This is a genomic window from Pseudonocardia zijingensis (assembly GCF_042657305.1).
GTDB classification, from domain to species: domain Bacteria; phylum Actinomycetota; class Actinomycetes; order Mycobacteriales; family Pseudonocardiaceae; genus Pseudonocardia; species Pseudonocardia zijingensis.
Window position 1 is genome coordinate 56,650 of the sequence record NZ_JBHSKO010000018.1, and the last position, 112,535, is coordinate 169,184.

General features: G+C 72.5%; 107 protein-coding genes and 1 pseudogene (2 of these 108 only partly in view). 48 read left to right on the top strand and 60 right to left on the bottom strand.

The features are described 5' to 3' along the window. The 8 genes from ACFPL3_RS28455 to ACFPL3_RS28490 form a co-directional block, all read right to left on the bottom strand. Positions 1–1,154: the 5' portion of a hydrogenase large subunit gene (locus ACFPL3_RS28455; RefSeq protein WP_343944595.1), read on the bottom strand. The gene continues 397 nt to the left of window position 1, outside the view; the window shows 1,154 of its 1,551 coding nt (coding positions 1–1,154); the start codon lies at positions 1,152–1,154; its stop codon lies beyond the left edge, outside the window. After that, positions 1,151–2,629, bottom strand: a complete 1,479-nt coding sequence (locus ACFPL3_RS28460) for a proton-conducting transporter transmembrane domain-containing protein (RefSeq protein ID WP_343944594.1) — start codon at positions 2,627–2,629, stop codon at positions 1,151–1,153. The genes ACFPL3_RS28455 and ACFPL3_RS28460 overlap by 4 nt, the downstream gene beginning before the upstream one ends. Next, on the bottom strand, positions 2,629–3,288 hold the full coding sequence (locus tag ACFPL3_RS28465) for a hypothetical protein (RefSeq protein ID WP_343944593.1): 660 nt from the start codon (positions 3,286–3,288) through the stop codon (positions 2,629–2,631). Before ACFPL3_RS28465 ends, ACFPL3_RS28460 begins: the two co-directional genes overlap by 1 nt. Then, a complete protein-coding gene (locus ACFPL3_RS28470; protein WP_343944592.1) occupies positions 3,285–4,232 on the bottom strand; it encodes a respiratory chain complex I subunit 1 family protein in 948 nt (315 codons plus the stop codon). Before ACFPL3_RS28470 ends, ACFPL3_RS28465 begins: the two co-directional genes overlap by 4 nt. Further along, entirely contained in the window at positions 4,229–6,244 is a 2,016-nt protein-coding gene (locus ACFPL3_RS28475; protein WP_379589738.1) for a proton-conducting transporter transmembrane domain-containing protein, read from the bottom strand. The genes ACFPL3_RS28470 and ACFPL3_RS28475 overlap by 4 nt, the downstream gene beginning before the upstream one ends. Further along, a complete protein-coding gene (locus ACFPL3_RS28480; RefSeq protein WP_343944590.1) occupies positions 6,241–6,720 on the bottom strand; it encodes an NADH-quinone oxidoreductase subunit B family protein in 480 nt (159 codons plus the stop codon). The genes ACFPL3_RS28475 and ACFPL3_RS28480 overlap by 4 nt, the downstream gene beginning before the upstream one ends. Before the next feature lie 21 nt (positions 6,721–6,741). Next, positions 6,742–7,068 carry an ArsR/SmtB family transcription factor gene (locus ACFPL3_RS28485; RefSeq protein ID WP_343944589.1) on the bottom strand — a complete coding sequence of 109 codons (327 nt, stop codon included), beginning with the start codon at positions 7,066–7,068 and terminating at the stop codon, positions 6,742–6,744. Between the two features lie 778 nt (positions 7,069–7,846). After that, positions 7,847–8,650 carry an IclR family transcriptional regulator gene (locus ACFPL3_RS28490; protein WP_343944588.1) on the bottom strand — a complete coding sequence of 268 codons (804 nt, stop codon included), beginning with the start codon at positions 8,648–8,650 and terminating at the stop codon, positions 7,847–7,849. A gap of 127 nt (positions 8,651–8,777) precedes the next feature. Between ACFPL3_RS28490 and ACFPL3_RS28495 the strand changes: the two genes are divergently transcribed. Further along, positions 8,778–9,746, top strand: coding sequence for a LysR family transcriptional regulator (locus ACFPL3_RS28495; protein ID WP_343944587.1), 969 nt, complete (start codon positions 8,778–8,780; stop codon positions 9,744–9,746). On the opposite strand, the gene ACFPL3_RS28500 is transcribed toward ACFPL3_RS28495, so the two are convergent. After that, positions 9,707–10,621, bottom strand: a complete 915-nt coding sequence (locus ACFPL3_RS28500; RefSeq protein ID WP_343944586.1) for a sugar phosphate isomerase/epimerase family protein — start codon at positions 10,619–10,621, stop codon at positions 9,707–9,709. The two genes, ACFPL3_RS28495 and ACFPL3_RS28500, sit on opposite strands and share 40 nt — an antisense overlap. After that, positions 10,621–11,457: an alpha/beta fold hydrolase gene (locus ACFPL3_RS28505; RefSeq protein WP_343944585.1), complete on the bottom strand. Its 837-nt coding sequence runs from the start codon at positions 11,455–11,457 to the stop codon at positions 10,621–10,623. Before ACFPL3_RS28505 ends, ACFPL3_RS28500 begins: the two co-directional genes overlap by 1 nt. 135 nt (positions 11,458–11,592) lie before the next feature. Here ACFPL3_RS28505 and ACFPL3_RS28510 point away from each other — a divergent pair, with 135 nt between their 5' ends. The 6 genes from ACFPL3_RS28510 (at position 11,593) to ACFPL3_RS28535 (ending at position 19,132) form a co-directional block, all read left to right on the top strand. After that, on the top strand, positions 11,593–12,366 hold the full coding sequence (locus ACFPL3_RS28510; RefSeq protein ID WP_343944584.1) for an SDR family NAD(P)-dependent oxidoreductase: 774 nt from the start codon (positions 11,593–11,595) through the stop codon (positions 12,364–12,366). Further along, a complete protein-coding gene (locus ACFPL3_RS28515) occupies positions 12,363–13,598 on the top strand; it encodes an FAD-dependent oxidoreductase (protein WP_343944583.1) in 1,236 nt (411 codons plus the stop codon). Before ACFPL3_RS28510 ends, ACFPL3_RS28515 begins: the two co-directional genes overlap by 4 nt. Before the next feature lie 112 nt (positions 13,599–13,710). Next, entirely contained in the window at positions 13,711–15,060 is a 1,350-nt protein-coding gene (locus ACFPL3_RS28520; RefSeq protein WP_343944582.1) for an MFS transporter, read from the top strand. 135 nt (positions 15,061–15,195) lie between these two features. Then, positions 15,196–16,221, top strand: coding sequence for an aldo/keto reductase (locus tag ACFPL3_RS28525; protein ID WP_343944581.1), 1,026 nt, complete (start codon positions 15,196–15,198; stop codon positions 16,219–16,221). A 7-nt stretch (positions 16,222–16,228) separates the two neighbouring features. Further along, on the top strand, positions 16,229–16,387 hold the full coding sequence (locus ACFPL3_RS28530) for a hypothetical protein (protein ID WP_343944580.1): 159 nt from the start codon (positions 16,229–16,231) through the stop codon (positions 16,385–16,387). Positions 16,388–16,411: 24 nt separating this feature from the next. Beyond that, entirely contained in the window at positions 16,412–19,132 is a 2,721-nt protein-coding gene (locus ACFPL3_RS28535; protein ID WP_379589739.1) for an ATP-binding protein, read from the top strand. Positions 19,133–19,159: 27 nt separating this feature from the next. Here the strand turns inward: ACFPL3_RS28535 and ACFPL3_RS28540 are convergent, their stop codons facing one another. Further along, positions 19,160–20,413, bottom strand: a complete 1,254-nt coding sequence (locus ACFPL3_RS28540; RefSeq protein WP_343945489.1) for an MFS transporter — start codon at positions 20,411–20,413, stop codon at positions 19,160–19,162. Next, a complete protein-coding gene (locus ACFPL3_RS28545; RefSeq protein ID WP_343945488.1) occupies positions 20,410–21,789 on the bottom strand; it encodes an alpha/beta fold hydrolase in 1,380 nt (459 codons plus the stop codon). The genes ACFPL3_RS28540 and ACFPL3_RS28545 overlap by 4 nt, the downstream gene beginning before the upstream one ends. 133 nt (positions 21,790–21,922) lie before the next feature. Here ACFPL3_RS28545 and ACFPL3_RS28550 point away from each other — a divergent pair, with 133 nt between their 5' ends. Further along, positions 21,923–23,317, top strand: a complete 1,395-nt coding sequence (locus ACFPL3_RS28550; RefSeq protein WP_343945487.1) for an MFS transporter — start codon at positions 21,923–21,925, stop codon at positions 23,315–23,317. Here ACFPL3_RS28550 and ACFPL3_RS28555 read toward each other — a convergent pair. The 8 genes from ACFPL3_RS28555 to ACFPL3_RS28590 all read right to left on the bottom strand — a co-directional run bounded on the left by ACFPL3_RS28555 (position 23,264) and on the right by ACFPL3_RS28590 (position 35,713). Then, the gene (locus ACFPL3_RS28555; protein ID WP_343945486.1) at positions 23,264–24,121 is read right to left on the bottom strand and encodes a hypothetical protein; all 858 of its coding nucleotides are present in this window, start codon (positions 24,119–24,121) and stop codon (positions 23,264–23,266) included. The two genes, ACFPL3_RS28550 and ACFPL3_RS28555, sit on opposite strands and share 54 nt — an antisense overlap. 127 nt (positions 24,122–24,248) lie before the next feature. Beyond that, positions 24,249–24,836 (bottom strand): DUF6239 family natural product biosynthesis protein, encoded by a 588-nt coding sequence (locus ACFPL3_RS28560; protein WP_343945485.1) that lies wholly within the window; start codon positions 24,834–24,836, stop codon positions 24,249–24,251. Between the two features lie 6 nt (positions 24,837–24,842). Next, positions 24,843–25,385 (bottom strand): hypothetical protein, encoded by a 543-nt coding sequence (locus ACFPL3_RS28565; RefSeq protein ID WP_379589740.1) that lies wholly within the window; start codon positions 25,383–25,385, stop codon positions 24,843–24,845. A 116-nt stretch (positions 25,386–25,501) separates the two neighbouring features. Further along, positions 25,502–25,954: an acyl-CoA thioesterase gene (locus ACFPL3_RS28570; protein ID WP_343945483.1), complete on the bottom strand. Its 453-nt coding sequence runs from the start codon at positions 25,952–25,954 to the stop codon at positions 25,502–25,504. Further along, positions 25,954–31,740 carry a type I polyketide synthase gene (locus ACFPL3_RS28575; protein ID WP_343945482.1) on the bottom strand — a complete coding sequence of 1,929 codons (5,787 nt, stop codon included), beginning with the start codon at positions 31,738–31,740 and terminating at the stop codon, positions 25,954–25,956. The genes ACFPL3_RS28570 and ACFPL3_RS28575 overlap by 1 nt, the downstream gene beginning before the upstream one ends. After that, positions 31,737–32,744: an enediyne biosynthesis protein gene (locus ACFPL3_RS28580; RefSeq protein WP_343945481.1), complete on the bottom strand. Its 1,008-nt coding sequence runs from the start codon at positions 32,742–32,744 to the stop codon at positions 31,737–31,739. The genes ACFPL3_RS28575 and ACFPL3_RS28580 overlap by 4 nt, the downstream gene beginning before the upstream one ends. Positions 32,745–32,765: 21 nt before the next feature. Next, positions 32,766–34,700, bottom strand: a complete 1,935-nt coding sequence (locus tag ACFPL3_RS28585) for a CRTAC1 family protein (protein WP_343945480.1) — start codon at positions 34,698–34,700, stop codon at positions 32,766–32,768. After that, the gene (locus ACFPL3_RS28590; protein WP_379589751.1) at positions 34,697–35,713 is read right to left on the bottom strand and encodes a DUF1702 family protein; all 1,017 of its coding nucleotides are present in this window, start codon (positions 35,711–35,713) and stop codon (positions 34,697–34,699) included. The genes ACFPL3_RS28585 and ACFPL3_RS28590 overlap by 4 nt, the downstream gene beginning before the upstream one ends. Between ACFPL3_RS28590 and ACFPL3_RS28595 the strand changes: the two genes are divergently transcribed. The 6 genes from ACFPL3_RS28595 to ACFPL3_RS28620 are packed head-to-tail and all read left to right on the top strand — an operon-like array spanning position 35,693 to position 41,103. After that, the gene (locus ACFPL3_RS28595) at positions 35,693–36,877 is read left to right on the top strand and encodes an ABC transporter ATP-binding protein (RefSeq protein WP_343945478.1); all 1,185 of its coding nucleotides are present in this window, start codon (positions 35,693–35,695) and stop codon (positions 36,875–36,877) included. The two genes, ACFPL3_RS28590 and ACFPL3_RS28595, sit on opposite strands and share 21 nt — an antisense overlap. Positions 36,878–36,903: 26 nt before the next feature. Then, on the top strand, positions 36,904–37,650 hold the full coding sequence (locus tag ACFPL3_RS28600) for an ABC transporter permease (protein WP_379589741.1): 747 nt from the start codon (positions 36,904–36,906) through the stop codon (positions 37,648–37,650). A 20-nt stretch (positions 37,651–37,670) separates the two neighbouring features. After that, positions 37,671–38,357 carry a VOC family protein gene (locus ACFPL3_RS28605; RefSeq protein ID WP_343945477.1) on the top strand — a complete coding sequence of 229 codons (687 nt, stop codon included), beginning with the start codon at positions 37,671–37,673 and terminating at the stop codon, positions 38,355–38,357. Positions 38,358–38,384: 27 nt separating this feature from the next. Next, entirely contained in the window at positions 38,385–39,515 is a 1,131-nt protein-coding gene (locus ACFPL3_RS28610; protein WP_343945476.1) for an acyl-CoA dehydrogenase family protein, read from the top strand. Positions 39,516–39,544: 29 nt separating this feature from the next. Continuing rightward, complete coding sequence (locus ACFPL3_RS28615; protein WP_343945475.1) at positions 39,545–39,913, top strand: VOC family protein; 369 nt, start codon at positions 39,545–39,547, stop codon at positions 39,911–39,913. A gap of 53 nt (positions 39,914–39,966) precedes the next feature. Then, positions 39,967–41,103 (top strand): NAD(P)/FAD-dependent oxidoreductase, encoded by a 1,137-nt coding sequence (locus ACFPL3_RS28620; RefSeq protein WP_343945474.1) that lies wholly within the window; start codon positions 39,967–39,969, stop codon positions 41,101–41,103. Positions 41,104–41,175: 72 nt separating this feature from the next. On the opposite strand, the gene ACFPL3_RS28625 is transcribed toward ACFPL3_RS28620, so the two are convergent. The 4 genes from ACFPL3_RS28625 to ACFPL3_RS28640 form a co-directional block, all read right to left on the bottom strand. Then, the gene (locus ACFPL3_RS28625) at positions 41,176–41,829 is read right to left on the bottom strand and encodes a hypothetical protein (protein ID WP_343945473.1); all 654 of its coding nucleotides are present in this window, start codon (positions 41,827–41,829) and stop codon (positions 41,176–41,178) included. Positions 41,830–41,870: 41 nt separating this feature from the next. After that, on the bottom strand, positions 41,871–43,382 hold the full coding sequence (locus tag ACFPL3_RS28630; RefSeq protein WP_343945472.1) for a flavin monoamine oxidase family protein: 1,512 nt from the start codon (positions 43,380–43,382) through the stop codon (positions 41,871–41,873). Next, positions 43,379–44,911, bottom strand: a complete 1,533-nt coding sequence (locus ACFPL3_RS28635) for a peptide ABC transporter substrate-binding protein (protein WP_379589742.1) — start codon at positions 44,909–44,911, stop codon at positions 43,379–43,381. The genes ACFPL3_RS28630 and ACFPL3_RS28635 overlap by 4 nt, the downstream gene beginning before the upstream one ends. Positions 44,912–45,198: 287 nt before the next feature. Next, positions 45,199–45,888: a response regulator transcription factor gene (locus tag ACFPL3_RS28640; RefSeq protein WP_343945470.1), complete on the bottom strand. Its 690-nt coding sequence runs from the start codon at positions 45,886–45,888 to the stop codon at positions 45,199–45,201. Positions 45,889–46,277: 389 nt separating this feature from the next. Here ACFPL3_RS28640 and pepN point away from each other — a divergent pair, with 389 nt between their 5' ends. Then, complete coding sequence (gene pepN, locus ACFPL3_RS28645; RefSeq protein ID WP_343945469.1) at positions 46,278–48,812, top strand: aminopeptidase N; 2,535 nt, start codon at positions 46,278–46,280, stop codon at positions 48,810–48,812. 104 nt (positions 48,813–48,916) lie between these two features. Here pepN and ACFPL3_RS28650 read toward each other — a convergent pair whose 3' ends face one another. Further along, positions 48,917–49,360, bottom strand: a complete 444-nt coding sequence (locus tag ACFPL3_RS28650) for a hypothetical protein (protein ID WP_343945468.1) — start codon at positions 49,358–49,360, stop codon at positions 48,917–48,919. A gap of 27 nt (positions 49,361–49,387) precedes the next feature. Between ACFPL3_RS28650 and ACFPL3_RS28655 the strand changes: the two genes are divergently transcribed. Further along, positions 49,388–50,596 carry a DUF480 domain-containing protein gene (locus tag ACFPL3_RS28655; protein ID WP_343945467.1) on the top strand — a complete coding sequence of 403 codons (1,209 nt, stop codon included), beginning with the start codon at positions 49,388–49,390 and terminating at the stop codon, positions 50,594–50,596. A gap of 15 nt (positions 50,597–50,611) precedes the next feature. Here ACFPL3_RS28655 and ACFPL3_RS28660 read toward each other — a convergent pair whose 3' ends face one another. The 3 genes from ACFPL3_RS28660 to ACFPL3_RS28670 form a co-directional block, all read right to left on the bottom strand. Continuing rightward, positions 50,612–51,013 (bottom strand): GlcG/HbpS family heme-binding protein, encoded by a 402-nt coding sequence (locus ACFPL3_RS28660; RefSeq protein WP_343945466.1) that lies wholly within the window; start codon positions 51,011–51,013, stop codon positions 50,612–50,614. Between the two features lie 155 nt (positions 51,014–51,168). Then, positions 51,169–52,605, bottom strand: a complete 1,437-nt coding sequence (locus ACFPL3_RS28665; protein ID WP_343945465.1) for a dihydrolipoyl dehydrogenase family protein — start codon at positions 52,603–52,605, stop codon at positions 51,169–51,171. Between the two features lies 1 nt (position 52,606). After that, the gene (locus ACFPL3_RS28670; RefSeq protein ID WP_343945464.1) at positions 52,607–53,164 is read right to left on the bottom strand and encodes a hypothetical protein; all 558 of its coding nucleotides are present in this window, start codon (positions 53,162–53,164) and stop codon (positions 52,607–52,609) included. 327 nt (positions 53,165–53,491) lie between these two features. Between ACFPL3_RS28670 and ACFPL3_RS28675 the strand changes: the two genes are divergently transcribed. Then, positions 53,492–54,943, top strand: coding sequence for a DHA2 family efflux MFS transporter permease subunit (locus ACFPL3_RS28675; protein ID WP_379589752.1), 1,452 nt, complete (start codon positions 53,492–53,494; stop codon positions 54,941–54,943). Between the two features lie 47 nt (positions 54,944–54,990). Here the strand turns inward: ACFPL3_RS28675 and ACFPL3_RS28680 are convergent, their stop codons facing one another. The 8 genes and pseudogenes from ACFPL3_RS28680 to ACFPL3_RS28715 form a co-directional block, all read right to left on the bottom strand. Further along, entirely contained in the window at positions 54,991–55,419 is a 429-nt protein-coding gene (locus tag ACFPL3_RS28680) for an organic hydroperoxide resistance protein (RefSeq protein ID WP_343945462.1), read from the bottom strand. A 142-nt stretch (positions 55,420–55,561) separates the two neighbouring features. Continuing rightward, positions 55,562–56,149 (bottom strand): TetR/AcrR family transcriptional regulator, encoded by a 588-nt coding sequence (locus tag ACFPL3_RS28685; RefSeq protein ID WP_343945461.1) that lies wholly within the window; start codon positions 56,147–56,149, stop codon positions 55,562–55,564. 71 nt (positions 56,150–56,220) lie between these two features. Next, the gene (locus tag ACFPL3_RS28690) at positions 56,221–56,907 is read right to left on the bottom strand and encodes a hypothetical protein (RefSeq protein WP_465269435.1); all 687 of its coding nucleotides are present in this window, start codon (positions 56,905–56,907) and stop codon (positions 56,221–56,223) included. Between the two features lie 125 nt (positions 56,908–57,032). Then, positions 57,033–57,488 (bottom strand): annotated as a pseudogene (locus ACFPL3_RS42085) (SLC13 family permease); the annotation flags it as partial. A 77-nt stretch (positions 57,489–57,565) separates the two neighbouring features. Next, entirely contained in the window at positions 57,566–58,087 is a 522-nt protein-coding gene (locus ACFPL3_RS28700; protein ID WP_343945458.1) for a LeuD/DmdB family oxidoreductase small subunit, read from the bottom strand. After that, positions 58,084–59,322, bottom strand: a complete 1,239-nt coding sequence (locus ACFPL3_RS28705) for an aconitase/3-isopropylmalate dehydratase large subunit family protein (protein ID WP_343945457.1) — start codon at positions 59,320–59,322, stop codon at positions 58,084–58,086. The genes ACFPL3_RS28700 and ACFPL3_RS28705 overlap by 4 nt, the downstream gene beginning before the upstream one ends. Beyond that, positions 59,319–60,206, bottom strand: coding sequence for an isocitrate lyase/PEP mutase family protein (locus tag ACFPL3_RS28710; protein ID WP_343945456.1), 888 nt, complete (start codon positions 60,204–60,206; stop codon positions 59,319–59,321). Before ACFPL3_RS28710 ends, ACFPL3_RS28705 begins: the two co-directional genes overlap by 4 nt. Further along, positions 60,203–60,922, bottom strand: a complete 720-nt coding sequence (locus tag ACFPL3_RS28715; protein WP_343945455.1) for a Sua5/YciO/YrdC/YwlC family protein — start codon at positions 60,920–60,922, stop codon at positions 60,203–60,205. The genes ACFPL3_RS28710 and ACFPL3_RS28715 overlap by 4 nt, the downstream gene beginning before the upstream one ends. A gap of 79 nt (positions 60,923–61,001) precedes the next feature. Here ACFPL3_RS28715 and ACFPL3_RS28720 point away from each other — a divergent pair, with 79 nt between their 5' ends. After that, positions 61,002–61,805 (top strand): IclR family transcriptional regulator, encoded by an 804-nt coding sequence (locus ACFPL3_RS28720; protein WP_343945454.1) that lies wholly within the window; start codon positions 61,002–61,004, stop codon positions 61,803–61,805. Between the two features lie 21 nt (positions 61,806–61,826). Here the strand turns inward: ACFPL3_RS28720 and ACFPL3_RS28725 are convergent, their stop codons facing one another. Together ACFPL3_RS28725 and ACFPL3_RS28730 are read right to left on the bottom strand one after the other, a co-directional pair. Beyond that, positions 61,827–62,567 (bottom strand): hypothetical protein, encoded by a 741-nt coding sequence (locus ACFPL3_RS28725; protein WP_343945453.1) that lies wholly within the window; start codon positions 62,565–62,567, stop codon positions 61,827–61,829. 63 nt (positions 62,568–62,630) lie between these two features. Next, positions 62,631–62,822: an antitoxin gene (locus tag ACFPL3_RS28730; protein WP_343945452.1), complete on the bottom strand. Its 192-nt coding sequence runs from the start codon at positions 62,820–62,822 to the stop codon at positions 62,631–62,633. Positions 62,823–62,915: 93 nt separating this feature from the next. Here ACFPL3_RS28730 and ACFPL3_RS28735 point away from each other — a divergent pair, with 93 nt between their 5' ends. The 6 genes from ACFPL3_RS28735 (at position 62,916) to ACFPL3_RS28760 (ending at position 67,237) form a co-directional block, all read left to right on the top strand. Further along, entirely contained in the window at positions 62,916–63,635 is a 720-nt protein-coding gene (locus ACFPL3_RS28735) for a TetR/AcrR family transcriptional regulator (protein WP_343945451.1), read from the top strand. Positions 63,636–63,700: 65 nt separating this feature from the next. Beyond that, positions 63,701–63,952 carry a hypothetical protein gene (locus tag ACFPL3_RS28740; protein WP_343945450.1) on the top strand — a complete coding sequence of 84 codons (252 nt, stop codon included), beginning with the start codon at positions 63,701–63,703 and terminating at the stop codon, positions 63,950–63,952. A 761-nt stretch (positions 63,953–64,713) separates the two neighbouring features. After that, a complete protein-coding gene (locus ACFPL3_RS28745) occupies positions 64,714–65,169 on the top strand; it encodes a nitroreductase family deazaflavin-dependent oxidoreductase (protein ID WP_343945449.1) in 456 nt (151 codons plus the stop codon). A 221-nt stretch (positions 65,170–65,390) separates the two neighbouring features. Continuing rightward, positions 65,391–65,762: a nuclear transport factor 2 family protein gene (locus ACFPL3_RS28750; RefSeq protein ID WP_343945448.1), complete on the top strand. Its 372-nt coding sequence runs from the start codon at positions 65,391–65,393 to the stop codon at positions 65,760–65,762. 78 nt (positions 65,763–65,840) lie between these two features. Then, entirely contained in the window at positions 65,841–66,281 is a 441-nt protein-coding gene (locus tag ACFPL3_RS28755; protein WP_343945447.1) for a MarR family winged helix-turn-helix transcriptional regulator, read from the top strand. Between the two features lie 74 nt (positions 66,282–66,355). Further along, positions 66,356–67,237, top strand: a complete 882-nt coding sequence (locus tag ACFPL3_RS28760; protein WP_343945446.1) for an NmrA/HSCARG family protein — start codon at positions 66,356–66,358, stop codon at positions 67,235–67,237. Between the two features lie 30 nt (positions 67,238–67,267). On the opposite strand, the gene ACFPL3_RS28765 is transcribed toward ACFPL3_RS28760, so the two are convergent. Continuing rightward, positions 67,268–68,287, bottom strand: coding sequence for an LLM class flavin-dependent oxidoreductase (locus ACFPL3_RS28765; RefSeq protein WP_343945445.1), 1,020 nt, complete (start codon positions 68,285–68,287; stop codon positions 67,268–67,270). Positions 68,288–68,636: 349 nt separating this feature from the next. Here ACFPL3_RS28765 and ACFPL3_RS28770 point away from each other — a divergent pair, with 349 nt between their 5' ends. The 6 genes from ACFPL3_RS28770 to ACFPL3_RS28795 are packed head-to-tail and all read left to right on the top strand — an operon-like array spanning position 68,637 to position 75,420. Further along, positions 68,637–69,971, top strand: a complete 1,335-nt coding sequence (locus ACFPL3_RS28770; protein ID WP_343945444.1) for an ABC transporter substrate-binding protein — start codon at positions 68,637–68,639, stop codon at positions 69,969–69,971. After that, positions 69,968–70,876 (top strand): carbohydrate ABC transporter permease, encoded by a 909-nt coding sequence (locus tag ACFPL3_RS28775; RefSeq protein ID WP_379589743.1) that lies wholly within the window; start codon positions 69,968–69,970, stop codon positions 70,874–70,876. Before ACFPL3_RS28770 ends, ACFPL3_RS28775 begins: the two co-directional genes overlap by 4 nt. Then, complete coding sequence (locus tag ACFPL3_RS28780) at positions 70,873–71,676, top strand: carbohydrate ABC transporter permease (protein WP_343943455.1); 804 nt, start codon at positions 70,873–70,875, stop codon at positions 71,674–71,676. Before ACFPL3_RS28775 ends, ACFPL3_RS28780 begins: the two co-directional genes overlap by 4 nt. Beyond that, entirely contained in the window at positions 71,673–73,052 is a 1,380-nt protein-coding gene (locus tag ACFPL3_RS28785) for an LLM class flavin-dependent oxidoreductase (protein ID WP_343943456.1), read from the top strand. Before ACFPL3_RS28780 ends, ACFPL3_RS28785 begins: the two co-directional genes overlap by 4 nt. Continuing rightward, positions 73,049–74,242 carry an SfnB family sulfur acquisition oxidoreductase gene (locus tag ACFPL3_RS28790; RefSeq protein WP_379589744.1) on the top strand — a complete coding sequence of 398 codons (1,194 nt, stop codon included), beginning with the start codon at positions 73,049–73,051 and terminating at the stop codon, positions 74,240–74,242. The genes ACFPL3_RS28785 and ACFPL3_RS28790 overlap by 4 nt, the downstream gene beginning before the upstream one ends. Positions 74,243–74,253: 11 nt before the next feature. Further along, complete coding sequence (locus ACFPL3_RS28795; protein ID WP_343943458.1) at positions 74,254–75,420, top strand: acyl-CoA dehydrogenase family protein; 1,167 nt, start codon at positions 74,254–74,256, stop codon at positions 75,418–75,420. A 116-nt stretch (positions 75,421–75,536) separates the two neighbouring features. On the opposite strand, the gene ACFPL3_RS28800 is transcribed toward ACFPL3_RS28795, so the two are convergent. After that, complete coding sequence (locus tag ACFPL3_RS28800; RefSeq protein WP_343943459.1) at positions 75,537–76,136, bottom strand: TetR-type transcription factor C-terminal domain-containing protein; 600 nt, start codon at positions 76,134–76,136, stop codon at positions 75,537–75,539. 147 nt (positions 76,137–76,283) lie between these two features. On the opposite strand from ACFPL3_RS28800, the gene ACFPL3_RS28805 reads away from it, so the two are divergent. The 9 genes from ACFPL3_RS28805 (at position 76,284) to ACFPL3_RS28845 (ending at position 85,953) form a co-directional block, all read left to right on the top strand. Continuing rightward, complete coding sequence (locus ACFPL3_RS28805) at positions 76,284–77,501, top strand: acetyl-CoA C-acetyltransferase (RefSeq protein WP_343943460.1); 1,218 nt, start codon at positions 76,284–76,286, stop codon at positions 77,499–77,501. Next, complete coding sequence (locus ACFPL3_RS28810; protein WP_343943461.1) at positions 77,498–78,253, top strand: SDR family oxidoreductase; 756 nt, start codon at positions 77,498–77,500, stop codon at positions 78,251–78,253. The genes ACFPL3_RS28805 and ACFPL3_RS28810 overlap by 4 nt, the downstream gene beginning before the upstream one ends. Before the next feature lie 34 nt (positions 78,254–78,287). Continuing rightward, positions 78,288–79,049, top strand: coding sequence for a 3-oxoacyl-ACP reductase FabG (gene fabG, locus ACFPL3_RS28815; RefSeq protein ID WP_343943462.1), 762 nt, complete (start codon positions 78,288–78,290; stop codon positions 79,047–79,049). Then, a complete protein-coding gene (locus tag ACFPL3_RS28820; RefSeq protein ID WP_343943463.1) occupies positions 79,046–80,056 on the top strand; it encodes a phosphotransferase family protein in 1,011 nt (336 codons plus the stop codon). Before fabG ends, ACFPL3_RS28820 begins: the two co-directional genes overlap by 4 nt. After that, a complete protein-coding gene (locus ACFPL3_RS28825) occupies positions 80,056–81,291 on the top strand; it encodes an acyl-CoA dehydrogenase family protein (RefSeq protein ID WP_343943464.1) in 1,236 nt (411 codons plus the stop codon). Before ACFPL3_RS28820 ends, ACFPL3_RS28825 begins: the two co-directional genes overlap by 1 nt. Then, entirely contained in the window at positions 81,288–82,478 is a 1,191-nt protein-coding gene (locus ACFPL3_RS28830; protein WP_343943465.1) for an acyl-CoA dehydrogenase family protein, read from the top strand. The genes ACFPL3_RS28825 and ACFPL3_RS28830 overlap by 4 nt, the downstream gene beginning before the upstream one ends. Further along, positions 82,475–83,584, top strand: coding sequence for an acyl-CoA dehydrogenase family protein (locus ACFPL3_RS28835; RefSeq protein ID WP_379589745.1), 1,110 nt, complete (start codon positions 82,475–82,477; stop codon positions 83,582–83,584). The genes ACFPL3_RS28830 and ACFPL3_RS28835 overlap by 4 nt, the downstream gene beginning before the upstream one ends. 61 nt (positions 83,585–83,645) lie before the next feature. Next, positions 83,646–84,437 (top strand): alpha/beta fold hydrolase, encoded by a 792-nt coding sequence (locus ACFPL3_RS28840; protein ID WP_343943467.1) that lies wholly within the window; start codon positions 83,646–83,648, stop codon positions 84,435–84,437. Positions 84,438–84,441: 4 nt separating this feature from the next. Continuing rightward, entirely contained in the window at positions 84,442–85,953 is a 1,512-nt protein-coding gene (locus tag ACFPL3_RS28845; RefSeq protein ID WP_343943468.1) for a long-chain-fatty-acid--CoA ligase, read from the top strand. Between the two features lie 2 nt (positions 85,954–85,955). Here the strand turns inward: ACFPL3_RS28845 and ACFPL3_RS28850 are convergent, their stop codons facing one another. Beyond that, positions 85,956–86,537 (bottom strand): QsdR family transcriptional regulator, encoded by a 582-nt coding sequence (locus tag ACFPL3_RS28850; protein WP_343943469.1) that lies wholly within the window; start codon positions 86,535–86,537, stop codon positions 85,956–85,958. Between the two features lie 93 nt (positions 86,538–86,630). On the opposite strand from ACFPL3_RS28850, the gene ACFPL3_RS28855 reads away from it, so the two are divergent. Next, on the top strand, positions 86,631–87,527 hold the full coding sequence (locus ACFPL3_RS28855; RefSeq protein WP_343943470.1) for an alpha/beta fold hydrolase: 897 nt from the start codon (positions 86,631–86,633) through the stop codon (positions 87,525–87,527). 4 nt (positions 87,528–87,531) lie between these two features. Here the strand turns inward: ACFPL3_RS28855 and ACFPL3_RS28860 are convergent, their stop codons facing one another. Next, positions 87,532–88,005: a MarR family winged helix-turn-helix transcriptional regulator gene (locus ACFPL3_RS28860; RefSeq protein WP_343943471.1), complete on the bottom strand. Its 474-nt coding sequence runs from the start codon at positions 88,003–88,005 to the stop codon at positions 87,532–87,534. 85 nt (positions 88,006–88,090) lie between these two features. Between ACFPL3_RS28860 and ACFPL3_RS28865 the strand changes: the two genes are divergently transcribed. Then, entirely contained in the window at positions 88,091–88,942 is an 852-nt protein-coding gene (locus ACFPL3_RS28865; protein WP_343943472.1) for an alpha/beta fold hydrolase, read from the top strand. Between the two features lie 818 nt (positions 88,943–89,760). Then, on the top strand, positions 89,761–91,170 hold the full coding sequence (locus ACFPL3_RS28870) for a DNA-binding protein (protein WP_343943473.1): 1,410 nt from the start codon (positions 89,761–89,763) through the stop codon (positions 91,168–91,170). A gap of 12 nt (positions 91,171–91,182) precedes the next feature. On the opposite strand, the gene ACFPL3_RS28875 is transcribed toward ACFPL3_RS28870, so the two are convergent. The 9 genes from ACFPL3_RS28875 to ACFPL3_RS28915 all read right to left on the bottom strand — a co-directional run bounded on the left by ACFPL3_RS28875 (position 91,183) and on the right by ACFPL3_RS28915 (position 97,651). Continuing rightward, positions 91,183–91,944 (bottom strand): ribonucleotide-diphosphate reductase subunit beta, encoded by a 762-nt coding sequence (locus tag ACFPL3_RS28875; RefSeq protein WP_343943474.1) that lies wholly within the window; start codon positions 91,942–91,944, stop codon positions 91,183–91,185. Between the two features lie 12 nt (positions 91,945–91,956). Next, a complete protein-coding gene (locus ACFPL3_RS28880; RefSeq protein WP_379589746.1) occupies positions 91,957–92,163 on the bottom strand; it encodes a rubredoxin in 207 nt (68 codons plus the stop codon). Positions 92,164–92,219: 56 nt separating this feature from the next. Then, entirely contained in the window at positions 92,220–93,302 is a 1,083-nt protein-coding gene (pqqE, locus tag ACFPL3_RS28885; protein ID WP_343943475.1) for a pyrroloquinoline quinone biosynthesis protein PqqE, read from the bottom strand. Then, positions 93,302–93,616 (bottom strand): pyrroloquinoline quinone biosynthesis peptide chaperone PqqD, encoded by a 315-nt coding sequence (gene pqqD, locus ACFPL3_RS28890; RefSeq protein ID WP_343943476.1) that lies wholly within the window; start codon positions 93,614–93,616, stop codon positions 93,302–93,304. Before pqqD ends, pqqE begins: the two co-directional genes overlap by 1 nt. After that, on the bottom strand, positions 93,606–94,325 hold the full coding sequence (gene pqqC, locus ACFPL3_RS28895) for a pyrroloquinoline-quinone synthase PqqC (RefSeq protein WP_343943477.1): 720 nt from the start codon (positions 94,323–94,325) through the stop codon (positions 93,606–93,608). The genes pqqD and pqqC overlap by 11 nt, the downstream gene beginning before the upstream one ends. 5 nt (positions 94,326–94,330) lie before the next feature. Next, positions 94,331–95,221: a pyrroloquinoline quinone biosynthesis protein PqqB gene (gene pqqB, locus ACFPL3_RS28900; RefSeq protein ID WP_343943478.1), complete on the bottom strand. Its 891-nt coding sequence runs from the start codon at positions 95,219–95,221 to the stop codon at positions 94,331–94,333. Positions 95,222–95,329: 108 nt separating this feature from the next. Beyond that, positions 95,330–95,422, bottom strand: coding sequence for a pyrroloquinoline quinone precursor peptide PqqA (gene pqqA, locus ACFPL3_RS28905; protein WP_324245655.1), 93 nt, complete (start codon positions 95,420–95,422; stop codon positions 95,330–95,332). A 54-nt stretch (positions 95,423–95,476) separates the two neighbouring features. Then, positions 95,477–97,168, bottom strand: coding sequence for a pyrroloquinoline quinone-dependent dehydrogenase (locus tag ACFPL3_RS28910; RefSeq protein ID WP_343943479.1), 1,692 nt, complete (start codon positions 97,166–97,168; stop codon positions 95,477–95,479). An 18-nt stretch (positions 97,169–97,186) separates the two neighbouring features. Continuing rightward, positions 97,187–97,651 carry an MSMEG_3727 family PQQ-associated protein gene (locus ACFPL3_RS28915; protein ID WP_343943480.1) on the bottom strand — a complete coding sequence of 155 codons (465 nt, stop codon included), beginning with the start codon at positions 97,649–97,651 and terminating at the stop codon, positions 97,187–97,189. Positions 97,652–98,168: 517 nt separating this feature from the next. Between ACFPL3_RS28915 and ACFPL3_RS28920 the strand changes: the two genes are divergently transcribed. Next, entirely contained in the window at positions 98,169–99,359 is a 1,191-nt protein-coding gene (locus tag ACFPL3_RS28920) for a cysteine desulfurase family protein (protein ID WP_379589753.1), read from the top strand. 36 nt (positions 99,360–99,395) lie between these two features. After that, complete coding sequence (locus tag ACFPL3_RS28925) at positions 99,396–100,481, top strand: S-(hydroxymethyl)mycothiol dehydrogenase (RefSeq protein ID WP_343943482.1); 1,086 nt, start codon at positions 99,396–99,398, stop codon at positions 100,479–100,481. A 429-nt stretch (positions 100,482–100,910) separates the two neighbouring features. Here ACFPL3_RS28925 and ACFPL3_RS28930 read toward each other — a convergent pair whose 3' ends face one another. From ACFPL3_RS28930 to ACFPL3_RS28955, 6 genes are all read right to left on the bottom strand, one after another. Then, complete coding sequence (locus tag ACFPL3_RS28930; RefSeq protein WP_343943483.1) at positions 100,911–101,792, bottom strand: phosphoribulokinase; 882 nt, start codon at positions 101,790–101,792, stop codon at positions 100,911–100,913. A 14-nt stretch (positions 101,793–101,806) separates the two neighbouring features. Beyond that, entirely contained in the window at positions 101,807–102,862 is a 1,056-nt protein-coding gene (locus ACFPL3_RS28935) for a class 1 fructose-bisphosphatase (RefSeq protein WP_343943484.1), read from the bottom strand. 85 nt (positions 102,863–102,947) lie between these two features. Further along, entirely contained in the window at positions 102,948–103,826 is an 879-nt protein-coding gene (locus tag ACFPL3_RS28940) for a LysR substrate-binding domain-containing protein (RefSeq protein WP_343943485.1), read from the bottom strand. Positions 103,827–103,839: 13 nt separating this feature from the next. After that, positions 103,840–104,820, bottom strand: a complete 981-nt coding sequence (gene cbbX / locus ACFPL3_RS28945; protein ID WP_343943486.1) for a CbbX protein — start codon at positions 104,818–104,820, stop codon at positions 103,840–103,842. Next, entirely contained in the window at positions 104,817–105,242 is a 426-nt protein-coding gene (locus ACFPL3_RS28950) for a ribulose bisphosphate carboxylase small subunit (protein ID WP_343943487.1), read from the bottom strand. The genes cbbX and ACFPL3_RS28950 overlap by 4 nt, the downstream gene beginning before the upstream one ends. A gap of 11 nt (positions 105,243–105,253) precedes the next feature. Next, positions 105,254–106,684: a form I ribulose bisphosphate carboxylase large subunit gene (locus tag ACFPL3_RS28955; RefSeq protein ID WP_343943488.1), complete on the bottom strand. Its 1,431-nt coding sequence runs from the start codon at positions 106,682–106,684 to the stop codon at positions 105,254–105,256. Positions 106,685–106,860: 176 nt separating this feature from the next. Here ACFPL3_RS28955 and ACFPL3_RS28960 point away from each other — a divergent pair, with 176 nt between their 5' ends. Further along, positions 106,861–107,859, top strand: coding sequence for a class I fructose-bisphosphate aldolase (locus ACFPL3_RS28960; RefSeq protein ID WP_379589747.1), 999 nt, complete (start codon positions 106,861–106,863; stop codon positions 107,857–107,859). Positions 107,860–107,868: 9 nt separating this feature from the next. Here the strand turns inward: ACFPL3_RS28960 and ACFPL3_RS28965 are convergent, their stop codons facing one another. Further along, positions 107,869–108,699 carry an alpha/beta fold hydrolase gene (locus ACFPL3_RS28965; RefSeq protein ID WP_343943490.1) on the bottom strand — a complete coding sequence of 277 codons (831 nt, stop codon included), beginning with the start codon at positions 108,697–108,699 and terminating at the stop codon, positions 107,869–107,871. A gap of 73 nt (positions 108,700–108,772) precedes the next feature. Here ACFPL3_RS28965 and ACFPL3_RS28970 point away from each other — a divergent pair, with 73 nt between their 5' ends. Then, complete coding sequence (locus tag ACFPL3_RS28970) at positions 108,773–109,750, top strand: sigma-70 family RNA polymerase sigma factor (RefSeq protein ID WP_343943491.1); 978 nt, start codon at positions 108,773–108,775, stop codon at positions 109,748–109,750. Positions 109,751–109,765: 15 nt separating this feature from the next. Here ACFPL3_RS28970 and ACFPL3_RS28975 read toward each other — a convergent pair whose 3' ends face one another. After that, positions 109,766–110,998, bottom strand: coding sequence for a GAF domain-containing sensor histidine kinase (locus ACFPL3_RS28975; RefSeq protein ID WP_343943492.1), 1,233 nt, complete (start codon positions 110,996–110,998; stop codon positions 109,766–109,768). Further along, complete coding sequence (locus tag ACFPL3_RS28980; RefSeq protein ID WP_343943493.1) at positions 110,995–111,663, bottom strand: response regulator transcription factor; 669 nt, start codon at positions 111,661–111,663, stop codon at positions 110,995–110,997. Before ACFPL3_RS28980 ends, ACFPL3_RS28975 begins: the two co-directional genes overlap by 4 nt. 113 nt (positions 111,664–111,776) lie before the next feature. Between ACFPL3_RS28980 and rpe the strand changes: the two genes are divergently transcribed. After that, positions 111,777–112,454: a ribulose-phosphate 3-epimerase gene (gene rpe / locus ACFPL3_RS28985; protein ID WP_343943494.1), complete on the top strand. Its 678-nt coding sequence runs from the start codon at positions 111,777–111,779 to the stop codon at positions 112,452–112,454. Continuing rightward, a protein-coding gene (tkt, locus tag ACFPL3_RS28990; protein ID WP_343943495.1) for a transketolase crosses the window boundary here: on the top strand, positions 112,451–112,535 show its 5' portion. Its footprint extends 1,928 nt past the window's final position; 85 of the gene's 2,013 nt are visible here — the first part of the coding sequence; the start codon lies at positions 112,451–112,453; its stop codon lies beyond the right edge, outside the window. Before rpe ends, tkt begins: the two co-directional genes overlap by 4 nt.

Sequence of the window (112,535 nt, forward strand, 5' to 3'; positions counted from 1 at the left end):
TGGTGGGTCGGGCGGGAGAACCCGGTGGTGAGCGTGGGGTGGTCGCGCCGGGCGTCGACGTCGACGCCGCTCGCGCGGGCGACGTAGCCGAGGGTGCCGAGGTCGACGGCCTGCTCCCGGGTGAGCACGGCGGTGCCGGCGAACCGGTCGCGCACGACGCTGTGGCCGAGGGCGAGGTCGACGACGTCCCCGATGTCCGCGACGACGGCGGCCAGCTCGGCCGGGTCGGGCAGCCGGGTGGCGGTGGCGGTTCCGATGCCGATCGCACCGCGGAGCAGCCGGTGGCCGGTGACCTGCTCGTTCAGGCGCAGCAGCCGCTCGCGGATCCGGCTCGCGTGGGTGTTGAGGATGGCGTGGCCGACGTCGTTGCAGAGGGCGCCGATGTCGGCGACGTGGTTGTAGAGCCGTTCGAGCTCGAGCACGATCGCGCGCATCCGGCGGACGTCCTCGCTGACGGTGATCCCGAGCGCGTCCTCGACGGCCTGGCAGAACGCGAGCGTGTGGCCCGCGGTGGTGTCGCCGCTGATCCGTTCCGCCACCGGGAGCGCATCGGCGGGCCTGCGCCCCTGCACGAGCTTCTCGACGCCGCGGTGTACGAACCAGAGGCGGGCCTTGAGCTTGAGGATGGTCTCGCCCACCACGGAGAACCGGAAGTGGCCCGGCCCGATCATGCCGGCGTGCACCGGCCCGACGGGGATCTCGTAGACGCCCGGCCCCTCGACCCGGCGGAACGGGTACGGGCCGTCGACGTCGCCGAACTCCGGGGGCGGGCCGGCGTCGGCGAGCATCGGGTACCAGCCCTGCGGCCAGTGGAAGTGCCGCACGAGCCGGCGGGGGAGCGGGTGCCCGTCGGGCACGATCCCGAACAGGTCGCGCATCTCCCGCTCGAAGCGGCCGGCCGGGAACGACAGCGCGGCCAGGCTGGGCACGTGCGGGTGCGCCGGGTCCAGCGGAACGTGGAGTTCGGTGCGGCCACCGGTGTCGCCACCGGTGAACAGGTACACGGCGCGCAGCCCGGCGCCGGCCGGCCGGTCGTCGTGCCCTGCGACGAGCGCGAGCCGCGCGCCGTGGGCGAACAGCTCCGCCGCCCGGGCGGGCAGGTCGTCCGGGGTGATGGTCACCGGGTCGGCGGGCGCGGTGGTGGAGCCGGTCATCGGATGCCCCCGAGGGTCGCGGCGGCGTGTTCGAGCAGGACGGACAGCGGCCCGGCGGTGATCCCCAGCACCGCGCACCCGGCCAGGCCGACGATCAGCGCGGCGGCCGTGCTGCGCGGGAGCACGAGGGGTGCGGGGGCCGCACCGGGGCCCTCGGGTGCCGCGCCCAGGAGCATCCGGCCGGTGTGGGTGACCAGCGCGGCGCCGATGACGACGACGAGCACCAGGGCGGCCGCCGCGGCCCAGCCGATGCCGGTGCCGAACCCCGCGCTGACGATCCCGAGCTCGCTGGCGAACAGGCTGAACGGCGGGAGCCCGAGCAGCGCGAGCACGCCGGCGCCGACGGCACCGGCGAGGACCGGTTGCCGCGCGGCCAGGCCGCGGACGCCGTCGATGCGGCTGGTGCCGGTGGTCTGCAGGAGCCGGCCGGCGCCGAGGAACAGCACGCACTTGGCGAGGCCGTGGCCGAGCACGTGCAGCAGGACGGCCGCGGTGGCGAGCGGGCCACCCGCCGCCGCGCCGAGCGCGAGCAGCCCCATGTGCTCGATGCTGGAGTAGGCGAGCATGCGCTTGTAGTCACGTTGTGCGATGAGCAGGGAGGCCGCCACCAGCAGCGACGCGATCGCGGCGGCGATCAGCAGCCCGCGGGCGAACCCGGGGCCGAGCGCCCCGTCGGAGATCACCTTCACCCGCAGCACCGCGGAGAACGCCACCGCGAGCAGCACCCCGGACATCAGCGCCGACACCGGGGCGGGGGCCTGGCTGTGCGCGTCGGGCAGCCAGGCGTGCAGGGGCGCGAGGCCGGCCTTCGTGCCGAAGCCGACGATCAGCAGCACGACGGCGATGCGGGTGACCGCGGGATCGAGCTGCGGCGCGGCGAGCGCCAGCGCCGCCCAGTCGAGGCCGGCGCCGGTGCGGGAGTGCGCCGAGGCGTGCCCCAGCACCACGATCCCGAGCAGGGCCAGCGCGATCCCGGCGGAGCAGATCACGACGTACTTCCACGCGGCCTCGACGGCGGCGCGCGTGCGGCGCTGCCCCACCAGGAACGCGGTGATGATCGTGGTGGCCTCCACCGCGACCCACAGCAGACCGAGGTCGGCCGCGGTCACCGCGAGCGCCATCGCGGCGAGGAAGGCCTGCACGAGCACCGCGTGCCACGTGACGGTGCGGGTGCCGATGCGCCCGGCGTCGAGCTCCGCGGCCAGGTGGGCGGGCGTGGCGACGGCGACGAGCACCGCGACCGCGGTGATCACGATCAGCATGAACGCGCCGACCGCGTCGACCCGCAGCAGGGCGGCCACGGCGATCGGGCCGTCCGCGACGACCCGGGCCGCCAGCAGTACGGCCACCAGCAGGGACAGCAGCGCCGATGCCGTGGCCACGTGGGCGGTGGCCGGCCGCCAGCCGGCGATCGCGTACACCGCCGCGCCGAGCGCGGGGATCACGAGCGGGGCGGCCGCGAGCAGGATGTCCATCAGTCGTGCAGCTCCCGCAGCTCGTCGAGGTCGGTGTCGCCGAACGTCTCCCGCATCCGCCCGGTGAGCACCTGCAGCACGAGCACCACGAGGAGCAGGTCGAGCGCCACACCGACCTCGACCAGCAGCCCGATCCCCGCGCTGCTCAGGAAGCCGGCGGCGGTGATGCCGTTGTCCATCAGGAGGAAGCCGACCAGCTGGGACACCGCGTGCCTGCGGGTGACGAGCACGAGGAAGCCGATCAGCACGACCGCGATCGCGATCGGGATCGCCCGCGTGGCCGGTGCGGGGGAGAGCGCCACGAGCGGCGCCGAGACCGCGAGTGCCAGCAGCGTGAGCGCGGCGGCGGCCAGGAGCGAGGCGGCGACGTTCAGCGCGGGGCGGCTCTCCCGCTGGCCGGGCGCCGCCCCCGTCAGCGCCCGGCGCAGCAGCCACGGCAGCACGACGCCCCGCAGGACCAGCAGGCCGGCGGCCACCACGGCCAGCTCGGCGGAGCCCTCGTCCCAGGCGAGCACGGCCACCAGCGCGGCCAGGGCCACGCCCTGCAGGGCGAAGATCCGCACGATCATGGTGATCTCGCGGCGCCACAGCACGAGCACCGCGGTGAGCAGCAGCGCGCCCGCGGCGATGTTGAGCATCTCGATCCCGTGCACGGTCACCCCAGGACGAACGCGGTGGTCACCGCGAGCAGCGCGAGCAGGAACGACCCGGCCAGGAGCTCGGGCACGCGGAAGAGCCGGAGCTTGGCCAGGAACACCTCGGCGGCCGCCAACGCGGCTCCGAGCACGCCGACCTTCACGGCGAAGGCGACGACGCCGAGGGCCAGCGCACCGACGCCCGCGCTCGTGGCGATGGCCCACGGCACGAACAGCGTGGCCACCAACCCCAGGTAGACCGCGAGCCGCAGGGCGGCGCCGAGCTCGATCAGCGCCAGGCGCGGGCCTGCGTACTCCAGCACCATCGCCTCGTGCACCATCGTGAGCTCCAGGTGCGTGGCCGGGTTGTCCACCGGGAGCCGCCCGGTCTCGGCGACGACCACGAGCGTGAGCGCCACCGCGGCGAGCAGGCCGGCGGGGGAGATCATCCGGTCCGGATCGGCCACCCCCGCTCCGACGATCGCGGGCAGTCCCGTGGAGCCCACCGGCACGGACAGCGCGAAGATCGCCACCAGCGCTGTGGGCTCGACCAGCGCGAGGATCGTCACCTCGCGGCTCGCGCCCATCCCGCCGAACGCGGTGCCGGTGTCCAGCCCCGCGAGCGCCGTGATCACGGTGCCGTGCGCCAGCAGCGCGACCACGACGAACAGGTCGGCCACGGCGGGCAGCGGCGAGTCCACCGTGACGAACGGGACGACCACGGCCACCACCACGGTCATCGCCACCATCAGCACCGGGGCGACCCGGAAGATCTCGCTCGTGCCGCGCGGGGTGATCGACTCCTTGCGCAGCTGCTTGCGCAGGTCGCGCCACGGTTGCAGGACACCCGGCCCCACGCGGCCGTCGAGGCGCGCCCTGACCTGCCGCATCAGCCCGAGCAGCAGCGGGGCTCCGCCCACGATCACCACGGCCTGCAGCAGTCCGCCGGCCACACCCAGCGCGGTCACCAGGTCACCGCCAGGAGCACCAGCAGCACGCAGAGCGTGCCGAAGCCGTAGCCGAGGTAGCGGTGCACGCTCCCGGTGGCGAGCCTGCGCCCCGCCCGGCCCCACGCCGCCGTGGCGGCGAGGACCGGTGCGTAGAGGCCGGTCTCGATCCGGTCCGGGACGCTGCGCCGGTAGGCGACGGCGGACACCAGGTAGCGCGACTCCCGGTGATGGGTGACGTCGACGTCCTGCACCGGGTCGAGCACGTCGTCGAACACGCGTTGCAGCGGTTCGGCGAACGAGGTGGCGGTGTACTCCATGCGCGGCGACATCGGCCCGCCGCCGCAGTCCCAGAGCCGGGCCTGCCGGGGCCGCCGGGCGGCCAGCAGCCGCAGCGCCCCGACGACCGCCGCCACCGCGACGGCGAGCGCGGCCACCAGCAGCAGCGGGGACATCGCGCCCTGCACCCCGATCAGCTCCGTCGTCAGGGCTCCCCGTACGGCCGGGCCCGCGCCCAGCACTCCCGCCGCCACGCCCGTGACGGCGGGGAGCACGAGCGTCGGGGCGAGCGCGGGTGCAACGCACGCCGCCGCGGCGACGCCCATGCCGGCCAGCATCGTCGGCGGGCACTCCCGGGCCGCGGCCGCCTCGGCGGTGCGTGGGCGGGCGAGGAACCCCACGCCGAACGCCTTGACGAACGTGGCCACCGCGAGCCCGGCCGTGAGCGCGACGGCGGCCACCGCGAGCGGCAGCACGATCGAGGCCAGCACGTCGAGACCCGGTGCCGTGCCCGGGCCGTGGACCAGCGACTGCAGGAGCAGCCACTCGCTCACGAATGCCGGTCCCGGTGGCAGCGCGGACGCCGCGAGCGCGCCGAGGCCGAACGCCACCGTGGTGGCCGGCATCGCGGTACGCAGCCCGCCGAGGGCGTCGAGGTCGCGGGTGCCGGTGGCCTGCACCACCGAGCCGGCGGCCAGGAACAGCAGCGTCTTGAACGCGGCGTGCGTGAACACGTGCAGCAGCGCCGCGGTGAGCGCCAGCGCGGCGAGCACCCGGTCGCCGCCTGCGGCGTAGAGCCCGCTCGCGCCCACTCCGACCAGGACCAGCCCCATGTTCTCGGTCGTCGAGTAGCCCAGCAGCCGCTTGAGGTCGGTGCGGACGGCGGCCTGCAGGATCCCGTACACCGCGGACCCGGCTCCGAGCACCAGCACCGCGAGCCACCACCACCGCGGCCCGCCTGCGAGCAGGTCCAGCCCGACCCGGACGATCCCGTACACGCCGAGGTTGACCATCGCCGCGGACATCAACGCCGACACGTGGCTCGGCGCCTCCGGGTGGGCCCGGGGGAGCCAGGCGTGCAGCGGCAGGACCCCGGCCTTCGACCCGAACCCGACCAGGCACAGCACGAATCCGAGACCGGCCACGCCAGGCGGAAGCTCTTCGGCACGCAGCGCGGCGAACGAGCCGTCGCCCGCCGACGACGCCAGGACCAGCAGGCCGGTCAGGATCGCGGCGAACCCGAGGTGGGTCATCACCGCGTACCAGCGGCCCGCTGTGGCCACCTCGGCGCGCCTGCCGTGCTCCGCGAGCACCAGCAGCAGCGAGGTCAGCGCCATCAGCTCCCAGAGGAGCAGCAGCGTGCCGACGTCCCCGGCGGCCGGCACCAGCAGGACGGCCAGCACGAAGAGCGGGGCGACGGCCTGCACGAGCCGGCCGTCGAGCCCGTGGCGGGCGTACCCGATCCCGTAGACCCCCGCGGCCACGGCGACGGCACCCCCGACGGCCATGAACAGCCCACCGAGGCCGTCGACCGCGAACTCGACGCCCGACAGCGGCAGCAGCCACGGAACGGACGCCGACCACGAGCCGCCGCCCATCGCCGCCACCCCGGCGGCGGCGCCGAGCGCGCCGGTGCCTGCCACTCCCGCGCCCGCGACCAGGGGCCGGATCCCACGCTGCACGACGGCGGCCGCCAGCGCGGTGCCGAGCCCGGCGACGACCGCCGCGCCGAGCAGGAGCTGGACGAGGTTCATCGACCGGTCACGGACCGCACCGCGTCGACGATCGCCTCCGGCCGCGGCGGGCACCCGGCGACCTCGACGTCGACCGGGACGATCTCCCGCACCGGCCCGGCAACGCCGTACGCCTCGGCGAACACCCCGCAGTTGCGGGCGCAGTCGCCCACCGCGACCACGACGCGCGGCTCCGGCACCGCCTCGTACGTGCGGCGCAGCGGCTCGGCCATGTTGCGCGTGACCGGCCCGGTGACGAGCAGCGCGTCGGCGTGCCGGGGCGAGGCCACCAGCCGCGCCCCGTACCGCTCCAGGTCGTACACCGGGCCGAACGCCGCCCCGATCTCGATCTCACAGCCGTTGCACGAGCCCGCGTCCACGTGCCGGATCTGCACCGAGCCCGAGAATTCCGCCGCAGCCGGGACCGCCGCCGGCGCGTCCGGAGCGGGTTCGGCGACCCGTCCGATCGCGCGGATCTTCCGCCACAACCTCAACACGTGAAACTCCAGTCCGCTCGATCAGGACGAGCGCAGATCCTCGAGCAGCTCCGCCTGACCGGACAGGACCCCGGTGAGGATCGAGCGGGCCACCGCGAGCAGCTCGGACACCCGTGGGCCGGTGAGGGAGTAGTACACGGCCGATCCCTCACGCCGCGTCGTCACCAGCCCGGCCCGGCGCAGCACCGCGAGCTGCTGGGACAGGTTCGCCGGCTCGATCTCGATCTCGCCGAGCAGCTCGGAGACGGCGTGCTCGCGCTCGCTCAGCAGCTCGAGCACCCGGATCCGCACCGGGTGGCCCAGCGTCTTGAAGAACTCGGCCTTGAGCTGGTACAGCGGCGTGCTCACCGGCGCCACCGCGCAGCGGACGCAGCCATTCCCACGAGCCCTCCGATGTCCTGCCGCCTTCAGCAGTTGCAAAGGTTAGCAAGTAGGAAATCGGCAAACTCGTGCGGGTGGGTCACGGGTGCAGGACGATCTTGCCGACGTGGCGCCTCGCGGGGTCGACGAGCACGCGACGGCACTACGCGCACCAGGACCTCACCGTCCCGCGGGACGCGCACGGGCACCCGAGAAGCACACCAGCGCGGTCGGCACGACTGCCCGGTGCTTCTGACCTCCGGGTCGTCGACTTGAGCAGCACGCCACGGCCCTCACCACGACAGCAGAGTGCGACTCGGGCGGAACATGAGCTCCGGTCGGGCCGGGTTCCGCGGAACCCGGCCGGGGCGCAGACAACCGATCTTCGTGGATGTCGATCGGTGTGCTTCGGGACCACAGGACGGTCGCGTAGGCACCCGGCAGTGACGGGCTCGTCGAGAACGGGCGTGCCCTCCAGTCGGGGACGGCCGTCCACGCCACCACGGGGTTCGGTGGTGGACCCAACCGGACCACCGCGCCGCCGGCAGCTGATCTCGCGACCGCGATGACTGCACGGCAGGCCAGGACGAGGCCCGAGAGGGCCTCGGGTGGGAGATCAACCGATCTGGTGGGCGCGCTGCGAGATGCTCGTCGTGGCCTTCCGGGCTCGTGGACGAGCACGTCTCGTCGGTGTGTGGTGCCCCTTGGTCGCGCCGAGCAGTACGCCGGCGCGGTCGCGGCGGCTCTGGAGTGCGGCTGGCGCGGATCACGCGCCGGCCGCGAAGCCGCCGTCCCGCAGGCGGCGCGACACCTGCTCCGCGGCCGCGGTGACGGCGCGCACGAGTGGCAGGAGCGGGCGGTGCGCGTGGACGACCAGGCCGATCGCCGCGGCCGTCGATCCGTCCCGGGCCGGGATCGCGGCGGCGACGGACGCGGCGCCGATCGTCATCTCCTCCTGCGAGGTGCCGACGCCGCTGATGCGGGCGCGGCGGACGGATGCGGCCAGCCTGCCGGGTTCGACGAGGGTGCGGGGCGTCCTGCGCTCGAGCCCGCGTCGCGCGAGGTCGGCGAGCAGCGTGGGCGGGGAGCCGGCGAGCAGGACCTTGCCGACGGCGGTCGCGTGCAGCGGGAGCCGCCCGCCGACATGGGTCTCGGTCGGGACGGCGCCGGGCCCGCAGACCTTGTCGATGCAGAGCGCGTCCAGGCCGTCGAGCACGGCGAGCTGGGCGGTTCCCGCGCTCACGGTGCTGAGCTCCTGGAGGGAGGGGGCGGCGGCCTCGCGGAGCTCGCGCTGCACGGCGGCGAGGTTGCCCACCCGCCACAGGCGGGTGCCGACCCGGTAGCGCCCGTCCGCGAGCCGTTCGAGGGCGCCCCACTTGACGAGCTCGACGATCAGCCTGCGCGCCGTCGACAGCGGGAGCCCGGTCGAGTCGGCGATCTCGGTGAGGGTGAGCAGCTGCCGCGTGAGGTCGAAGCACCCGAGGACGGCCAGCAGCCGGCTCGACACGGTCGGTCCCGGCTCGGCCTCGCCGGCGGGCGTGGCCCGCGTCTCGGGGAACGTCAGCGTCACCGTTGGACCTCCTCGTGCTGTGGTGCGGGCTGCAGCATCGGTCGCGCGGGCGGCACAGGGGAGTTCGATTCGTCAGGCTCCACTCCTCGATATGTTGTGCATATCGCGACTGTTCGGAGGAGATCAGTTGGAGCTGCGCCACCTGCGATACCTGGTCGAGGTGGTCCGCCACGAGCACTTCGGGCGCGCCGCCCGGGCGCTCGGGATCACCCAGCCGCCGCTCAGCCAGCAGATCCAGGCGCTGGAGGCCGAGGTCGGCGCCCCGCTGCTGGAGCGCACGCGCCACGGCGTCGAGCCGACCGCGGCGGGCGAGGCGTTCCTGGAGCACGCGCGGGCGGCGCTCGCGGAGGCTGACGCGGCGCTCGCCGCGGCCCGGCGCGTCGCCCGCGGTGAGGCCGGGACGGTGAGCGTGGCCTTCACGCCGTCGGCCGTGGACCACGTCCTGCCGCAGTTCCTCACGCCGTTGCGGCGGCGCTGGCCGGACATCGTGGTGCGGCCCGCGGAGTACACCCTGACCCTCGATGCCGTGGCAGCGCTGGTCCGCGGCGACGCGGACGCCGTGATCGGACGCCTGCCGGTCGCGTCCGCCGCGGGGCAGGCGTCGTTGCTCGCGTTGCCGCTGCAGGAGGACCGCGTCGACGTCGTGTTGCCGCGCAACCACCCGCTCGCCGGCCGGGACCGCGTGCCCGTCGCGCGCCTGCGCGACGAGTCGTTCGTGCTCACCCCGCTCGAGGAGCGCCACCCCCGGTACTGGCACGTCGCGTGCCGGGCCGCGGGCTTCGAGCCGCGGATCGCCGGGCTGGTGCACGGCGTGCACACCCTGGCGGGGGTGGTCGCCGCCGGGCTGGGGGTCGGCCTGGCGCCGCAGTCCACCCAGCGGCGGGGCACCCCGGGGGCGGTGTTCGTCCCCGTGTCCCCGGCCGTGCTCGCGCCGCCGCTCACGCTGGTGTGGCGGGCCGACGACCGCAGCGAGTCGCTCGCCCGGGTCGTCGGCACGATCCGCACCGTCCTCGGGGTCGAGGCGGAGCCGCAGGACGCCGTCGCGGTCGACCGCGCCTACGTCGCCGCCGTGCACGGCCGGGGCGGCGCGCCCTGAGGGCCCGGGGCCCAGCCCGGCGCGTCGATCGCGGTGAGGACGCGGGCGTTGTGCCGCAGCGTCTGCAGCGGGTCGCGCTCGGTGCTCAGGTCCTCGAGCGAGACCCAGCCGGTGTACCCGATCCCGTCCAGGTGCGCGAGCACGGCCGGCACGTCGACGACGCCGTCGTCCAGCGGGCTCCAGCGGGGGAGGTGGCGCCGCACGGCCCCGCGGTCGTCGGAGTCCGGCACGTACGTCGCGTTCTTGAGGTGCACGTGGTGCAGGTGGGGTCCGAGCAGCTCGGTCGCGATCCGGTGGTCCTCGAATCCCTCGAGCACCATGTTGCCGACGTCGTAGATCACGCCGACCAGGGCGGGGTCGAAGCGCGACACCAGCAGGTGGGCCAGCGACGCGCTCGGGAAGATCGTGTGCTGGTGGATCTCGAGGGCGAGCCGGACCCCGTGCTCGGCCGCGTGCGCGGCGGCGTGCTCGACGAAGCCGAGCGCCGCCTCGAACAGCTCGTGGAAGCCGGGGCCGCCGGGGGAGGGGCGGGGCCCCTGCAGCCGCACCTGCGGGGCCCCCGCGGCCGCGGCCACCTCGAACGCGCGCCGCAGGTGTGCGACGTCACCGGTGCGGACGTACGGGCTCACCCCGATGAGCTCCAGCCCGGCGTCGGCGCAGACGCGTGCGGCGCGGCGGCCCTCGGCCGGGTCGAGATCGAGCGTGGTGCGGTTGCCGACGAGGAAGGTCGAGGCCGAGCTGCCCGCCGCGTGCGGGGCGTCGCCGAGCTTGCACTCGAGGCCGCGGAAGCCGGCGTCCGCGGCCGCGCGGGCGGCCTCCTCCAGCGAGAGCGTCGGCAGCGAGATCGTGGCGTAGCCGTAGCGGATCGCTGCCATCAGCGCGCCCCTGTCCGCGGCGTGAGCGCGTCCACCCAGGCTTCCATCCGCTCGACGAGGAGGTCGGGCCGTTCCTCGTGGATCCAGTGCCCCGCCGACGGCACGGCGACCGCGGCCGAGGACGGGTGCGTGGCCTGCCCGGACTCCCACGCCGCGCGCGCCGCGAGCCGGTGCAACGACAGCACGGGTTGGGTCCGCCGGGGCAGCACCGCCTCGGCCTCGGGGCGGAACCGGATGGACGTGGCCGGGTCGAGGTTGGCCCGCAGCGTCTGCGCCACCACCCGGGCCCGGGTGGCCAGCACCCCGGCGAGGTGGAGTTCCCGCAGCGCCGCGGAGCGGGTGGCGGCGTCGATGCGGGTGCGGAACAGGTGCACGACCCGCGCCTTGACCGTCTCGTCGTCGGCGTCGCGGATGAGCGCGGCCAGGTCGGCGCGGTGCGCGGGATCGCCGCCGTAGTCGGGATCGACCAGCACGAGCGCGGACACGAGGCCGGGTTCGGCGATCGCCAGCCGGGTGGCCACGGAGGCACCCATGGAGTGGGCAAGGACCACCGACGGCCCGAGCGCGAGCTCCCTGATCAGCCCGGCGACGTCGCCCGCCATGTCGAGTGCCGTGTACCCCGCGTCGGGCGCCGAGCTCGCGCCGTGACCGCGCAGGTCCAGCGAGACGACGCGGTGCCGCCGCTCCAGCGCGGGCCGCACCCCCGACCAGGTCTGCCGGGAGCCGAGCCAGCCGTGCACCAGCACGACCGGGATCCCGCCCCGCCCGGAGTCGTCGATCTCGAGCTCCGCGGGACCGATCCCGATCCTCCTGGTCGTCGCCGTTCCGATCGTCACCGGCGCGACGCTAGGAACGCCGCACCTGCGCCACAACGCCGCGCTGCCGGTGAACGGCAGCCGGCCGTGCGGGCGGTGCCCGGGGTGTGGTCGGCTGGTCGCCCACCACCGCCGCCGCCCCGGGAGGAACTGGAGATGAAGGGCCTCGACCCGCAGGCCAGGGTTGCGATCGTGACCGGGGGCGCGGGCGCCCTCGGCGCGGCCATCGGGCAGAAGCTGCACCTCGACGGCTGCCACGTGGTGCTCGCCGACGTCGACGACGGGGCGGCGGCCGCACGCGCCGCGGAGCTCACCGCCGGGTCCGACGGGCCTGCCGTGGTGGCCGAGCACGTCGACGTCGGGGAACCGGAGTCGGTCGACGCGCTCGTCTCCCGCGTCGGCGCGGCGTTCGGCCGGATCGACGTCGTCGTGAACAACGCGGCGATCCAGCGCCGGGGCGGCATCGGCGATCTCGACGTCGAGGACTGGGACGTCGCGCACCGGGTGAACCTGCGCGGCCCGATGCTGCTGTGCCGGGCGGCCGTGGCGTACTGGGAGCGGCAGCGCTCGGGGAGCGTCGTCAACATCGCCTCGCGGGTCTGGCTGAGCGGCGGGCAACCGATCTACGTCGCGGCGAAGGCGGGGGTCGTGGGGCTCACGCGCTCGCTCGCCACGGAGCTGGGCCCGCTCGGGGTCACGGCCAACGCCGTGGCGCCGAGCTTCGTGCCCACCGACTTCACCCGGGCCGGCCGCGACGACGCCGCGTGGGAGGAGATCCTCGAGCACCACCGCGGCCTGTCGCCGCTCGGACGGATCACCGAACCCGAGGACATCGGCGACGCCGTGGCCTTCCTGGCCTCGCCGCGGGCCCGCGCGATCACCGGCGAGGTGCTGCACGTGTGCGCGGGCACGCAGCTGGCGCCCCGGTGACCGTCGACGTCGTCGTCGCCGGGGGTGGGGCCGCGGGGGTGGCGGCAGCGGTGGGCGCGGCGCGCACGGGCGCGCGGGTCCGCCTCCTGGAGCGGCACGGGTTCCTGGGCGGCACGGCGATCGCCGCGTCGGTGCTGACCTACTGCGGCTTCTTCGACGAGCGCCACCGGCCGGTCGTGGCGGGGGTCGGCCGGCAGTTCCTGGAGTACCTGGAGCGCACCGGCTCGTACCGGACGCGGATCACCCAGGAGTCCGGCAACAAGGTCGTGCTGCTCGATCCGGAGACCACCAAGGCCGCCCTCGACGACCTGCTGCTGGATCACGGCGTCGAGCTCGCGCTGCACACCACGGTGGTGGGCGTCCACGGACCGGACGAGCGTCCCGCCGCGGTCACGACCTTCCACGCCGGCACCCACGAGACGGTCGGGGCCCGCGCCTTCGTCGACTGCACCGGCGACGGGGCGCTGCTGGTGGCCGCCGGTGCCCCGGTGCGGGTGGAACCGCCGGAGCGGCGGCAGGCGAGCACGCTCGTGCTGCGGTTCGGCGGTGTGGCGCCCGACGCGGACCTCAGCACGGCCGCGCTGCGGCAGGCGGTCACGGACTACCGCGGGTGCCACGACGTCGAGCTCCCCCGGGACCACGGTTCGGTCGTGCGCCTGCCGGTGTCCGGCGAGGTGATGGTGCTGACCGTCGACCAGCACGAGGACGTGCTCACCGTCGAGGGCCGGACGCGTGCGGAGATCGCGGGCCGCAGGCTCGCCGCGCACTACCTGCGGGCCGTGCGGGCGATCCCCGGGTGGCGGGACTGCTTCCTCGCGGCCACCGGGCCGGAGATCGGGGTGCGCGAGACCCGCCACCTCGTCGGGCGCGAGCAGCTCACCGGTGCCGACGCCGCCGCGGGCAGGCGACGCCCGGACGAGGTCGTCGCGCGCGGCGGGTGGCCGATGGAGGACCACGCCGTGCCCGGGGCCACGTCGTACGGCCGGATCCGCGACGGCGGCTGGTACGACATCCCGCTCGGCAGCCTCCGGTCGCGGGACCGCGCCAACGTGTGGGCGGCGGGCCGCCTCGTCGACGCCGATCCGGCCGCCTTCAGCTCGGTGCGGGTGATGGGCACCGCGTTCGCCACCGGGCACGCCGCAGGCGTCGCAGCCGCGTTGCAGGCGGCGGGGGAGCCGGACGACCGCCGCGTCGTGCAGGAGGTGCTGCGCGCGCAGGGGGCCCTCCTGTGAGCAGCCGGCTGCCGCTGAGCGGCACCCGCGCGTGGCCTTCGGGAACGGTGCCACCGCACGATGCCCCGGCCACCCCGGGTTATCGGGCACGCGAGCGACGAGGAGGTCCACGGTGGGCGACGGGTTCGAGCCGAAAGCGGCAGGCGGGACGCGAACGGCCCGCCGGGCCGCACTCGGGAGCTTCCTGGGCAGCGTCGTCGAGTACTACGACTTCCTGATCTACGGGACCGCCGCGGCGCTGGTCTTCAACGAGGTGTTCTTCCCCGCGGTGGACCCGACGGCCGGCACCCTCGCCGCGCTCACGACGTTCGGCGTCGGCTACATCGCGCGCCCGGTCGGTGCGGTCGTCTTCGGGCACCTCGGCGACCGGCGCGGCCGCAAGGCGGTGCTGACGGCGACGCTGCTCCTGATGGGGTGCGCGACCCTCGGGATCGGGCTGCTGCCCGGCTACGACACCCTCGGCACCGCGGCGCCCGCGATCCTGATGGTGCTGCGCCTCCTGCAGGGGCTCTCGGCGGGCGGCGAGCAGGTCGGGGCGAGCCTGCTCACCATGGAGCACGCGCCGTCGCGCAAGCGCGGCTTCTACGTGAGCTGGATGCTCAACGGCACCGCCGTCGGGTCGATCTTGGGCACGCTGGCGTTCATCCCCATCTCCGCCCTCCCCGAGGAGGCGCTGCACACCTGGGGGTGGCGGCTACCGTTCCTGGCGAGCGCGATCACGGTCGTGATCGCCCTGCTGGTCCGGCGGGGGATCGAGGAGTCCCCGGAGTTCGAGGCCCGCGCGGCGCGGGCGGCTGCGGACACCGCGCCGGCGCGCCGCTTCCCGCTCGTCGACCTGGTGCGGTCGCACCCCGTCCCGACCGTCCTGGTGCTGCTCGCGTCGCTGGTGACGTGCGTGTCCCCGATGGTGCTCGTGTTCGGCCTGTCGTTCGGCACGCGCAACCCCGACCTGGACCGGACCGCCCTTCTCACCGCGATCACCGTCAGCCAGTTCGTCGCGCTCGCCTTCCACCCGCTGTTCGGCGCGCTGGCCGACCGCGTGGGGAAGAAGGTGGTGTTCGTGACCGGGTCGCTCGTGTGCGCGGTGGCGACCTTCCCCTTCGTCGGTGGCCTCGCCGCGGCGGGCACCACCGCCGTCTTCGCGATGACCGTGCTGCTGAAGGGTGTGCTGTACGCGGCGCCCAACGCGCTGTGGCCCTCCTTCTTCGCCGAGCGGTTCCCGCCCGAGGTCCGGTACACGGGCGTCGCCGTCGCCACCCAGATCGGCTTCACGCTCCAGGGCTTCACGCCCGCGATCGCGTTCGCCCTGGTCGGGGAGGGCACCGGCGGCTGGTTGCCGGTGGCGGTCTTCGTGGCCACGGTGTGCGTCGTGGCGGCCGCGGCCGCAGGGGCCTCCCGGCGCGCGAGCGACGAGCCGGCCGACCGGGCCACGGTCGGCGCCGGGGCCCGCGACCGGGCATGAGCCGGACGCCGTCAGAGCGGACTCCGTGCAGGTACGGCACTACGTAGCGGGGGTGACGGGACTTCCACCGATGCGGCCCGCCGCTCACGGGCGCGAACCTCGCGTCGTACGTTCCCTTCCACGACAGGAGCAGCCATGGAGTACCGGCCGCTGGGTTGCACCGGCATCTCGGTCAGCGAGCTGTGCCTCGGCGCGATGATGTTCGGCGCCGCGGGCAACCCCGACCACGACGAGTCGATCCGGATCATCCACCGGGCGCTCGACGCCGGGATCAACCTCATCGACACGGCCGACGTGTACTCGTTCGGCGAGTCGGAGGAGATCGTCGGAAAGGCGCTGGCCGGCGGGCTGCGCGACGACGTCGTGCTCGCCACCAAGGTCGGCCTGCCGTGGGACGACCGGCCGGGCCACGGCGGGGCCTCCCGCCGGTGGATCATGCGGTCCGTCGAGGCCTCGCTGCGGCGGCTGGGCACCGACTGGATCGACCTCTACCAGATCCACCGCCTCGACCCCGCCACCGATCTCGAGGAGACCCTGGGCGCGCTCACCGACCTGCGGGCCCAGGGCAAGATCCGCGCCTTCGGGGCGTCGACCGTGCCCGCGTCCGGGATCGTCGAGGCGCAGTGGGTGGCGGAGCGCCGCGGCCTCGGGCGGTTCCGCACCGAGCAGCCGCCGTACAACATCCTGACCCGCGAGGTCGAGTCGGACGTCCTGCCCACCGCCCAGCGGTACGGGATGGGCGTGCTGACCTACAGCCCGCTGGCGATGGGCTGGCTCACCGGCCGCTACCGCGCGGGGATGCAGGCACCGGACAGCGGGCGCGCGCACATCTTCCCCGGCCGGTTCGACCCGTCGCTGCCCGCCAACCGGCGCAAGCTCGACGCCGTCGAGGCGCTCGCCGTGCTCGCCGAGGAGAACGGCCTCTCGCTGATCGAGATGGCGATCGCGTTCGTGATCCGCCACCCCGCCGTCACCAGCTCGATCATCGGCCCGCGCACCATGGAGCACCTCGAGTCCCAGCTCGCGGCGGCCGACGTCACCCTGTCCACCGAGGTGCTGGACCGCATCGACGAGATCGTCCCGCCCGGCGTCACGCTCAACCCGGAGGCGGACAACATGTCGCACTCCACCGCGCTGGAGGCCGCGAACCGGCGGCGCTGAGGGCTACGTGGTCGGACCCACGGGTTCTGCACCGTCCTCGGGCCCTCTCCGCGAGCGCGGTGTCCGCGGCACCGTCGCCGACCACGTGCGGCTGTCGGGCGACCGCACCGGCGCGCTGCCGGCCGCCGACGCCGTCCCGCTGCTCGTGGCTCTCGGTGGGAAGTAGGCTTCCGCGCGGGAGGATCAGGTCGTGCTGTTGGGTCGCAGCGCCGAGTGCGCCGCCGTCGACCGGCTGCTCGCCCGGGCCCGGGACGGCCGCAGCGGCGCGCTGGTCGTGCACGGCGAGGCGGGCATCGGCAAGACCGCCCTGCTGGAACACGCCCGTGCTGCCGCGTCCGGGTTCCGGGTGCAGCGGGTGGAGGGCGTCGAGGCCGAGATGCCGTTCGCCTTCGCGGCGCTGCACCAGCTGTGCGCCCCCTTCCTGGATCGGCTCACCGCCCTGCCCGCTCCCCAGCAGGCCGCGCTCGGCGTGGCGCTCGGGCAGGTCGGCGGCGAGCCGCCGGACCGGTTCCTCGTCGGGCTGGCCACCCTCGGGCTGCTCGCCGAGGCCGCCACCGATGGGCCCCTGCTGTGCCTGGTCGACGACGCCCAGTGGCTGGACCCGGCCTCCGCACAGACCCTCGCCTTCGTCGCGCGCCGCATCGAGGCCGAGCGCCTGGCCCTGGTCGTCGCCCGGCGCGACGGCGTCCCCGGCGGCGGCGAGGCGTTCGCCGGGGTGCCGCACGTGGCGCTGCAGCGGCTCGGCCTGGCCGACGCGCGGCGGCTGCTCGCCGAGGCGGTCCCCGCGCCGCTGGACGAGCGGGTGCACGACCGGATCCTCGCCGAGGCCCGCGGCAACCCCCTCGCCCTGCGGGAGCTGGCGCGCAGCACCCGGCAGGTGCGCACGGCCGCGCTGGCAGCCGGCTTCGGGCTGGCCGACGCGGTGAGCGTCCCGGACCGGGTCGAGGAGAGCTTCCGGCAGCGGTCCGAGAGCCTGCCCCCCGCGAGCCGGTTGCTGCTGCTCGTGGCGGCCGCCGACCCGACCGGGGACACCGCGCTGCTGGTACGCGCCGCCGCCGACCTCGGCGTCGACGCCGACGTGGCCGCACCCGCGGAGGAGGCCGGGCTGATCGAGGTCGGTGCCCAGGTCCGGTTCCCGCACCCGCTGGCCCGCTCGGCGGTCTACCGGGCGGCGGCGCCGCCCGACCGGCGCCGGGTCCACCGCGCGCTGGCCGCGGCGACCGACCCGAACGCCGAGCCCGACCGCCACGCGTGGCACCGGGCGCAGAGCGTGCTCGGCACGGACGAGGCGGCGGCCGTCGAGCTGGAACGGTCGGCGGACCGGGCGCGGACCCGCGGTGGGCTCGCCTCGGCCGCCTCCTTCCTGGAACGGGCGGCCGCCCTCTCGCCCGAGCCGGCCGACCGGGCCCGTCGGGCGCTGGACGCCGCGTCCGCGATGCAAGGGGCCGGTGACCCCGAGGCGGCGTCCGACCTGCTCGCGGTGGCCGAGGCGGGCCCGCTGGACGCGCGGCAGGCGGCGCGGCTCGGTCTGCTGCGCGGCCAGGTGGCGTTCCACACCACCCGCGGGCAGGACGTGCCGGCGATGTTGCTCGCGGCCGCGCGGGAGCTCGCCCCGCTCGACGCCGCGCTGTCCCGGGAGGCCCACCTCCAGGCGCTCGAGGCGTCGATCATGGCCGGTGGGCCGCGGACCCTCGAGGTGGCCGAGGCCGCCCGGTCGGCGCCCGGCGCTCCGGACCCGCCCCGCCCCGTCGACGTCCTGCTCGACGGCCTGGGCACCCACCTGCGCGACGGGTACGAGGCCGGCGTGCCCGGTCTCCGCCGGGCGCTGGAGGTCTTCCTCGGCCCGACGCCGGGCGCCGGCGACCTGCGCTGGCTGTGGCTGGCCTCCCACTCCGCGATGGCGCTGTGGGACGACGCGGCGGCCGCGCGCCTCGCGGACCGCCACCTCCGGCTCGCCCGCGACTCGGGTGCGCTGGCCACCCTGCCGTTCGCCCTGACCTTCCACGCCACCGTGCTCGGGCACGCGGGCGAGCTCGGGCGGGTGGCCGAGCTGGTCGTGGAGACCGATGCGATCACGCGGGCGACCGGGGCGGCACCGCTGCCCCACGCCCGGCTCCTGCTCGCCGCGTGGCGGGGCGACCGCGCCGAGGCGGCCACGCTCCACACCGCCGCACTGCGGGACGCGGCCGAGCGGGGCGAGGGCACCGCGGTCACCATCGCGGACCAGAACCTCGCGATCCTGCACAACGGGCTGGGCGGCTACGCCGCCGCGCTCGACGCCGCCGAGCGCGTGCGGGGGTCAGGGGAGCTGGTGCTCAGCACGTTCATCCTGCCCGAGCTGATCGAGGCGGCCGTCCGCGCCGGTGCGCCGGAGCGCGCCGAGGCCGCGCTGGCGGACCTGCGCACCCCGGCTCGCGCGACCGGCACCCGCTGGGCCCTCGGCCTCGAAGCGCGCTCCCGCGCGCTGACCAGCACCGGAGCGGCCGCCGAGGCGGCGCACCGCGAGGCGGTCGAGCACCTCGGCCACACCGGGATGGCGGCCCACCTCGCCCGCGCCCACCTGGTCTACGGTGAGTGGCTGCGCCGCGAAGGCCGCCGCCGCGACGCCCGCGACGAGCTCCGCACCGCACACGACCAGCTCACGGCGATCGGCGCGGACGGGTTCGCCGCGCGCGCCGCCCGCGAGCTGCGTGCCACCGGCGACCAGCCGCGCGAACGGACCGACAGCGCCGCGGCCGGCCTCACCGAGCACGAGCTGCACATCGCCCGCCTGGTCGCCACCGGCGCCACCTCCAAGGAGATCGGCGCCCAGCTCTTCCTGAGCCCGCGGACGATCGAGACCCACCTGCGCAACATCTACCGCAAGCTCGGCATCGGCTCCCGGCGCGAGCTGCGGACCATTCAGCTCTGACAGCCGGGCCCGGAGGGCGGGGACGGCTCACGGCGCCACCTCCTCCGCGACCGGGGGCCGCACCGCGTCGCGCTCCGGGCGGGCGAACCACCAGAAGAGGAGCCCGCCGACGGTCTGCACGGCGCCGAACACGAGGAAGGCGAGGTCGTAGCCGCCCGCCGCGTCGCCCCGGGTGTCGAGGATGACGCCCGCGGCGAGCGGGCTCACGATGCCCGCGACCCCGGACGCCGCCGTGAGCACGGCGAGCGCGTTGCCGAGCGTGGAGGGGGGCACGAGGCTGCCGATCATCGGGTAGGTCACGGTGTTCACCGTGACCGACAGGCCGTAGGCCAGCACGACGACGGCCACCGCCGCCACCGGCGCGTCCACCGCGGGCAGCAGCATCAGCAGTACGCCGGCGAGGGTCAGGCAGACCCCGCCCACCAGCCCCCGGGCGGCGCGGGCGGTGCGGCCGGTGCGCAGCATCCGGTCGCCCACCGTGCCGACCGCGAAGAGCGCGAGCACGCCCATCACGCTCGGCAGCGCGAACAGGGTGCCCGCGGTGGTCTGCGAGAAGCCGAGGCCGGCCTGGAAGTAGGAGGGCAGCCAGGTGAAGACCACGGCGGCGAGGGCGCCCTGGCAGAAGGTGGCGGCGAGGCAGGCCAGCATCGTGGGGTTGCGCAGCATGAGGCGCCAGTCCGGGCGCACGCGCTCGGCCGCGGGAGCCTGCGCCTCGGGGCCCATCCGGCCCACGGCCAGCCAGATCGCGCACCAGAGCAGGGCCACCACGCCCACGGCCACGAACCCGGCCCGCCACCCGAGGTGCACCACGAGCAGCGTCACCAGCGGCAGCAGCGCGATCTTGGCGAACGAGGAGCCGCTGGTGATCACGGCGGCGGGCAGCCCGCGGCGCCGGGCCGGGAACCACGAGTACGTCGCGGTGTAGGCCAGCGGAACGGCGGGGCCCTCCGCGGCGCCCACCACCAGGCGGCTGACCACCAGCAACCCGGCCGTGCCCGCGAGCGCCGCCGGTGCCTGCCCGACCGCCCACAGCAGACCGCAGACCAGCAGGCCCCACCGCGGTCCCACCGCGCGCGGGGCGAGCCCGACCACCAGGCAGGTCACGACGTTGAGCACGTACGACGCGCTGCCGACCGCCCCGTAGGCGGTGGAGGAGATGCCGAGCTCCTGGGTCAGCGGCTGGGCGACCAGGCCGACGAGCGCCTTGTCGAGGAACACGACCACCGCGGCGCCGGCGGCGGCGAGGGTCACCGCCCAGCCCTGCAGGCGGGTGGCGCTCACCAGGTGTCCCAGTGCACGAAGTCGCGGTGGGCGGCGCGCGGACCGGGGCGGAACCGGGTGCCGATCGTGTGGGCGACCGGGGTGAGCGCCACCTGCACGACGGTGTCGAACGGGATCCCGAGCACGTCGGCCATCTCGCGTTCACAGCTCAGGTGCGCGGTCGTCCAGGCCGTGCCCAGCCCGCGCTCGCGCGCGGCCAGCATGAAGCTCCAGAACGCCGGGATCACCGAACCCCAGGCGCCGGCCTGGCCGCGGATCGAGTCGAGCTCGCCGCGGTCGGTCACGCGCAGCGTCGGGATCAGCAGCAGCGGGACCTCGTGCAGGAACCGGTCGAGGTGGTCGAGGCTCTCCGCGACGCGGGCCCACTCCTGCGAGTCGAAGCCCATGCGCGTGGGCGCCTCGCCGGACCCGCCCGCCCGGAACGGGGTGCGCAGCCCCCGGCGCCAGACGTCGGCCACCGCGGCGCGCCGGTCGGGGTCGGAGACCACGACGAAGTCCCAGCGCTGCCGGTTGCGGCCGGTCGGGGCCTGGACGGCGATGCGGACGCACTCGTCGACGAGCTCGCGCGGCACCGGGCGGGTCAGGTCGAGCCGCTTGCGGACGGCACGGGTGGTCGTGAGCACCTCGTCGGCGCTCAACCCGAGCCTCGGGCCGGGCTCGGGGACGTGGTCGGCGATCCACTCGTCCAGCCTGCGCAGGAAACCGTCCGGGTCCTCGCGGAACCAGGAGTGCCCCGACCCGGGGACGGTCTCGACGGTGAGGCCCCGCGCGCGCAGCTCCCGGGCGTGGTCCGGGGTGATGTACTGGCTGGGGTCCGCGGCGAGGACCAGCGACGGCCGGGTGGCCGACTCGGGGGAGTGGTCGTACCCGGCGCCGGTGGCCAGGCCCGGCACGACGGCCGGGTCGGCGCGCCACATCGAGTCCCACCGCAGATCCACGTCCTCGTCGGACCAACGGGAGCCCAGGGTGGCCCGCAGCTGTTCGGGGTCGGTCCAGCCGAGCCAGCTCGTCCACTCGGCCCGGAACGCGACGTCCTGCTCGGCGCTCATCCGCCAGGCGGGGTCGAGGTGGACGAGGCTGCCGACGTCCAGAGCGCGTTCTGCGACGGCCAGCGCGAGGCCGCCCAGCGAGTGGCCGACCGCGAGGTCGATGCGCTCGCCGGCGAACGTGTCGACCAGGTCCAGCGACCAGTCGAGGATCGAGTAGCGCCCGCGCGGGCCGGCGCCGTGGCCGCGCAGGTCGGGGACGAGTACCCGGAACCCGCGGGCGACGAGCGCCGGCACCAGGTGGTGCCAGCAGCGGCCGTCGCTGAACAGACCGTGAACCAGCAGGGCCGTCCGGGCGCCGGTGCCGGTTCGCTCCACGTGCAGGTGCATGGTCGCAGCCTGGTCCCCGACCACCCGCGCGGCCGAGGTCGCGCTGCCGCCCAATGGCAGCGGCTGGTGGAACACCGGCCGAACGGGGTGACAGCGTCCGTCCTCCTGCCACCTCGAGGACGAGGAGCCCGTCATGAGCACGGACGTAGACACCCCGCACGATTCCGACGGCGCCGGTGCGCGCCGGGCGGCCCAGGCGGCCTTCCTGGGCGGCACCCTCGAGTACTACGACTTCGGGATCTTCCTCACCGCGTCGTCTCTGGTCTTCAACAAGATCATGTTCTCGGGGGACGCGACGAGCGCCACGCTGCTCAGCCTCATGACGTTCGGCCTCGCGTACGTGGCCCGGCCGCTCGGCGGGGTGGTGCTGGGCGACCTCGGTGACCGCTTCGGCCGCAAGCGGATCCTGCTGGCGACGTTGCTGCTCATGGGCGGGGCCACGTTCCTCGTCGGCTGCCTGCCGACGTACGCGACCGCGGGCGTGCTCGCGCCGGTGTTGCTGATCGTCCTGCGGCTCCTGCAGGGCATCTCCGCGGGCGGTGAGATCGCCGGTTCCAGCGTGCTCGTCGTCGAACACGCCCCGCCCGACCGCCGCGGCTTCTACGGTTCGTGGGCGATCAACGGGCCGATCGCCGGCTTCGTGCTGTCCAGCCTGGTCTTCGTCGGCGTCGCGGCCATGCCGGAGGACGCGCTGCTGAGCTGGGGCTGGCGGGTGCCGTTCTGGGCGAGCGTGGTGGTGCTGGCCGTGGCCTACCTGGTGCGGCGCACGATCGAGGAGCCGGAGGTGTTCGTCCGCGAGGTGGCGCAGGCGAGCAGCGACCCGGAGGCGCGCACGCCGCCGGTGTGGCAGCTGCTGCGTCACCACGCCCCCGCGGTGCCCCGCCTGGCCGCGTGCGCCCTGTTCACCACGGTCAACACGATCGTCGCGGTCTTCGGGCTCACCTACGCGACGGGCACGGTGGGGCTGTCGCCGTCGCTGATGCTGGGGGTCTCCGTCGTGGCCAACGTGCTGGCGATCCCGGTGCAGACCCTCGCCGGGATGCTGTCGGACCGCGTCGGCCGCCGGCCGGTGATGATCGTGGGCTGCCTCGGCTGCGCAGCGGGCACCTCCGGCTACTTCGCCGCGATCACCACGCAGCACCCGGTCCTGATCTTCGCGGCCGCCATCGTGCTGACCAGCGGGTTCTATTCGCTCGCCAACGGCGTGTACCCGGCCTTCTTCGTGGAGATGTTCGCGACGCGGGTGCGCTACACCGGCACCGCCATGGGGCTGCAGATCAGCCAGCTCGTGGCGGGCTTCGCCCCGGCCGTCGCACTGGCGCTGGCCGGGGGCGAGGCCACGCACTGGGCACCCGCCGCGGTGCTCACCGCGGTGGTGTGCGGGATCTCGGTGCTCGCGATCCTCTCCGCCCGGGAGACCGCCCGCACGCCCCTGCGGGCGCTGGAGCAACGGGACCGGGGCCGCCCCGCCTGGTCAGGCGTTCCACGGCATGACGGGCCACCACATCACTCCGGCCCTGGCCGGTAGCCGCACCGCCCAATAGACGATCAGAAACGCTCCGACCAGCACGAACGACGCGGCGGCGACCCGTGCTGCTCGACCGGGAGCCCCGTTCATCCAGGCGGTGATCCGGCCGCGGGTGACGAGGAGGACCAGGGCGTACAGCAGCACCACACCGACCACGTTCCCCAGCGACTGCAGGGCGAAGGTCGCGAACCCGAGCAACGAGTCGCCGGTCTGCACCGCGTACGAGTAGAGGTGCCGAAACGGCGGGTAGGGCCGTCCCACGAGGAACAGGCCGACGAGGCCGCCGAGCATGGCGTGCTCGGTCCACGGGCGCCGGGCGAACAGGCCGGCCAAGGGGTTGCGGACGTACTCGGCGTAGGCGAGCCCGCGCCACAGCATGATCGCGCCGAGGAGGCCGAACACCACCGCCGCCTGGACCAGCCTGTCGAGGCGGTCGGGTGAGAGCTGGGCCGACACGTCGCCGAGGTGGACTCCGACAGCCCCGTAGACCCCGCCGACCAGCACGGCGCCCGCGACGAGGGCCACGGCGGGCCACACGGCCGCGGCCCGATCCCCGCCGCGTGCCGTGACCGGAGCGAGAGCGCTGAACACCGCCACGTTGCACGCGGTGAACATGCCCGCCGCTCCGGTGACCAGTGCGAACAGCAAGGCCGATCCGGCGCCTACGAGGGGAGCTTCGGCGAGGTCGGGGCCGAGGATCGGGCCCGCGAGTCCTTCCGCGATCACCTCGTCGACGAGCGTGGGTGACCAGAGCACTGCCATTGCTACGCCGAGGATGCCTGCCACCACCACGACGCGCGCCATCCGTGCCCTGCCTGCGACGAGTGTGGCTGACCCGTCCGTCGGTGTGGTCGGCATTGCCGATGTGCTCATCTCTGTCCTTCCGGTGCCGTCGGGTGGGCGGAGGTGGTCGACCGGTCGATCGCCCTGTTCATGCCGGCAGCGCCGAGAGCGCCGCCGCGGTGGTGGCGCCGAGCACGACGTGTGCGAGCGCCCAGCTGGAGACGACTCTCAGTGCGGCACCCGGGCCGGTGCGCGGGTGCCACAGCGGAACCCAGACCATGCCTGCGATCCCGACGAAGAGTCCGGCGGTGACGGCGGAGGACGGTTCACCGGCCGGAGGTGTGCCTGACGCCCCGATCAGCACCGCGACGGCTGCGGCCAGAGCGGCGACCACGAGAGGCGGAGCCAGCAGCTGCGCCGGGCGCAGTCGGCCGCTGCCGCCCGATGTCGCGAGCGCGCGGGTTGCGGCGACCGCGGTGGCGGTGCCGAGCACCAGCACGCCGACCAACGGTCGCGGCAGCACGGTGTCGGGCGCCAGCAGCAGAACCAGCAGGCCGGTGCCGAGCGCGAACGCCCCCACGACGGGGTCCAACGGCCGGATCTGCGCGGGCACAACGGTGCGCAACAGAGCCGCACCCGTCACCACAACCGCGCCGCCGATCAGCGGCAGCCACAACCAGTGGGCGGGCGCGAGTACCGGGATCTCCAGACCGTGGTCGTGCTGAGCGGGATGCACCGCGCCTCAGCCTCCGGCGAACGCGAAGCGCGGGCGAGTGGCGCACCCGCATGCGGGCTCCGCCGTCGCCATGGGGCGGTACCTGCGGTGCAACACCATCGCGACGACCATCGGAACGGTGACCACCGTGTTGTAGAACAGGTGCAGCTCGACGCGTGGGATGATCAGCTGCGCGACGCTGGTCGGCGCGCTTGCGCCGAGCAGGTACGCCCCGGTACTCGCCTGCACGAGCAGCAGGAGATGTTCCACGTGGTGCCAGGCCTGGATCCACATCGCCGCGTTCCACCAGGTACGCGACGTCCCGGTGAACGCGTGCCGCAGCACCACGAGGCCGCCGAGCATGATGACCGCGTAGCCGTAATGCATCCACTCGGAGCTGACCAGCCACGGCCACACGAGCCCGAGCGCCCCACCCGCGGCCGGTCGGGACCAGCCGAACGCGTAGATCTGGAACGCCTGAGCGAGGTGTTCGGCCCAGTGGGCGACCACGATCGCGGCGAACAGCAGCAGTGCGACGCGGTGGTGGCGGGCGTTGAGGGCGGCGACCACGGTGCTTCCGTTCGGCGGCGCCGCCCCGTCCGGGGCCGACGGTGGTGGGGGTACGGGCATCTCGGACCTCCGGGATCGGGCGGACCGGCGCCCGCCGATTCGTGGGCTGGGGTGGATCAACGCGCTTGGGCGGCGACCGCGGCGTCGATCGCCGCGAGGAGGTCGTCGGGCACGGCCCGCGGGCTGAACTCCTCACCGTCACGTTCGAGCCAGCCGAGTTGCTGCTCGCCGCGTGCTGCCAGCAGCGGCTCCGTTTCCGCGGCCGCCGTTCCCACCCGCCAGTACTCGAAGGTCAAGGTCAGCCGGTTGAACACGTGGTCGCGCGGCCGCATCCGGATCAGCAGGCGGTCCCCGGCGGCCAGCTCGGCGAAGTACTCGCACGAACACTTCATCGTCACCAGACAGAGGGTCTCGCTCAGCTCCCGGACGACGCTCGGCGCGTGGTCGAACAGGAACTGCTCACGGCACTTGCCCTGCCAGCGCAGGTAGTGCGCGAAATACACGTTCCCGAGGGCATTGGTTTCCTCGAGGCTGACGACGTGGCGGTACTCGTACGCGGGCTGCTCCATCACACATCCGCTCCAGGGGTGCTGTCCGCAACGATCGCCACGACACGGCACCCCGGGTGCCCTGCGAGGACGGTGGCGTAGGTCAGCACTCGCCGCGATCCGGCGCGGAGGGACACCCACCCGTCGGCGTCGACCCTGTCCAGGGTCAGTGGCTCCAGCAGCTGTCCGGCCTTCCGGACCGCCTCGACGCCGGCCCACACGCGGGTCGCCGCGACGTCGAAGGCAGCGGTGGCGTCGAAGGGGGTTGTGGCGTCGGCGGCGATCTGGTCGGCCAGCGCGAGCGGGCCGGGTCCGAGCATCCCCGCCCAGGTGGCCCGACCACGTTCGGCCACCACCTCCACGTCGCAGCCGGCGCCGATCACGACCAGCGTGTGGCCGTCACAGTGCGACACCGACACCTCGGTGTCCGGCGCCGTGGCCATCTCCGGCTTCCCGTCCGACCGGTGGATCAGCTCGACCGGACCCCCGAGCAGGCGCGACAGCGCGACAGTGGTCGAGCTCGTCGCCTCCAGCGCAAGCGCGGTGCCGGCCCGGCGTTCGAGATGGGGCACGAGCAGGGCGGCGGGCCACTCGGTGCGGGAGGGCATCGGCTCGATCACTCGCATCGCCAGCCCGCGCCACGACTCGCACACGCGTCCGTCGCCGGTCCATGCGGTGAGGTCGACGACGAGTGTCTCGCCGTCGAACGACCGTTCCACCGCGCTCACCGTGACCGCGCCATGTGGGGGGCCGAACACCGTGAGCGCCTCGACGCCGACCGGCAGGAAGCGCAGGTGCGGCACGCACGCCTGCTGGGCGTGGACGAACGCGTCCCGCGCACCCGGGTCGCCGAGCCGCAGCCGCTGAGGGAGGTACTGGCTGAACCAGCGGGGCTCCGCTTCCGCCAGGATCTCCACCGTGCTGCGGTGGGCACGCAGCTCGCGGAACGCGCGCACCCGTCGGAACCGCTCGCCGTGGAACAGGAGCTCGCCGTAGAGGTGACGGTCGATGTCCAGCGGCACCGGCTCGGCGCCCGACACCACCAGCTCGGGCACGTCCGGGGGATCGGGCAGCCAGGTCGCACGGAAGTGCTCGGCGGCAAAACCGGTCTCGTCGCTGCGAACCACCACCGTGACCCGCCCGTCGACGGCGTCGCGGAGCGCGGCGACCCGGACGGTCCGCTTCCCGTCGGCCGGGACGGTGATCGGCCGTGCCAACTCGACGTCGGAGAAGTGGCCGCAGCCGCCGGCCGGCGGCGACAGCACGGCTGCGACCTGCGCCATCGCCTCGAGACCGACGACGGCGGGGAGCACCGGCACGCCGTGCAACGTGTGGTCGCTGAGGTACGGGTCGGTGCCGGTGTCGAGAACCGCGTCGGTCACCAGCTCGACGCCGGGGACGTGCACCTGCGGCCACTCCAGGAAACGGTCGAGGGGTAGTTCCGCGTGCTGGAATGCCAGGGTTCGGGATTCGCCGAACCGCCCGGTCGCGACGATCCCGACCGGACGAGGTGCCGCGTCCAGCAGCCGGCGCAGCAACGTGGTGCCTTCGTCCACGCTGATCGGCATGACTCCCCGGGCAGCGAGGAGGTCGATGAGACCGAGGGTGTCGCCCATGCCGACGCCGGCCCATACCGACCACTCCAGCGACAGGCACCGGCAGCCCGGCAGCCGCGCGCCGGCCTCCTCGACCTCTGCGGTCAGCCAGTCGTTGGCCAGGGCGTAGTCGCCGTTGCTCACCATGCCCATCCGGCCGATGATCGAGCTGAAGCCGACCAGTAGCCGCAGGTGCTGCTCGTCGACCGCGGCCAGCACGTTGCGCAGGCCGTCGAGCTTTGGTCCGAGCGTGCGCAGCAGTTGTTCCTCGGTCATGCCGTCGAGGGACTGGGGCTTGTTGACGCCGGCGGCGTGGACGACGGCGCTGACCGGACCGATCGACGTCCTGACCTCTTTGACCGCCGCTTCGATCGCGGTCGGATCGCAGACGTCGGCCTGCAGGTAGCGGAACCGCTCCCCACAGGTCGCGGACAGCCGGGCCAGGTTCTGGGCCAGTTCTGTGTCCGTATCCGGATCGGATCGACCGATGACGGCCACCGAGGCGCCCGATTCCCTCGCAAGGGCGATCGCGCACTCTGCTCCGATCCCCTTCCCGCCCCCGGTGACGAGCAGGACGTCGTCGCGACTCAGCGGTGTGCCTTGCCCGGCGGGATCGCTGTCGAGCAACCTCAGGGCGGGGCCGCGGACCTCGCCGGTGGGCAGAACATGGCGCTCGGCGAACCCGCGAACGCCTTCCGCGACAGCCCGGGCGACCCGCAGCGACTCGGCGTCGTGGCTCGATTCGATCAAGCTGATGTGTAGGTCAGGGCGTTCCCAGGCCAGCGTCCGTACCAGGCCACCCGCGTTGCCGCCGTGGATGACCGCGACCCGGTGCCCATGCGGCAACCGCGCCGCAGGGCGCAGCGCTTCCAGCATCTCGGCCGCGCTCTCGACCGTGCGCCCTGCCGGAACGATCACCACGAGACCGTCGCCGGAACCGTCGCCGTGGTCTGGTACGACGTCGAACGCGGCGCGCACGGCCTCCCGCAGGGGGTGGCAGGGGTGGGCCAGGAGGCGCCAGGTGAGGGGCCGCGGGCCGAGCGGCACCGTGGTTGGCTCCCAGACGACTTCGAAGGCACGCAGCCAGTTGCCGATCCCCGGGGCCTGCCCGGGAGCGTCGAAGCCGTCGCTCGGCTCTTGGTTCACCAGCAGGTTGGCGAGGTCCGCCACGGTCACGTCGGCGATCTCGGTGGGCACGGCCGGGCCACGCACGCCGAGGACGGCGGCGGCCTCGACCGCGATCTGAGCGATGGTGATGGAGTTCAGGCGCAGCTCGCTCAGCATGCGTGCCTCGCCCGTCACCACCTCCATCGGCAGTTCGGCGAGCCGTGCCAACACGCGCCGCACGACGGTCAATGCGTCCTCGTCCGGTTCGGCGTGCTCCTCCTCCACCACCGGCTCGTCGGTGGGGCCACCGCTCAGTGGGGCGGCGTCCTCTGCGGGGAAATGGGCGGCTGCCGATTCCGGCGTGCTCGCGCCGATGGCCGCTCCGGGCCGGTCCGGTGCCGATTCACAGGGATTTGCGAGATAGGTCCGCCCGCGTAGCGGGTCGGACGACGTGTTGATCCGGCCCTCCGCCAAGGCGGCGAGCCGGACCGGTGCCCCCAGCGCGTACGCCGCCCCGGCCGCGGCGAGGACACCACGCAGCGAGGACCCGCATGCGTCGAGCGCGATCACGTTCTCGCGACCTCTCGCGATGCCGGTGAGCACTTCGCCGGGACCGACCTCGATGAGCAGGTCGGTCTCCGCCGCGACGGCGGCCAGGGCCGCGTCGAACCGCACGGGGGCCGGGATCTGGCGGCAGAGGTGCTCCAGCAGGTCGGTGTCCGGGGCGAGCGGGGCCCCGGACACGGTGGAGACGACCCGGCCGGTCGGCGGCCGCAGCGCTGCTCCGGCCAGGTACCGGCGCAGGTCGTCGGCGGCAGGTGCGACGACGGGGGAGTGGAACGCGTGCGACACCGGGAGCCGGCGCGCGACGATCTTGCGAGATCGTGCACGGTCGACCGCTGCCGCCACCGCGTCGGAGGGGCCGGAGACGACCAGCCGGTCCGGTGCGTTGTGGACAGCGATGTTCACCGGGAGGCCTGTGAGGAGCCCTGTGACGACGTCCTCGGCCGCCGAGATCTCGGCCATCGCCCCGGCGTCACCCGGGAGATCGGCCATCGCCCGTCCTCGCACGCGGGCCAGCTGCAGCACGGCGTCGCGGTCGAGTGCGCCCGCCCAGTGGAGCGCGACCAGCTCGCCGACGCTGTGCCCGGTGACGACGGTGGCCCCGATGCCCAGGTGCCGCATGACGGCGAGTCCGGCGAGCTCTGCCAGCACGATGGCCGGCTGGGCGACCGCGGTGTCGCGCAGGTCGGTCCCCGCGGTCGGTTCCACGGCCCCGACCAGCTGCGCGATGTCGGGGAACCGCACCCCGAGTGCGCCCGCCGTCAGGTAGGTCGGCGCCGCCTGCCCCGGGAACAGGAAGCCGATCTGCGGTGCGCTCCCGGTGGTGCCCACGAACAGCCCGTGAGCCGGGTCGATGATCCGCGAGGTGCCGCGTTCCAGAACCGCGCGCAGTTCCTCCAGCCGCTGAGCGAGCTGCGCCGGCGTGGCTGCCAGCACGGCGGCGCGGACGGGGAGCGACCCGTCGGTGGCGGCGCTGCGGGCGATGGCCAGGTCGCGCATGTCGCCGAAACCGAGCCGTGTGGCCTGCTCCGCCAGCTCGGCGACCTCGCGGGTCAGGGCGCGCCCGTCGGCGGCCGCGAACGGGATGAGCTCGTGATCCTGGGAGGTCGCCGCGAGCGCCCGGTGGCGGGTCGACAGCCGAGTCCGGCGACCTGGAGCGATGGACTCCACAACGACGTGGGTGTTGATCCCGCCGAAGCCCATCGCGCTCACCCCGGCGCGCAGCTCACGGTCGGCCGGCCACACCTCCGGCTCGCGCGGCCCGCGGAGTCCGTCCGCCAGCTCGGGATGCGGGTCGTCGCAGCCGGTGATCGGCGGTATCACCTGGTGCCGGACTGCCTGCACGGCCTTGATGAGGCCCGCGACGCCTGCTGCGGCCTTCGTGTGGCCGATGTTGCCCTTGATCGAGCCGATCGCGGCGGGGCGCGCCGCGTCGGCACCCGCTTCGCGACGCGCCGCCTTGATCGTGGCGAGCTCGGTGGCGTCCCCGACCGCGGTACCGGTGCCGTGTCCCTCGAAGTAGGCGACGGTGTCCGGACCGAACCCCGCCAATCCGTAGGCGCGTCGCATCGCGAGCAGGTGCCCCGACATCTCCGGCCGGGTCAGTCCGCCGCTGCCGTCGGAGGAGATCCCCCATCCGCGCAGCACGGCGTGGATCCTGGCGCCCCAGTTGATCGCGTCGTCGAGCCGAGCGAGCGCGAGGAACCCGCAGCCCTCCCCGGGCCAGAAGCCCTCGGAACGGGTGTCGTAGACCCGCATGAGATCGGCGGCGAGCGCGCCCGTCTTGGCGAACCCCACCAGCTCGAACGGGTCGATGCTCAGATCGACCCCTCCGGCCAGCGCGAGGTCCAGCTCGTGCCTGGCGAGCGAGGTGGCCGCGTTGATGACGGCGAGCAACGACGACGAGCACGCTCCGTCCACCGTGTAGCCGCCGCCGTGGAAGTCGTAGGTGTTGCAGATCCGTCCGGCGATGGTGTTGGACAGCCCGCCGGCCAGGGAGTCCTCGGTGATCGCGGGGAACGGCGCCTTGTACTCGTGCTCGACCTCGGCGAGCAGTGCAGTGAGATCGTCGTCGCTCCACCCACGACGGGCCAGGGCCGCGCCGAGGGTGCGGCGAACGTAGGGCCAGCGCAGCCGCAGGAGGCCGGAACGGCTGAACTCACCGGTCAGCGTATTGCCGACGACCAGGCCGACGCGGTCACGGGACACTTCAGTGAGGCCGTCGAAGTCGGCATCGGCCAGGGTGCGGTCCGCGACGTCGAGAGCCAGCCAGTGGGTGAGGTCGGTGGACCGGTAGGTGCTGCCGCTGACCCGGAAGCGAACGCGGTCGAACTGGTAGTCCGCGATGAGCGCCGCGTGCTGCGCGTAGATCGCGTCCGGGGTACCCCGGTCCGGGGAGTAGTAGTCGTCGAGGTTGAGGCGCTCCGGCGGGATGCGCCGGAACGCGCGCCGCCGGCTGAGCACGTTCTCCCAGAGCTGACCAGGATCGTCGGCGTCCGGGTAGGTGCAGGCCATACCGATGATCGCGATAGCGTCGCTCACCCTGTCGCGCCCTTCGCCTCGTTCACGATCGTCACCTGCGCCGACACCAGGGGTCGCTGCGGTGCGCGATCACCGCGGCCTGCATCGACGGCGTCGCGGTGTCCGGCCGGCAGCCGTCGCCGGCGCAGCTCGATCCACCACAACCCGGCGGCGCGGACCAGACAGACGATCACCACGCAGTAGAACAGCCCGTAGACGACGTGCAGGCTCACGAGCAAGCCGTACACCGTGGCCGCGCCGAGACCGAACGCCACTTGGTTGCGTGGCCGCGCCGGCGTGGTGCCGGGGTCGGTGATCATGTAGTTGGTGAACAGGATGAAGGTCGCGCCGACCATCATCCCGAGGCCGCCGAGCAGGGTGTTCTCCTCGGGAACCAGCACGGCGCGGATCACGGCCTGCGCGGCGAACCCGAGGACCCAGGCTGCGATGAGGGGCGCCTTGCCGGTCAACCGCACGTTCAAGAAGGTGCCGAAGACCAACAGGATGCCTGGGATGAGCCAGTCGAGCAGCCCGCTGGTGGTTTCGGTGAAGTGGTAGGAGGGCGCGGGTCCGACGAACGGATAGAAGGTCAGCAGCGCCGCAACCGCCACGTTCGACGGGTTGAGGACGTGACGCATCCGGCCGTTGACCGGGGCGCGGACGAGGTACTTCGTGCAGATCGCGATGGCAGCGGCCAGCGCACTGGGCCACAGTCGGTCGCCCGGGTAGAGCAGTAGGCCGATCGACATCGCGGAGATGTGGGCCGGGAGCATGAAGTCCACGAAGCCGATGAGCCCGGAGTCGAGGAACCGGGGCGTGCGCTGCTGGCAGCGCGCCTCCACCGTCTCCAGCACCAGTTCCAGTCCGTAGGCCGTGAACAGGGTCACCAGGACCTGCGCCGCCGACGGTTCGAAGCCCAGCAGGAGATGGCCCACGATCGTCAGGATCGTGATCGAGAGCGCGAACCGGCGCAATGCAGCGATGCGTTTGTCGATCGTCTTCGCCGGCGTTCCCGATCCGCTCACCGGTTCGGTCCCTTCCATCGTCTACCGACCTTCCCCGAGAGTGAGCGCGAACCGGCCTTCGTGGAGCTCGAGCGAGCGGTTGTGCACCTGGCCGTCACGGCCGCGCCACCTGACATCCGCGGTGACGGGCTGATCGCCGAGGTCGCCGACGCCGAAGTGCAACCGGGGGCTGCGGGCGCTGGCGTGCCCGTTGCCGCCGTCCACCTGCTGGGTCAGGGTGCGGCCGTCCGGCAGCGTGAGCACGACGGTCGCGCCGTACGCCGGCGAGCCGGGTTGCACCTGGTCGGCGGGTACGACCTCGCCGCTGGGCTGGTCCGCGCCTTGCGGAGGGAGGCGCAGGTCGAGGGTGATCGACTCGCCGCAGCTCAGGCACCGGTTGCGAAGCAGGTGGGACTCCGCCCACTGCTTGGCGATCGCGACGTCCAGGTTGCCGTCGCCGTCGACGTCGCCGGTGGAGACACCGCGAGCGGGCTCCCGATCGGCGAGACCGACATCGGCGGCGGCGTCCACCCACCGGCCGTCCGCCGCGCGGACGAAAAACGCGTTCGGCTGGGCACCGGATATGTCGACGCCGTCGGCGAACCGCGGCCAGAATCGGACGTCATGGGCGAGCTCGTCGTTCGCGAGCGCCATCTCCTGCAGTTGCGGCCACAAGTTGACCTCGCCCTTGACGAAACCGGTCGTCTGCAGGAGTTCGGAAACACCGTCGTTGTCGAAATCACCGAACTTTGCGTCCCACGCCCATCCGGTGCGGGCCAGGCCGAGCGGGTCACCGGCCTCCTCGAACGGCGCGACACCATCGGCCATCTCGTCCACCCGGCCGGTACCCAGCCACGCGAAGTGGCTCTCCATCAGTCCGAACTCGCTGGTCAGATTGCTCACGAAGATGTCGGTACGGCCGTCGCCGTTGATGTCGCCGAAGTCGACCCCCATGCCCTTGAAGGAGTCCTGGCCGAGCACTTTCGATTTGGGGATCGTCGGGTCGGAACGTCCGGACAGGACGTCGAAGGCGACATTGCCGGGGGTGGACCTGTTGAGCAGCAACCGGTCGGGGCCGAAATCGTGCGCGAAGTAGATCTCCGGGAGCAGGTCGCCGTTGAGGTCCTGGGTGCCGAGGCCGAGGGTCCAGCCCGCGGCGACGTCGCGCGGCAGCGCGTCCGATGCGTCCCGGAACCCGACCGTCGGGTCCGCCCCGCCGGTGCCGTTGGCGAACAGCAGGATCCGGTCCCGGCCACCGTTGAGCGCGTTCGACATCGAGTCGTGCATCTGCATGTTCGGGTCCGGGCCCGCCTGCGGGTCGAGGAGGTGGGTATCGTCCGGGAAGTAGTTCCCGATGATCAGGTCCTGGTGGCCGTCCCCGTCCACGTCGGCCGACACGACGGTCTCGGTGGCCCAACGCTCACCGCCCGGCGCGACCTCGACGGGCTTGAACGCGCCGGCGCCGAGGTCGTCGACGGTCCGCAGGAACAGGACCGGAGTCCGTCCCCAGTAATAGGTGAGAAGGTCTCGCTTGCCGTCCTCGTTGAAGTCGCCCGGCAGGCAGCCCATCGGGGCCATCGTGTCGCGCTGGTAGGGCAGCGGTGCAGCATTCAGGACGAACGGTGCGTAGTCGCCGGTGGTGCCGGGCGCGGCGGACACGGTGATCGTGTCGGTGCGTGGGTCGACGAGGCACACGTCACCGTCGCGTCCGGTGTCGCGCAGGTCGGTGAGTGCGGCAGCGGCGCCGACGGCCGAGATCCAAGACTCGATGTGCTGGTAGTCGGGGTGCACGTCACGCACGTGCTGCATACCCGCGACCGGGAGCGATGCGATCGGGTGCCGGTCGAAGGCGAACCTGGCCTGCACCGCCTGGGTGCCGCCGATGCTCGCCCGGTCCAGTTGCGCGCTCCACCCGAACCCGGCGAGGACGAGCACGGCCAGCAACGGAGTCAGCACACCACGCAGTCGTCTGGTCATCGGCCCGTCTCCCGGAAGTGGTGCTGGACACGCGTCCGCCAGGTCTCGTAGGCCATCGGGTCCTCCTGCGGCACGAGCCCGTCGAGCGATTTCTCGTACAGCGCGTGTGCCTCGTCGACGGTGAGCCCGCAGAGCTGGGCGCAGCCGCGTTCGGTGTCGGAGTTGGCGTTCCTGGCGGTGACCCGCGCTGCGGTCGCAGCCACCGCTCCCTGGGCGAGCGCGGGCCGCTGGCCGCCGGACAAGCCGGCCAGAGTGGCCAGAGCAGCGTCCGGTCCACCGCCGGCGTAGGTGGCAGCCAGGCCGACGCCACTCCACAGGTCCGCGGCGAGGTGTGCGGAGAACCGCCGGACGGTGGTGGCGATGCGGTCGGGGTCCGCGCCACAGCGGAACCACAACGCCCGGCCGACCCCCTGGTGGAAGGCGCGGTGTCCGTAGGCGTCCCAGCTTCTCGCCCCGTGGACGTGCTGCACGGCGCCACGGGCGAAGAACACCTGGTGGAACCCGTATCCGTCGTAGTGCAGCCACTGCAGGAGCGGGTCGAGCGCCGTGGTCGGCCAGGTGCGACGGCGCAGCCGGGCGTAGGCCCACCCGGCCCCCGCGTGGATCAGGAAGGGCTCGTGGGCACCGGGCCCGGCCAGAAGGCGGCTGAACCGCCCCCGTCCAGGTAGTGGGAGGGCGTCGAGCAGGGTGTAAGCCATCGCGGCTCCCTCGAACGCGAACCCGCGACGATCCGCTGCCACCCGGCGTTGCAGCTCGGCGTCCAGTAGCAGCTCGTCGTCCTGGACGAGGGCGGCGTTGTAGCCGTCGACGAAGGCCGCCGCGTGCCCCTCGAGGTGTGACTGCACGTCCGGCTCGCAGGCGTCGAATCCCCGGGCCTCGAAGCGGGTCTGGGTCGCGTCAATCCCGAACAGTGTTTTCCGGACCCGCAGCACACGATCACCTTCCGAAGAACGAGCGGAGATCTTGGTGGCCGATCTGCAGTCGGCGACCGGTTGCCCGGCGCTCCTCACCATGGTCGCGCCGAGTTTCGTGGTCAATTGCCTTCGATGGCGTATTTCGGTCACTTCCGTGTGATCGCACCGCTCAGCGACATGGCCGGTTCCGGTCAGTCGGGTTCAAAGGTGCAGGCGGCCGGGTCTACCGTCGACTCCGACGTTGCGCGCTGCCCGGGCCCGGTGTCCGTAGTGGCGTTTTCGACCGGGGAAGGACGGATCTCGACCATGAGTGCCGTCATCGAGGCAAATGAGCTGACGAGGTCGTTCGGTCAGATCCGCGCTGTGGACGGCGTCAGTTTCTCCGTCGCGCGAGGTGAGGTGTTCGGGCTGCTCGGGCCGAACGGCGCGGGCAAGTCGACCCTGCTGAGAATGCTCACCACATTGCTCACGCCCACGTCGGGCAACGCCTCGATCCTCGGTCACGACGTCGTGCGCGACGCCGCGCAGGTGCGCCCGAACATCGGGGTCGTGTTGCAGGAGGTCGGGCTCGACGACCGGCAGACCGGGTACGAGGTGCTCACGTTGCACGGTCTCCTCTACGGCCTGAGGCCGCGGGATGCGCGTGCGCGCGCCACGGAGATGCTGGAGATCGTCGGCCTCGCGGATGCCGCCAACCGGCGGGTGGGTGCGTACTCGGGCGGGATGCGCAGGCGCATCGACCTGGCGATGGCCTTGCTCCACGAGCCGCCTGTGATGTTCCTCGACGAGCCCACGACCGGGCTGGATCCTTCGTCGAGGGCTGCGATCTGGGATCTGCTCGCGCGCAGGTGCGCCGAGTCCGGCACCACGATCTTCCTCACGACGCAGTACCTGGAGGAGGCGGACCGCATCGCGGATCGTGTGGCGTTCGCCGACAGGGGGCGCATCGTGCGGGAGGGCACGCCGAGCGAACTCAAGGCCGAGCTGGCCACGGACACGGTGGAGATCACCACGGCGCTTCCCGAGCAAGCCGCCGCCGTCCTCGCCTCGGTGCCCGGGATCCGGCAGGTCCTCGCTCAACCTGGCGGCGTCACCGTGCGCATCCAAGAGGCATCGGTGCACCTCGCCCCGATCGTCGCGGCGTTGCTCGCCGCGGACCTCGAGCCCAAGGAGATCGTCGTCACGCAACCCACACTCGACGACGTGTTCCGCGTGATCACGACCGTGGACGAGCCGGCCGGACGCGGCGGAGGCGAGCGTTGATCATGGTGGGATATCTCGTGCAGTTCGTGACCATCGCGAGCCGCACCATCACCTCGATCATGCGGGAGCCCGCGGCCTGGTTGCCCGCCTTGCTGACTCCGATGTGCATCTTCGCGGTCCAGGTCGGTGCGTTCGGCCAGATCTCGGGGCGGGCGTTCGACGTGCCGGACTACGTCGCGTTCCAGCTGCCGGTCGCGATGCTGATCGCGGCGTCGTTCTCCTCGGCGGGGCACGCCGTGGTCACCGACATCAGCAGCGGCTACTTCGACAAGCTGTGCCTGTCGCCCGCCCGGCGATCCGTTCTGCTCGTCGGGAGGCTGGCAGGGGAGATGTGCGGCGTTCTCGTCTACATCGCTGTGCTGCTCAACGTCGGGCTCCTGCTCGGTGTCCGCTTCGGGGGAAATCCGCTGGTCGGGGCGATGACGCTGTATGCGCTGATGGTTCTGTTCGCGATCGCCTACGACGCGATCGGGATTGCGGTCGCGCTGCGGACCGGTTCACCGAAGGCGGTCCAGGCTGTTTCCTTCATGATCTTCTTCCCGCTCCTCTTCATCACCCCGTGGAGCGTTCCCCGTGAATACATGACCGGCTGGTTCGCCACGCTCACCAGCCTCAACCCCCTCACCTACCTGTTCGAGGCCGCCCGCTCGGTGTTCGGCACGCCCGACACCGCAGTGATCACCCGCGGTCTGGTTGCCGCTACTCTGTTCAGCGCGGTGACGCTCAGCCTCTGCGTGTGGGGATTTCACCGCCGGTTGCGCGCCGGTACCTGATCTCGTCGAAGGAGCCGCTCATGCCGCTCGTGGAGAAGCACTCGCACGGCGCTCTCTGCTGGGCCGATCTGGCAAGCACCGACATCCCGGCCAGCGGCGCATTCTATGCCGCGGTGATCGGGTGGGAAGTCCGTCCCGCCCGCCCACCGGCCGCCGACGGCTACCACATCTTCCTCACCGACAACGAGGACGTGGCCGCTCTGTGGGGCCCGTACCTCCCCGGCTCGCCGATCGGCTGGACGCCCTACTTCGCAGTCGACGATGTCGACGCTGCCGCTGAGGCCGCGCTCGGGCTCGGTGGCATCCACCTCCGCCCGCCCCATGATGTGATCGGGCTCGGGCGTACCGCCACGATCGCCGACCCGCGCGGGGCGGTGTTCGCGATCTGGCAGCCGTACACGTTCGCGGGGAGCGCGCTCGTGGACGAGGCGGGAACCCTGCACTCCGCCGTGCTGGTAACCCCGGACCGGGCGCAGGCCGTCGATTTTTACACCGCGGTGCTGGGACAGGCGCCGGCCCTCGACGGCCGAACGACCGGGTCGGAAGCAGGGTATTGGCACCTCCACCTCGCGGTGTCCGATCACGGCAAGGCCGCGGAGGTCGCCCGCCACCTGGGCGGGACCGTGGTCGACGCTGGGCGACGGAGCACCGAGCTGCGAGACCCGGCGGGCAATCCGTTCTCCGTCACGGAGATCGCGGTCGACTGAGCCGAGCGCGACTCGAGGAGCACGACGATGTTGATGCTCGACAGGGCGCGGTCGCGGTGCGACCACCACCACCCCGGACTCCTCAAAGCCCTCACCGACCTGCCTTTGCCTGAACGCGAGGCGCCGACAGCTCCGGGGGTCGGGTTGTTCCGTGCCCACGACGGACCGGGACTGCTGCTTCCGACGGAGCTGGGCGGAGCGGGGGCCGATCCGGTCGACGCCGTGCAGGTGATGCGGGCGCTGTCGACATGCTCGCCATCACTGGGGGCAGCAGCGACGATGCACCACTTCTCGGTGGCGGCGCTGCTCGGTCTCATCGGCGACGAGGTGCGGGTCCCGCCAGCTCAGCTCGACCTGGTCACACGGATCGCGCCGGAGAACCTGCTGGTCGCCTCCGGTTGGGCGGAGGGAACCTCAGGACAGGACCTGCTCGAACCGGCGGTCACCGCGGTGCCGACGGACGGCGGCTATCTGATCAGCGGTAGCAAGAAGCCGTGCAGCCTCGCCCGGTCGATGGATCTGCTGACGGCGAGCGTCGCGATTCCGGGCGAGCAGCCCCCGATCGGGGTCATCGTCATCCCGGCGGACACGCCCGGGATCTCGCGACACCCGTTCTGGTCCAGCCAGGTGCTGGCCGGCGCGGAGAGCGACGAGGTCCGATTGACCGACGTCTTCGTGCCTGAACAGCTGATGCTGCGAACGCGGCCGGAAGACCCGATGGTGATGCTCGACCTCCAGAACGCCGGGTTCACCTGGTTCCAGATGCTGATCACCTCGGTCTACGTCGGCGCGGCCGGTGCACTGGTGGAACGGGCGTTGGCCCGCGGCCGCGGGTCGGTGACTGACCGCGCGGAAATGATCGTGCAGCTCGAGTCGTCCGCGGCACTGGTGGAAGGCGTCGCCAGGGCGTTGCGTGACGGCATCGACGTCGACGTGGCTGTCGCGGCGGTGCTAACCGCACGTTTCGCCGCGATGCGCAGTCTGCGCGCGGCCACCGATCTCGCGACCGAGTTGCTCGGTGGGAACGCGTTCTTCCGCGACTCGGAGGTCGCCCTCCTGCTGTCGGCGACTCGCGCGATCGCCTTCCACCCGCCGTCGCGTACGGGTGCGGCCGAATCATTGGTCAGTCTGCACGCCCCAGACGCCGCCGCGACGTGACGATACAAATCCTCTTCAGGGAGAATGGCGTGGCCGACAACACCAGCAACCCCTTCCCGACGACATCGATCTATCCATTGGTCCCGGTGCGGGACATGGCCGCGGCGGTCGAGTTCTACCGGACCTGGATGGGGCGCGATGCCGACATCGTGGTCGAGCCCACGATGCAGGAATGGCAGCTCGCTCCTGGGATGTGGCTGCAGGTGGCGGAGAAGCGCGAGACCGCCGGAACCTCCGTGATCCGGATAGGCGTCGACGACGTCGCGGTAGCGCGCACGAGCCTGGTCGAACGCGGTCTCGACGTGGATGAGCCCGTCGACTACTTCGGCGTCGTCCGGGTCGCGGACTTCCGGGATCCCGATGGCAATCGGTTCTCTCTGGTCCAGGAGCTGACCTGAGCGCGCTGCGGTCGAGCCCAACTCCGGAGCGCCTCCCTCGTTCCGCTGAGGTGGTGGTCGTCGGCGGTGGTCTGCTCGGCGTGAGCGCCGCCTACCACCTCGCCGTCGCCGGGATGCGCCCCGTCCTGGTGGAGGCAGGTGTCCCGGCGGCCGGCGCCAGCGGACGCAGCGCGGGGATGTTGGTGCCCGGTGCGGCCGTCCCGTATCCGTACGTCACCTCGCTACTCGGTCACGACGCCGCCCGCGATCTGTACCAGCGGACCGTCGAGAACGTGGCGCTGGTGCGCGACCTCGCCGACGAGGAGCGGATCGAGTGCGCGCTGACCCTGAACGGGATTCTGACGCTCGGGATCGGCGACGGCCAGTGCGCCGCAGGCCGGGTGCTCGCCGAAGTCCTGGCCCTCGACGGTTTCGAGGTCCGCGTCGTCGAACGCGACGACCTGGCGGAGTTCGTCCGCACGCCGACCGCGGACCACGTGGGTGGCGGCCTGTTCCAGGCCGACGGCGGGTCGGTCGACCCGGCGCGCCTGGTGGCCGGCCTCGCCGATGCGGCGCGGAGACACGGTGCCCAGCTGGTCACCGGGACAGCGGTTCGGTTGATCGACGGCAGGGGCGGCCGCATCGAGCTGGACACCAGCGCAGGGCCGGTGAGCAGCGCATCCGCCGTTGTCGCGCTGAACGCGTGGACGCCGGCGCTGATCCCGGAGCTGCTCGGCCTGATCACCCCGGCGCGCGCGCAGATGCTCGCCTACGAGCCGGTCGAGCCGGTCTTCCACGTGCCCACCACGGCAGCGCTCACCGAGCACGGGGAGTACTGGAGGCAAACGCCGGGCGGGGAGATTCGCGTCGGCGGCCGTCGCGATCTTGACCATGACTTCGCGACCAGAGACCAGATCCCCACCGAGGAGGTCCAGCGGGGGGTCGAGCAGGTTCTGCCGGCGTTGTTCCCCCAGCTCCGACTGCCTGCGGTGCGAGCCCGTTGGGCGGGCGCGATGGCGATGACGCCGGACGGGCTGCCGGTGGCCGGGCGCGTGCCCGGTGTGCCGGGCGCGTGGTTCGCTGCAGGCTGCAACGGGCACGGACTCGCGCTCGCCGCCTCCCTCGGCCGGTCGCTGGCGGAGGCGGTCGCGACAGGTCGCACCCCCACAGAGCTCGAGCCGTTCTCCGTGGCTCGTCCCTCTCTCGGCTGACGGCCCGCCGAACTGCCGAAGCGGGCCTGCTGCCGCAGGCCCGCCCGGTGCCAGTGATCACCCCGGAGGGTCCTAGACGGTGTGGTAGCGCGGGTCCAATTCGGCCGCGCTGGATGCGTTGGTCTTGGTCACGACGATGTTCCCCGTCGCGTCGTACATCGGGACCAGGCCCTGCTGCACGTAGGCGGTGGCGGGCGGGATCTGGTTCACATTCGCCTGCATGATCGCCGGCTCACGGTTGCGCAGCGTACCGATGGGCGTTTCTACCTCCAGGTTCACTCGCTGCGTGCTCACGAGGTGCTGTGCGCCGAACGAGGAACCGTAGGGGATCTCGAAGCGGCCGAACGTCGGGCGGATCATCGGGTCGACGCCCCGACCGACCTTCATCGTGAGGGGAACTTCGGTGCCGAACAGCGTTGTGCTGACGCTCTCCGACACGATGCGGAAGATCTCGATGTCGAAGCGGAGGGCCCCGTCGGTCGTGAGGACCGGGTCGGGCACCTTGACCTCGCAGTCCTGGACGTCGAAGACGATCGTCTCCTCTGGCGAGTCGGGCTCGAACGGCGCCGCGCCGGTCTTGATCGTGAGTGTGGTGGTGGCGGTGAGCCGGTAGCCCAGCGTGCCGTCGCTGAGCTCGATCCGCGGCGCCATGAACTCGGCGACCTGAGCGAACCGCGACTGCAGTTGCTCGAGGTTGAGGGTCTTCTCGGAGTGCTGGATGGACATGTGCTGCCTTCCTGACGGTGGATCCGACGGGACGTGGGTGATCACTGGACTTGGTGGTCGGACAGGCGCGTCGGCTTGCCCATGGCCGCGAGCACCTGGGCCGCCGCGTCCTCGCCGGACTCCATGGCCCCGCCCATGCACGCTGAATGGCGGGTGCTCGTCTGGTCGCCGGCGAAGAACAGCCGCCCGACCGGTTCGCCGAGCAGGCCCCAGTACTTGGTGATCTGGCCGGGCCTGAAGTTCGGGAAGGCACCCAATGCCCACGGATCCTGGCTCCACCGGTCGAGCCAGGCACGCCCGGAAAAGCCCGAGCTCGCCCCCGGAACCCATTGCTCGAGTTGCGCCAGGGTCTGGTCGACGACCGTCTGCGGAGCGGGCCCGTGCGGGCGCCGCGTCGGCAGCTGCGATTCGGTCTCCCCGGTCGGGAAGATGCTGAGCAGGCCGGGGCCGCCCTGGCCCCGCGAGGAATCCCAGCCGTGGATCTGGGGCGCCGTCGACTCGATGCCGCCGTTCCATCCGTACGTTGCGAGCGGCTGGGTGAACTGCATGGTCAACTTGCCCTTGTTGCCCATGTCGATGCTGTCGATCGCTTCCCGGCGGACACGGTCGAGCTCGACTCCGGACAGGTCGACCCTGCGCAAGGTGGAGAACGGCACTGCGGACACGACGAAGTCGGCCAGAACCGTCTGCGGTTTGCCTGCGAAGCGGAGCTCGAACCCGTCGCCTCGCTGCCGCAACGCCTCCAACGGCGTGCCGAACTCGATCCGTCCGGCGGGCAGCCGCTCGGCGAGCCGGATCGGGATCAGCTGGTTGCCCCCGCGGACGTGGTAGAAGATCCAGGCGTCCGGAGCCTCGGAGCCGGTCGGCGGCAGGTAGCCGCGCAGAACGTAGATCGCGCTCAGGTCGCGCGTCTGCCCTGACCAGAAATGCACCATGTCGCTCTCGATGGCCGCTCCCAGGAGGGAGCCGGATCCGCCGGGGACGTGCTGCTCGATCCAGTCGTGCACCGACATCTCGTCGAGCGCGCGGGCTGCATCGGTGGCATCGTCATAACGCCACGACCCGATGCGGTGGGCCTCCGCGTATATCTTGTCGAGGATCTGGTCGAACCCGGCATATGCTTCTTCGTGAGTGGTGCTCTGCCCGTTCAGGTAGCAGACGAGCCTCATATCGGGTCGGGAGTCGGCGTTGACGCTGTCGAGCGTGAGGCCGAGTTCGCTGATGAGTCCGCGCAGGCGCGCGTAGTAGCCGAACACCATTTCTCCGCCGTGTTCGACGACCTGCCCGGGATAGATGTCGTCGCTGCTCCACATGCGCCCACCGACGCGGTCCCGGGCCTCGTACACGGTGACGTCCACGCCCTGCTGTGCGAGCCGGTACGCGCAGGTCAAGCCGGCGAGACCGGCTCCGATGACGGCGACGCGCGCATCGCCGTCGCCCCCGGTCGCACACGACACAGCGGTCGCGCCGAGCGCGGTCGTCGCTGCGGCGAGTCCGCCGAGGAAGGCGCGGCGCGTGAGCGCCTGCCGGCGGGGCGCGCTTCGATCGCTCATGACGTCACCTGCACTTCCTCGAGCCGCAGATTCGCGAACGGGTCCGTGTGCACGTCGGTGACCCGCGCGGAGTGGCAGGTGAGTGCACGCCAGCTCCACAGCGGGACCACGGGCATGTCGTTCAGGAACTCGGCCTCGGCGAGCTGGTAGTAGGGCAACCCCTTCACCGGGTCGGCCACCTCGGCAGCCTTACCGATGTAGTCCTGTGCGGTGCCGGCTTCGTAGCCGACCCAGTTGCCCGGCCGGGCCAGCTGAGCGAGGTAGTTCTCGACGCTCGGGTAGTCCATCACCCAGTTGAAGCGGAACGGACCGGGAGACGCTTGCGTGCCGAGCGTCGTGAAGTAGTCGGCAGGCTCGGCGCGCTCGAACTGGACGTCCTCGAGGCCGAGGTTGCGCTGCAGATCTGCGGCGACCTCGTGCATCGCACGGTCGTAGGAATCGTCGCCCTCCGGGTAGAAGAGGGTGAGCGTGCCTTCGAATCCTCCCGCCTGCCCGAACATCGCTCTGGCGAGATCCGGGTTGTACTCGCAGTACATTTCGCACGAGCCTGCGCGGGCGCCGGGCAGGCCGGGCGGAAACAGCGAGCGCAGTGGGTCGTAGGCGCCGCCGAGTACTTCAGCGGTGATCCGATCGCGGTCGATGGCCATCGAGATCGCCCGTCGGACGTCCCGCTGTGCGAACCGCTCATCACGCAAGGGCAGGCCGAGATATTCCACCACCGCACTGCGGGTCTCCTGGTAGCGGTCGCCGAAGATCTGTCGGGCTTCTGCCGCCAGGTCCGGTGGAATGTGCAGCATGATGTCGCTGCTTCCGGAGCGCGCGTCCGCGTAGGCGTCAGCCAGGGTCGGGAAGTACGTGAAGGTCACGCCTTCGGACCGGGCCGGGCGAGGACCGGCGTATTCCTCGAACCGCACGAGCTCAGCCCGTTGTTCGGTGTCGGTGTCGTCCTTCACCTTGAACGGTCCGTTACCGATCGGGTGCTGGTCGAACGCCTCGAGATCGGCGAAGGCCGCTTCCGGCAGGGGCGCGAGCCCGGGGTAGCTGAGCAGCTGGGGGAACTGGTTGAAGGGCTCGGTCAGCGTGACCTGCAGCGTGTAGTCGTCGCCGACCTGCAGCCCGGCCAGCGTGGTGGCCGTGGGAGCACCGCTCGGCGGATTGAGCGCAGCGTACCCGGCGACATTCCGAAAGTACGCGTTCGTCGGCCACTCGTTCGGTCCGTAAGCGGCGGCGTTCCAGGCGTCCACAAAACTCTGGGCGGTCACTGCCTCGCCGTTGTGGAAGAACTGCCCCGGCCGAACCTTGATGATCCACGAGATCTGGTCGCGCGACGTCACCGACTCGGCGGCGCGCATCACGACCTGGCCGGAGGGATCGATCGCTGTCAAGGAATCGAAGAGACCGCTGATGATCTCCACGCTGTAGGCCTGGACGGACCTTCCGGGGGTGAGGCCGCCAGGGTTGACAGTGGCGATGGAATAGGTCCGGTCGCCGGATGCGATGCCACTCGAAGTGTCTGCCTGAACCGTCACCGAGTTCGTTGCGAGCGGAGCCAGGAAGAGTAGAGCAAGCGCAAGAGCGGCTGCGATGAGCGGCCGAATCCGAGCAGGGGGGAGATGTGGCACGGGTGACTCCCAGCTTTTGGCGCGTAGGAAGAAAAGTATTCGGCGTTCGCGCTGTGGGCAACGGGTTGGCCGAGTCCTGCCACCAGCTCGCTGGGTGATCGGTGCGACAACGTGTGAAAACGAATGAAGAAGGGCTGGGAGCCCGGGAGGAGCAAGAAGAACTGGCCCGGAGGAACAACCGGGATTCTTGGTGATCAGGCGGGCCGGCTGGTCCGTAGCCGGGAATCCGAGCACTGGCGGACCGGCACGGCCGGCAGCGGCAGAAGGCCCATCTGCGCGGCACGCGCACCTGCCTGGAACCTGCTGCGCGCGTCGAGCCGGCTCATCAGCGTTGCGGTGAGCCGTCCGGCCGTGCGAACGGAGACGCCGATGCGTCGCGCGACGACCTGGTCGGTGTGCCCCTCGGCGAGAAGGCGGAGCACTCCGAGTTCCTGTGTCGTCAGCTTGGCGTCGTGGCTGGTGCCGAGGCCCGCCGGCGCGGCCTTCTCCCAGATGAACTCGCAGAACGCGCCCAGCGCGACCATCAGGTCAGGGCCGTCGACGATCGATACCTCGCGCCGGACGCTCCCGGACGAGCGGGGTGGGGCGAGCATTGCCGTGCGTCGATCGAAGACGATGATGTTCATCGGTACGGTCGGCAAGCAGCGGATCGATGCGCCAAGTCCCAGCAGACCGGTGATCCATTCCTGCGGCGCCACCGCTGCCAGCTTGCTGGTGATGACGCAACGCAGGTCGACCTCGCACAGCGACGTCAGCTCGGACAGCGCTCGGCGAGTGAGTTCTGAGTCGGGGTCGGGGTGCTCGTCGTGCATGAGGAGGAAAACGGACTCCCGACATTCACTCAGGAGTCGGACGGCGTGGCGTCGGATGACCGGATCGACCATGGGCGGCGGAAAACCTCGCAACGTGCACACCTCCGGTAAGCAAGTATGGCGCTGCCAATCGCACGCAAAGTTGTAACAGTAGCTCAGTCGCGAACAGAGGGGCAAGATCCGCCCGGTGGGCGCCCGATGCTTCACCTGAAATTCGCAGCGAAGTTGCGTTGGGGGGTCACGTGGTTTTCGGTCGTGCGCGGGTCCGGTCCCGTCCCCTCCTCCTGTGTCCGTTCGATTGCCGGTCCCTCGTGGCCGGCCGACACCGCCGTGGCGGCGCACCTGTGCGGACCGTATGGAATCCACCGCGCCGCGGCCGCTCCGTCAAGACCGGGCCCCTTCAGATGGCCGATTCCGGCCACTGCGTTGGTGTCGGAAAGCCTGGGCAGTAGACCTGTGGGGTGGCAGGTGATCTGACCCGTGCGGAAGCGGCGCAGCGAGCGGCCTCCCTGGTCGTCGACTCCTACTCCATCGCGGTGGACGTGACCTCTGACGGGGATGTCTTCCGGGGCGTCACCACAGTGTGCTTCGGTGCAGCGACCTCGGACACGTTCATCGACCTGTGTTGTGCGGCCATCCACTCGGCGAAGCTGAACGGCGTCGACCTGGAGCCGCTCCGGTATGACGCAGCTGCGGGGAGGTTGTTGCTGACCGGTCTTGTCGCCGAGAACGAACTCACGGTCGATGCGGACTTTTCGTACAAGAGCGACGGAGCGGGCCTCCACCGCTTCGTCGACCGCGCAGACGGTCAGACCTATCTGCACACCAACTTCGAGCCGGCCGACGCCCACCAGGTCTTCGCCTGCTTCGACCAGCCCGACCTGAAGGCGGTCATCACGTGGGCCGTCACGGCGCCGGCCGGCTGGACGGTGGTGTCCAACAGCCCGGTGCGGGAGGTGGCCGATGCCGGTGGAGCGAGGACCTGGCGGTTCGAGCCCACTCCGAGGATCCCGCCCTACATCACCGCATTCGCGGCGGGGCCTTTCCACGAGGTCCATGACGAGCACGTCGGAGTCCCCCTCGCCCTCTACTGTCGCCAGGCGATGTCCGAGCAGTTGGACGCGGCCGCGGTCCTGCAGACGTGCAAGGACGGGCTCGACTTCTTCACCGACGCCTTGGGTCCGTATCCGTTCTCGAAGTACAGTCACGTGTTCGTGTTGGAGTTCGCAAGTGGCGGCGCCATGGAGAACCCTGGTTGCGTCATCCTCAGCGAGGAAGGGCACATTTTCGGATCACGTGTCCCCGAATCCGCGTACGAAAGGCGCGCTGAGACGATCCTGCACGAGATGGCGCATATGTGGTTCGGAAACCTGGTCACGATGCGGTGGTGGGACGACCTCTGGCTGAACGAGGCGTTCGCCACCTACTTGGCGGTGCTCGCGCTTGCCGAAGGGGCATCCCCGTACAGCGGCTGGGTAGGATTCGCCAACCGCACGAAGGCGTGGGCTCATCAACAGGATCAGCTGTCCTCGGCCCACCCGATCTCGGCCGACGTGAACAGTATCGCGAACGTGCGGAACAACTTCGACGGAATCACCTATGCCAAGGGTGCTGCGGTGCTCAGGCAACTCGCCGCCTGGGTCGGGCAAGAGGCGTTCCTGGCCGGTCTGCGCGAATATTTTGCCGTGCATGCGTGGTGCAACACTTCTCGTGAGGACCTGCTCGCGGCACTTGAGAAGTCCTCCGGGCGAGACCTGTCGTCCTGGTCGGCTGAATGGTTGGAAAGTGCGGGTGGCAATGTTCTGCGCCCGTCCTTCACCCTCGACGCGGCCGGCCGCTTCTGCTCCTTCGCGATCGTCCAAGAAGGCTCGGGGTGCAATCCCACGCTGCGTTCGCACCGCGTCGCCGTCGGATTCTATCGTCGGACGCCTGCCGGTATCGTCCGCGATCGACGGATCGAGCTCGACGTCGCCGGGCCACGGACGGCGGTCCCGGAGGTCGTCGGCCTGGGTATGCCCGATCTTGTGCTGGTCAACGACGACGATCTGACCTACGCGAAAATGCGGCTGGATGCAGGCTCCCTGCACACGCTGATCAACGGGATCACGGAGATCACGGATCCATTGGCGGTCGCGCTGTGCTGGTCTGCGGCCTGGGACATGACCAGGGATGCAGAGATGGCTGCCGGAGACTACGTGCGGCTCGTCGCCCATGGCGCAGGGGCGATCGGGGACCCCGTCGTCCTGGAGACGGTCCTCCACCAGGCCAGGATCGCGATGCTGCGGTACAGCTGCGAGTCTCACCGCGAGGCCGACCGCGCGCTCTTGGCGCAGCGGCTACGAGGCCACCTTGCGGCCGCGCCGCCGGCCTCCGACGAGCAGCTGATCTACCTCTCGGCACTCGCCGAGTGCATCGCGGGCCCCGAGGACGCGGCGGTCGTGCGCGAGGTCCTGGATGGCCACACCGATCTCCAGGGGCTCGTCGTCGATGCCGACTGTCGCTGGAAGCTGCTGCTCGGTCTCGTCGCGAGTGGCGCTGCCGGAGAATCGGAGATCGCCGCTGAGTTGGCCCTCGACGGGACCGCGGTGGGGGAACAACGCGCGGCGCGTTGTCGTGCCGCGATCCCCACACCTGAGGCGAAGGCCGCCGCATGGGAGCTCCTCACGGGCGGGCGTGAGAGAAGTGGTGCCATCCTGGTCGCCACGATGCTCGGGTTCGCGGAGCCGTCGCACGGCCGACTGCACGCGCCGTTCGTCGAGCGCTACTTCTCGGTGATCGATGAGATCTGGAACAGCTACCACTCCGAGTTGGCCACGGGTTTCGTGGTGGGGGCGTATCCGTCGGCGGTCGTTGCTCCCGAGACGTTGGCCGCGTCCGAGGCGTACCTCGCTCGCGGCACCTCACCGCTGCCCCTGGCCCGCCTGGTTCGTGAGGGCATGGACGGCGTCGAGCGTGCCTTGAAAGCCCGTCATCACGACGCGGGGAGCAGGTCCTGACAAGCATCGCTGACAAGCATCGCTGCAGAGCGTCGATACCCGATCCGCGCTCGGCGCCAACGCGACGGCGCGACCCCCGGGGTCGCGCCGGCCCGCGAGTTGGATCAGTGGTTGGAGCGCACCGCTCGTTTCAGCAGGGCCGCTCCGGCGACGATCACGACGAGGCCGATCACCAGCCACTGCGTTGATCCGGTCATGAAGCTGCCACCGAGCAGGTTGGCCCCCTGCAGCGTCCACACCGAACCAACCAGTACCAGGAGGATGCCGAGCGCGAGAATCACGTAACGGGTCATACGAAGAGTATGCTGCTCGACCGGCGACGGCGCGTTGGGGTGGCCGAAAGCTGACAGCTTCGGCGACCCGAGGAGCTCATCGAGCGAGGTGAGCATTTTTTCGCGGCCGAGGGCGAGGAATTCGCCACGCCTGCGACCAAAACGTGAGTTGATCGATTGTGTCCCAATTGCGTCGGGTTCTCGTGGGGGAGCGAGGTCGTGGTGCTGCGGTGTTCGGGCGATGCGGTGCACCGGACCGGCGATGATGATCACCATGTGGTGGCGGGGACTACGCTTCCCGGTGTGGCCGAGTCGCGACCGCAGCTGTCCGCCGTCGAGCAGCGGGTGCTCGGAGCGTTGCTGGAGAAGCAGCGCACGGTCCCCGCGAGCTATCCGCTCACCCTGAACGCCCTGCGCAGCGCGTGCAACCAGACGAGCAGCCGCGACCCGATCACCGACTACGACGACGCGCTGCTGCAGGCCACGCTCAAGGACCTCAGGGACCGTGAGCTGGTCCGGCCCGTGTGGAGCGGTGCCGGCTCCCGGGCCGTGAAGTTCCACCAGCGGCTCGAGGAGCACCTCGGAGTCGGTGAGCCCGAACTGGCGGTGCTCACCGTCCTGCTGCTGCGCGGACCGCAGGCGCCCGGCGAGCTGCGCTCCCGGACCGCCCGGCTGCACCCGTTCGCCGACCGCGCCGAGGTGGAGGCCGTGCTGCGCGGGCTCGCCGAGCGGGCGGACCCCCTGGTCGTCGAGCTGGAACGCAAGCCGGGGGAGAAGGACCACCGCTGGGCCCACCTGCTCGGCCCGCTGCCGGAAGCGGCACCCCCGCCGGTGGGCGTCGACCGCGACGCCGTCATCGCCGAGGGCACCGCCGCCCGCGACGCGCGGGTGCTCGCCGCGTACGACGCCGCCGCGGCGGGCTACGCACAGGACGTCACGGCCGAGCCGGCCCGCAAGCCGTTCGACCGCTGGCTGATCGACCGCATCGCCGCCGACGCCGACGGTGGTCCCGTCGCCGACGTCGGCACCGGGCCGGGGCACGTCGCCGCCCTGCTCGCGGAGTCCGGGGCCCCTGTGGTGGGGCTGGATCTGTCGCCCGCGATGGTCGAGGAGGCCAGGAACCGGTACCCGGAACCGGAGTTCCAGGTCGGTGACCTCACGAAGCTCCTGCGCCCCCGCGCCGCCGCGGGCTGGTCGGCCATCACAGCGTGGTACGCCTTCGGGCACATGGCCGCCTCGGAGCTCCCGGCCGTGATCGCCGGGCTCGCCCGCGTGCTGGTGCCCGGAGGGCTGCTGGCGTTCGCCCTGCACGCGGGCGAGGAGGTGCGCCACCTCGACGAGCTGTGCGGCGCGGCCGTCGACCTGGAACTCGTGCTGCACGACCCGCCCGAGGTGGTCGGCGCCGTCACCGCCGCCGGACTGGTGAACGTCGAGTGGTACCTGCGTTCACCGCTGCCCGACGTCGAGATGCCCACCGAGCGCCTCTACGTGCTGGCGCGGCGGCCGCACTGAGCGACCGGGGCCGGGTCAGAACGCGGTGGCGCCCGCCTCGCACACGGTGTGGTCCTGCTTGCCGGTTCCGCCGCTGACCCCGACGCCCCCGACGGTCTGCCCGTCGCGGGTGAGCGGGATGCCACCGGCGAAGATCATCACCTTGCCCTCGTTCGACGCGTTGATGCCGTAGAAGTCCTGGCCCGGCTGGGAGTTCTCACCGAGCTCCTTGGTCGTGATGTCGAAGGCGCGTGCGGTCCAGGCCTTGTTGATCGAGATGTCGACGGAGCCGAGCCACGCGCCGTCCATGCGGACGTGGGCGACGAGGTTGCCGCCCGCGTCGACCACGGCGACGTTCATGGGCTGGCCGATCTCCTCGGCCTTGGCCTCGGCAGCGGCGATGACCCTGCGGGCGTCGTCGAGCGTCACTGTTTCCATGGGGGTCTTCTCTCCCGGGTCGGGGGCCGGTCGAGGGCCGGGTACCCGCTCCGGGGCGACTCAGTGCTGCCGGCGGCCTTCGCACACCGGCATCGGTGCTCGCACACCGACTGCCGTCGATGTGCGAGCACCACAACCGGTGTGCCGCGTGCGCGTCACGCCGGGCGGCCGTAGGCCTCCAGCAGTCGCAGCCAGACCTCGCTGAGGGTCGGGTAGGCGGGCACGGCGTGCCAGAGGCGCTCCAGCGGCACCTCGGCGGCGATCGCGATGGTGGCGGCGTGCAGGAGCTCGGCGACGTCGGGGCCGACGAGGGTGAAGCCCACGATCACCCCGCGGTCCTCGTCGACGACCATGCGGGCCTGCCCGTCGTAGCCGTCGGCGTGCAGGGCGGCTCCGGCGACGGCACCCAGGTCCTGGTCGACGACGCGCACGCGCAGGCCGGCGTCCGCAGCGGCGGCCGCGGTGAGCCCGACCGAGGCGACCTCGGGTTCGGTGAACACGACCTGCGGCACGGCGCGCTCGTCAGCGGTGGCGGCGTGGCGCCCCCAGGCCCGGTCGTCGACCCGCTCCCCGCGGGCGCGGGCCACGATCGTGTCGCCCGCGGCGCGGGCCTGGTACTTGCCCTGGTGGGTCAGCAGGACCCGGTGGTTGACGTCGCCCGCGGCGTAGAGCCAGCCGTCACCGATCGGGGCGCCCTCGGCACCGAGCACCCGGAGAGTGCCGTCGACGGTGAGCCAGGCGCCGGGGATGAGGCCGACGGCTTCCAGGCCCAGGTCGTCGGTGTTGGGACGGCGGCCGGTGGCCACGAGCAGCTCGTCGGCTTCGATCTCCTCGCCGTCGGTCAGGACGATGTGCACGGTGCCGGTGTCGTCGCGGCGCACGGACCGGGCCTCGGCGCCGATCCGGATCGTCGCGCCGCCCTTCTCCAGCTCCTGGACGACCCGCTCCCCGGCGAACGGCTCGGCCGCGGGCAGCACCCCGTCACGGGCCAGCACGGTGACCGCGGACCCGAGGCCGGTGAACGCGGTGGCCATCTCCATGGCCACCACGCCGCCGCCGATGACGGCCAGGCGGGCGGGGACGCGGTGGGCGGCGGCCGCCTCGCGGCTCGTCCAAGGGGCGGCCGCGGCCAGCCCGGGCAGGTCGGGGACCAGCGCGCGGGTGCCGGTGGCGATCACCACGGCGTGGCGCGCGGTGAGCGTGGTGGTGGCGTCGCCGTCGACCACCTCGACCGTGCGGGGGCCGCTGATGCGGCCCTGACCCCGGTGCAGGGCGATGCCGGCCTGCTGCAGCCAGGACACCTGCCCGTCGTCCTTCCAGTGCGAGGCGAAGCCGTCGCGGCGCTCCAGCACCGCCGCGGCGTCCACGTCGCCGATGACGGCCTCCCGGGCGCCGGGCAGCCGGCGCGCAGCGTGCAACGCGGCCGTGCTGCGCAGCAGGGCCTTGGTGGGCATGCACGCCCAGTAGGAGCACTCCCCGCCGACCAGTTCCCGCTCCACGATGGCGACGCTCAGGCCGCCCTGCACCGCGCGGTCGGCCACGTTCTCGCCGACCGGACCGGCGCCGATCACGATGACGTCGTACGTACTCACGTCAGTTCCCCTTCGCGGCGCGGCCGAGGCGGATCGCGGAGACGAGGAAGAAGATCCCGCCGAGCACGGCGTAGCCCGCGACCTGGCTCAGGGTCTGGCCCTCGGCGGCGGCCTGCAGGTAGAAGGAGGTGCCCGCGAGCACGGAGATGCCGCCGCTGAGGATCATCGCCCACTGGCCGCCCATCGTGCGGCGGGTGAGGGCGACGACGAGCTGGACGAGTCCGGCGACGACCGCCCACACGCCCCACACCCGCAGGACGCCCGGGATGCCGGAGGACAGGGCCACGGCCATGCCGATCGCGGCGAGCGTGCTGATCACGATGTTCACGTACAACAGGCGGGTCGATCCGCTCGCGCCCGACGAGCGGGCGTCGACGATCGCGGCGGCCACGTCGAACAGCGGGTACAGCACGATCAGCGTGGCGCTCACCGGCCCGACGCTCGACCCGATCACGAACATCAGCGCGGCCCACACGATCGCGAAGCCGAACCGGACGAAATACAGATTCCGCAGAGCTGACGCGTTCCTCGTGCGTGCCGAGGCGGCAGCGGTGGTCATGGGGTTGTCCTTTCAGCGGTAGTAGACGGACTAGTTCGTCTATCTGATACCTGCACGGTCCCGCGTGGCGCCTGTGCCCACAAGGGAAAGTGGTGCACGCCACTGCGGATCCTGCTGAACGCCTCGTTCGCCGGTGATCGAGAGCTGGGCCACATCCGGTGGTGCCGGAGAGGTTGCGGGGCCAACGTAGTAGACGTACTGGTAAGTACGCACCTGAGGGTGCATTCTGAGAATGGTTACGGCATTGTGTCTGATTTCTCCGGATCCGGAACGGCCGACGAATCCGCGGAATCCGGTCGAGGATGGGTCCTGCCGCTGTGCGTGCTGGTGGTGGGCGCGTTCATGTCGGTGCTCGACACCAGCATCGTCAACGTCGCCGTGCCGGCGATCCAGCTCGACCTGTCCGCCGCCGCGGACGACGTCGAGTGGATCGTCACGGGTTACACGCTGGCGCTCGGCGTGGTCGTGCCCCTCACGGGGTGGCTGGGGGACCGGATCGGGCGGACCACCCTCTACATCCTCTCGATGGTCGGGTTCGCCGCGGCGTCCGCCCTGTGCGGGGCGGCGTGGGACCTCGACTCCCTGATCGCGTTCCGGATCCTGCAGGCGATCCCGGGCGGTATCCTCCCGGTGGTCACCATGACGATCCTGTACCAGATCGTGCCGCCCGCGAAGATCGGCGCGGCCGGTGGGATCTACGGCCTCGGGGTGGTCGTCGCGCCCGCGGTCGGCCCGGTGCTGGGCGGCTACCTCGTCGAGTACGTCGACTGGCGGCTGATCTTCTACATCAACGTGCCCATCGGCGTGCTCGGCACCATCGCGGCCATCGCCGTCTTCCCGCGGATCCGGCCGGCCACCTGGCCGCGGTTCGACCTGTGGGGCTTCCTCACGATCGCCTACGGCCTGTTCGCGCTGCTCCTGGCGTTCTCCGAGGGCCAGGACTGGGGCTGGACCAGCTATCGCATCCTGGCCCTGTTCCTCTCGGGCCTGCTGAGCCTCGCGCTGTTCGTGGTGATCGAACTCGAGGTGGACGATCCGCTGATCGATCTGCGGGTGTTCGCGAGCGGGGCCTACACGCTCTCGATCGTGCTGCTGGGCGTCGCGGTCACGGGCCTGTTCACCACGCTGTTCTTCATCCCGCAGTTCCTGCAGGTCGTGCAGGGGTTGCAGGCGCTGGACGCCGGGCTGGTGCTCGTGCCGTCCGCACTGGTGCTGGTGGTGATGGTGCCGCTGGCCGGGCGGCTCTACGACCGGTTCGGACCCCGCTGGCCGGTGGTGAGCGGGCTGCTCGTGATGGCCTACGGCTCCTACCTGCTGGCCCACCTCACGGCGAACACCCCGCGGGCCGACGTCGAGCTGTGGACCTCGATCCGCAACGTGGGCACCGGGCTGGCGCTGATCGCGATCATCACCGCCGGGGTGTCGGCGCTCCGACCGACGTTGACGGTGTCGGGCAGCGCCATGAACAACGTGGTGCAGCGGGTGGCGTCCAGCGTGGCCGTCGCGGTGTTCAGCGGGCTCAACACGTCGGCCTCGGCGCAGCTGCTGGTCGACCGGGGGAGCCTCTACGGGCACGGCCCGGCGGAGCTGCCCGAGATCAGGACGGCCACCGAGCAGGGCGCCTCCGGCCTGCTGCCGCTCTACCGGCAGCTCACGGCCGGCATCACCACCGAGACCTACGCCAACGGGTTCTTCGTCGTGGCCCTGCTGTGCGCCGCTGCGGCGGTCCTCGCCCTGTTCCTGCGCTCGGGCAGGGCGAGGGCCGGCACCGCGCCGTGAGCGGATACGAGTGCTCCAGCACTCGTATCCACTCACGGCCCCGGGGGTCAGGCGACGGTCGCGTCGACGGTGACGTCGATGTTGCCGCGGGTGGCGTTCGAGTAGGGGCAGATGGCGTGCGCGGCCTGCACCAGCTGGTCGGCCGCGGCCTGGTCCAGCCCTCCGAACTCCACGTGCAGCGCCGCGCTCAGCGTGAAGCCGCCCTCGGGCGTCGGGTGCACCGACACCTCGGCGACGACCGCCGAGTCGGTGAACCTGACCTTCTGCTGCGCGGCGACCGCCTTGACCGCGGAGTGGAAGCACGAGGCCCACCCGGCGGCGAAGAGCTGCTCGGGGTTGGTGGCTCCGCCCGGGCCGCCCATCGACTTCGGGATGGCGAGGGTGACGTCCAGGAGTCCGTCGTCGGTGGCGGCCCGGCCCCCCGCCCTCCCGTCGCCGGTGGAGGTGGCCACTGCCGTGTAGAGCGTCTCGCTCATGTCGTGCTCCCTATGTAGACGAACCAGTACGTCTACGTTAGCACGCGCTGATCCCGGAGGCGGGTGGCCGACGTGTTCCGAACATCACCGGACCCGTGCCCGCGTTGATCTGGTGCTGGGGAAGGTTTGGGGAAGGAGCGTCCTACTCCGCGGCCTCGATCACGGCGCGTCCGGCTCGGACGAGCGCCTCCGTGCGGGTGGTCGAGTCGGGCTCGAGGTAGCCGCCGACCATGGCGCCGTCGCGCAGGATCATGAGCTGGTCGGCCACCGTGGCGCGGTCGCGGATGCCCATCTCCCCGAGCAGACCGGTGAGGAACGACGTGAACCAGGCTCGGTGCGCGGCGATGGTGCGGCGCGCGGGGTGGCCGGGGTCGGCGAACTCGGCCGCGGCGTTGATGAACGGGCACCCGCGGAACCCGGGGGAGCAGCTGATGTCCCCGATGCCCTGTGCGATGGCGAGCAGGGTGCCGCAGGCGTCGCCCGCCTGCTCGTGGAAATGCTCGATCGCCTGCCGTTCGACCGCCGCGCGGCCCTCGAGGTAGGCCACCACCAGGTCGTCCTTCGAGGGGAAGTGCCGGTAGAAGGTGACCTTGCTGACGCCTGCCGCGGCGATCAGCTTGTCGGCGCTGACGGCCCGGATGCCCTCGGCGTAGAAGTACTCGTCGGCCGCGGCGAGGATCCGGTCGCGGACCGGGGACGACTGCTGCTGCGTGCCGGCTGCCCGTGGCATCGGTGTTCCACCTCGTTCTGGGGGCGCTGACTGACGTACTAGTCAGTATACCCTCAGGGGGGTGCCCTCCCTCAGAACCCGCCCGAGGCGACGAGGACGGCCCAGCTCACCAGCGGCCCGGCGACGGTCACGGATCCCGCGAAGACCAGCAGGCCGCGGTAGATGGTGCGGCGCTCGGCGGCGTCGGCGTTAGCCATCGCGATGGCGCCCCCGGTGGAGAAGGGCGAGACGTCCACGAGTGATGAGGAGATCGCCAGGGCCGCGACGAGGCCGACCGCGCTGATGCTGCCGGAGGCGACGAGCGGCACCGTCATCGGCACGAGCGCGGCCAGGAGGCCGGTGGTGGACGCGAACGCCGAGACGACCGCCCCGATCACGCAGATCAGCAGCGCGGCAACGACCGGCGCGCCCACGGCGGCGACCGAGGCGCCCGCCCACTCGATGGTGCCGTTGCGCTGCAGCACCCCGACGTAGGTGAGCACGCCGCTGAGCAGCAGCACGATCCCCCAGCTGACGTCGCCCAGCGCGCCGCCGCTCGACGCGGGGAAGGCCAGGGTCAGGACGACCGCGATCGTCAGGGCGAGGAACCCGATGTCGATGCCGAGGCCGATCGCGCCGACCACCAGCAGGGCGAGCCCGGCCAGCGTCGAGCCCTGGGCGAGCGTCGGCCGGGGCGTGGTCGGCGGCGCCGTCGCGGTGCCGGGGCCGCGGTGGGTGCGCAGCGGGCTGCGGTCGGCATCCGGGGTGCGTGGCCGCACGAAGAACGCGGTGATCGCGGCCGCGGCGATCCCGAAGACCAGGGTGGCAGGAACAGTGCGTTGGGGTCGACGGGCAGGCCGTTGCGGACCTGGATCCCGCGGACGACGACCCCGAGCACCCCGAGCGGGGAGAAGGACCCCGCGGTGGCGCCCATCCCGACCATGATCACGACGAGGAGCGGCCGGACGCCGTGGGCAGCGGCGATCGTCATGCCCGCAGGCATCAGGATCAGCGCCACCGCGTGCGAGAGCGCCCCGATGCCGCACAGCGCCGCGGAGAGCAGGAAGAAGACCCACGGGATGGCGGCCGCCTTCCCGTGCACGGCCCGGAAGCTCGCATCGATCGCCCATCCGACCGTGCCGTTCCTGCGGGCGATGGCGAAGAGGTAGGTCACCCCGACCAGCACGAGGAAGATGTCGGCGGGGAACGCGGCGAGGACGTCCTTCGGGGCCTCGCCCCCGATCAGGCCGCCGACGACGAAGGACGCGACGAACGCGAGCGCCCCCATGTTGACCGGGCGGACGGTGGCGACGAGGACGACGAGCGCGAGCACGACGACGGACAGGACAGCGGTGGACACGGGGCCTCCCGGGCGATACGTCGTTGGATGCCGTGGGCGGGACGGCGGTGCGGGTGGTCAGGCGACCGCGGCTGCGGTCAGGACCGGGACTCCGGGCCGGGCAGCAGACCCGCGGCGACCAGGCGCGGGATGAGCCCTCCGGCGTCGAGGATGTCGAGGACCGTGCGGGGGAGCGGCGTGAAGCCGAGCGTGGTGGCGCCGCACCGCAGCCGGCCCTGCGTGAGGTGGGCCTCGATCACCTCGCCCTCGCGGACGGCGGCGGTGATGCCGGGCACGGTGAGCGCGGGCAGCCCGTTGTTGATCGCGTTGCGCAGGAAGAGCGAGTTGAACTCCTCGGCGACGAGCGCGGCGACGCCGAGGTGGCGCATGAGGCCGGCGACGGGCCGGCTGGAGCCGACCCCGAAGTTGCGGCCCGCGACGACCACGTCGCCCGGCCGCACCTCGTCGGTCCATCCGGGCCGCAGGTCGTAGAAGACGTACCGGGCGGCCTCGGCCACCGGGAGCTTCATCGCGAAGCCGGGGTACATGGCGTCGGTGTCGATGCTGTCGCCGAACACCCACGCCCGCCCGCTGACGACGTGGTCCAGGGTCTGGTTCACGACAGGGCCTTCCGCGGGTCGGTGATCCGGCCGGTGACCGCCGAGACGGCGACCGTCGCCGTCGACGCCATGTAGATCTCCGCGTCCGGGCTGCCCATCCGGCCGCGGAAGTTGCGGGTGCTTGCGGTGAGGCAGACCTCGCCCGCCCCGAGCACGCCCATGTGGTAGCCGAAGCAGGCGCCGCAGGTGGAGTTGGTGACCACCGCGCCCGCGTCCGCGATCGCCTGCACGTACCCGAGGCGCACCGCCTCGCGGTAGACGGCCTGGGAGGCGGGCGTGACGATCAACCGGACGCCGTCGGCGACCGTGCGGCCCCCGAGGATCTCCGCGGCGATCCGCAGGTCGTCGAGCTGGCCGTTCGCGCAGGAGCCGATGAAGCACTGGTCGAGGCGGCGGTCCTCGATCTCCGACACCGGCACGGCGTTGGCGCTGACCGTGCCCGGCCGGGCCACGTGCGGCTCGAGGGCCGTGAGGTCGACCGTGCGGACCTCGGCGTATCCGGCGTCGGGGTCCGGGTGCGCCGGGGTGTAGGCGCCCGCTCCGTGGGCGTCGAGGAACTTGCGGCAGCGCTCGTCGAAGTCGAACACCGTGAAGTCCGCGGACACCTCCGCCCCCTGCGTGGCGATGGTGCGCCGGTCGTTCATCGGCACGGACGCCAGGCCCGGGCCGCCGAACTCGAGGTTGTGGTTCGTGGCGTCGCCCCAGCGGCCCGCGATGTGCAGGAACACGTCCTTGCCGCCGATCCCCGGGGGGAGCGCGCCGACGAGCTCGTACCGGATCGTCGGGGCGACCGAGTACCAGGTCTCGCCGGTGCACAGGATCGACACCACCTCGGCCGGGCCGAGCCCACGGGCCGCGCTGTTGTAGGCGCCGGCCGCGCACGTGTGCGAGTCCGTGCAGGTCAGGACCTGTCCGGGCAGTGCGAGCGCGTTCTCGGCGATGACCTGGTGGCAGATGCCGTGCCGTCCGACGTCGAAGAACCGGGTGATCCCGAACCGGCGCGCGAACTCCCGGGCCCGCACCCCCGCCTGCGCGTCGCCGATGCTCGGCGCGGGCACGGCGTGGTCCAGGATCACCGCGGTCCGCTCCGGGTCGTCGATCGTCACCGGGTCGACCCAGTCGACGAACGACAGGTCGATCAGCACGTTCATGTCGACGCGGCAGACGACCGTGTCACCGGCGGCGACCCGGTCCCGGCCGGCTGCCCGCGCGAGTATCCGTTCGACGATCGTCATGCCCATGGTTCCTCCTCGTCCGGGCCGGAGCGGGTGCCGTAGCGCTCGCCGGCGTCGCTCCAGTCGTCCAGCCCGACCTGCCGGAAGATCCCGGCCGGCCCCTCCACCCTCGCCGCGGCCTGCCCGGTCATCCCCGAGAGGGCGGTGATCATGGCGTTGGTCGCGGGCTCGAGCAGCGCCCCGGGGTAGATCGCGAGCCGGTACCCCAGCTTCTCCAGCACGGCCTCGTCGACCTGGGGGCTGCGGCCGGACGGGACGACGTTGAACAGCAGCGGGGCGGGGACCTCCGACGCGATCCGCTCGATCTCCTCGAGCGACTCCGGCGCCTCGACGAAGACCAGGTCGGCCCCCTCCGCGGCGTAGCGCCTGCCGCGCGCGATCGCCTCGTCGATCCCCAGGGGACCGCGGGCGTCGGTCCGGGCGATCACGAGGATCCCCTCCCGGCGGGCGTCGAGCGCGGCGTGCAGCTTCGCGGCGAACTCGTCGGCGTCGATCACCTCCTTGTCGGCCAGGTGCCCGCACCGCTTGGGGAAGGCCTGGTCCTCGAGCTGGATCGCCGCCGCGCCTGCCTGCTCGTAGGCGCGCACGGTGCGCACCACGTGCAGGGGGGTCCCGAAGCCGGTGTCGGCGTCGGCGATCACCGGCAGCTCGCAGGCCGTGACGACCGTCGTGAGCCGGTCCACCATCTCCGTGGCCGTGACCAGCCCGATGTCGGGCACCCCGTATCCGGACACGGCGACGCCCGCACCGGTCAGGTACGCGGCGGGGAACCCGGCCCGCCGGACGAGGTGGGCGCCGAGGCCGTCGTACACACCGGGCGCGCGCACCATCCCCGGCTCCTCCAGCAGGGCGGCCAGGCGCCGCGCCTGTCGCCTCGTGCTCACCCCGCGTCGCGCAGGTGGCCGGACGGGAGCGTGTCGAACCCGGGGTCCTCGGGCAGCGCGATCCCGAAGTGGCGCTGCAGCGCCTCGGAGATGACGTCGTAGAAGGACCCGATGCGGATCACCTGCATCGTGGAGAAGTCGATCATCGTGGACGACCGGCGGTAGTGGTGGAACGGGCGCAGGCCGTAGTCGATCACCACGTCGGCGATGTCGAGGATCGGCTGCTGGATGTCCTCCACGCGGAACTTGGTGCCGGTTCCCGTCAGGTTCGCCGACGACCCGAGCAGCGGGACCGTGCGCTCGACGCTCAGCCGCGCGCACTCGTCGTGGAAGGGCCCGTTGTTCACGAGCATCGCGAGCGTGTCGCCGACGGTGCTCGCGGCGAGCGTCTCGTCGTCGATCCGGCGCACCACGGGGTGGTCGCGGCGGAAGGGGGCGACGACGCCGAGCGGGAGCCCGTAGTCGAGCACGAGCGTCGCCACCACGGCGCGCGCCGCGGGGTCGAGGACGTGGATCTCCTCGTGCATGTACCAGCTGCCGAGCAGCGCGTGGCGCTTGTGCGCCGCCCGCCCCTTGGTGCGGAAGCTGGTGCGCAGCGCCTCCGGCGTGGTGGCACCCAGTGCGTACCCCACGTTGCCGGGCATGATGGCGATCCCCCCGGATTCGAGGGTGTCGACCACCGTCTTCGCGTCGCCGGGAACATCCGGACGGCCCATGAGTCCTCCTCGTCTCGCTGAACCGAGCGCAGGGATCGTGGGGGAGACGGGCCGGGCGCAACCAGCTAAGTTGCGCCAGGTGCAACCAGGCGACGACGACGTGCTCCTGCGGGCGGTACGCGTGCTCGAGACGCTCGCCGGGATGGAGCAGCCGGCGCCGCTCGACGCGGTGGCGCAGCGGACCGGCCTGCCCCGGACGAAGGCCTACCGCGCGCTCCGCGCGCTGGAACGCGACGGGTTCGTCGGCCACGTCGGGCGCCTCGGGTACCGCACGAGCGGGCGGTCGCTGAGCCTCGCGCTCCTGCTCGGGCCCCGGCCGATCCTGCGGCAACGGGCGATCTCGGTGCTCACCCGGCTCAGCGCCGCAACGGCGACCACCTCGACGCTCTACATGCGCAGCGGCGAGCACCGCGTCCTGCTCCTCGCCACCCCGCCGCCCCACGGGCCCCGCCTCGACGTGACCCTCGGCGAACGCGCACCGTTGACCAGCGGGTGCGTCGGCCAGGCGATCCTCGCGTTCCTGCCCGCCGAAACCCGCGACGCGCTGGTCGCGCACTCACCGCGGAACGTGCCGCGGCCCACCCCGGAGGAGCTGGAGGGCATCGAACGGCGCGGCTACGCCATCTCGCGCAACGCCAACCACGTCGGCATCTCGGGGGTGGCGGCCCCGCTGCGCGATCCCTCGGGCGCGGATCCGCTCGGTTCACTTTGCGTGGCGGGCCCCGCAGGCGACCTGACCGACGCCGACCTGCACCGGCTCTCCCGGCCGTTGATCGCCGCCTGCGCCGAACTCGCGCCCAGGATCGCGACGTTGATCGGCCAGGACGGCTGGATCCGGCAGGAGGCACTGGACATCGGGATGCTGCCCGACATCGAGATGTAGACCGAGATGTGACGGCCCGGTCTAGGAGGCTGTCGCGACCCACCCCGTCGCGACCTGACCGGCCCGCACGGCGGCCACCAGGGACTGCAGGGGTGCGTGCCCGTCGGGGCGCAGCATCGTCGTGACGGCCAGCAGGAACCCGGCGGACCGGCGCACCTCCGCGCCGAAGGCCGGTTCGACCGCGGCGGTCCACGTGGCGTGGGGCAGCTCGACGCGCAATCCGGCGCCGGTGAGGCGCGCGCGGACGCCCGCGACGGGTCGGTCGGGGGAGAGGTGGTGCAGCCGGGCGTCGGCCGGGTGCAGCCCGTGGTGGGTGTGGAGGTCGACCGTGGCCACCCGCCAGCGGCGGTCGGCCCCGCGCCGCAGCATGACCATCTCCAGGCCCGGGTTGACCAGCAGCGCCGGGCGCTGCTCGGCCGGTCGGCCCGTGCCGCCGAACGGGAGCGGCACCATCAAGGCGCGGGTGAGGTGGGTGACCAGCTCGGAGGACGTCATCCTGATCCCGCCGCCGTCGTTCCACTCCGGGCGCAGGCAGTGCGGGTGGTGCAGGCTCGCCAGGGCCGACACCATCAGGTCGTCCACCAGCAGCGCGGGCCGCTCGGCACCCAGTGGCGTCCCGCAGGTCTGGCAGTTGCCCGCCCACAGGTGCTCGGCCAGCTCGGCGATCCCGTCCCGCCCCAGTTCGTCGACCGTCCGCCGGCTGACCCGAACTGCGAGCGGGACGGCCCCCGGCCCCCACGACGATCCCGATCCCCCCTGCACGCAGCTGCGAGGCGCGCCGGAGGGTCGCTGATACGTCGGAGCGACCGGGGTCACCCACGGAGATCAGCGCGGACCGGGCTCCCGGGTGGTGTCCCCGCCGCCGGTCATCTCCTGCAACTTGTCGACGGCCGTGTCGATCTGCTCGTCGTGGCCGGCGAACCGGCTCTTCGCCAGCTCCCCGGCCTTGTCCAGGGCCGCGTCGACCTTGTCGTCGTGCTGGTCGAGCAGCTCCTTGGCCTTGTCCATGAATCCCATGCCGGTAACCTTGGCCGCGCGGTGGTCCCGGCGGGGTGCGATCTGCGTCACGCGCCCGGGGGATTCACGGGAGCGGGCGGGAGGCGTCGCGCAGTGCCGGAGAGGGGTGCCGGGTCGTCGGTCGCCTCCTCCGCCGCGGACGGGCGTCGCACCAGGTGGGACGCCCACCGCGTCCGGCGCCGCGAACAGATCGTGCGGGCCGCCCTCGAGGTGCTCGCCGAGGCCGGCCCCGAGTTCGGGCTCGAACAGGTGGCCGCCCGGGCGGGGATCAGCAAGCCCGTCGTCTACCGCTACTACTCCGACCGGGCCGGTCTCGTCGCCGCGATGGGCGAGCGGGCCACGGCGATGCTGCTCGAGCGGATCGTGCCCGCGCTGCAGGCCGACGTGGCGGTGCTGCCCCGCATCCGGATGTCGGTCGGGGCGTTCCTCGCGTTCGCCGACGAGTCGCCGAACGTCTACCGGCTCCTCACGCGGCACGCGCCCGACGGCGGTGCGGGCGTCGCCCGGACCGCTGAGGAGATCGTCGCCCGGGTCCTCGCGGCCGTCCTCGTCGACGCCGTGCCGCAACTGGACCTGGACGCAGGTGTCGTCGAGGTGTGGGCGCACGGCGTGATCGGCTTCGTCCAGAAGACCACGGAGTGGTGGCTCGAGCAGCGGACCGTGACCCGGGACGAGCTGACCGACCGGCTGACCACCCTGGTGTGGGCGCAGATCGACGGGCTGGGCCGCCACCACGGGGTGGCGCTCGACCCCGACCGGCGGCCTGCGCGGCGTCCGGATTTGCGTTACCCGGCGTTCACGGTACTTTCCTGACTCGCGCGCGGTCGGGGCCGCGCGCACACGGGGAGCATGCGGGGGCGTGCTGGGGAGGGGGACCCATGGTCGGGCAGCCGGACCAGCAGGAATCGGACGTGGCCGCAGCGGCCACCGGGACGCCCGACGGGGACACGGCGCCGGGCGGGCAGGCGGCCCGCGCGCTGGGATGCCTGTGCCCCGACCTCGCGAACGCGACGTACCGGGCCGGGCTGGAGGAGGCCCCGTGCGTCGACCCCCGGTGCCCGGTGCACGGAGGGCTCTGGACGTCGGACCCCGTCGTATCCCGGCCGGGCGGCCAGGAGGTCGCCGAGTAGGCCGCACCGACGCGGCGGCCCGCTGGTGCTGACGCGGTCGCCTCCTGGCGATCGCGAATGATCAGTACGCAGAGGTTGCCGGCGAGCCGTGGCGTACTGCTCGGGCCGGGTTGCCGGCGGCTGATCGCGCCGAGCAGTACAAGGGGAGTCTTCGGCCGACTGTGGTGTGCTGCTCGGGTCGGTTGTCCGCGGTTGGGGGAGTCGAGCAGTACGCGGGGGTCCTCGGGTGACCGTGGTGTGCTGTTCGGCCGGGTTGCCGGTGGGTGAACGACCCGAGCAGTACAGGCAGGTCTTCGGGCGACCGTGGCGTGCTGCTCGCCGGGTTGTCGGCGGTTGAGTGAGCCGAGCAGTACGTGGAGGTCTTCGGGCGACCGCGGTGTGCTGCTCGGGTGAGTCACGGGCGGCCGGTCGACCTGAGCAGCGCCGGCGGTCGTGGGACAGCGCTGTGCTGCTCGGCGCGCCCCCGGGGGGTTGATCGGACCGAGAAGTACGCGGAGGTCTTCGGGCGGCGCTGGTGTGCTGCTCGGGGCCGGGTTGTCGGCCGTAGAGCGAGCCGAGCAGTACGTCCCGGTCGGTATCGGGACGGTGTGGTACTGATCGGCTGGATCACGGGCGGCCGTGGTGCCGACCGCGCGACCAGAGGGCGTTGTCTCCCTGGTCGGTGACCTCGGTTCAGAAATTCCGGTCGGGGATGTCGAGACCGGCGCGCCGGCTCCGTCCCCGGGGTGGACCACGGCACACGTACTGGGAGGAGAGCCACGATGGCCACCGCTGAGGACCTCGACCGCGCCACCGACTCGCAGTGGGACTGGGTCGCCGAGCACACCCGCACCTACCTCACCTCGGGCGGCACCGAAGGTCACGAGAACAACGGCGTGCGCACGCTCGTACTCGCCACGACCGGCCGCCGGACCGGGACGCCGCGGCGCACCGCCCTGATCTACGGCACGTCGGGGGACGACCACGTCGTCGTCGCCTCGAAGGGCGGTGCCGCCGAGCACCCGGCGTGGTTCCTGAACCTCGAGGCGGAACCCACTGTCGGGGTGCAGGTCGGCACCCGCCGGTTCAGCGCACGGGCGCGCGTGGCGACCGGGGCCGAGCGCGCGGAGCTCTGGGCCCGGATGGTCGAGATATTCCCGCTCTACGACGAGTACGCGCGCATGACCGACCGCGAGATCCCGGTGGTCGTGCTCACGCCGGCGGACGCGCCGCGATGACCGGCACGCCGCCGAGATGGATCGAGATATCGCGGCGGAAGCGGTAGGTTCGGGCGCGCCTCACTCGCCCGACCCCGGCTCCTGAGGAGGACGCGCTGACCACCGAGGATGACATCCGCCATTACCTCGCACCCGCGAACTGGCAGACGCTCCACGAGCGGGTCGTCGCCGCGTTCGCCAGGGGCTGGGAGACGCCCGCGCCGCAGGCGTGGGACGGCCTGATGGAAGAGCACATCGAGCTCAACCAGCCGCTCCTGCAGCCCGGCACGACCCGGAGCACCTGGCACGACGAAGCCCAGCGCCTCGTGACGCTCCTCCCCGACCTCCGCGGCGTGGTGGTGAGCTGGGCGGGCCACGAGGACATCCTGTTCATCGAGCTGCGGCTCAGCGCCACCCTCGGCGGGAAGCCGCTGGACTTCCGCGCGGTCGACAAGCTGTGGCTCACCCCGACGGGCACCATCCTGCGCCGGGACTCCTACTTCGACTCGGGTCCGCTGATGCAGGCCGTCCTGCACCGGCCCTCGGCGTGGCTGCCGTGGTGGCGGTCGGGGCTCGGGCCGTTCCGGGCGCGGCGCAGGTTCCTGCAGCGCTGACCGCCGCGGATCACCCGGAGTCGGCGACATCTCCTGGTGAGTAGGCTGATCGTTCGTCATCGGACGCGGGAGGCCGGCGTGGACTATGGCGACAAGCTCTTCTGGCTCTCGGTTCTGATCCAACGCAAGTACGCGGAGATCTGCGCCGAGTTCGACCTGACCCCCTCGCAGGCCACGCTGCTCTGCGCGGTGAGGAACGAGCCGCGGCAGATGGCTGACCTCGCCGCGTCGTTGGGTATGACCAAGAACGCATTGAGCCAGCTGGTCGATCGCACGGCGCGGCGCGAGTTGGTCGGCCGGGCGAGCTCGGCGCAGGACCGACGGGTCGTCATGCTCAGTGCGACGCCCACGGGGAAGGTGCTCGGCGAGGCCGTTTACGCCGAGATCGTCAAGCGCCTGCCCGAGATCGCGAGGAACCTCGACGCCGACGACCAGCGCGACTTCGAGCGCGTGGCCACCGCCATCGTGGACACCTCGGACCTCTCTCCACCCACCTCGAACCAACCCAGCACACCGTGAGGTCCCACACCTCGACGAAGTTCATGCCATGAACTAGTTTCGTTCATGGCATGAACTAGTGGAGGATGGCAGTGATGAGCACACGGACGACCGGCACGATCGCGGTCTTCGGCGCGACGGGGCAACAGGGCGGGGCGGTGGTCGACGCGCTGCTGGACCATGAGGCGCGGGTGCGGGCTCTGGTCCGCAACCCGCAGTCCGACCGGGCTCAGGCGCTGGCCGCCCGCGGCGTCGAGCCGGCGGCGATCCGGGCCGACGACCCGGCGTCGCTGGCCGCCGCGCTGGCGACGGTCGAGGGGTTCTACTTCATGACACCGGAGGCGAACAGCCTCGAAGAAGTCGAGGCGGAGATCCGCATCGGTACCGCGCTCGTCGACGCGGCGGTGGAGGTGGGCGTCCCGCACGTCGTGTTCAACTCGGTATTCGGAGCGGACCGGGAGTCGGGTGTGCCGCACCACGACTCGAAGCACTGGATCGAGGAGCACCTGAGGAAGTCCGGCCTGAGGGTCACGATGGTTCGCCCGACCGCCTTCATGGAGAACTTCGCGAGCGTGATGGCACCGAGCCTGGAGCATGGGGAGATCGTGCTGAGGCTGCCGCTGCCGGAGGACGTCGCCCTGAAGATGGTCTCGATCAGGGACATCGGCCGGGTCGCCGCCGCGCTCCTGCTCGACACCGCGGAGGTGCCCGGCGGAGCCGTCGAGCTCGTCGGCGACGAGCTGACGGGCCCCCAGATCGCCGCGGCGTTCGGCGCGCGCGCCGGGCTCCCGGCACGGTACGAGGCCCTCCCGTTGAGCGTACTTCCCAACGACCTCGACAAGGCGATGTTCCGCCAGTTCGCGGAGGCGGCGGAATACCCTTCGGACCTCCCGGTGGTGCGCTCGATCGAGCCGGCCACCCTCGATCTGGTCGAGTGGATCCGAGCTACCGGCTGGACCGCGCCCACGAACGAATGACCGTACATTCGGCGAACGAATTCTCCGCGCTCACGGGCGCCGTTCGACGAGCGCGGGCAGCACCGTGTCGGCCACCGTGTCGAGGATTCGCCGCGACACGGCGGGGGCGTGCCCGAACGGCAGCACCACGACGAGTTCGTCGGCGGCGGCGAGTGCGGCGTCGGCGGTGAGCGAGGCGACGATCTGCTCGGGGCTGCCGCTGTGCACCACGCCGAAGTGCAGCGGGGGCGCGCCCGGGGTGCCGTGGGCGGCCTGGCGCTTGCGGTCGCGTTCGAGCAGGAAGGCGTAGTCCTCGTGGTCGGACTCGCGGAGCAGGGGCAGGATCATCCGGCCGACGGAGACCGTGCCGTCGCGCCCGGTCGCCGCGCGATGTGCGGCGCGGTACTCGGCGATCTGCTTCGCCTGGTACTCCTCGAAGCTCAGGTCGGTGATCTCGGTGGCGAGGGTGGACAGCTGCAGGCCCAGCCCGAGGCTGCCGGTGCGGACGGCGGTGGCCACGCGGCCGGCGCCGTAGGAGAGTCGCTCGGGCAGGGTCGGGCTGAGCGGCTGGGCCGTGAGCGCGGTGCCGGCGGGCGCCACGGGGCTGTCGGTCTCGGTCACCGTGAGCGTCTCGCCGCGGACGGCGGAGAGGAAGCGACGCAGCCGCAGGTCGACCTCGTCGTCGAACGGGCGGTCGGTGGCCCCGAAGACCGGGCCGAACAGGGCCTCCCCGTCGGCGTACCCCGCGCTGAGTCCCAGGTGCAGCCGGCCGCCGGTGAGCAGGTCGGTGGTGGCGGCCTCCTCGGCGAGCCGCACCGGGTTCTCGTAGCGGATCGGCACGACCGAAGTGCCGAACGCGATCCGATCCGTGCGCTGGGCCAGCGCGGCGAAGAAGGGCAGCGGCGCCGACAGGTAGGGCTCCAGGTGCCGGGTGCGCACCCAGCCGGCGTCGTAGCCGAGCCGCTCGGCGCGCTGGAAGAGCCGGAAGCCCTCCTCCAGCCCCTCGGAACGGGTGCCGTCGACGCCGGTGTGCTCGACGAACGCGAGGAAACCGGTGCGCAGGGGACTCATGGGCGGCCTTCCGGGGGAGCGGCGGTGTTCACCACAGCAGCACGACGACGAGGAAAATGCAAAGTGGTCCGGACAATTCTGTCCCAATGTCCGGACGGAGGTCGGTCATGTCCCGACAATTCGACGTGACGTCCGTCGCAAAAGCGTTGGAGAACTGATCACGGGCAGCGTGTTTCTCTACCGTTCCCGGGGGATCGGTGGCTGACCCGGAGGAGGACGGCATGGGCGCTGCGCTCGTGCGCCGTCACCACCTCGACCTCTGCCGCACGAGCGCGGCGGTCTGTCCGGCCTGAGGCCCGGCCCCGCCCCGCGCGTCCCCACCCCTCCTGCTCGTCCCCCGGAGTCCCGCATGCCCTCACCCGCGCTGTCCCGTCGTCTGCTGCTGCGTTCCGCCCTCGGTGCGGGCGCCGTCGCCGGCCTCGGCCCGTTGCTCGCCGCCTGCGGTGACGGCGGTGCGTCCACCGCGCTGCCGGCCGGCGCGCCCGCCGACCTCACGGGCGTGACGATCCGCGCGATGGTCAACCAGCCGCACGTGCTGGCGTTCACCGAGCTGCTCGCGCCCGCGTTCGAGCGCGAGTTCGGCGGAAGGCTGGAGACCACGGCTGTGCCGTACGACCAGCTCACGAGCCAGCAGATCCTCGACGTGCAGGGCGGCGCCGGGCAGTTCGACGTCTTCGACTACTTCTACTTCGGTCTCGGCGCGCTGGTCGACGCGGGCGCGCTGGTGGACCTGACCGACCAGCTCGGGCCGGACGTCTCGGCCGACTTCCTGCCTTCGGTGCTCGACGCCTACACGCTGCTGGACGGCCGCCGCTACGGCGTGCCGTTCGACGGCGACGTGCACGTCCTCTACTACAACCGCGAGGTCTTCGAGACCTACGGCCTCGCGCCGCCGGCCACGTGGGACGAGTACGACGCGGCGGCACGCACGATCACCGAGCGCAGCGGCGGCTCCGTCTACGGAGCCGTGGTCGAGGGCCAGCAGGTGCCGATGATCCTGGGCTGCTCGTTCATCAACCGGCTCGCGGGCTACGGCGGCGCGCTCATCGGGCCCGACGGTGCGCCGACGCTCACCTCCGACGCGGCCCGTGCAGCGCTGCAGCACCTCGTGGACGTCAGCCCCTACGCGCTGCCGACGCCGTTGCAGATCGGGTTCGACCAGGCCAACTCGGCGTTCCTGTCCGGGCAGGCCGCGATGCTCGACACCTGGACCGACCTGGGGCTCAAGGCGCAGGACCCGGCGAGCTCGCAGATCGTGGACAAGTGGGGTGTCGTGCCGTTGCCGGTCGGCGGCACCAACACCGAGCACCGCACGGCGCTCAACGCGGGCTTCGGGCTGGGCGTGTCCACCGCGGCGGCGGACCCGGCCGTGGCGGCCGCGTTCGTCACGTGGGCCACCGACCCCACCCGCAACCTGCTGCTCGCCAGCACCGCGGGCTCGGGCATCGACCCGGCCCGGCGCAGCACGCTGGAGTCGCCGGACTACGCGCGGGTGAGCGCCCCGGCCACCGAGGTGATCCGGGCGGGCCTCGAGGGCTCCCCGCTGGTGTGGCCGAAGAGCAAGGACGCGCCGCGGCTGCTGCAGGACCTCGTCGACCAGCTGGCCCTCGCCATCGCGGGCACCCAGACGCCGCAGCAGTCGCTGGCCAACGCGCAGGCGAGCTGGGAGCGGGCGCTCGCATGACGGTGACGGCGGTCCGGCCGCCGGTCCGGCCGGCGGCGCCTCCCGCGCAGCGGGTCCGCGCGCGCCGGCGCGTCCCGCTGTGGCTCGCGCTGCCCGCGCTCGCCTCGTTGCTGGTCACGGGCCTCTACCCGGCGGTGGCGGGCGTCGCGCTCGCCGTCACCGACTCGTCCCTCGCCCGGCCGCTGCGCGCCTTCACCGGCCTGGAGAACTTCGTGGCGGCGGCCGAATCCGTGGCGTTCGGCGGATCGTTGCTGCGCTCGGCGCTGTTCGCCGTGCTGGCCACCGCGATCGCGGTGGCGGCCGGGGTGGCGGGCGCGCTGGCGCTGCACGCCCGTGGCGGCCGGTTCGGGCTGCTCGGGGCGGTGCTGCTGCTGCCGATGGTCACCCCGCCGGTGTCGGTGGGCGTGGCGTGGAAGCTGCTGCTCGCGCCGGTCGGCGGCGGGCTCACCGGACTGTGGGGCGCGTTCAACCCCCTTGGCAGCGGCACCGGGGCGTTCCTGACCCTCGTGCTGATCCACGCCTGGCAGTGGGCCCCGCTGGTGCTGTTGCTGGCCCATGCCGCCCTGATCGGGGTGCCCGCCGAGCTGTGGGAGGCCGCCGCGCTCGACGGCGCCGGCTGGTGGCGCACCCTGCGGTCGGTGGTGGGCCCGGTCGTGGCCCCGACCGTGGTGGCCGCGGCCGTGCTGCAGCTGGTGATCGCCTTCAAGGTGTTCGACCTGGTCGCCGTGGTCACCGCGGGCGGGCCCGGGGTCGCGACGATCGTCGCGGGCTTCGAGGTGTTCCGCACCGCGTTCCGCGGCAGCTTCGAGGTCGGCACCGCCGCGGCCGAGACGATCGTGCTGGGCCTGCTCGTCGGCGTGGTGCTGGGCGCTGCGGGCCTCGTCGCCCGGGCGGTGGACCGATGAGGGCCGCCGTCGCGCGCGGCGTGCTCGGCCTCGCCGCGGTCGTGGCCACGGCACCGGTGGTGTTCCTCGCGTCGCTGTCCCTGCGTGGCGTCGACGACGTGCAGAACGGCGGCTGGCTGCCCGAGCGGGTGCGCTGGGACAACTGGCCCGCGGCGTTCCAGACCGTGCCGCTCGCGCAGATGCTGGTCAACTCGTGGGTGGTGGCGATCGGCGCCACCGTGCTCACCGCGCTGATCGCCGTGCCCACCGCGTACGTCACCGCCCGCGCGGGCCGCTCCGGCAAGCGCCTGCACTCGGCCCTGCTCGCCGCCTACTGCGCCCCGCCGATCGTGGCGGTGCTGCCGCTGTACTTCCTGCTGAAGGCGGTCGGGCTGACCAACTCGGTGGTGGGGCTCGCGCTGGTCAACGGCCTGGCCAACGTGCCGGTGGCGGTGTGGCTGCTCGACGGGTTCGTCCGCCGCGTGCCCGCCGAGGTGGAGGAGGCGGCCTGGGTGGACGGCCTGTCCGTCGCCGCCGGGCTGCGCCGGATCGTGCTCCCGCTGATCGTGCCGGGGCTGGTCGCGGCGTCGCTGGTGTGCTTCTTCCTCTCCTACAACGAGTTCCTCTTCGCGGTGTCGTTCGCCCAGTCGCCGTCGGCGCAGACCCTCACCGTGGGCCTGTCGCTCTTCCAGGGCGACCGCACCGTCCAGTTCGGGCAGCAGGCGGCGGCCTCACTCGTCGCGATCGTGCCCGTGTACGTCCTCGCCGTCCTCGCCCAGCGGGCGCTGGTCGGCGGTCTCTCCCAGGGAGCTGTCCGTTGACTCGCCGGATCCACCTCAACGCCTTCGACATGACGTGCGCCGGGCACCAGGCCCCCGGTCTGTGGCGGCACCCGGACGACCAGTCCCACCGCTACCGCGACCTGAGCTACTGGACCGACCTGGCCCGGTTGCTGGAGCGCGGCGGCTTCACGAGCCTGTTCATCGCCGACGTGCTCGGCGTCTACGACGTCTACCGCGGGGGCCCCGACACCGCGCTGCGCGACGGCGCGCAGGTGCCGGTGGGCGACCCGACGCTGGCCGTGCCGGCGATGGCGGCGGTCACCGAGCACCTCGGCTTCGGCGTCACCGTGTCGCTGACCTACGAGAAGCCCTACGCGTTCGCCCGTCGGTTCGCCACCCTCGACCACTACACGCGCGGGCGCATCGCCTGGAACGTCGTCACCTCCTACCTGGAGTCGGCCGCGCGCAACCTCGGCCTGGAGCACCAGGTGCCCCACGACGAGCGCTACGAGGTGGCCGAGGAGTTCATGGAGGTCGTCTACAAGCTCTGGGAGGGCTCCTGGGAGGACGACGCCGTGCGGCTGGACAAGGCGGCGGGCGTCTACGCCGACCCGGCGAAGGTGCACCCGATCGGCCACCACGGCCGCTACTTCGACGTGCCGGGCATCGGGCTCACCGAGCCGTCGCCGCAGCGCAGCCCGGTGATCTTCCAGGCGGGTGCGTCGCCGCGCGGTCGGCGGTTCGCCGCAGCGCACGCCGAGGGGATCTTCACCACGGCGACCAGCCCCGAGATCCTCGGCCGCTCGGTGGCCGCCACCCGCGCGCTCGCCGCCGAGCTGGGCCGCGATCCCCGCTCGATCAAGTTCTTCTCGCTCATGACCGTGATCACCGCGCCCACCGACGAGGAGGCGCTCGCCAAGTACGACGAGTACCTGCGCTACGTGAGCCTGGAGGGCGCGCTCACCCTCTACGGCGGCTGGAGCGGCCTCGACCTGTCCACGATGGACCCCGACGAGCCGCTGCGGTACGCCGAGACCGAGGCCGTGCGCAGCGCGGTGGAGGCGTTCACCACCGTCGACCCGGACCGCGACTGGACACCCCGCGACATCGCGGAGTGGGTCGGCATCGGCGGCATGGGGGTGGTCGTGGTCGGCAGCCCGCAGACCGTCGCGGACGAGATGGAGCGCTGGGTCGAGGTCGCCGACGTCGACGGGTTCAACCTCGCCTACGCGATCACGCCCGGCACGTTCGAGGACATCGTCGAGCTCGTCGTCCCCGAGCTGCGCCGCCGCGGCCTGCTGCCCGAGCGGTACGAGGGGACGACCCTGCGCGAGGAGCTGTACGGACCGGGGCAGGTGCGGCTGCGCGACGACCACCCCGGGGCGCGCTTCGCGGCGCGGGCGGTGGCCCCGTGACGACGACCGCGGTCCCGGTGATCGCCGACGACGACCAGGCGCTGGCCGTCGCCCGCGGCCTCGCGGACGACCTCGCCGCGGACGAGAGCGAGCGCGACGCGCGCCGCGTGCTGCCGCGCGCCGAGGTCGCGGCGCTCGCCGCGTCCGGGCTGCTCGGCGTGACGGTGCCCCGCGCGTTCGGCGGCGCCGACGTCTCCGCCCGCACGATGGGCGAGCTGATGGCCGTGCTCGCCGAGGCGGACGCCAGCGTCGGGCAGATCCCGCAGAACCACTTCTTCTTCGTGGAAGTGCTGCGCGAGGCCGCCGACGACGCGCAGCAGGCCTTCTTCTTCGCCGAGGTGCTCGCCGGGCGGCATTTCGGCAACGCGCTGTCCGAGCGCGGCACCCGCACGCCGGGGGAGTTCGCGATCCGGTTCGAGCCCCGCCCCGGTGGCGACGTGCTCATCGACGGCACGAAGTACTACGCCACCGGCTCGCCCTTCGCGCCGTGGATCCCGATCTACGCCACCGACCCGGACGGGCGGACGGTGGCGGCCTGGGTGCCCGCCGACACCCCCGGCGTCACGGTGGTCGACGACTGGCGCGGGATGGGCCAGCGCACCACCGGGAGCGGCGCGGTGCGGTTCGAGCAGGTCGTGATCCCGTCCGCGTGGGTGGTGCCGGTGTGGACGATCTTCGAGCGGCCCGAGGTGTTCGGCGCGTTCGGCAACTACCTGCACGCCGGCGTCGACCTCGGGATCGCGCGTGCGGCGCTGCGCGACGGCAAGGACCTGGTCCGCCGGATCGCGCGCCCGGGCATGGAGTCCACGGTGGCCCGCCCGGCCGACGACCCGCTGATCGTCCAGGAGTTCGGCGAGCTCGCCCTGCGGGTGCGCCGCGCCGCGGCCCTGCTGCACGAGGCGGGCGACGCGCTCGACGCCGCCCGGGCGGAACCGACGCCCACGTCCGCGGCGGAGGCGTCGGTGGCCGTGGCGGCGGCGCGCGCCGAGACCGACCGCGCGGCGGTGGGCGTGGCGAGCGACGTCTTCTCCCTGATCGGCGCCCGCGCCGCGGCCGACGAGCTCAACCTGCACCGGCACTGGCGCAACGCCCGCACCCACACGCTGCACGACCCGCTCCGGATGAAGATCCACCACATCGGCAACCACGCGCTCAACGACGTCCCGCCGCCGCCGAGCGGGATCGTGTGAGGAGGACCGCCATGACGCTCACTCCCGACTCGGCCGTCGAGGTGGCCCGCTCCGTCGCAGGCGTCCTCGCGAAGGACGCGCTGGAGCGCGACCGGGCGAACGTCGAGCCGCTCGCCGAGGCGCAGCTGCTGCGCGACGCGGGCCTCCCCGCGCTCCTGCTGCCCACCCACGTCGGCGGGCCGGGGCTGGGTTGGTCCACCGCGCTGCGGGTGGTGCGGGAGATCGCGGTGGCCGACGGCTCCATCGCCCAGCTGCTGGGCTACCACTACGTCAACGTCGCCAACCTCTGGTGGGTCGGCGGGCTCGAGCGGTGGGGCCCGGCCTCCGCCCGCGAGCAGTGGCTGTGGGGCGACGCCGTCAACCCCACGGACCCCGACCTCGTGCTCGTGCCCGCGGGCGAGGGCTACCGGCTGTCAGGGCGCAAGAGCTTCGCCACCGGGGTGTCGTCGGGGAACGCCTCCGTCGTCTCCGGGGTAGTGGAGGGCACCGGTGAGCTGCTGCTCGTGGCGGTGCCGCGCGACGCGGCCGGCGTCGAGCCAGGGGGCGACTGGGACAACCTCGGCCAGCGCCTCTCCGCCAGCGGGAGCGCGACGTTCACCGACGTCGCGATCGCGCCCGAGCAGGTGCTGGGCAGCCTCGGCGGGGACGCGGTCACGCCGCGGTCCTCGCTCGTCACCCCGGCGATCCAGGCCGTGTTCGGCGCGTTCTACCTGGGGATCGCTCAGGGCGCACTCGCCACCGCCCGCGACTACACGCGGTCCACGTCGCGCCCGTGGCTGCTGTCGGACAGCCCGAGCGCCACCGCCGACCCGTACGTCCTCGCCACCTACGGACGGCTGGTCGCCGCGACGCGCGCGGTCGAGGCCTTCGTCGACGCCGTGGCCGACCACCTCGACCGCGCCGACGCCGCGGGCCACGCGCTCACCTGGGACGCCCGCGGTGAGCTCGCCGAGCACGTGGCCGCCCTCAAGGTGGTGGCCACCGACGTCGCGCTCGACGTCACGAACACGATCTTCGAGGTGACTGGCGCCCGGGCCACGAGCAACGCCGTGGGCCTGGACCGGTTCTGGCGCAACGTCCGCACCCACACGCTGCACGACCCGGTCGCCTACAAGCGGCGCGAGGTGGGCGATCACTTCCTCAACGGCACCCACCCGGAGTTCACGCTCTACACCTGACCCGCCGGCCTGCGGCGCAACCCCGCGTGGTGCGCTGACGGCGGCGCCGGTGGGCATGATCACCGGTTTGGCGCAAAACCCGACGCCAGGTGTCGGGAAACGCACCCGGCCGGCGATCAAGACCGGGCGCCGACCATCCGCAGGGCCATCTCGGCGTAGTGCTCGGCGATGTCCTCGGGGCTCAAGGGGCCCTCGTCGCGGTACCAGCGGGCGATGTCGATGCCCAGGGAGAGCAGGGCGATGGCGGTCATGCGCGGGTCGGGGGTGTGGAAGGCGCCCTCCGCGACGCCGCGTTCGACGAGCTCGCGGACGGCGGTCTCGATGCGGCGGCGCAGGTCGCGGATCTCGGCGTGGTGCTCGGGGGTGAGCGCGGAGAGCTCGTAGTTCACGATCCGGGCGCTGGAGTGGACCCGCGCGTGGTGGACGGCGAAGTCGTGGATCACCGTGCGCAGCGCGTCGGCCGGGTCGTCGGTGGAGGCGATGGCGTCCTGCACGAGCCGCAGGGTGTCCTCGTGGCCGGATCGCGAGATGAGGTAGAGCAGCTCCTCCTTGGAGCGGTGGTGCACGTAGAGGGCTGCGGGGCTCATCCCGGCGGCCGCGGCGACGTCGCGCGTGGTGGTGCCGTGGAAACCCTTCTCGGCGAACGCGGCGATCGCCGCGTCGAGGAGGCGAGCGCGGGTGGCGTCGGCGCGGTTGAGCTCGGACGTGTCGGTCATCGCGGGCCGATTATCCCCTTCGGTCCCGTGACGTGGTTAACGCGCGCACTGCTGCGGTGGCTGTTGACGGGTGCCGTGGCCGTGTAGCACGCTCCAGTTAAGCAAGCGCTTAGTAACTCGCGCCAATCGACTCACCGAGGAGTGCGGATGCCCGAAGCCGTCATCGTCGCCACTGCCCGTTCCCCCATCGGCCGGGCCGGCAAGGGCTCGCTCACCCAGATGCGCCCGGACGACCTCACCGTGCAGATGGTGCGGGCCGCGCTGGCGCAGGTGCCGCAGCTCGACCCGGCCGAGATCGACGACCTGGTGCTGGGCTGCGGCCAGCCCGCGGGCGAGTCCGGCTTCAACATGGCCCGCGTGGTGGCCGTGCTGGCCGGGCTGGACACGGTGCCCGGTACCACGGTCAACCGCTACTGCTCGTCGAGCCTGCAGAGCACCCGCATGGCGCTGCACGCGATCAAGGCGGGGGAGGGGGACGTCTTCATCTCGGCCGGCGTCGAGACGGTCAGCCGGTACGCCAAGGGCAACGCCGACGGGCTCCCCGACACCGAGAACCCCGTCTTCGCCGACGCGCAGGCCCACACGGCCGAGCTCGCCGCGCGCGGCGGCACCTGGGTGGATCCGCGCACCGCCGGCGCGCTGCCCGACGTGTACATCGCGATGGGGCAGACCGCGGAGAACGTCGCCCAGCTCATGGGTGTGAGCCGCGAGGAGCAGGACGCCTTCGGGGTGCGCTCGCAGAACCGCGCCGAGAAGGCCATCGCCGACGGCTTCTGGGCGCGCGACATCACGCCGGTGACCCTGCCCGACGGCACCGTCGTCGAGGCCGACGACGGCCCGCGCGCGGGCGTCACGCTGGAGGGTGTCGCCGCGCTCAAGCCGGTGTTCCGGCCCGACGGCACGGTCACGGCGGGCAACTGCTGCCCGCTCAACGACGGTGCCGCGGCGCTGGTGATCATGTCCGACACGCGGGCCGAGCAGCTGGGCATCACGCCGCTGGCGCGGATCGTCAGCACCGGGGTCACCGGCCTGTCCCCGGAGATCATGGGCCTCGGCCCGGTCGAGGCGTCGCGGCAGGCCCTCGCCCGGGCCGGTCTCACCATCGACGACATCGACCTCGTGGAGATCAACGAGGCGTTCGCGGCGCAGGTCATCCCGTCGGCCCGCGAGCTGGGCGTCGACCCGGAGAAGCTGAACGTCAACGGCGGCGCGATCGCCGTCGGGCACCCGTTCGGGATGACGGGCGCCCGCATCACCACCACTCTGATCCACGCGCTGCAGCAGCACGACAAGCGCTACGGGCTCGAGACCATGTGCGTCGGCGGCGGCCAGGGCATGGCGATGGTCCTGGAGCGCCTCTCGTGACGGGGCGCTTCGCGGGCCGCACGGCGATCGTCACCGGCGCCAGCCGCGGCATCGGGCTGTCCATCGCCGAACGTCTGGTCGCCGACGGCGCCCGCGTGGTGGTCACCGCCCGCAAGCAGGAGGCCCTCGACGCCGCCGTCGCGCAGCTGGGCGGCCCGGAGCACGCGCTCGGGATCCCCGGGCGCGCCGACGACGCCGACCACCAGGCGGAGGTCGTCAAGCGGGCGGTCGAGGCGTTCGGCAGCGCCGACCTCCTGGTCAACAACACCGGCATCAACCCGGTCTACGGCCCGATGATCGAGCTGGACCTCGGCGCCGCGCGCAAGATCGTCGAGGTCAACTGCCTCGCCGCCCTCTCCTGGGCCCAGCACGTGCACCGGGCGTGGATGGGTGAGCACGGCGGCGCCGTCGTCAACGTGTCCTCGGTGGCCGGGATCCGGCCCGCCCCGGGGATCGGCTTCTACGGCGCGAGCAAGGCGATGCTCACCCACATCACGCAGGAGCTCGCCGTCGAGCTCGGCCCGGACATCCGGGTCAACGCCGTCGCCCCCGCCGTGGTGAAGACGAAGTTCGCCACCGCGCTGTACGAGGGCCGCGAGGAGGAGGCCGCCGCGGCCTACCCGCTCAAGCGCCTCGGCGTCCCCGAGGACATCGCGGGCGTCGTGGCGTTCCTGCTCTCCGCCGACGCCGCCTGGATCACCGGCCAGCTCGTGGTCGTCGACGGCGGGGTCACCCTGACCGGAGGCGTCTGATGGCCCACCCCCACCCCACCGAGGAGTCGATCGCATGACCACCACCCCCACCCGCACCGCCGTCGTCACCGGGGCCGCCCGCGGCATCGGCGCAGGCGTCGCGAAGCGGCTGGCCGCCGACGGCTTCGCCGTGGCCGTGCTCGACCTGGACGAGGCCGCGGGCAAGCCCGTTGTCGAGGCGATCGAGAGCGCCGGTGGCCGGGCGCTCGCCGTGGGCGTCGACGTGTCCGACGAGGCCGCCGTGCAGGCAGGCGTCGAGCGGGTGGCCGAGCAGCTGGGCGAGCCGTCCGTGCTGGTCAACAACGCGGGGATCATCCGCGACAACCTGCTGTTCCGGATGACGGCCGACGACTGGGACGCGGTGATGGGCGTGCACCTGCGCGGCTCGTTCCTGATGTCGCGCGCCGTGCAGGGCTACATGACCAAGGCGGGCTGGGGCCGGATCGTGAACCTGTCCAGCACGTCGGCGCTGGGCAACCGCGGCCAGGCCAACTACTCGGCGGCCAAGGCCGGGCTGCAGGGCTTCACCAAGACCCTCGCGATCGAGCTGGGCAAGTTCGGCGTCACGGTCAACGCGATCGCCCCCGGGTTCATCGAGACCGAGATGACCGCGGCCACCGCCGAGCGGATCGGCGTGCCGTTCGAGGAGTTCAAGAAGGGCGCGGCGGCGCAGATCCCGGTGGCCCGCACCGGCCTGCCGGAGGACATCGCGCACGCCGTGTCGTTCTTCGCCAGCGAGGGCGCCGGGTTCGTCTCGGGCCAGGTGCTCTACGTCGCGGGCGGGCCGACGGCGTGACGGCGCCCCCCGGTCTCGACCTCGACCGGCTCGGGGCGTGGTGGGGCACGGCGCTGCCGGGCTCGGGGGACCGGCTGTCCGCGGAGCTGGTGGCGGGGGGCAAGTCGAACCTGACCTACCTCGTGACCGACGGCACCGGCCGGTGGGTGGTGCGCCGCCCGCCGCTGGGGCACGTGCTGGCCACCGCGCACGACATGGCGCGCGAGTACCGGGTGATCTCCGCGCTGCGCGACACCGCCGTGCCGGTGCCCGCCACCTACGCGCTGTGCCGCGACGAGAGCGTGCTGGGCGCGCCGTTCTACGTGATGGAGTGGGTGGAGGGCAGGCCCTACCGGCGGGCCGCCGAGCTGGCCGAGCTCGGTGTGCAGCGCACGCGTGCCATCGCCGACGGCCTTGTCGACACGCTCGCCGCGCTGCACGAGGTCGACCCGGACGCGGTCGGGCTGGGCGACTTCGGGCGTCCGGCCGGCTTCCTCGAGCGGCAGGTGCGGCGCTGGAAGAAGCAGCTCGACGCCTCCCGCAGCCGCGACCTGCCCGCCGCCGACGAGCTGTACGCCCGGCTCGCCGCGGATGTGCCACCGGAGTCGGGCGCGGGGATCGTGCACGGTGACTTCCGGCTGGACAACGTCCTGGTGGCCGACACCGGCACCGACGCGATCGTGGCCGTACTCGACTGGGAGATGGCCACGCTGGGCGACCCGCTCGCCGACCTCGCGTTGATGCTGATCTACCACCGGCTGGGCAGCACCGTCACCGACGTCGCCGCCGCGCCCGGGTTCCCGTCCGAGGACGAGATCATCGCCCGCTACACGGCCAGCAGCGATCGGGATCTCTCGCATTTCGGCTTCCACCTCGGGCTCGCGGCGTTCAAGCTGGCCGTGATCCTGGAGGGCATCCACTACCGCCACCTGCACGGCCAGACCGTCGGCCCGGGCTTCGAGCGGATCGGCGACGCCATCCACGTCATGCTCGACGCCGGCCACACCGCGTTGAAGGAGCACCGCTGATGGATTTCGCCTTCGATCCGCACACCGAGGACCTGCGGGCCCGGCTGCTGGACTTCATGGAAAGCCACGTGTACCCGGCCGAGCCGGTGTTCCACGAGCAGCTGCAGGCGCTGGAGAACAGGTGGGCGTGGGACTCGGTGCCGGTGCTGGCCGAGCTGCGCGCCGAGGCCCGCCGGCGCGGGCTGTGGAACCTGTTCCTGCCCGGTGACCACGGCGCGGGGCTCACCAACCTCCAGTACGCCCCGCTGGCCGAGATCACCGGCCGCAGCCTCCACCTCGCGCCGGCCGCGCTGAACTGCTCGGCCCCGGACACCGGCAACATGGAAGTGCTGTCGATGTTCGGCACGGAGGCGCAGCGCAAGGAGTGGCTGGAGCCGCTGCTCGACGGCGAGATCCGCTCGTCGTTCGCGATGACCGAACCGGCGGTGGCCTCCTCGGACGCCACCAACATCGCCACCCGCATCGAGCGCGACGGCGACCACTACGTCGTCAACGGGCGCAAGTGGTGGATCACCGGGGCGATGAACCCCAACGCCCGGATCCTCATCGTGATGGGCAAGACCGACCCGGGCGCCGAGCGACACCGCCAGCAGTCGATGGTCCTCGTGCCGCGCGACACGCCGGGGGTGGCGGTCGTGCGGGGCATGGAGGTGTTCGGTTACGACGACCAGGACCACGGCGGCCACGCCGAGCTGATCTTCACCGACGTGCGGGTGCCGGCCGAGAACCTCATCGGCGGCGAGGGCGACGGGTTCGCGATCGCGCAGGCCCGCCTGGGGCCGGGCCGGATCCACCACTGCATGCGCTCCATCGGCGTGGCCGAGCGGGCGATCGAGCTGATGTGCGCCCGCGCCGAGGCCCGGGTCGCGTTCGGCAAGCCGCTCGCCGACCAGGGCGTGATCCGCGACTGGATCGCGGAGTCCCGGGTGCGGGTCGAGCAGCTGCGGCTGCTCGTGCTGAAGACCGCCTGGCTGATGGACACCGTCGGCAACAAGGGCGCCCACACCGAGATCCAGTCCATCAAGATCGCCACCCCGGCCACCGTGCAGTGGATCCTCGACAAGGCGATCCAGGTGCACGGGGCGGGCGGCCTGTCGCAGGACTTCCCGCTGGCCAACGCCTACGCCGGCATCCGCACCCTGCGCTTCGCCGACGGCCCGGACGAGACCCACAAGAACGCGCTGGCCCGCGCCGAGCTGCGCCGCCAGGCCACCGCGCGGAGCGAGGCCCGATGACACCCCCGGCCGGCCCCGCCGAGCTGCGGGAGCGCGTCGAGCGGTTCCTCGCCGAGCACGACCCCGCCACCACCGAGCGGCTCGCGTTCCTGCGCGCCCGCTACGACGCCGGGCTGGCCTGGGTGCACTTCCCGGAGGGCCACGGCGGGCTGGGGCTGCCGCAGGCGTGGCAGCTGGCGGTGGACGAGCAGTTCGCGGCGGCGGGTGCACCCGACAACAACCCGCACTCCAACGTCATCGGTCTCGGGATGGCGGCGCCCACCATCCTCGCGTTCGGCACCGAGGAGCAGAAGCGACGCTTCCTGCGCCCGCTGTGGACCGGCGAGGAGATCTGGTGCCAGCTGTTCAGCGAGCCCGGCGCGGGGTCCGACCTCGCCGCGCTCGCCACCCGCGCGGTGCGCGACGGCGACGGGTGGGTGGTGAACGGCCAGAAGGTGTGGACGTCCAGCGCCCACCTCGCCCGGTTCGCGATCCTGGTGGCCCGCACCGACCCGGACGTTCCCAAGCACCGCGGCCTCACCTACTTCCTGTGCGACATGACCGACCCGGGGGTGGACGTCCGGCCGCTGCGGCAGATCACCGGTGAGGCGGAGTTCAACGAGGTCTTCCTCACCGACGTGCGGATCCCGGACGCCCACCGGCTCGGCGCCGTCGGCCAGGGCTGGGCCGTGGCCACCGCGACGCTGAACACCGAGCGCGTGGCCATCGGCGGCCGGGCCGCCCCGCGTGAGGGCGGGATGGTCGGCCTGGTCGCGCAGACCTGGCGGGAGCACCCCGAACGGCGCACCCCGGAGCTGCACGACCGGCTGCTGCGGTTGTGGGTGGACGCGGAGGTCGCCCGGCTCACCGGGCTGCGGCTGCGCCAGAAGCTCGCCCAGGGCCGGCCCGGTCCGGAGGGGGCGGCGATGAAGCTGACCTTCGCCCGGCTGAACCAGCAGCTGTCCGGGCTCGAGCTGGAGCTGCTCGGCGAGCAGGGGCTGCGCTACTCGGACTGGACCATGGTGCGGCCCGAGCGGGTTGAGTTCACCGGCCGCGACGCCGGCTACCGGTACCTGCGCTCCAAGGGCAACTCCATCGAGGGCGGCACCTCGGAGATCCTGCGCAACATCGTCGCCGAGCGCGTGCTCGGCCTCCCGCCCGAGCCGCGCGTCGACAAGGACGTCCCCTGGAAGGATCAGGCCAAGTGAGCGAACTGGACCTGCTCTACACCGACGTCGAGGACGACCTGCGGTCCTCGGTGCGCGGCCTGCTCGCCGACCGGTGCGACCCGGGCGCGGTGATCGCCCTCTACGACGGCGACCGCTCGCTCGTGGCGCCCCTGTGGAAGGCGATCGCCACGGACCTCGGCCTGGCCGGGCTGCTGGTGCCCGAGGCGCGCGGGGGAGCGGGCGCCACGGCCCGTGAGGCCGCCGTGGTGCTGGAGGAGCTGGGGCGCGCGATGGCGCCGGTGCCGTTTCTCACCAGCGCGGTCGTGGCGGCCACGGCGCTGGCGGACACGGCGTCGGCGGACACGGCCGGCGGGCTGCTCGCGCAGCTCGCCGCGGGGGAGCGCACGGCGGCGCTCGCCGTGCCGCTGTCCACCACCCCGTACGGCGCGCTGCCCGCGGTGCGGGCCGCCGACGGCCGGCTCACCGGCACGGTCACCAGTGTGGCCGGCGCCCTGGAGGCCGACGTCCTGCTCGTGCCCGCAGGCACCGCCGACGGCCTCGCGCTGTACGCGGTGACCGCCACGGACACCACCCGCGACCCGGTCGTCTCCCTCGACATGGCGCGGCAGCTGGCCGACGTCCACCTCGACGGCGTCGCCGGCACCCCGGTCGTCGCGGGCGCCGAGCCCGCGATCCGCCGGGCCCTGCTGACGGGCGCGGCCCTGCTCGCCTCCGAGCAGCTCGGCGTCGCGCGGTGGTGCCTGGAGGAGACCATCGGCTACCTGATGCAGCGCAAGCAGTTCGGGCGCGTCGTCGGTGGTTTCCAGGCCCTCAAGCACCGCCTCGCCGACCTCGCCACCGCGGTGGACGGGGCGAACGCCGCGGCCCGTCACGCCGCCGCGGCATTGGCGGCGGACGATCCGGACGTCGAGCTCGCCGTCGCCGTCGCGCAGGCCTACTGCAGCGACCTCGCGGTGACCGCCGCCGAGGAGGCCGTCCAGCTGCACGGCGGCATCGGCATGACCTGGGAGCACCCGGCGCACCTGTACCTCAAGCGCGCCAAGGCCGACCAGATCGCGTTCGGCACGCCCGGTGCGCACCGCGCGCGGCTGGCCGAGCTGGTCGACCTTCCTGCGGCCGGTTGACTTCTCCGGGGCCCGCGCTACGTTACGTATCTGAATACGTAACGTGGGAGAGGAGCTGGATGTGCCCACCGTCGACGTGGACCACACGGCCATCTACTACGAGGACGTCCCGGGCCCGTCCGGTGCGCCCGCGATCCTGTGGGGTCAGGGGTTCCTGATGTCCACGCCGCTGTACGCGCACCTGCTGGCGCTGCTGCCGGGGTACCGGCACGTCATCCCGGACACGCGGGGACACGGCCGGTCCGCGGCGGGCACGGCCGTGCCCACGCTGACCCGGATGGCCGACGACCTGTGGGCGGTGGCCACCGCGGCCGGGCTCGAATCCTTCTTCTACGTCGGCCACTCGATGGGCGGCGCGAACGGGGTCCGGCTCGCCGCCCGCCACCCCGGCGTGGTCCGGGCGGGCGTGAGCATCGCCGGGATCCCCGTCACCGGCAAGCTCGACGAGACGCGCGCCGACGTCGGCTCCCTCATCGGCCTCGCCGGCGACGCCGATGCGCTCGCCGCGGCGCTCGCGGGGCTGTTCGTCCACACGGCCCCCGATGACCCGCTCGTGGCGGAGTGCGGCCGGTCGGGCGCGCTCGTCCCGCGCGAGGTCATCGTCCCCATCACGGCCACCGAGTTCTACCGGGACGACTCGGCCGAGCTCCTGCCGCACCTGACGCAGCCGTGGCTGTTCCTCGTGCCCACGCTCGACGGCACGGAGCCGGAGCACCACCAGGTGTCGCAGGCGCAGTTGCTGCCGGACGCCACCGTGGTGCGCCTCGAGGGCGAGGGCCACATGGTGCCGCAGGAGCGGCCCGAGGCGCTGGCCGGTCCCCTCCGCGACTTCCTCGCGCGGCACGGGGGGTGACGCGGTGACCAACCTGGCCACCGTCCTGGACGCCGCCGCGGAGCGGTTCGGCGACCGGGAGTTCCTCGTCGCGGGTGACCGCCGGCTGAGCTTCGCGGAGGTCGCACGGCGTGCGGCCGCGCTGGCGCGGCAGCTGGTGAACTCCGGGGTCGCGCCGGGCGACGCGGTCGCCCTGTCGTGCCCGAACGTCCCGGAGTTCACGATCGCCTACTTCGCGATCCTGCGGGCGGGCGCCGTGGTGGTGCCGCTCAACGTCATGCTGCGGCCCCGGGAGATCGCCTACCACCTCGACGACTCCGACGCCGTCGCCCACCTCGTGCACGACGACCCCGGCCTCCTCGCGGCGGCCCGTGAGGCCGGTGGGCGAATCCGGACCCTCGGCGTCGACGACGCGGGCCGGACGACGTGGTGCGGCGAGCCGCTCGCGGACCCCGTGCACGTCGGCACCGTCGCCCGGGACGACGAGGACACCGCCGTCGTCATCTACACCTCCGGCACGACGGGACAGCCGAAGGGCGCCGAGCTCACCCATCGCAACCTGCTGCTCAACGCCCGGGCGGCCGGGGCGGTCTACGAGCTGGATCCCGCCCGCCCGGACATCCACCTGCTCGTCGCGCCCCTGTTCCACTCGCTCGGGCAGACCTGCGTGCAGAACGCGTCGACGGTGTTCGGGTGCACCGTGGTGATGACGGGCCGGTTCGACGCCGCCGAGGCGCTCCGCACGATGATCGACGAACGCGTCACGATCTTCGCCGGGGTGCCCACGATGTTCTGGGGCCTGCTGCGGGCGTTCGACGGCGTACCGGACGCGCAGCGCCTGCACGGGCAGCTGCGCGTCGCGGCGTCCGGCGGGTCGGCGCTGCCGATCGAGATCCACCAGGAGTTCTGGGAACGCTTCGGCACGGCCGTCCTCGAGGGCTACGGGTTGACCGAGACCTCGCCGATGGCCGCCCACACCCGGTTCGGCGAGCCCGTCCGCGCGGGGTCCGTGGGCCGCCCCGTCGAGGGCGTCGAGATGGCGCTGATCGCCGGCGACTGGACGCCGCTGCCGGACGACCCCGAGGCCGTGGGCGAGATCGTGATCCGTGGCCACAACGTCATGAAGGGGTACTACGAGCGGCCCGAGGCCACCGCCGAGGTGATCCGCGACGGCTGGCTGCGCACCGGCGACCTCGCCCGCAAGGACGCCGACGGCTTCTTCCACATCGTCGGGAGGTCCAAGGAACTGATCATCCGCGGCGGCTACAACGTGTACCCGCGCGAGATCGAGGAGGTCTTCATGGAGCACCCGGCGGTGTCCCTGGTGGCCGTGATCGGCGTGCCGCACGAGTCGCACGGGCAGGAGGTCAAGGCGGTCGTCGTGCCAGCGGAAGGCCACGGGTCCCTCCGGCCCGACGACCTGGTCGCCTGGGGACGGCGGCAGCTCGCGGCCTACAAGTACCCGCGGATCGTCGAGCTGCGGACCGCACTGCCGATGACGTCCACCGGCAAGATCCTCAAGCGGGAGCTCTCATGAGTTCAGCGACGGGCGCCGGACAGCAACAGCCGCACCGCGGGCCCGACCTTGCTCGCGTCCGGCGTGTCGCCGGTGATCAGGTCGACGTAGCAGAACGACTCGGCGATGCGGACGAGCAGGTAGGCCAGGTCGTCGAGCGGCATCCCGACGTCGATGCCCGGCAGCTCCTCCTCGAGCAGCGCCCGCACGTGGGCGATGAAGTTGGCCTGGGTGTCGCTGCTGCGGGTGGTGAGGATCCGCAGGGCGATCTCGCCTTCCCGGCGCAGGAAGGTCTGCATGAACGGCGCCGCGAGCACGGCGGCGATGAAGTGCTGCAGCGTCCTGGCCACGGCCTCCACCCCGGAGCCGCCCGCCTTCTTCCGGGCGAGCTCCAACGTGGGGCGCGCGAGCGACCAGTTCACCTCGCCGAGGAGCCTGTCGCGGCTGCCGACCCATCGGTTGAGGGTCATCCGGCTGACCCCGAGCTCGTCGGCGATGTCCTTCATCTCGATCCGCTTGCCGGCCAGGAAGTGCCGGCGCGCCAGCTGCACGGCCGCCTCGCGTCCCCGCGGCTGCGGGCCCCTGCGGTCGGTGCGGTCCGGCACGCCGCGGAGCCTATCGAGAGGACCGGAGATGTTACAATTCCGAATGTGCAACACGGTGGGTCCGTGGCCTGGAGCGTCCGGACGGCAGCGCGCATGACCAGCACACCCCGCGCCTGGCGCGTCAACGGGATCGACCTCGCGGTGTCGGTGCAGGGCGACGGTCCGCTCGTCGTGCTCGTGCACGGCTTCCCGGATCTCGCGATCACCTGGCGGCACCAGGTGCCCGCGCTGGTCGCCGCCGGTTTCCGGGTCCTCACGCTCGACATGCGCGGGTACGGCCGCAGCGCGCGGCCCGCAGACCGCTCCGCGTACGCCCTGCGCGAGGTCGCCCGCGACCTCGTGGGCCTGCTGGAGCACGAGGGCGTGCCGAGGGCGCACTTCGTCGGCCACGACTGGGGTGCGGCGAGCATCTGGCAGGTGGGCATCGACCACCCGGAGGCGGTGGCGTCGCTGACCGGCCTCAGCGTGCCCCACGTGCTCCCGGCGCCCGCGCCGCCCGTCGAGATCCTGCGCGCCCGCCTGGGGGAGGACTTCTACCAGGTCCGGTTCCAGGAGCCCGGCGTCGCCGAGGCGGCGCTGGAGCGCGACGTGGAGCGCACGCTGGCGACGATCTTCCGCGACCGGTTCGAGCTGCTCGACGGGCCGCAGGAGGTTCCGCCGCCGGACTGGCTGCCCCCGGAGGTCTTCGCGGAGTACGTCGCCCACTTCCGCCACACGGGCTTCGCGGGCGGCCTGCGCTACTACCGCAACATCGACGACAACTGGCGGCACGCGCGCACCCGCCCCGACCACGTCATCCGGCGCCCGTCGCTCTTCCTCACCGGCAGCGCCGATCCCGTCGCCACCTTCATGCGCGTGGACACGAGCGAGCGCGCGTTCACCGACCTGCGCACGGCGGTGGTGGACGGTGCCGGTCACTGGGTCCACCAGCAGGCTCCGGACGCCGTCAACCGCGAGGTGATCGCGCACCTGCGGCGGTCGTCGTCCTGACGGCTCAGCCGCTCGTGCCCCGGGCCAGCCAGCCCGGGGTGTCGAAGCGCACCGGCTGGGCCCCGACCAGTGCGGACAGGTGCGCCTCGAACGCCTCGAAGTCGGCGGCGCCGATCTTGCGCGCCCACTGCGCGCGCAGCTCGTCGAAGATCTCCTCGCCGGTGCGCAGGACCTCCAGGCCGAGCTCGGTCACCTGCAGGCGTTTGCGGCGCGCGTCCGCCGGGTCCGGCTCCCGGGCGACGTAGCCGCGCTCCTCGAGCACTGCGATCGTCCGTGCGGCGGACTGCTTGGAGATCGAGAGGCTGCGACCCAGCTCCGAGGCGCTGTCGGCGCCCGCCGCGATCGCCCGCATGGCGAAGTCGTGCACGGGACGCACGTCGTCGTGGCCGCGCCGGGCCAGCTCGGCCGTCGCGGCGTCGACCAGCGCTCGGAAGCCGCCGAGCAGCGACAGGGCGAGGTCGGCACCGGAGCGGGTCACGGGGGAAGGGTAGGGGAGTGGTGGCGACGAACGACAGCCAGGGTGTCTATATTCGACACCCAGACTGTCGATCCGAGGAGAGCTCATGGTCATCACCCCACCCGGCGCCACGGTGCCGGGAGTCGCCCACCACCGGGTCGACGTCAACGCCACGACGCTGCACCACGTCACCGCGGGAACGGGCGGGTCGCCGATCCTGCTGGTCCACGGCTTTCCCGAGACCTGGTGGGCCTTCCACGAGGTCATCCCGGCGCTCGCGGTCCACCATCGCGTGGTGGCGGTCGACCTGCGCGGGTTCGGCGACTCCGGCAACCCGCCCGGCGATCACAGCAGTGCCGCCTCGGCCTCGGACCTGCACGAGCTGATCGGCCACCTGGGCATGGGCCCCGTCCACCTCGTCGGGCAGGACGTCAGCGGCGCTGCCGTCTTCCGGCTGGCCGCCACCCAGCCGGACGACGTGCTCAGCTTCACCGCGATCGAGATGGGCCTGCCCGGCTTCGGCCTCGAGGCGCTGGCGGACGTCACCCGCGGCGGCGCCTGGTACCCGGGCGTCCTCGCGACGCCGGGCATTCCGGAGATGCTGCTCGCCGGGCGGGAACAGGAGTTCCTCGGCGGGCTGTTGCCCGGCGACGTCACCGAGTTCGCCCGCACCTACTCCCGCCCGGACGGCTGGCGCGGCGCGACCGGCCTCTACGCCTCCATGCTCCGGGAGGGCCCCGAGATCCGCGAACTCGCCCGGACGGCCCCGCTCCGCGTTCCCGTGCTTGCCATCGGAGCCGGCGGTGGCCCCTTCACCGCCGACACCCTCGCCCAGGTCGCCGCGGGCGAGGTCCGGTCCGTCACGCTCGACGGAGTCGGGCACTACGCCGCGCTGGAGGCCCCCGCCGCGGTGGCCGAGGCGATCAACGCCTTCACCGCGGAGGTCGACGCCGGCTGAGTCGCCGCGCAACCCGGCTCGGGACGGCGCACATGGTGGGGAGTGTGTGCGGTCCCTAGCGGGTGTGTGCGGTGGGGCTGCGGGGTCCGCGGAACCCGGTCGTGAGGCTGCGGTGGGCGCGCCGTACCAGGCGTGCAGGTCGCGGCCCTCTTCCCGGCCGCTGTTCCGCGGGCGAGCGTGTGGGTCCGGCCGTCGGCCCCTTGCTGGTGGGGTGGCTGGGTGGGCATCACTGCCGGATCCCGTGGGCACTCTGACGGCCGTCCACGGCGCGGGGGCACGCCGGTCCCGGCCCGACCGTCGCGTGGGCGGCCACTCGACCGGCTGTGGTGCCGTTCCGGGCCTGCTGCCGGATGATCAACTTCTGTCCAGGACGGGGGTGCCCGGCCACGTCCCCACCCCTGCCAACGTCCCTTTCCGCTGATCATGGGTTCCGCGGAACGCTGCCGAGCTGCACGCCCCGCCGGGCGGGCCTGCCCACTTGGCTAGCGGTGAGAACGACCGTTTCCGGTGATCCGGGGCCGCCGCGTTCCGGCCCCGCTACCGCCCCGACCTGGCCTCGAGCCGTACGATCGTGATCTTGCGTGATCACGATCGAGGGGGACCGCGCGCCACCCGGTCCGGCTCGCTTTACACACCGTTGTGGCCGGGGTACACATGGTTGTCAGAGCTGTTCTGTGCCTTGCACAGGGAAGCGGGACCAGCGGGACGTGCGCCGCGCGGTGCCTGGCTGGGGTCGGCCTGGCGGCAAGGAGGGTCGGCGATCGGAGCTGGGTCGGTGCTGTGCGGCGCCGGAGACGAACCAAAGGCGGTTCTTCGGCATGAGCGATGGACAGCGACTCGACTCCGCCCCGGTGAGCACCGGCAAGGGATCGGTGTTCGCGGCGTGGGAGCAGTTCGTGCAGGGCGAGGACCACGTGCGGGGCGTTCGGCCCGAGGTGTTGCTGTCCTGGCATCGCTGCCGCGAGCAGTACCGGGTCGACCCGCACCTCACCGAGGCCCCGCTGGCGGCGGCACACAGCGATCACACGCTCGAGCAGGACGTGGTGCTCACGGAGCTGGGTGGGCTCGCGGCGAGCGTGGCGCGGGAGGTCGAGGGCCGCAACGGCATCGTCACGGTCGCCGACGCCACCGGCCGGATCCTCGCCACGTGGGGTGACCAGGCCACGGTGGCCCGGGCCGCCGACGCCAACCTCGCCACCTGGTCGTGCTGGTCGGAGTCCACGGCGGGCACGAACGGCATGGGCACGGCGCTGGAGACGCACGGCCCGGTCCTGATCCGGGGTGCGGAGCACTGGTGCCAGGCCTTCCACGGCTGGGCGTGCGCGGGCATCGCGGTGCGGGACGTGGTGACGCGCGATCCGATCGCGGTGCTCAACATCTCCTGCTGGCGCACACCGCTGCCCGAGATCACGGGCAGGTGGCTGTCCCATGCGGTGTCCCAGACGCAGGGTGCGCTCAAGGGGCGCGCCCGCGACAGCGCCGGCGAGCTGATCGCCGCGTTCGCCCAGGCCAAGGGGCGTGGTCCCGCCGTGGCCGCGATCGACACCGCGGGCAAGGTCGTGATCGCCGACGAGCGGGCGGGGCTGCTCATGGGAGTGCCGGCCGAGGCGCCCGCCGTCGAGCCCGCCATCCGGTGGCACACCAGCCTGCCGGACCTGATCCGGGTGGCCGAGTACGCGAGCGGGCGGGCCGCGAAGGACCCCGACTGGGTGGGCTCCACGCAGATCTACACCCACCTCGGCGACGAGCCGACCCCGGTGACGGTGCGCCCGGTGTTCTTCTCGGGCCAGCTGGCGGGGCACCTGATCATGTTCGGCAACTCCGACGACGGGCAGCCGTGCCCCTCCGCGGCGCCGATGATGATGTCCGCGATGTCGGCGGCCAAGATGTCGATGCGCCGGATCGTGGCGGTGCGGGGCGACCGGATGGTGCTGCTGCGGCTGCCGGAGGTCTCCTTCGCCGAGGCAGACGGCAACGACGTGTGGCTGTCCACCGACCAGGGCCGGCTGCGCGCGAGTTCGGCCGGGCTGGACAAGCTCACCCACGAGCTGGCCGAGGCCGGGTTCCTGCGGGTGCACCGCCGCTACGTGGTGAACCTCAGCCGCATCCGGGAGATCGAGCGCGGCTTCAAGGGCGAGCTGTTCCTGGTGATGGACAGCCGTGGCGGCGACGTGGTGCCGGTGTCGCGGCGCAACACGCCGGCCGTCCGGGAGGCGCTGGGCCTCTGACGAGGCCGCCCGTCACCAGAACTTGATGCCCGCCGCCTTGAGCCGGCGCTTGTGCTGGCGCACGGCGGCGTCGATCGCCTCGGTGGTGATGAGGTCGCCCCACACCTTGGCGGCGGCCTCGCCCTGGGAGAGCAGCGCGTCCGCCTCGTCGCGGCCGATGTCGGCGTTCTGGACGATCCGCGAGCCGAACCCGATGTGCCAGCGCTCGTCGCGCAGGACGAGCTCGACGCCCTTGCGCAGGCCCGGCAGCGGGGTGGACAGGCTTTCGAGGGTGTCGAGCATCGCGTGCTGCCCGGCCAGGAGGACCACGCCCTCGATCACCATGTGGTAGAGCCCGACCGCGGAGGTGAGGACCCCGTGGTCGTCGGCGAGGCGCCGGGCGGTGGTGGGCAGGCGTTCCTCGAACAGGTCGACGAGGTCGGGGCCGACGTGGGTGCGCAGCACGTCGCGGCGCGCCGCTGCGTCGGCGCCGGGGATCCCGGCGACCTCGGCGGCGACGAGGTCGAAGAACCGGGCGTGGCGCGCCTCGTCCCTGGCCTGGGCGCGGAACGCCGCCTCCATCGAGTCGTCGCGCGCGGCCGCCTCGTAGGAGCCCAGCTCCAGGGACACGGCGGTCTCGGCGATGACGAAACCCGCGATGAGCCCGAGGACCTTGCTGCGCTCGGTGTCGGTGAGCTGCGGCCACGCGGCGCGGTCGGCCGTGTGGTCGATGTCCTTCTCGTCCCACTGCAGCGACTCGGCGAGCAGCACGAAGTGGTCGTACCCGCTGATCAACTCTTCAGCTCCTCACACGAACTCGCCCGGTTCCAGCTTCCTGAAGTCGGCCTTGGTGGCACCGCAGATGGGACACATCCAGTCGTCGGGGATGTCCTCGAAGGGCGTGCCCGGCGGGATGCCGCTGTCCGGATCGCCCTCGTCGGGGTCGTAGATGAAGCCACAGGGATCGCAGATCCACTGCGTGATCTCCGGATCCACCCGGGTCAGTGCGCTCATGCCGGCACAACCTCCTCTCGTTCTGTCGAACCGCCCGGCGGGGCCGGGTTCGCTGATCAGCCGCGATGCGGGCGGGGGACCAGCAGTTCGAGCGCCGGACGCGATCCTGCGTTGGCCTGCTCCACCGCCTCGGTGACGAGCCCGTGGTCGGGGGAGAGGTGGCAGACCGGGTCGGCCCGGGTGGCGTCGCCGGTCAGCTGGAACGCCTGGCACCGGCACCCGCCGAAGTCGATCTCGCGACGCTCGCAGGTGCGGCACGGGTCCTGCATCCAGCCGGTGCCGCGGAACGCGCTGAACATCGGCGAGTCGTCCCAGATCGCCTCCAGGCTGTTCTCGCGGACGCTGGGCGCGGGCAGCGGGAGCGTGTGCGCGGCCAGGCACGGCATCGCGTCGCCGTTGGGCGTGACGATGATCTGGCGTGCCGCCCAGCCGCCCATGCACGGCTTCGGGTACTCGCTGTAGTAGTCCGGCAGGACGTGCACGATCTCCATCCGGCCGGCCAACCGCGAGCGGGCGTCGCGCACCACGTCCTCGGCGTGGGCGAGCTGCTCGCGGCCGGGCAGCAGCGCCGCGCGGTTGCGCCACGCCCACCCGTAGTACTGGGTGTTGGCCAGCTCGACGCGGTCTGCCTCCAGCTCCTCGACCAGCGCCACGATCTCGGCGATCCGGTCGATGTTCTGCCGGTGCAGCACCACGTTGACGGTCAGCGGCCAGCCGAGGTCCTTCACCACGGCGGCGGCCTTCAGCTTGCGCTCGAACGACGGGATGCCCGCGATCCGGTCTGACGTCTCGGGCTCGTCGGCCTGCACGCTGACCTGCACGTGGTCGAGTCCGGCGGCCTTGAGCGCCTCGGCCCGCGGGCGGGACAGCCCGATCGCGCTCGTCACCAGGTTCGTGTACATGCCCAGGTCGGCGGCCGTGCGCACGAGGTCCACCAGGTCGCGGCGCAGCAGCGGCTCGCCGCCGGACAGGTGGCACTGCAGCACGCCCATCTCGGCCGCCTCGGCGAACACCCGCTGCCAGTCCGCCGTGGGCAGCTCGTCGTCGTAGCGGGCGAGCTCGAGCGGGTTGGAACAGTAGGCGCAGGCCAGCGGGCAGCGGTAGGTGAGCTCCGCCAGGAGCCCGAAGGGCCTCTCCATCACTTCGCCTCCTCGACGGTGACGTGACGGCGGGCGGCCATGCGGGCCAGGAAGTCCCGCACCTCGTCGTCCACCGGGCGCTCGTAGCGCGTGCGCAGCTCGTCGACGATGTCGGCGACGGTGCGGTCGCCGTCGCACAGCCCGACGACGTCCGCGGCGGTGCCGTTGAGGACGATCACCGACTCCGGGCCGAGCAGCACGTGCTTGCCGCGCGAGCGGTCGAACCGCAGCCGCAGGTGCGGCCCGAGACGGGGACGGGCCGTGTCCGGCAGCGCGGGTGGGGCGGGCGGGGTGAGCCCGGCGTCATTCGGCATAGGCCTGGTCGATCGCGTCCATCATGGACCAGAGCACGTCGCACTTGAACGACAACGCCTCGACGGCGCGGTCCTGCTGGTCGGGGGTCAGGCAGTGGGCCTTGACGACCTCCAGCGCGTGCTCGGAGTCGCGCGGCGCCTGCTCGAGGCGGGCCCGGAAGTAGGCCAGCCCGTCGGCGTCGATCCAGGTGTAGCAGCGCTCGAACGCGGCGAGGCGCTCGGCCATCAGGTCCGGCGCGAACAGCTCGGTGAGGGAGGACGCCACCGCCTCCACCCACGGCTTCGTGCGGGCGAACGTCACGTAGGCGTCGACGGCGAACCGCACCCCGGGCACCAGGTGGCGGTGGTCGAGGATCTCGTCGCGGGTGAGCCCGCACGCCTCGCCGAGGCGCAGCCAGGCCTCGATGCCGCCCTCGCCGGCGGCGGTGCCGTCGTGGTCGACGATCCGGCGGATCCAGCGCCGCCGCACCTCCACGTCGGGGCAGTTGGACAGGATCGCGCCGTCCTTGCGGGGGATGTTCTCCTGGTAGTAGAAGCGGTTGGCGACCCAGCCGCGGATCTGGGCGGGGGAGAGCGTGCCCTCGTTCATCCGCACGTGGAACGGGTGGGCGCTGTGGTACGCCTTCGAGTGGGCCCGCAACCGCTCCAGGAACGCCGCGGTCCGCGGGGCCGTCATCGCGTCGCGTTCCGTCGCAGCCGTCGTCGTCATCGCGCCTAGACCTCCACCTCGAGCCCGTCGTGGGCCACCTCCATGCCGCCTTCTTCCACCAGGCGGTGCTCCGGAGTGTCCTCCAACAGGATCGGATTGGTGTTGTTGATGTGGATGTAGATCTTGCGTGCGATCGGCAGGGGGGACAGCAGCTCGAGGCTCCCCCCGGGCCCCCCGATCGCGAGGTGGCCCATGTCGCGGGCGGTCTTCTCGGCCAGCCCGAGGCGGATCAGCTCGTCGTCGTGCCAGGTGGTGCCGTCGACGAACAGGCAGTCGATCCCGTCGAGCTCGTCGCGCACGGCGGGCGTGAGCTCCTGCACGCCCGGCAGGTAGACCGCCACGCGGCCGGTGCTCTCGTCGGTGAGGCGGTAGCCGACCACCCGTCCTAGGTCGGTGCCGGTGCCGAACCGGTCGTGCTTGGCCGTGGGCACGTCGAACGCCCGGTAGGAGATGCCGCCCAGCGACACCTCCTGCGCCGGGTGGACCGGGTGCCAGTCGACCGGGCAGTAGCGCTCCAGCGTCTCCAGCAGCCGGGTGCCCTCGCGCAGCGTGGTGTGCGTGGCGGGCGTGGCGTGCAGCTGGATGCCGCGCCCCTCGCGCAGGAGCAGCAGGCCCAGCGTGTGGTCGATCTCGGCGTCGGTGAGCAGCACGGCCTGCAGCGGCGTGACCCGGCCGTCGCCGGGGTGCAGGCCGGGGAACGCCTCGAACTGGGTGCGGATGTCGGGGGAGGCGTTGAAGAGGAACCAGTGCTTCCGGTCAGGGCTCACCGCGATCGAGGACTGGGTGCGCGGCCGGGCCGGCCGGGACCCGTCCCGGACGGCGACGCACCCCGGGCAACTGCAGTTCCACTGCGGGAACCCGCCTCCGGCGGCCGAGCCCAGCACCCGCAGCCACATCGCCGCGTCCTCCTCTTCCCGCGCCCTCGCGCGTGTCGTGAGTGGCGAACGGAAGGAGGGGCGCCGGACCCTTCGCGTCCGGTGCCCCTCCTCCTCACCTGCGTCGGATCAGGCCTCCGAGCGGGCGATGTACATGGTCACCTCGGGGGCGCACCCGATCTCCTCGAACTCGGGGGCTTCCCACTCGATCGTGGACTCCACGCCGTCACCTCCCTTCCACGGTTCCGCGGCGAGTCCCGGTGGTGCTCGTCCGGATCAGGACTCGGGCAGGGCGAACACGAACAGCGCGTCTCCCTTGTTACCCCCGAGCAGCCCGGGAAGGAAGCCCTCGAGCCATCCGCCCCACCCGGTCGGCACCGCGATGTACTGGCGGCCGTCGACCGTGTACGGCGTCGGGCTGCTGTGGTGCCCGCTGCCGCACTGGAACGACCACAGCTTCTCGCCGGTCTCCGCGTCCAGGGCCACGAACTCACCCGTCGGGGTGCCCTGGAACACCAGGCCGCCCGCCGTGGTCAGCGTCGAGGCGCACATCGGGTACTCGTTGCGCCACCGCCACTTCTCCTCGCCGGTCAGCGGGTCGATGGCGGCCACGAAGCCGTAGAAGTCCTCGAGGTCCACGGCCACGGCCGCGCCCCAGTACGGCATGCTCTCCTTGAACTCGCGGCGGCGGCGGGTGGCGGTGGCCCCGACCTCCTGCACCGGCACGTAGATCAGCCCGGTCTGGGGGTTGTAGGACATGTGCGTCCATTCCTTGCCCCCAGCGGGACCCGGCCAGAAGTGGACCGGCTCGCCCTCCTTGTCCGGGTACACCTTCGGGGTGACCTTCCCGTCGGGCGTGATCTCGCCCCACGTGATCCGGTCGACGAAGGGGAACACCCGCACGAGCTCGCCGTTGGTGCGGTCGAGCACGAAGAAGTAGCCGTTCTTGTCCGCGTGCGCGAGGAGCTTGCGCCCGTCGGGAGCGTCGAACAGCAGGTTCTCCATCGTGGAGTCGTAGTCCCACAGGTCGTGCGGGGTGAACTGGTAGTGCCACCGGATCTCGCCGGTGTCCACGTCCACCGCGACGACGCTGTCGGTGTAGAGGTTGTCGCCCTCGCGCACCCCGCCGTCGAAGTCCGGCGCCGGGTTGCCCGTGCCCTGGTAGAGCAGGCCCAGCTCCGGGTCGTAGGTGGGGGTGACCCAGCAGTTCGCGCCGCCGCGCTGCCAGGCCTCGCCGTCGGCGGGCCAAGTCTCCGAGCCGGGCTCACCGGGCTTGGGCACGGTGTAGCAGCGCCAGCGGCGCTCGCCGGTGTGGGCGTCGAACGCGTCGAGGTGACCGCGCACCCCGAACTCGCCGCCCGCGCTCCCGACGATGACCATGTCCTTGACGATCAGCGGCGCGACCGAGCCGCTCTCACCGGCGCGCACGTCGCCGTTGACGCTGTCGAAGACCACCTGGCCGGTGGTCGCGTCGAGTGCCACGAGGTGGGCGTTGAGGGTGTAGAGGTACACCTTCCCGTGCGCCACCGCCACGCCGCGGTTGACGTTCCCGCAGCACAGGGAGACGTCGTACGGCGAGGCGTGCTTGTACCGCCAGAGCTCCTCACCGGTCTTGGCGTCCAGGGCCCAGACCTTGCCGTCCGGGCCGGAGACGTACATGACGCCGTCCACCACGATCGGAGAGGCCTCGAAGGAGAAGGTCGACGCACCGGAGTGCATGCCGACCATCGCCGCCTGGAACACCCACGCGGGCGCCAGCTTCTTGACGTTGTCCTTGTTGATCTGGTCCAGCGTGCTGTAGCGCTGGCCGTCGTAGGCGCCGTAGTAGGTGAGCCAGTTCTGCGGCTCCGAGCGCGCCTGGAGGATGCGCTCGTAGTTGACGCTCTCGGCCACCGCGGGGGCGCTCCCCTTCACGGCGCTGAGTTGTGACAGGGGGATGGCCTGGCCTGCGTCGACGTACTCGGTCATCAGCTGCTCCTCTCTGCTCTACGGACGGGGCTGGGCGGGACGGTCGAGCTTCGCCTCCGGCGGCACCTCGCCGCCGATGACGATCGCCCCGGTCAGGCCGCGGCCCTCGTCGTTGCCGGTGGCGGAGCCGTACCAGTAGATGCCCGGGCCCTGCAGGTTGAGCGTGGCCGTGCCCTTGGAGTGGTTCACCATCCAGATCACCAGGTTGTCCCCGATGTTGGGCAGCACCGAGCAGTGCGTGTTCTTGTCGTCGTTGATGAGGGTGAGCTCGAGCGTGCCGCCGTGGGGGAGGATGAGGATCCCGGGCTCCCAGCACATCTCGTCCTCGGGGATGCGGACCGTGGCCCGCATGACGCCGTCCGGTCCCTCCTCGGCGTGCCCGATGGTCCCGGTGCCGAGCAACCGGCCCAGGGTGAGTTTGTTCTGCCCGTCGAGGCCGGCCGCTGCCAACTCGGCCGATCTGTCATTCGAAATGGTCGTCATTGAGCACCCTTCTCCGTCGGCTCGGGAACACCGATACCAGCGATCTCGTGGAACGCGAGATCGCCTGCCTGGATACTGCTGCGTTGCAAGTTGGAGTGCTCGACCCGGGAGAATGGGATCGAGTTACGGCGGGACTGTCACACTACGCGGATGCGCGTTGTCCGGAAAAGGAATCTGTGACTGCGCCGGAGAGGTACTCCCACTGCAACCCCTTTGTCTCAGTGTGAATCCGTGAAATGTACCGTACACTTTGCTCGATTGGCTGGGCAAGCGTCGGTACCGGGGAGCGTGACCGCGCTCCGTTCGTTGGCGAAGTCCTACCGTTCGTAGGGGCTTCCGGCCCGCTGGCGGGCGATCGGTTGCGCCGGTTGCGCCGCCACCGGACTGTGGCACCGGCCGTTCGGCGTAAGGCGCTGTGGCGCCGCCCGTGAGTGACGTGGCCCGGGAACCGCGGCCGGTAACCGCCCGAGGAGGCGAAATGTCGGAGTACGGCGTGCTGCCGCGGGACGCGGCCGCGATGACGTACCTCGACCACGCCGCCACCACACCGATGCTGCCCGGGGCCGTGGTCGCGATGCGTGCGGCGATGACGTGCACCGGCGCGGCCTCGTCCAGGCATTCAGCGGGACGCGCGGCGTCCCGGGTGGTCGAGGAGTCCCGGTCGGCGATCGCGGCCGGGCTGGGCGCGCGGCCGTCCGAGGTGGTGTTCACCGGGGGCGGCACCGCGGGGGCCAACCAGGCGGTGAAGGGCATCTTCTGGGCCCGCCGCGCCGCTGACCCGCGGCGCACCCGGGTGCTGGTCTCCGCCACCGAGCACCACGCCGTGACGGAGGCCGCGGAGTGGCTCGCCCGCCACCAGGGCGCCGAGCTGGAGCGGGTGGCCGTCGACACGTGCGGGCGCGTGTACCCCGAGGTGCTGCGGGCCGCGCTGGCCGCGGCACCGCACCGCGTGGCGCTGGTCAGCGTGATGTGGGCGAACAACGAGGTGGGCACGGTCAACCCGATCCGGGAACTGGCCGCCGTCGCCCACGAGTTCGACGTCCCGCTGCACACCGACGCGGTGCAGGCGGCCGGCGTCCTGCCCGTCGACTTCGCCCGCTGCGGCGCCGACGCGCTCACCCTGACCGGCCACAAACTGGGCGGGCCGCACGGCCAGGGCGTGCTGCTGCTGAGCCGGGAGCTGGCCTGCGTCCCGTTGCTGCACGGCGGCGGCGAGAACGTCCCGGCGGTGGCCGCGCTGGCGGCGGCGATCCGGCACGCCGTGGCCGCGGCGCCGCGCCGGGCGCCCGAGCTGACGCGCCTGCGCGACGAGCTGGTCGGGCGGGTGCTGGCCGAGGTCCCGGATGCGGTGGTCAACGGCGACCGGGGCGGCGGGTGCGTCGACGGCGGGCCGTCGCGCCTGCCGGGCATCGCGCACCTGTCCTTTCCCGGCTGCGAGGGCGACAGCCTCGTCGTCCTGATGGACGCCCGCGGCATCGCGTGCTCGACCGGCTCGGCGTGCACGGCCGGGGTGCCCCGTCCGAGCCACGTGCTGCGGGCGATGGGCGCGTGCGACGCCGTGGCCCGCGGCTCGCTGCGGTTCTCCTTCGGGCACACCTCCACGGCGGCGGACGTCGCCGCCGTGGCGCGGGCCATCGGACCGGTGGTCCAGCGGGCCCGCAGCGCCGGACACGCCGCCGGCATCCGGCGCGCGGTGGCCGCGCGCTGACTCATACCCCAGAACGGACACGAAAGGGAGTGCAACGTGGCGCAGCAGGTACGCGGGGTCGTCGCCCGCGCGAAGGGCGAGGCGGTGTCGGTGGAGACGATCACCGTGCCGGATCCGGGGCCGGGCGAGGCGGTGGTCGCGGTCCAGGCGTGCGGGGTCTGCCACACCGACCTGCACTACCGGGAGGGCGGCATCAACGACGAGTTCCCCTTCCTGCTCGGCCACGAGGCCGCCGGCGTCGTCGAGTCCGTGGGGGAGGGGGTCACGGACGTCGCGCCCGGCGACTTCGTCGTCCTCAACTGGCGGGCCGTGTGCGGGGTGTGCCGGGCCTGCAGGCGCGGCAAGCCCTGGTACTGCTTCGCCACGCACAACGCCGCCCAGAAGATGACGCTCGATTCCGGCGAGGCCCTGAGCCCCGCCCTCGGGATCGGGGCGTTCGCGGAGAAGACGCTGGTGCACTCCGGGCAGTGCACGAAGGTGAACCCGGCGGCGAAGCCCGAGGTGGCCGGGCTCCTCGGCTGCGGGGTGATGGCCGGGCTCGGCGCCGCGATCAACACCGGCGGCGTCGGGCGCGGTGACTCGATCGCCGTCATCGGGTGCGGCGGCGTCGGCGCCGCGGCCATCGCGGGCGCGAACCTGGCCGGCGCCACCACGATCATCGCCGTCGACATCGACGACAAGAAGCTGCAGTGGGCCAAGGAGTTCGGTGCCACCCACACCGTCAACTCCCGGGAGAACGACGCCGTCGAGGCGATCCAGCAGCTCACCGACGGCAACGGCGCCGACGTGGTGGTCGACGCCGTCGGCAGGCCGGAGACCTTCCGGCAGGCGTTCTACGCCCGCGACCTCGCCGGCACCGCGGTGCTCGTCGGCGTGCCCACCCCGGAGATGACCATCGAGCTGCCGCTCATCGACGTGTTCGGGCGCGGCGGTGCCACCAAGTCGTCCTGGTACGGCGACTGCCTGCCCAGCCGCGACTTCCCGATGCTGGTCGACCTGCACCTGCAGGGAAGGCTCCCGCTGGAGAGGTTCGTGAGCGAGACCATCAGCCTGGACAAGGTCGAGGAGGCCTTCCACCGCATGGAACGCGGCGAGGTCCTGCGCTCGGTGGTGGTGCTCTGAGCACCCCCTGAACCGCGAGCCGCACACCGGTGTTGGGGCGACAGCGCTGGTGTGCGGCTCGCGCCTGTGGTCCTGCTGGCGGTGGGGCCGGCGCCTGGTTGACGGGGGTGGCCGATTCTCGACCGCGGCTCGCGTCGGGCTGTCGGAGATGCGCCACGTCTGGTCTCCCCGTGTCCTGCGGGGTGTGACCACCGGTGCTCGGGTAGGCGGTCGCGCCATGCTGGAGCTTGATCATTGGATTGGCGCGTCTCCCGACGCCAGGTGTCGGGTTTGCTCCCGGTCGGCGATCACGGGTCGGACACCCGTCCCGGACGGAAGTTGATCATCCACCGTCCCGAGCCGCGTTGTGCGGTGCCGCAGGAACGTCCGCAACAGCCATTGCGCGATTCCGAGAACCGCGCGGAATGGCGGATGCAGGTGGTTCTTCCGTCAGGCCGCCAGTTCGGCGCGGCGGCGTTCCATCAGCCTCAGGATCATGGGGGTGAAGATCAGCTGCATGGCGAGGTCCATCTTTCCGCCGGGGCAGACGATGGTGTTCGCGCGGGACATGAATGAGCCGTGCAGCATCGTCAGGAGGTAGGGGAAGTCGATGCCGTGGGGATCGCGGAACCGGATGATCAGCATCGACTCGTCGGCCGTTGGGATCGTGCGGGCGATGAACGGATTGGATGTGTCGACGACGGGCACTCGTTGGAAGTTGACGTCGGTGTGGGAGAACTGCGGGCACACGTAGTTCACGTAGTCGGGCATGCGGCGCAGGATCGTCTCGGTGACGGCTTCGGCCGTGTAGCCGCGGGTCTCCTTGTCGCGGTGCAGCTTCTGGATCCACTCCAGGTTGATCACCGGGACGACGCCGATGCGGAGGTCGGCGTGCTGGGCGACGTCCACCGTGTCGGTGACGACGGCGCCGTGGAGGCCTTCGTAGAACAGCAGGTCGGTGTCGTCGGGCAGGCTCTCCCACGGGGTGAAGGTGCCGGGCTCCTGGCCGTACGGGGCGGCCTCCTCCTCGTCGTGGAGGTACCGGCGCACCTTGCCGGTGCCGGTCTCGCCGTAGGTGCGGAAGAGGTCCTCGAGCTGGTCGAAGAGGTTGGCCTCGGGGCCGAAGTGGCTGAACGAGTAGTCGCCGCGGGCGTGCGCGTCGGCCATCGCCGCCTTCATCGCGGCGCGGTCGTGGCGGTGGAAGCTGTCGCCCTCGACGAACGCGGCGCTCACGCCCTCGCGCCGGAAGATCTGCTGGAAGGTGCGCATCACCGAGGTCGTTCCGGCGCCGGACGACCCGGTGACCGAGATGATGGGGTACTTGCGTGACACGGTTCTGCCTCCTCTCAGCCGACCGCGACGCGGAACAGGCCGCGGGTGCCGTACAGCGGTGAGTCGTGCGGGCCGTCGTTGAACTGGCGGTGGTACCGGTCGATCAGCGCGACCTCCTCCGCTGCCCCGAAGATCAACGGGACGCGTTGGTGCAGGTCGGAGGGCACGACGTCGAGCACGCGGTCGCGGCCGGTGCTCGCGGCGCCGCCCGCCTGTTCGACGAGGAACGCGACGGGGTCGGCCTCGTAGAGCAGGCGCAGGCGGCCCGGCTTGGCCGGTTCCTTGGTGTCACGGGGGTACAGGAACACGCCGCCGCGGGTGAGGATGCGGTGCGCCTCGGCCACGAGCGAGGCCACCCAGCGCATGTTGAAGTCCTTGTGCCGCGGCCCGGCGAGGCCGGCGAGGCACTCGTCGACGTACCGGCGCACGGCGGGCTCCCAGAACCGCCGGTTCGACACGTTGACGGCGAACTCGCGCGCGTGCCGGGGGATCCGGACGGACTCGCGGGTGAGGAGGAACTCGCCGCTGCCCGGGTCGAGCGTGAACGCGTGCACGCCGCGGCCCACCGTCAGCACGAGCACCGTCGCCGGGCCGTAGAGCGCGTACCCGGCGCAGACCTGCGCCGTGCCCGGCCGCAGGAAGTCCCGGGGCGCCACGGCCGCCTCGGGCGCGCGCAGGACCGAGAAGATGCTGCCGACGGCCACGTTGACGTCGATGTTGGACGACCCGTCGAGCGGGTCGAAGACCAGCAGGAACCCACCGCGGGTGCGGCACACGGGCTCGGCGAGCTCCTCCGAGGCCATCCCGGCGACGTGGCCGCTGCGTTCGCCCGCGGACAGGAAGTGGTCGTTCGCGATGACGTCGAGTGCGTGCTGCACCTCGCCCTGGATGTTGACCTCGCCCGCCCCGGTCGCGGGGTCCCGGAGGGCCCCGAGCGCGACGCGAGCGGCGATCTCCCTGCACGCCTGTGCCACTTCGAGGATCAGAGGGCTCGGGTCCTCCCCGTCGGCCGGGTGGCGGCGCCGGTCCTCGGCGAGGAACCGGGTGAGCGTCGTGCGATCGGCGAGCATGGCGTCCTCCCACGGGTCCGTGGCGTCCCACACTGCCTGCGGGTGAGGCCGCGGCCATCCCCCTCGTCGGGGGGCGGGTGGGGGATCAGGGTTCGTGCCAGCCCAGTTCCGGCACGGCGAGCACGTGCTCGACCAGCAGCCGGGTGGACGGCGTCGGTTCCGGCTGGCTGACGAGGTGCCATGGCCGGTCGAGCGGCAGGCCGGGCACGGGTAGCTCGACGAGCGCCCCGGAGTCGAGGGGCCTGCGGACGGCCTCGCGCGACACGAGGGTGACCCCGAGCCCGGCCTCGGTGGCCGCGATGACGGCGCCGTTGGAGCCGAGCGTCATGCGCGGCGGGGCGATGTCCAGGCGCTCGAGCAGCGACTCGCAGGTGGCCCGCATCCCCGAGGCGGGCTCGCGCATCAGCCAGGTGGCCCGCGCGGGATCGAACCCGGTGAGCAGTTCCGGTGGCCCGACGACGACCAGCGCGTTCGGGCTGACCGCGCGCACCCGGGCGGAGACCAGGTCGTCCGGGGGGCGGCCGGCCACCACGAGGTCGGCCTCGTGACGCGCCAGCATCGGCCAGACCCGGCCGCGGGGCGCGACCTCCAGCCGCAGCATCACGCCGGGGTGCTTCGCGCGGAACGAGGCGAGCAGCCCCGGGATGAGGAACTCGCCCGCGGTGGTGACGGCCGCGAGCCGCACCTCGCCGTGCTCGGCGTCGGCCTCCGCGCGGGCGGCGAGCACGGCCTCGGCGTGCAGGCCCAGGATCCGGCGGGCGTACTCGGCGTAGCGCTCCCCGGCCGGGGTGAGGCGCACGCCGCGCCCGTGCCGGGTGACCAGCGGGGTGCCCACCTCCGCGCTGAGTGCGCTGACGGCCGAGGACACCGACGACTCGGTGACCACCAGGCGTTCGGCCGCGCCGCGGACCGAGCCGGTGTCGGCCAGCTCGACCAGCGCGCGCAGCCGGGAGTTGGTGGTCACCGCCGTCCTCCCGTCAGGCCGAGCGCACCGTGGCCCCCGGCTCGGCGTCCTCGCGGAACACGCGGCTCGCGAGCAGGTCCGGCGCCTCGATCGTGGTCAGGGCCGCCAGGTCGACCCGCGGGTCGTCCTGCTCGACGAGCCTACGTGCCTGCCGCAACCGGGCCCGTTCCACGGCGTTGCGGACGCTGCGCGCGTTGGCGAACCAGGGCTGCCCGACGCGCCGGTCGAGGTAGCGGCGCAGCGCCTCGCGTGCCTCGTCGGACAGCCGGTAGTGCAGGCCGTCGGTCATGAGGACCGCGATCTCTTCGAGCTCGTCGACCGTGTAGTCCGGGAACGTGATGTGGTGGGCGATCCGGCTCTGCATGCCCGGGTTCGCCGCGAAGAACGTGTCCATCTTGTCGGCGTAGCCGGCCAGGACGACCACGAGGTCGTCGCGGTGGGCCTCCATCACCTGCAGCAGGATCTCGATCGACTCGGAGCCGTAGTCCCGGTCGTTCTCGGCCTTGTAAAGGTAGTAGGCCTCGTCGATGAACAGCACGCCGCCCATCGCCCGCTTGATCACGTCCTTGGTCTTCGGGGCGGTGTGCCCGACGTACTCGCCGACCAGGTCGTCGCGGGTGACGCTCACCAGGTGGCCGCGGCGCAGGTAGCCGAGCCGGTGCAGCAGGTCGGCCATCCGCAGCGCCACCGTGGTCTTGCCGGTGCCGGGGTTGCCGGTGAAGCACATGTGCAGCGTCGGGCGGGGCGCCGCGATGCCGTACCGCTCCCGCATCCGGTCCACGAGCAGCAGCGCCGCGATCTCGGCGATCCGGGTCTTCACCGGCGCCAGGCCCACCAGCTCGGTGTCGAGCCGTTCCAGCACCTCGTCGATGCCGGCCTCCCGCCGCGCCGCGGCCAGGTCGACCACGGCGTCGGCGGGCAGCTGCTCGGTCGCTTCCTCGTCGGTATCGGGTTCCGGCTGGTCGGGCCGGAACCCGAACGGCGCGCCGCTCACGGCGCCGGGTACCGGTCCCCGGCGGGACGCTCGGTCGCGTACGCGTGCGTGGTGTACGCGATCCGCCGGTCGGAGAGCTCCTGGCGGTCGAGCCGGAAGCCCGGCTCCTCGGCGGGCCGCTGCACGATGAACGACAGCGCGGTGGTCTGGCGCCCGAGGCTCGCGTCGTAGGCGGTGAGCCTGATGTAGGTGTTCGGCTTGGCGCTGCGGCAGGCGTTGACCTCCATCAGCACGCCGGCCGCGTCGCGCAGGTCGAACATCGGAAGGCCCCACATCTCCCAGTAGGTGTTGCGGGGGTGCGGGTCGTCGGTGAACTCCACCGCCAGCGGCCAGTCGTTGGCGAGGCAGTACTCGACCTGCTTGGTGATCTCCTCGTCGGTGAGGTCGGGCAGGTAGGAGAAGGTGCCCTGGGTGATGCGCACGACTGCCTCCCTCAGACGCTCGTCGGCGTGGCGACGACGTCGGGCGTGTCGGTGGACTCGTAGTTGAAGGTGATGTCGCCCCACGTGGCCAGGGCCATGTCGAGCGGGCGGTTGCGGGAGGCGGCCCGCTTGAGGATCTCCGGGCCCTCGGCGTAGTAGTCGAGGCCCTCGTTGCGGGCCTTGATCATCGCCTCGAGGGCCACCCGGTTGGCCTCGGCGCCCGCCGCGATGCCCATCGGGTGCCCGATCGTGCCGCCGCCGAACTGCAGGACCACGTCCTCGCCGAGGTGGTGGAGCAGCTGGTGCATCTGCCCGGCGTGGATGCCGCCGGACGCCACGGGCATCACCGCGGGCATCGACGCCCAGTCCTGGTCGAAGTACAGGCCCTTGACCGGGTCGGCCTGCACGTTGTTGAGCCGCAGCGTGTCGTAGAAGCCCGCGGTGGTGTTGGGGTCGCCCTCCAGCTTCCCGACGACGGTGCCCGCGTGGATGTGGTCGACGCCGGCCAGCCGCATCCACTTGGCGATCACCCGGAAGCTCACGCCGTGGGTCTTCTGCCGCGTGTAGGTGCCGTGCCCCGCGCGGTGCAGGTGCAGGATCACGCCGTTCGCGCGCGCCCAGTTGGCCATCGACTGGATGGCGGTGTACCCGACCGTGAGGTCGATCATCACGATCACCGAGCCGAGCTCCTTGGCGAAATCCGCCCGCTCGTACATATGCTCCATCGTCCCGGCGGTGACGTTGAGGTAGTGGCCCTTGATCTCGCCGGTGGCCGCCTGGGCGCGGTTGACCGCCTCCATGCAGAACAGGAACCGGTCGCGCCAGCGCATGAACGGCTGCGAGTTGATGTTCTCGTCGTCCTTGGTGAAGTCCAGGCCGCCGCGCAGCGCCTCGTAGACGACGCGGCCGTAGTTGCGGGCCGAGAGCCCCAGCTTCGGCTTGGTGGTGGCGCCGAGCAGCGGGCGGCCGTACTTGTTCAGGTGCTCGCGCTCCATGACGATCCCGTGCGCCGGGCCCTGGAACGTCTTCACGTACTGGGTGGGGATCCGCATGTCCTCCAGCCGCAGCGCCTTGAGCGGCTTGAACCCGAACACGTTGCCGATGATCGAGCTCGTCAGGTTCGCGATCGAGCCCTCCTCGAACAGGTCGAGGTCGTAGGCGATCCAGGCGATGTACTGGCCCGGCGAGCTCGGCACGGCCTCGACCTTGTAGCACTTCGCCTGGTAGTGGTCGTAGGTGGTGAGGCGGTCGGTCCACACCACGGTCCAGGTCGCGGTGCTCGACTCGCCCGCCACCGCGGCGCCCGCCTCCTCCGGCGGCACGCCGTCCTGCGGCGTGATCCGGAAGGCGCACAGCACGTCGGAGTCCTTCGGGACGTAGTCGGGCTGCCAGTAGCCCATCTCGGCGTAGGGGATGACGCCCGCGTTCCATCGCTCTGCCATGCATCGATGCTCGGATCCGGATACCTGGATGTCCATCGAGACTTCCCCGCGAACACTTGAGCGATCACCTAAGAGTCATGGAGATCCCCCGGGCGGCTCCCCAGGTTGGGTGAGGTCCGGCCCCGGCACCCGTCCGTACGTTCGCCGCGATGTTCGCCGACGAGAGGAGCTCCGCCATGGGTTCGTGCAGGCAGATCGCGGCGCAGCTGGTGGCGCCCGGGAAGGGCGTGCTCGCCGCGGACGAGAGCATCGCCACGATGTCGGGCCGGCTGGAGAAGGCCGGGGTCGAGGCCACCGCCGAGAACCGGCGCCGGTACCGGCAGCTGCTCGCCTCGACGCCCGGGCTGGCCGACGGCGCCTCCGGGATCATCTTCTGCGACGAGACCCTGGGGCAGGACTTCAGCGACGGCACCCCGTTCGCCCAGGCCGTGCGCGCGGCGGGCGTGCTGCCCGGGATCAAGGTCGACACCGGGGCGAAGCCGTGCCCGGGGCTGCCCGGGGAGACGGTCACCGAGGGTCTCGACGGGCTGCCCGCCCGGCTGGAGCACTACGCCGGGATCGGAGCGGCGTTCGCCAAGTGGCGCGCCGTGTACGTCATCGGCGACGGGCTGCCCAGCGCAGGCGCGATCCGCAGCAACGCCAACGCGCTGGCCCGGTACGCGGCGGCCTGCCAGGCGGCCGGGCTCGTGCCGGTCGTCGAGCCCGAGGTCCTGATGGACGGTGCGCACCCGATCGAGCGCTGCGCCGAGGTCACGGCCGTGGTGCAGGCGGCGGTCCGCGAGGAGCTGGAGCTGCTCGGCGTCGACCTCGCCGGGATCGTGCTGAAGCCCAACATGGTGGTCGAGGGCAAGGACCACCCCGAGCCCTCCTCGCCGGAGCGGGTCGCCGAGTCCACCGTCGAGGTGCTGCGCGCCTGGCCCGCCGGGCTGGCCGGCGTCGCGTTCCTCTCCGGCGGGCAGCCGCCCGAGCGCGCCACCGCCAACCTCGAGGCGATGCAGCACCACCCCACGCCCTGGCCGCTCACGTTCTCGTTCGGCCGCGCGCTGGTGGACCCGGCGCTGGCGGCGTGGCACGGCGAGCCCGCGCTGGTCGAGGCCGGGCAGGCCGCGCTCGCCGAACGCGTGGCCGCCAACGCCGCGGCGGTGCGCCGGCGGGCGCAGCTGCAGCCCGCCTGAGCGGGCCGGTCAGCCGCCGGCCAGGACCGAGCGCAACCGGACGGCGAACGCCCCGGGGTCGCCGACGAACCCGATGTGGTCGCCGGGGAACAGCGTGGGCTCGATGTCCAGCGCGGACGCGAGCGCGGTCGACGTGCGGTCGCAGATCTGCCCGGTCGACTCCTCGCCGATGCCGACGACGATGCGCGTCCGGCCGCCGCGCAGGAGGGCGACGTCGGGCTCCCAGCGCACCGTCGGGCGCAGCTCGTGCGCGAACCAGTGGCGCTCGTCCGCGACGTCCTGCGGGTCGCGCTCGCCGCCGAACATCTGCTCGAGCGCGCCGTCGGGCATGACGATGTTCGCGTGGGCGAAGAACTTCACCCACGCGCCCACCACGTCACCCGCGAGGTAGGTGGCGATCATCTCCTCGGTCGCGGCGCGCGACTGCTCGCGGTCGGCGAGCAGTTCGGTGAGCGGCGGCTCGTGGGCGACCACGGTGTGCACCTGATCGGGGTGGGCCTGCGCCAGCGCCAGTGCGCTCACCGCGCCGCCGCTGGAGCCCAGCACGGCGGCGGCCGGGCCCACGCCGAGGTGGGCGATGAGCCGGGAGAGGTCGTCGGCGCGCATCTCCGGCGTCGAGTCCTGCCCGGGATCGGTCATCGGGCTGCGGCCGGTCCCGCGCGGGTCGGTGGTGAGCACGGTGTGGTCGGTGGCGAGCAGGTCCGCGAGCGGCGCGAACGCCGCGGCCCCCATCGGGGCCCCGACCAGCACGACCAGCGGCCCCGCGCCGCGCACCTCGTAGTGCAGGCGGGCGTTCGGCACCTCGAGGGAACCCACCGCGGGCTGCGTCGTCGTGGTCATCTCGTTCCTCCTGGAGCGATCGGCGGATCCGGTCGCGCAACCTGACTCCGGGGCCCGGGCAGAATCATCGCCCGTGAGCGAAGAACTTCTGGAGCGTGCCCGCGCGGGCGACGACGGCGCGTTCGCGGGCCTGGTGGAGCCGCTGCGCCAGGAGCTGCACGCCCACTGCTACCGCATGCTCGGCTCCGTCCACGACGCCGACGACGCCCTGCAGGACGCGCTCGTACGAGCCTGGCGGGGCATCGAGAAGTTCGAGGCCAGGAGCTCGCTGCGCAAGTGGCTCTACACCGTCGCCACCAACACCTGCCTCGACACGATCGCGCGGCGCGGCAGGCGCGAGCTGCCGATGGACCTCGGCCCGTCGAGCGAGCACGCGGTCGTCGGCGACACGCCGCGCGCCGACATCGCGTGGCTCGGCCCCTACCCGGACGCCGGGCTCGTGGCCGAACAGCGGGAGGCCGTGGAGCTGGCCTTCGTCGCCGCGCTGCAGCACCTGCCCGGCAACCAGCGGGCGGCGCTGCTGCTCTTCGAGGTCCTCGGCTTCTCCGCCGCCGAGATCGCCGCCATGATGGAGACCTCGACCGCGTCGGTGAACAGCGCGCTCCAGCGCGCCCGCAAGCTCGTCTCCGAGCGCGTCCCGTCCCGCACCCAGCAGCAGACGCTCCGCGACCTCGACGACGCCCGCCTGCGCGAGATCGTCGCCGGCTTCACCGGCGCGCTCGAACGCGGTGACGCCGACGCGCTCGTCGCGCTGCTCTCCGACGACGTCACCTGGTCGATGCCGCCCCTGCCGACCTGGTACCGGGGGGTCGCCGCCGTCATGGACTTCACCACCGCCGTACCGATGACGTGCGGCTCGTGGCGGCACCTGCCCGCCGGGGCCAACGGGCAGCCGGCGATCGCGTGCTACCTGTGGGACGACCGGGCCGGGGCGCACGTCGCCTGGTCGATCGACGTCCTCACGCTCCGCGAGGAGCGGATCGCGGAGGTCACCTCGTTCGTCGGGCGCGAGCACTTCGCGCCGCTCGGCCTACCGGCGTCGGTGACCTGACCCACCAGACGCGCCCTAGCGGTACGGCACCGTGACGGTCACGGTCGTGCCGGCCCCCGGCTGGGACCGGACGTCCAGGTGCCCGCCGACCAGCTCGGCCCGCTCCACCATGGACTGCAGGCCGTAGCCGCGGACGTCGTCGCGGCCGGGCCCGCCGGTGGCCGCCGTGTCGAACCCGGTCCCGTCGTCGGCCACCTCCAGCCGGGCGCTGCCGTCCACCACGTCGAAGCGCAGCGTGGCCGACGAGGCGCGGGAGTGCTTCACGACGTTCTGCAGGCACTCCTGCGCGATCCGGTAGAGCGCGATCTCGACGTGCTCGGGCAACCGGTGGTCGGCGAGCTCGACCTCCGTCTCGATCTGGGGCGTCGAGCGGGCGAGGCTCGCGAGGCCACCGGCGAGCCCCAGGTCGTCCAGCACCGGCGGGCGCAGGCCGCCGATGGCCGAGCGGGCCTCGTCGAGGGCGAGCCCGAGCAGCTCACGGGCCTGGGTGAGCTGCGCGGTGACCTCGGTGGGGTCGCCCCCGCCCGCGGCGTGCGAGGCGGCGTCGAGGTGGTAGGAGAGGCTGATCAGGCGCTGCGAGATCCCGTCGTGGATGTCGCCCGCCATCCGCCGGTGCTCGGCCTCCTGGGTGGCGATCACCTGCTCGACGAACCGCTCGTGCATGCGTTCGCGGGCCGCGAGCCGCCGGTGCAGGCGGGCCTGGTTGAGCGCACCCGCCACCAGCCGCCCGATGACACGCAGCAGCTCGACGTCGCGCTGCAGGAACTCGCGCCGCTCCACCGTGTGCACGTTGAGCACGCCGACCAGGCCGCCGGGGTCGACCTCCATCGGGATCGAGGCCATCGAGACGAAGTCGGCCCCGCGCAGCTCCGCGATCGGCACGTAGCGCGGGTCCGACCCCTTCCCCTCCGGGAGCACCACCGGCGTGCGGTGCTTCGCCACCCAGCCGGAGACCCCCACCCCGAGCGGCAGGCGCACCCGCCCCACCTGCTGGTCGAACGGCGGCGTGGCCCCGGCGAGGGTGAGCGACCCCTCCGTGTCGTCCAGGACGTGCACGAAGCAGACGTCGGTGGCCGTCGCATCGGTGATCAGTCGCGCGACCTCGGCGGCGAGCGGCTCCACCTCCGGCCCGCTCGCCGTGAGCTGGATGACGTCGAGCAGCAGCGCGACCTCGCCGTCGCGGTCGACCAGCCCGCGCACGAGGGCCGGCCCGTTGCGGTGCTGGGACATCGGGAGGCGGGGCGTCATTGGAAGATCCCTTCCCGCAGCGCGGTGGCGACGGCGGCCGTCCGGTCCGCCACGTCGAGCTTGCGGTAGATGGAGCTCACGTGGCTCTTCACGGTCTCGTCGCCGATCACCAGCTTCGCGGCGATCGCCCGGTTGGACAGGCCCGCCACCATGAACGAGAGGATCTCGCTCTCGCGCTGCGTGAGGCCGTGCCGGGCGCCGGGCCAGTACTCGTCGCGTTGCAGCCGCGCCGCCGTGTCGACGGCCCGCGCGGCCATCCCGGGGTCGATCACGGTCTCGCCGGCGTGCGCGCGCTCGAGCTGCGCCACGAGCTCCTCGCCGCCGATCCGCTTCAGCAGGTAGCCGGACGCACCCGCCCGCATCGCCTGGAACAGGTACTGCTCGTCCTCGTACACCGACAGCAGCACGACCTTGCGCTCCGGCGTGCGCTCGCGCACCGCGCGGCACAGGTCCAGCCCGCTCGAGCCCTGCATCCGCACGTCGCACAGCACGATGTCGGGCGCGAGGCCGTCGATCACCGACATCGCGGTCTCCGCGCCGACGGCCTCGCCGACCACCCGCACCCGGCTCCGGAATGCCGAGAGCATCGCCTTGAGCCCCTCGATCACCATCTCGTGGTCGTCCACGAGCACGACCCGGACGGGCCCTCGTTCCGGCGTCACCATGGGAGAAGCGTAGGTCGCGTCGCGGCCCGGCCTCCCCCGTCGATCCCCCGCGGCGGGGGACGAGGATCCCGTCCCGCCTACCTAGCGTCACCGGGGACGAAGGAGGTGGCGTGATGGCGGAGACGGTCTCGCCCGTGGTGGTCGCATCGGTCCTGCCCGCGGATTTCGCCGAGCTGGGCAGCCAGGTCCAGGAGATCGAGAAGGCCGGCGTGGACCGGATCCAGTGGGACGTGATGGACGGCGACTTCGTCCCGAACATCACCTTCGGGCCGGACGTGATCGCGGCGTGCCGGGGCCGGGTGGACATCGGGTTCGAGGCGCACCTCATGGTCTCCGAACCCGATCGGATGCTCACCCGATGGGTGGAGGCCGGGTGCGAGATCGTGATCGTCCACGCCGAGGCGACCCCGCACCTGCACCGCACGCTGGGCCGGATCCGGGAGCTCGGCGCACGGGCCGGCGTCGCACTCAACCCCGCCACGCCGCTCGCCGCTGTCGAGCACGTGCTCGACCTGGTGGACCTGCTGCTGGTGATGACCGTGAACCCGGGATTCGGCGGCCAGGCCTACCTGGCCGGGATGGAGCGCAAGATCGCCGCGGCCCGGGGCGAGATCGACCGCCGTGGTCTGGACATCGAACTGGAGGTCGACGGCGGGATCGGCACCACCACGATCGGCGGGGCCGCGCGGGCCGGAGCGCGGGTGTTCTGCGCGGGATCCGCCCTGTTCGCCCGCACGATGGCCGACAGCGCCCGCGCGCTGCGCACGGCCGCCGAGGAGGCGATCGCATGACGGGCGTGACCGAGCGGGCCGCACCGGGCGCGCAGGCCGACACCGTCGACGAGCTGGCCGTCGACACGCTGCGCTTCCTCG

What these genes read in the sequence shown, in the direction of transcription:
- ACFPL3_RS28460 (WP_343944594.1), bottom strand. Translation starts at nt 2,629, where the DNA reads ATGGACATCCTGCTCGCGGCCGCCCCGCTCGTGATCCCCGCGCTCGGC.
- ACFPL3_RS28475 (WP_379589738.1), bottom strand. Translation starts at nt 6,244, where the DNA reads ATGAACCTCGTCCAGCTCCTGCTCGGCGCGGCGGTCGTCGCCGGGCTC.
- ACFPL3_RS28500 (WP_343944586.1), bottom strand. Translation starts at nt 10,621, where the DNA reads ATGGCAGCGATCCGCTACGGCTACGCCACGATCTCGCTGCCGACGCTC.
- ACFPL3_RS28510 (WP_343944584.1), top strand. Translation starts at nt 11,593, where the DNA reads ATGAAGGGCCTCGACCCGCAGGCCAGGGTTGCGATCGTGACCGGGGGC.
- ACFPL3_RS28525 (WP_343944581.1), top strand. Translation starts at nt 15,196, where the DNA reads ATGGAGTACCGGCCGCTGGGTTGCACCGGCATCTCGGTCAGCGAGCTG.
- ACFPL3_RS28545 (WP_343945488.1), bottom strand. Translation starts at nt 21,789, where the DNA reads ATGCACCTGCACGTGGAGCGAACCGGCACCGGCGCCCGGACGGCCCTG.
- ACFPL3_RS28550 (WP_343945487.1), top strand. Translation starts at nt 21,923, where the DNA reads ATGAGCACGGACGTAGACACCCCGCACGATTCCGACGGCGCCGGTGCG.
- ACFPL3_RS28555 (WP_343945486.1), bottom strand. Translation starts at nt 24,121, where the DNA reads ATGGCGCGCGTCGTGGTGGTGGCAGGCATCCTCGGCGTAGCAATGGCA.
- ACFPL3_RS28570 (WP_343945483.1), bottom strand. Translation starts at nt 25,954, where the DNA reads ATGGAGCAGCCCGCGTACGAGTACCGCCACGTCGTCAGCCTCGAGGAA.
- ACFPL3_RS28585 (WP_343945480.1), bottom strand. Translation starts at nt 34,700, where the DNA reads ATGACCAGACGACTGCGTGGTGTGCTGACTCCGTTGCTGGCCGTGCTC.
- ACFPL3_RS28590 (WP_379589751.1), bottom strand. Translation starts at nt 35,713, where the DNA reads ATGGTGAGGAGCGCCGGGCAACCGGTCGCCGACTGCAGATCGGCCACC.
- ACFPL3_RS28605 (WP_343945477.1), top strand. Translation starts at nt 37,671, where the DNA reads ATGCCGCTCGTGGAGAAGCACTCGCACGGCGCTCTCTGCTGGGCCGAT.
- ACFPL3_RS28610 (WP_343945476.1), top strand. Translation starts at nt 38,385, where the DNA reads ATGTTGATGCTCGACAGGGCGCGGTCGCGGTGCGACCACCACCACCCC.
- ACFPL3_RS28625 (WP_343945473.1), bottom strand. Translation starts at nt 41,829, where the DNA reads ATGTCCATCCAGCACTCCGAGAAGACCCTCAACCTCGAGCAACTGCAG.
- ACFPL3_RS28630 (WP_343945472.1), bottom strand. Translation starts at nt 43,382, where the DNA reads ATGAGCGATCGAAGCGCGCCCCGCCGGCAGGCGCTCACGCGCCGCGCC.
- ACFPL3_RS28640 (WP_343945470.1), bottom strand. Translation starts at nt 45,888, where the DNA reads ATGGTCGATCCGGTCATCCGACGCCACGCCGTCCGACTCCTGAGTGAA.
- ACFPL3_RS28650 (WP_343945468.1), bottom strand. Translation starts at nt 49,360, where the DNA reads ATGGTGATCATCATCGCCGGTCCGGTGCACCGCATCGCCCGAACACCG.
- ACFPL3_RS28660 (WP_343945466.1), bottom strand. Translation starts at nt 51,013, where the DNA reads ATGGAAACAGTGACGCTCGACGACGCCCGCAGGGTCATCGCCGCTGCC.
- ACFPL3_RS28670 (WP_343945464.1), bottom strand. Translation starts at nt 53,164, where the DNA reads ATGACCACCGCTGCCGCCTCGGCACGCACGAGGAACGCGTCAGCTCTG.
- ACFPL3_RS28680 (WP_343945462.1), bottom strand. Translation starts at nt 55,419, where the DNA reads ATGAGCGAGACGCTCTACACGGCAGTGGCCACCTCCACCGGCGACGGG.
- ACFPL3_RS28685 (WP_343945461.1), bottom strand. Translation starts at nt 56,149, where the DNA reads ATGCCACGGGCAGCCGGCACGCAGCAGCAGTCGTCCCCGGTCCGCGAC.
- ACFPL3_RS28705 (WP_343945457.1), bottom strand. Translation starts at nt 59,322, where the DNA reads ATGACGATCGTCGAACGGATACTCGCGCGGGCAGCCGGCCGGGACCGG.
- ACFPL3_RS28715 (WP_343945455.1), bottom strand. Translation starts at nt 60,922, where the DNA reads ATGGGCCGTCCGGATGTTCCCGGCGACGCGAAGACGGTGGTCGACACC.
- ACFPL3_RS28730 (WP_343945452.1), bottom strand. Translation starts at nt 62,822, where the DNA reads ATGGGATTCATGGACAAGGCCAAGGAGCTGCTCGACCAGCACGACGAC.
- ACFPL3_RS28740 (WP_343945450.1), top strand. Translation starts at nt 63,701, where the DNA reads ATGGTCGGGCAGCCGGACCAGCAGGAATCGGACGTGGCCGCAGCGGCC.
- ACFPL3_RS28745 (WP_343945449.1), top strand. Translation starts at nt 64,714, where the DNA reads ATGGCCACCGCTGAGGACCTCGACCGCGCCACCGACTCGCAGTGGGAC.
- ACFPL3_RS28750 (WP_343945448.1), top strand. Translation starts at nt 65,391, where the DNA reads ATGGAAGAGCACATCGAGCTCAACCAGCCGCTCCTGCAGCCCGGCACG.
- ACFPL3_RS28760 (WP_343945446.1), top strand. Translation starts at nt 66,356, where the DNA reads ATGAGCACACGGACGACCGGCACGATCGCGGTCTTCGGCGCGACGGGG.
- ACFPL3_RS28765 (WP_343945445.1), bottom strand. Translation starts at nt 68,287, where the DNA reads ATGAGTCCCCTGCGCACCGGTTTCCTCGCGTTCGTCGAGCACACCGGC.
- ACFPL3_RS28770 (WP_343945444.1), top strand. Translation starts at nt 68,637, where the DNA reads ATGCCCTCACCCGCGCTGTCCCGTCGTCTGCTGCTGCGTTCCGCCCTC.
- ACFPL3_RS28775 (WP_379589743.1), top strand. Translation starts at nt 69,968, where the DNA reads ATGACGGTGACGGCGGTCCGGCCGCCGGTCCGGCCGGCGGCGCCTCCC.
- ACFPL3_RS28780 (WP_343943455.1), top strand. Translation starts at nt 70,873, where the DNA reads ATGAGGGCCGCCGTCGCGCGCGGCGTGCTCGGCCTCGCCGCGGTCGTG.
- ACFPL3_RS28795 (WP_343943458.1), top strand. Translation starts at nt 74,254, where the DNA reads ATGACGCTCACTCCCGACTCGGCCGTCGAGGTGGCCCGCTCCGTCGCA.
- ACFPL3_RS28800 (WP_343943459.1), bottom strand. Translation starts at nt 76,136, where the DNA reads ATGACCGACACGTCCGAGCTCAACCGCGCCGACGCCACCCGCGCTCGC.
- ACFPL3_RS28805 (WP_343943460.1), top strand. Translation starts at nt 76,284, where the DNA reads ATGCCCGAAGCCGTCATCGTCGCCACTGCCCGTTCCCCCATCGGCCGG.
- fabG (WP_343943462.1), top strand. Translation starts at nt 78,288, where the DNA reads ATGACCACCACCCCCACCCGCACCGCCGTCGTCACCGGGGCCGCCCGC.
- ACFPL3_RS28825 (WP_343943464.1), top strand. Translation starts at nt 80,056, where the DNA reads ATGGATTTCGCCTTCGATCCGCACACCGAGGACCTGCGGGCCCGGCTG.
- ACFPL3_RS28830 (WP_343943465.1), top strand. Translation starts at nt 81,288, where the DNA reads ATGACACCCCCGGCCGGCCCCGCCGAGCTGCGGGAGCGCGTCGAGCGG.
- ACFPL3_RS28855 (WP_343943470.1), top strand. Translation starts at nt 86,631, where the DNA reads ATGACCAGCACACCCCGCGCCTGGCGCGTCAACGGGATCGACCTCGCG.
- ACFPL3_RS28865 (WP_343943472.1), top strand. Translation starts at nt 88,091, where the DNA reads ATGGTCATCACCCCACCCGGCGCCACGGTGCCGGGAGTCGCCCACCAC.
- ACFPL3_RS28870 (WP_343943473.1), top strand. Translation starts at nt 89,761, where the DNA reads ATGAGCGATGGACAGCGACTCGACTCCGCCCCGGTGAGCACCGGCAAG.
- ACFPL3_RS28880 (WP_379589746.1), bottom strand. Translation starts at nt 92,163, where the DNA reads ATGAGCGCACTGACCCGGGTGGATCCGGAGATCACGCAGTGGATCTGC.
- pqqE (WP_343943475.1), bottom strand. Translation starts at nt 93,302, where the DNA reads ATGGAGAGGCCCTTCGGGCTCCTGGCGGAGCTCACCTACCGCTGCCCG.
- pqqD (WP_343943476.1), bottom strand. Translation starts at nt 93,616, where the DNA reads ATGCCGAATGACGCCGGGCTCACCCCGCCCGCCCCACCCGCGCTGCCG.
- pqqC (WP_343943477.1), bottom strand. Translation starts at nt 94,325, where the DNA reads ATGACGACGACGGCTGCGACGGAACGCGACGCGATGACGGCCCCGCGG.
- pqqB (WP_343943478.1), bottom strand. Translation starts at nt 95,221, where the DNA reads ATGTGGCTGCGGGTGCTGGGCTCGGCCGCCGGAGGCGGGTTCCCGCAG.
- ACFPL3_RS28910 (WP_343943479.1), bottom strand. Translation starts at nt 97,168, where the DNA reads ATGACCGAGTACGTCGACGCAGGCCAGGCCATCCCCCTGTCACAACTC.
- ACFPL3_RS28915 (WP_343943480.1), bottom strand. Translation starts at nt 97,651, where the DNA reads ATGACGACCATTTCGAATGACAGATCGGCCGAGTTGGCAGCGGCCGGC.
- ACFPL3_RS28920 (WP_379589753.1), top strand. Translation starts at nt 98,169, where the DNA reads ATGACGTACCTCGACCACGCCGCCACCACACCGATGCTGCCCGGGGCC.
- ACFPL3_RS28935 (WP_343943484.1), bottom strand. Translation starts at nt 102,862, where the DNA reads ATGCTCGCCGATCGCACGACGCTCACCCGGTTCCTCGCCGAGGACCGG.
- ACFPL3_RS28955 (WP_343943488.1), bottom strand. Translation starts at nt 106,684, where the DNA reads ATGGCAGAGCGATGGAACGCGGGCGTCATCCCCTACGCCGAGATGGGC.
- ACFPL3_RS28960 (WP_379589747.1), top strand. Translation starts at nt 106,861, where the DNA reads ATGGGTTCGTGCAGGCAGATCGCGGCGCAGCTGGTGGCGCCCGGGAAG.
- ACFPL3_RS28965 (WP_343943490.1), bottom strand. Translation starts at nt 108,699, where the DNA reads ATGACCACGACGACGCAGCCCGCGGTGGGTTCCCTCGAGGTGCCGAAC.
- ACFPL3_RS28975 (WP_343943492.1), bottom strand. Translation starts at nt 110,998, where the DNA reads ATGACGCCCCGCCTCCCGATGTCCCAGCACCGCAACGGGCCGGCCCTC.
- ACFPL3_RS28980 (WP_343943493.1), bottom strand. Translation starts at nt 111,663, where the DNA reads ATGGTGACGCCGGAACGAGGGCCCGTCCGGGTCGTGCTCGTGGACGAC.
- rpe (WP_343943494.1), top strand. Translation starts at nt 111,777, where the DNA reads ATGGCGGAGACGGTCTCGCCCGTGGTGGTCGCATCGGTCCTGCCCGCG.